This window comes from uncultured Olegusella sp., assembly GCF_947253395.1.
Taxonomy (GTDB): domain Bacteria; phylum Actinomycetota; class Coriobacteriia; order Coriobacteriales; family Atopobiaceae; genus Olegusella.
This window is the reverse complement of record NZ_CAMXYY010000001.1, coordinates 1-82,206: the sequence shown is the minus strand read 5'-3', so window position 1 is coordinate 82,206 and position 82,206 is coordinate 1. Positions and strand designations below refer to the sequence as shown.

Genomic DNA, 82,206 nt, shown 5'->3' with positions numbered 1-82,206 from the left:
GGGTGGTTTATTTCCCGCCGCGCTTTGCGCGCCGGGCGGGGTCACGACCCCTGAAAGAAAAAGGTCAGGGGAATTACACCCCTGACCTGCGATTTCATGGTCGGGACGACTGGATTCGAACCAGCGGCCTCACGGTCCCGAACCGTGCGCGCTACCAAACTGCGCCACGTCCCGACATAGTGCCATATGTCAACTCTCCGGAGGGCACGTCTCCGGTGTCTCCGAACGACCGCCTGCGAACTCCAGTCGACCGTCCATCGACGCCCTGCGAATCGGTTAAGCGGCAGCGCCGCAAACCCGTTCCGCGCGGGTTTTGTGGCCACGTTTGTGGCCACGCTGTGGCCCATTTGTGGCCAACAACACACCAACGAGCCGTTTACCTGCGACTCCTCGGCTTTGGGAATTAGGTAGTGAAACTACGTTCCCTAGCTCCCGAACCGAGCGCTCTACCAAGCAGAGCCACAACCCGTTTTGCGAAAAGGTATTTTAGCAGACTTCTACCTTGCGCGGGGCAGCAAAGCTGGTCGCATAGGACCACCACCCTCGTTTTTCCGCATCAACAGCAATTTGCAGCGCTGCCTCATGTGTCCTACAAGGCGCAAAAATGCAACTCCCCGACCCTGTCACCAGCGCCGTTATAACGCCTTCCTGCGCCAACAGCCACTTTTTTGCTACCGCATCTTCTGGTAAAAGCCGACACGCCACCGGATCCAAATTGTTGGCAAGCAGGGCCAACACCCGATTCATCTCCCCTGCCCGCAGCGCCACGCGCATACCCTCGAGATCCCCGCGCGCTGGTGGTTCGCGGTCAAAGTCCGCATAAGCCTCAAGCGTAGATACACCATCTTTAGGCTTCACTAATACCACGGGTTGCGCTGGCAAATCCGCATAGCTCTCTTGCAACACGTCTCCTGCACCAGCTAAATACGACGGCTGTGGATTCAAGAAAAACGGTACATCTGCGCCAATACGCCGTGCCACAGACACCACACGCGGATCGTCTACCGCAACACCCCAAAGTGCACAGAGTGCTCGCAGGGTGCCTCCTGCATCAGACGATGATCCGCCCAAACCAGCTCGCATAGGAATTTCTCGTCGAACATGCACGTCTACCAGCGGATCCACACCCAGTGCCTCAGCCAGCAAAAGTACTGCTTTTCCTACATTGCTTTGCTCGGCAGGCACGCCTACGCTAGGCTCCACAGCCACCGACAAAGTATTTGCCTGGCGCACACGCACTTCGTCATACAAAGCAAGCGCCGCCATTACCGAATCCGCGCGGTGATAGCGACGCTCATCTAACTCAGTATGCACACCCAAATATAAGTTGACCTTGGCTGGCGTAAATACCCTCACGCAACTCTCGTTCGTGCGCGCCAAGTCATCCATAGCTACTCTTCCTCAGAAAACATGTACTCCAAAAAGCGCTCGCCAGAAATTGGATCATACAACTCGACCGTTCCTGTTAACACATCAACATACTGATATGACTGACGAGCAGTACGACCACGGCGCTCTTCAACTTCAATCACAAAAAGCGAAGGGTGCACGTGTAGCAAGATGCCCGTACGCTCAATAATGCGCGAGCGTCCCATATTGGCACGCACGCGCAGGCGCTGCCCCTGCAATGTAGCAAGAGCTTCTTTGATATGATCAACCCGGTTTGCGGAAGGGATCTCGTTATCCACCATGCTCCTCCATCAACGAAGACAGCTGCCTTCGCATACTGTTGGCTATATACATGCAAATCAATATTTTACCGCGCCTTTAACATGTTCACGAAAAAGATGGACCGTAGACTGCCCAACATTCGATATCGCCGCATGAGCCATCCGCAGCGACCAATATCATGAGTCATCCACACCAACCAACATCATGGGGCATCTATAACAACCAACATCACCGCCGCGCTATACTCAGCCCAACAGATTTATATGCGAAAGGACAACTATGGATATGCTGCACGCAAAACGCATCACCGCAGTCAAGCAGAACCTCACTGCGATGAAGCTTTGCCAGACACTCATTTGTGACCCACTTTCCATCTGGTATCTCACGGGTTACTATACCGAGCCTTTCGAGCGCTTCTTGGCTCTCTATCTGGGTACAGACGAGCAGAACCAGCGGCCTGATACGCTTTTTTGCAACGTGCTCTTTCCCGATGCAAGCTCTTGCTTTGAGCACGTTATAACCTTCTCGGATACCGACAATCCCATCCCTTTAGTTGCTGCCACATGCGATTCCACCAACGCGCTCGGCATAGACAAAATGCTTACTGCCCGCTGGCTGTTACCACTCATCGATACCCAAGCAGCCGCTGGTTTTTGCCTTGCATCTGAAGCAGTCGATGCTGCACGCTCCCTTAAGGATGCCTCCGAGCAGAATCTCATGCGCGAAGCATCTCGTGTCAATGATGCGGCGATGTCATGGTTGGCGGCACAAGTGCGCCCTGGTGTTAGCGAGCGCCAAATTGCCGATGGTCTACTTGGAGAATATCGACGTCTCGGGGCTGAAGACCACTCGTTTGCACCCATCGTGAGCTTCGGTGCAAATGCTGCAGATCCTCACCATGAGCCAGACGATACGGTTTTTCAGACTGGCGATATGGTGCTTTTTGATGTGGGCTGCAAGCGCAATTGGTACTGCTCGGATATGACGCGTGTCTTTTTTACCACCACGCCCAGCGAGCGCCAATTGCTGGTATACAACACTGTGCGCCGCGCAAACGAAGCGGCAGCGGCCGTTGTCAAACCTGGCGTCACCTTTGCCGAAATTGACCTCACAGCACGTAAGGTTATCGAAGACGCTGGCTTTGGCCCCTATTTCACGCATCGTCTGGGCCATCAGATTGGCCTGCAGGATCACGAGCCGGGAGACGTTTCTGCATCTCACCACGAGCCAGTCCAAGTGGGCCAATGCTTCTCTATCGAGCCGGGCATTTATATTCCAGGCGAGATTGGTGTTCGCATAGAAGATTTGGTCATTGTCACTGAGGACGGTTGCGAAGTTATCAACCACTATCCACATGACGTGCAGGTGCTTGCAGTCTAGTTAAGCGCTTTTTTAAGCACCACGAGCGGATTTTCCAGCGTATCGAACCTGCCTCCTTTGCATTTTTTGCACGAAGACCCGAAGCGACGTGAAAAATCGCCACCAAAAACGTTGCCACCTCAGCTTGCAACGTTTTTTGGTAACGAAATGTTGCCACCTATAACTGCGAAGCCAGATGATCTAGTGCGCGCCGCCGGTGTGAAATAGCGTTTTTCTCGTCGGCTGTAAGCTCAGCCATAGTTTTGCCTGGCGTATCATCTGGGAAGAAGAGCGGATCATAACCAAAACCACCGTCACCACGTTCCTCATAACCCACCCAACCAGGACAATCACCATCGCCTGATAAAATCTGACGGCGACCATCATCGGCATCTCTCACCAAAACAACCGTTGAGTGAAAATGAGCACGCCTGTTTTCATCGGACACGTTTTCCAGTTCACGCAGCATCTTTGCATTGTTTGCTGCATCATCACCATGCACACCCGCCCAACGAGCCGAGTAAATACCAGGAGCTCCGCCGAGTGCATCCACACACAAACCCGAATCATCTGCCACAGCATACTCAAGGCCCGTCTCATCTAATGCCGCACGTGCCTTAATCATCGCGTTGTCAAAAAACGTATCTCCATCCTCAATAGGATCGGGAAAATCCCCCAAGTCTCCCAATGCCACAAAACGCATTCCCGGCATCATGGGCGAAAGAATTGCCTCTATCTCGGTCACCTTGTGCGCGTTTCCCGTCGCAACCACCACGGTTTTTGACAAAGGTAGCTCAGAAATACGAATGCATGCCATATTTGCCCTTCCAGATCTAACAGCGCCATAGCGCCGCAAATAACCAACCATTAGCAGGGTTCTGCACTGGCAGTCCACACAACAATCTGCCTACAAAAAACCCGAGACCGCAAAAGTCTCGGGCACACTAAGCATCTGGTGGGCGATGAGGGATTTGAACCCCCGACCTTGTGCGTGTAAAGCACCTGCGCTAGCCACTGCGCCAATCGCCCATAACCCACGTATCCGCGAGTGCTCACGAGAGTGTATCATGAGATGCATGAATACTACAGTGCTAAATATTGCCGAGTTACTAAAAACTCACGGACTCCTAACCGCGAGCACTCAGCTCTTTGGCCAAGAAAAGCAGGTCATTACTGGTGCAGACTGCGATTCTCGTGTTGTGAAAGCACATCATCTTTTCATTTGCAAAGGCTTAGCTTTCCGCGCAGCATATCTGACATCAGCCCTAAAAAAGGAAGCCGTCGCCTATCTTTGTGATGAAAGTCATGCCACGGAGCTGACAACTATCGCGCCAGGAGTTCCCGTACTTGTCACGACAGACAGCGGACTTCGCCGCGCAATGGCACTTGTTGCAGCAGAAGCTTGGGGACACCCTGACCGCAATTTGAACATTGTGGGTATCACGGGCACCAAAGGTAAATCAACCACTGCCTACATGTTGCGTTATATCCTTGACGCAGGCGCCGATGGCAAAGGTGAGCTGGGATCAACCGCATCAGTCATTGGCTCTATTGCCACCTATGATGGCGTGGTTAATGAAGAGAGCCACAACACCACGCCCGAGGCTCCCGACCTATGGCGTTACCTGCACAATGCTTTAACAACTCAGCACAACCCCCTAGTGATGGAGGTCTCAAGCCAAGCACTAAAATACGATCGTGTTGACGGATTGAATCTCGATATTGCCTGCTTCCTCAACATTGGTCGCGATCATATCTCCCCACTTGAGCACCCAGATTTTGAGGACTATTTTGCAAGCAAGCTGCGTATTTTTGAGCATGCAAAAACAGCAATCGTAGGGTTGGGAACTGATCATTTACCTGAGGTGCTCACTGCTGCTGCACCTTGCACCAAGCTTGTCAGCTTTGGCGTTGCCCACACAGACGCAGCCGCTCCCAGCGCTGCTGGCATCACCGCCGACATTTGGGCTGACCACATTACGTCAAGCGAAGGCACGGTAGATTTTGCTGTGCACACACCTGCCTGGACCGCAATTATGCATCTTGGCATGCCCGGCCTCTTTAATGTCGATAACGCTTTATGCGCAATTGCCGTAGCCCAACTGTTGGGCATCAGCCGCAATCAAATTCGTGCTGGCCTTGCCCGCTGTCGTGTACCGGGTCGCATGGAACTTTTGAACTCGCCTGACGCGCGCCACGTAGCTGCCATTGTTGACTATGCACACAACAAGCTTTCCTACCAGCGCTTCTTTGCTTCTGTAAGCAAAGAATTTCCTGGTCGTCGCATTATTGCAGTCTTTGGAGCACCGGGCGGAAAAGCTCAAGAACGCCGCCAAGAATTACCTCTTGAAGCGTCAAAATGGGCCGATGTTCTCATTTATACCGAAGAAGATCCCTCACATGAACGCGTTGAAGATATCAATGCGGCGCTGCTTGCGGCAACTCCAGCTACACAGCATGCCGAGTCGATTCCCAGTCGCCCTGATGCCATCGCCCGCGCAGTTGAGCTTGCTTATGCAGAAAAAGCACCTGCCCTGCTTTGCTTGCTCGCTAAAGGAGATGAGACCCGTCAACACGTAGGCGACGAATTTGTGCCCTGCGAGACCGACGAGACTCTTTTTTTACGTGCTATGCATGCACATCTAAGCCAACAATCCTAGTGCTACCGTCCGTTGTGTCCTAAAGGAGAAATGTATGCCAGCTCTGTCTCTGCCGACGTTCCCCTCTACTCCTGCCCTGCTTCCTGATTTTTTGCAAGAGCGCTTTGGACGCATCAAGCATATCTTTAGTGACACAGACGCCACCATGGTTACCCATGGTTCAGCGCTCTGTGACTCAGCAGGCAATCCATCTGTCGCACTACCGCAAGCTCTTGTTGCTTTGCAGCGTATGGGTATTGACGTAATCCCCTGCACTGGTCGCAGCCGCGCCATGATTCGCGAGGTTATACGCATGCTAGGGCTCCCCGGCTGGATTGGTGAGATGGGCGGCATTCTTTGCCTGCATGAAGGCACCACCAGCGATTGGCAGTACTTCACCGCAGACATGACCTTTGATCCTCGCTGCGGGAAAACCCCGCATGAGATCATCTTAGAGACAGGCATTGTTGAGCGCATGCAAAAGCGGTGGTTTGACTCTCTGGAACTCTACAATGACAACGGTATTGGCTACCAATATCGCGAGGTATCAGTCGCGTTCCGTGGTGCTGTGATGGAAGATGAAGTCCGCCAGATGATGGATGAGACGGGATTGCCTCTCTACCTTGCAGATAATGGCATGGTCACACGTATTACTGGTGATACCATCTTGCCTACCATTGCAGGGGAGCGCCTTGAAGACGTACATACCTACCACATTACGCCACGTGGACTCGACAAGGGTTCAGCTGTCGCGCGCTACATCGAACTGATGGGCTGGGATCCTGAGGAGTGCCTCGCCTGCGGCGACTCTCCAGCAGACTGCGAAATGGCAAAACAGGTAGGCACCTTTGTGCTCATGCGCAATGGCATCCATAATCCCAAATCACAAGCAGTGCTCGCAAATGCAACAAACGCTTTTGTATCTGCTCGCCCATCAACAGACGGCTGGTGTGATATGGCACATCTGCTCACCGCACTTCATTCATAGTCTGCGCCCTCCTAGCCAAGAAGAGCCTGCTTTTTGTTGGAGTTTTGCTTCTTTCATTTAACTTATGAGGTCATTTTCTGCTGGTTATGCTTAATAAGCTCAACTGCCATAAAATAAAAGCAACGCGTCATAGTGGCGCAACCAGTTCACTATTTACGCCAGCTTCGCTGACGACTCAAAGAGGGACTATGACCAACAAGCAGCCTTTCGATGAAGAAACGCCAACTTACGAAACGCCAGGCCCTGGCTATCCGCCTCCTCCCGATGTGCTTGATAGCCTCAATGACCTAGGCTCAACCGTTATGGGCAAGGTGAACGAAGCAGTCGAAGCGGCCGACTTTGCTGGCCTTTCGGCATCCGTTTCAAAGTCAATCAAATCTGCAAGTGCCTCATTTTCTCAAGCATTAGCAGGTCCTAGCCCCTACATAGTGCGTGCGCGCGGCAAAAAAACCACCGCTATGGCAAAAATGCTGGGCTTTGGCTACTTAACGTTTATGAATGGAGCGATGACTCTCGGCACAATGTTTAGCCTGCCAGAAGATCCCTTCATTGCAACCCTTTGTACCACGGCTGTTTTTGGTGGGCTTACGTATTTGTTTGGCAAGCTCACAAGAAACGCCCATCGCGAGCGTAAGCTCCTTCAATATCTTGAAAGACTTGCGCGTATTGCTAGTACGCGGCAAGCATTGACACTTGAAGAAATTGCCGTCCGGATGGGAAGCTCTATTCATGAAGTCACAAACATGGTGCAGGCAGGTATTTCTCAAGGCTATATCCCTCAGGGCCGTATTCGCCAGTCTCTTGATGGAAAAACCGTTTTATATTTGACCGACCACGCCTTTAAAGAAGCAGGCGGCATTGATTTGCCAAAAACCAAACAGAAGACTTCTGAGCGTATCGCTGCGCGTAACAAAACCGCAGCTCCTGCTCCTGAAGCTGTTGTTGAGAATGACACGAGTGATGCTACAGAGAGTGCAAGCAAAGCTCCTATCAATCCAAAAGTGGCCGATGCGGTAGCAAAAGGTAAGGATTATATTCAACGCATTCGTTTAGCGAATAACATCATCCAAGAAAAGGAGATGTCGGACAAACTGGATGTGCTTGAAGAAAATGTACGCCGTATTACCGCACGCGTTAATGAGCGTCCCGATACGGTCGACCAGCTCGCACAGTTCCTCAACTATTATTTGCCCACTACCGGCAAGCTTGTGGATGCCTATGCCGATCTCGACAAGCATGACGAGCATGGCCCTAATGCTGAGGCTACGCGCAGGGAAATAAAAACGACCCTTGATGTTATTAACGAGTCTTTCAATAAGCTTGCAGATGACCTGTTGCAGGATGCGGCATGGGATTTACAGGGCGACATGCATGTACTACGTACTATGTTGACCCAAGATGGTCTTGCTGATGACCACGGGCCCCGTGCTGATTCACGCCCTCTCTAGGGCTGCGGCAAGACCAAGCAGTTCAAACGGTTCAAGCAACAGAGAGCAATATACAAAGCTGGGCACTCAAAAGTGTCCAGCTTTGTCTTTCAGTGCAAAAGTCTATTGTTCTTGTGCCAAGAATCTAGTGTGAAGAAGCCTCAAGGAGCTTTTGCTTGAGCGCGCCTTCAATCTGGGCAAGCTCGGCCTCAGCAGCGATGCGCTTCTCATGACCTTCCTTCTGGATAGCCATAACCTCATCAAGTGTCGACATGAGCTGCTCATTGGTGTGGCGTAGTGTCTCGAGATCAACAATGCCTCGCTCGGACTCTTTGGCCGCTTCTACGGTAGCAACTTTGAGTTGGTCGGCATTATGCTTGAGCAGATCATTGGTCATCTCGGACACGGCACGCTGGGCCTGTGCCGCCTGAGTAGCATGCTGCACACCCAAAGCGATGACCATCTGGTTTTTCCACAAGGGAATAGTATTGACAATGGTGGATTGAATCTTTTCAGCCATGACAGCGTTTGAGTTTTGTACCAAACGAATCTGCGGGAAGGTCTGCAAGGCCACTTGGCGCGTCAGCTCCAAGTCGTAGACACGCTTCTCAAAACGGTCACACTGCTGCGCTAAATCACGCGCTGCCTGAGCATCTTCTGCCAGACCACTTGCCTGCGCCTTCGCCTGAGCTGCGGGCAAATCCTCCGTACGAACCTTTTCTAGCTTCTGCTTGCCTGCAAGCACATACATTGTTAGCTCTTTGAAGTAGGTGACATTGTAGTCATACATGTGATCAAGCTGATCGACATCTTTAAGCAGCTGTATCTGGTGCTTTTGCAGCTCGTTCGAGATGCGCTCCACATTATTTTCTACGGTGGCATAGCGAGCCTTGAGCTCCTGCACTTTGTTGCTCTGCTTTTTAAAAAAGCCTAAGAACCCTTTTTGGTCGGTCTCCTCAGGGTCAAAGCCCTTGAGATCAACGATGAGCTGGGTGATCTCGTTGCCCACACTTCCCAAGTCCTTGGTACGGACGGACTCCAGAGTACGATCAGAGAAGTCGGCCATCTTTTTCTGTGTGCCCACTCCATATTGCAAAATTGCGCCAGATTGAGCAAGGTCAATTTTGCCTGCAAACTCATCAACCTGTTTGCGCTCAGACTCAGACAGCATCGAGTCATCAACGTTAACGGTTGAAAGCGGTGTCACGGCAGGCGCCGGCTGACTCAGATCGGTGCCAAACTCAAGCGTAGGCACACCTGGTTTTGGAATTGTTGTCGAAGGAGCCTGACTCAGCTCATCGCCAAAATCAAGGATGGGGCTTTCGTCCACTGCCATATCGGAACCTTTCTCTGAGAGACTCAAAGCAAAAATCACGTGGATTGTGCTGGATACAGTATGCCCCGTTCGGCAACTTTTTTGCGCCTCAACTTGGTAGATGGGATACATTTTTAACGCTGGTGCCTGCCCGCGTGCCTCAGCATCCCTCGCAACAAAAACCAGCCGCACCCACAACGGATACGGCTGGCACCTGAGGAAAGATTCGACCTAACAGCACCTTATACACACCCCATCATTTTTCGTGCTGCTCTCTATAGATGGTCTTCTTTGCGAACAAAAAAATTATTAAAGCAGAAAAGACCAGCGCTGCACCCATGATAAATACATTTGCATAGGTAGATGCAGATCCTTTTGCAATACCAAATAGACTTCCATTGGACATTGCATTATTTGCAATAAGACGTCCAAAGAAAGCAACACCTATCGAACCTGAAATTGCTTGAATCATCCCATTAAAACCCAGTGCACGACCAGATTCTTCAGGTTCCACTGTTAGTGCAGCGGTATCAACTACTGGTTGATAGAAAAAAGAAGTTCCAAAGTAGTAAACACACGGCGCTATCGCAAGAGTCCAAGTCTGTCCATAAGGAATGGCAAACGCAACAGCAATCAGTCCGGTCGCCATGCATGCAAGGGCAAACAAAATAGATTTATCTCGACCCATCCAGTTAATAATAGGGCCAGCAACGAAGCCAATCATGGCAGCAAGTAATATTGACCACACAAGATTATTGGAAACCACAGCTGAATTAACGCCAAAAACAGCAAGGCCAATTCCGTTTACTCCAGGCGTAATGGTATAACTGAAGAGATATCCGACAAACGTAACGAGATTAATGAGAACAAACGGAGCGCTTGTAAGCATCTTGGGCGATACGAATGGATCCTTTGCACGTGAGATATAAACAATAAAAACTATAGTTGTAAGAAGAGCAAGCACACCAAGAACAGCAGTCCAGCTTGTAAAGAACATTGTGATGGCACCAGCCATTAGGCCTACAAGTACAAAGCCAATAACATCAATACGGTATCCACCAAGATGCTCATCAGGCAAACTGTGCAACAAAAGAGGGATGGCAAGAACCTCAACCATTCCAATTGCCAGCAAGATGCGCCAATTAATCAAAGTGAGATACCCGGCTAAAAATACTCCTGCCGCTGCGGAAAAGCGGAAAACCGCAACGAAGATGCCGTACCATGCAACACGTTCGTGTTCCTTGGTGTATTTAGAAACAAGGATGAGAAAAACCGTCCCTGAAGCCTGCCAGCCCGCTGTCTGTAGCGCTCGTCCAACAATGACTCCCCATATGCCAAAAAATTCAATACATCCGCATGCTGAACCTATAACAAATGCAATAGTACCCAGCACCATCATCTTCTTTAGTGATACAAAATCCCCCAGAGCACCGTAGACGATGCTTGTGATGCCAAGCACGATGCCTGGAATTGATGTGATGAGAGATGCTAAACTGGGCTGACCCAACTGGTCACCTATGTTGACATACACCATCCCAACAGCCTGTTGCATGAACACGCCAAGTGTGTAGATGCAAAGTACCAGTGGTATCGCAACCCGTGCCATCTTATATTTTTCTTCAAATTCAGCTGTCCCTTCTTTAGGAACAGGAATTCCACTCGGCTTGGTTCTTGTTGCTTCTGCCATGCTATTGTGCAACTTTCCTCAAAAATTCTTCAACTTCAGCACGATTAGGTATCGAGGGAGCTGCACCCTGCCTCGTAACTGCAATTGCAGATGCTGCAGCAGCATTTCGCATTGACTGAGCAGGAGCATCCCCTCGCATTAAACCTGCTAGAAGATATCCAGTGAACGTATCCCCTGCACCCGTCGTATCAACCGTATCCACTGCAAAGGCATCTTGATACGTTTCAGTATCGTCACTCAAATATATTGACCCTTTACGACCTAACGTGAGGACCACCGTTGCGTGGGGTAAGCGCTGCCTTATCGCTTGTGCAAGGGCCACTGGATCCAGGCCAGGATCAACTTCCGCGATAGCGGCTGCCTCAATTTCGTTTAGCACAAGCAAACTAACGCCCGAGAGATCATAGCTAAGTAGTTCGGGAGTTACGGGAGAAGGATTTAGAATTAGCCTCAGCCCATTACGACTGGCAGAGCCCATAATGTAGTCGAGACAGCTAATCTCATTTTGCAAAAGAATCCAATCCCCTTGTTCCATGTGGGAAAGAACTTCATCAACATAAGCTTCTTCAATTGCTTGATTCGCTCCACCATAAAGCAAGATACAATTCTCACCCGACGGATCTGTCTGAATGATGGCATTGCCTGAGCGGACTGTGTCGCTAATGTGCAACAACTCCGTGTTAACTCCTCCATATTGAAGAAGCTCTACTAAAAACCTGCCATCTTCTCCTACCATGCCAGCATGTTTCACTGGTGCCCCTGCCTTAGCAAGCGCAAGCGATTGATTGAGGCCCTTTCCTCCTGCGTTCACAGCGAGGCTAGTCGAAGCAAGGGTTTCTCCTGCAGTAACGAAATGATCTACTGCATAGGTGTAATCGATATTAAGAGAGCCAAAGTTAAGAATTGCCATAATGCACTCCTACTCTGTCAATAAACCAGCGGCCATATAGAAAATATGGCGACAATCACTACGATTAAGACGGGCGATTGACCCAATAGCAAGGTCAGAGCCAAAGAAAGAAATGTTATCAAGCAGACGCTCAATATCGTTAGAGGGGATATTGGCTTCAGCAAAACTGGTAGGCATCGCCAGCTTATGAAAGAACAATTCAACTGCCTTAATACCAGCCAATACTGCGACTTGATCATCATCTTCATCAACTAAGAAAACTTCGCGAGCAAAGCGAGCAAAGCGTACAGGGTTATATGGCCACGCCTCACGCATCCATGAACTCATAATTACAGAGAGCGAAGCGCCGTGTGGCGTATCATAGATTGCGCTCAGTTCGTTTCCAAGAACATGACATGACCAGTCTTGGTCGCGCCCAACACCGAGCGTATTATTCTGCGCTATGGTTGCAGTCCACATCAGCTCTGCGCGTACATCGTAATCACTTGGGTTGTCTGCGAGCCGAGCTGCATTGCTGATGATAGAACGAAGGGCGGCTTCTGCCATGCAATCTATCACCCCAAAATCACTGGTGGGCGTGAAGTAGCGTTCACATATGTGCGAAAACATATCTACTATTCCGCAACATGTTGCAAACCAAGGTAACGACACCGTAAGTGACGGATCCATAAACGCAAGCGCGGGACGAATAATGGGCAGGCTCAATGTAAGCTTGAGTTGCTCATCTGAATTATTAATTACTGTAACTTGGCTAGATTCACTACCAGAAGCAGGATTTGTAAGAACACTTGCCACGGGAAGGGTTGTGTTGGGAACATATTTACCCGTAAAAAAATCCCAAACATCATGTTCTGTAGGTACGCCTATAGCAATGGCTTTTGCAGAGTCAATAACACTTCCGCCGCCAATAGCTACTACAGCGTCTACATGTTCAGACTGTCCAATCTTCACCCCTTTTCTTACAAGATTAAGTCGAGGATTGGGCTGTACGCCACCAAGTTCAACCCAACTAATTCCTGCATGCAAGAGACTGGTTCTGACCGTATTGAGCAAATTGCTTTCTTCTAGGTAGCTGCCACCGTCATGATGTACGAGTACTTTATGTACACCTAGAACTGCGAGTTCATCTCCAAGCTTATCCGTCGCATTATGCCCAAAAATAAACTTCGTACCTATACATATGCTGAAATCAGCAATCATTTTTCGCTCCCATCAAATGACTTTCAATCTGCTTAATGTCATCTGCTAAAAAAGTAGGCGCTTGCTGTCTGAGTTTATTAACATCCCCATCACCATAAGTGACTCCGATACAGTCGATCTCACACTCGTGAGCTGCAGCGATATCGCTCCAACTATCCCCAACATAAACTGGCCTTAAGCAGGGCCAGTCATCCATAAAAGACTGAATCAATTCCGCTTTGGAGTGTACAACCCCATTTCCCTCATCGGTGCTGCTAAAGCCATCAAACAGTCGCGCCCACTTTTTCTTTATGAGAATTCGCTTAAGCGCAGGAAGAGGTTTGTTTGTAATTACCGCCTGTTTCACGCCTAGATGGCGTAGCGAATCAATCAGTTCTTCAATTCCTGGATAAAGGTTTGTGTGTTCAAAATCATTAAGGCGTCTATAGTGGTCGCTCACATCTCTTTCGAAGCACTCGCACAGAAAAAAAGGTGGTTGCGGATCAAGATGCAAGAAAATTTCCGACACTGGCAGGGCTAGGTTAGCGCCGTTCGCTTCAAAGCTTGCCGCAAAAGCGGAGTTACAACGTGCAGCTGCATACCGCAAAGAGACCCATACATCTTTACTGGTGTCTGCCAGTGTTCCATCGAAGTCCCACAGCACTAGACCATAGCCCATATATCTTACTTTCTAAATATGCTTATCGATACTTTGCTAAAGTGGAGCAAACTAACTCGAGATAGGCGTTGTAGTCGAGCTCGAGAGCGCCTTCTGCATTGGGTTTTTCACCACGAAACGCCATCTGAGCATCACGTTCGAGATCAACAGTAGGGTTGACGCCTCTTAGATGCCGGTAATCACAAACCGTCATGCCGCGGGTATATTTACCATTGAGTTCGATATCTATATGCATGGGCGCAGATTTAATTAAAGAGGGTTCTATCTCCCAAGCAACAGCACAGGCGTCATGCATACATGCAAGTGCAGGCTCGTTCTCACGCAAGTTAGAACTGATGAAGAAATCCGTTAAGTCCGCAGCAAACGCTGCTGCCTTTGTCCCTATGGAACGGAAACGTTTCACGGTCTCGGGCGTAAATCCACATTGACGAGTAAGATTGAGGCCCGTCATTTTTACGTGAATACCACTTTCAAAAACTCGAGCAGCCGCTTCTGGATCAACAAAAATATTAAATTCTGATGCTGAAGTCCAGTTACCAAAAGTCACCGAACCACCCATTATGCAAATCTCTTTGGCTCTCTCTACAATACGCGGCTCTCGATTGATTGCTGATGCAATATTTGTTAAAGGACCAGTGGCGATAAGCGTAACATCGTCAGTTGACATAACGGTATCGACTATGAAGTCAACTGCATGTTTTTCTTGAGCCTTATGAACGGGTTCATCAACAACAGGACCGTCCAATCCGCTTTCACCATGGAAGTTGGGTGCTGTAACAAGGGGTGCAACCATGGGACATGAATGACCAGGGTAAACACCAATTTTATCTGCAGCATCAATCATCTCAAGTACTACGAGCGCGTTGCGTGTAACGTTTGCAAGCGGGCTGTTTCCTCCAATAGTGGTGATTCCCAGCACGTCAAGATGTTGAACTGCAAGCATAATGGCAAATGCATCATCATGCCCTGGATCACAATCGAGAATGACCTTCTTTTTATCCATGAGAATTTCCTTCTTTTATAGAGATGAATGGGTCTTGATAAATTCCTCAAGCTCCCTCGTATTGGGCGTAGTGCGCGCACCTTTATGGGCTACAGCAAAACCTGAAACAGCATTGCCATATTGCAAGGCTTCTGCAAGCGAATGGCCAGAAAGCATAGCGTAGATATAGCCTGCGTTATAGTCATCCCCTGCCCCGACCGTATCTTCAACCACTACCTTAAAGGCGGGTAGCTCTAGACACTGAGCATCCGTAAAAGCCATGCATCCACGGCTTCCATCACGAGCGATAACCGTTCTATTTTGATTGGAAAGAGCGCGGGCATTATCTTTCCAAGACCCATCCCCAAGATAGGTGTATTCATCAGGACCAGATCCTAATAAATGTGTCACAAAGGGCAATATTTCCTGCAAGGCAGCTGAATAGTCGGGATCAAGCACACCATCATCTACGCGCAAATTGAGATCAAACGACGTAGGGACGCCAGCAGCATATGCTTCCTTGAAAACTCTAGTAATTGTGGAGCGTGCACTCGTATCATATACAAGCGACATTCCTGAAGAGTGGACCCACGCAGCATTACGTGCACGCCTAAAGAGCTCCTCAGATTCATCAATCACCTTGAATGACTGGTTTTCTCGAGGCCAACCCCATAGGTATCGTTCGCCTCGCTCATCCACAAAAGCGAACACACCAACTGTATTGAGGTCACTACGGACCGAAAGCAGTGAAACATCTACGCCCGCTTCTGCTAAATCCGCTAGAGCAAAACGACCATATGAATCGTCTCCAACGGTGCCCACAAATGTACAGTGAACCCCTAACACACCCAAAGCATGAGCCGTATTTGATGCGGTGCCACCACCAACCATAACGGGATTGCGAAATTCAACCAGTGTACGATCCTCATTTTTGAAGCTCGGATAATGCACAATAATGTCCACGTTCGCATCACCAATGACAATGACTTCACCATGTCTAGGCATTTTGTACCGCCCGGACAAATGCTTCTATCTTTGCAGGATCCTTGCAACCACCGTCAGGGTTTGTCCTTCCATCGGTATAGTTTGTCCAACTAAATGAATCGACACCATATGGATGCGCCACATGAATAGCTTCTGCTACATTTTCTGGGGTTAATCCACCAGCAATAATGCACGGAACATCGGTGGATTCAACAATTGCTTTGTCGATGGCTTGATCATGCGTTAAGCCTGTAGCGCCAATATCTCCTGCAGAAGGCGCTTTGGTATCAATTAAAAAATAGTCTGCGACAGCCTCATAATCTCGCACATATTCAAGCACCTTTTGATCTTTCAGAGGCACCCCTGCAAGAACGGGAATTGCTTGCATAATCTTTAAGTTTGGAAAACGACGGCGCAGCTCAGCAACCTGATCGGGACTAATGCCGTCAATATCGCCAGAGAGATGGAATACCTCAGGCTCAACTTCATGAAGATTTTCGCTGATTTCATCCAAATCCGTGGCAACAGTAAGTCCCACTTTTACCGCCTCGGGAACAACACCCTCAAAAATCGTTTTTGCAGCTTCGCAGGTCAGCTGTCCTGGAGTTCTTAGTATCTTTCCATATGAAACGCCAATGTGATGACAGCCAGCATTAATAACCATATTTGCATCGCCAACAGTACGAATGCCGTAGATTTGAATTTTTACATCAGCCATGTTATTTTGCCCTTTCCTTACGAAACTCTTCTACCAGTTCATCAAGCGTCAGCACGGTCTTTTTAAAGCCCAAAGCTTGTCCAATACGTGTAATGGGAGGGGGAACAACAAAAGATTCTTTTAATGTGTCGACCTGACTAAATACTTCGCGTGTCGGCCCATCAAGAAGCTTGTGTCCATGACACATCACAATGACACGATCAAAACAGCGAACTACAAATTTCATATCATGGGAAATGGTCACGCACATTTTCCCTTGGTTGTGGAGAACTTCAATGATATGAGCGAGGCGATCGTTGCCCACCACATCCTGACCCATCGTAGGTTCGTCAAAAATGAGAACCTCGGGATCCATCATGACAATCGAGCCAATCGCACAAAACTTTTTTTCAGTCTGCGTAAGGTCAAATGGATTCACATCAAGCTTGTCAGATAGACCAACAAGTTCAGCTACTTCTACCAGAAGCTGCTCAATGCGTTCAGTTCGCATTCCAATCTGCTTGGCACCAAACTGAAACTCGTCTCTTACGCTATCCAAAAAGAGTTGATCGTCGGGGTTTTGATAGACGTAACCCACACGAGCAGCCCATTCTGGTGTACTCTTGGCCTCAATATCAACGCCATCAAGCAGAACTTTACCTGCCGTTGGGCGCAAAATTCCATTGAAGTGCTTAACAATAGTTGTTTTACCAGCTCCATTTTGTCCAATGATTGCTACACGCTCATTGTTATCCAAGGTAAAAGAGACCCCATCGAGTGCCTTTTCACCCGTAGGGTATATATGCTCAAGATTTTGGATTTCTATTTTCATGAGTGAATCGCCTCCTTTACCAATTCAACAGTCGACTCTTCAGTTACTGGCAGACGATCAACCTTTACGCCTACTTCTTTCAGTGCGAGTGCAATTTTGAGGAAATCAGGAGGTTCTACGCCGTGTTCACAAAGATTAGGCTGAGAAAACACCTCGTCGGGAGTGCCTTGTGCAACAATCTCACCGCGATCGAGTACGATTACGCGATCGGCACAACGTGCCACCCTTTCCATGTCGTGGTCTGCCATGACCACTGTCATACCATCTGCATTAAGATTTTTGACAATGTCAAAAATCTCCTCACTACCCATAGGATCAAGCTGGGTAGTGCATTCGTCTAATACCACAATTTCGGGCTCCATAATGAGGGAAGATCCAAGTGCAACGCGCTGCACCTGCCCCCCTGAAAGTTCCAGTGGGTTCTTATCAATAATGTGATCTATGCGCATTACCCTTGCGATTCGATCAACACGCTCAACCATCTCCTCGCGAGGCACTCCATGATTGCAAAGCCCATATGCAAGCTCTTCTGCCACGGTGCCTGCAGTGTATGAAAGCTGGTTGAAAGGATTCTGAAATACAAGACCAATCATTGTTGAAAGTTCAGAAATTGAAGTCTGCTGTGTATTATGCCCCTCGATAAGGATGCGTCCGTGCAAATTACCTACAAAATACTGCGGAACAAGCCCCACCAGCGCACTTGCAAGCGTCGACTTTCCTGATCCGTTCTGACCAATGACACAGACAAACTCGCCCTTTTTAATAGCAAAATCAAGGTGCTTAAGTGCATATTTTTTTGTCTGGCGGTACTTGAACGAAAAGTCTTCGACGCGAATCACTTCCTCTACCATATTTACCTAACCAATCGCTATGATTCCAACACCATTGAGCACTGCCAGCACAACTGCCACAACAAACATAGCTACTGCACCAAAAAGGATTGCCTTATCTGTGGGTGTGTTTGTGTTAGTAACGAGACTGGTGTGTTTGTTTTCTTTTAAGCCAAATCCATGCGTCTCAAGAGTCATTCCACGTTCCTGAGCATCCGTCAATGAAGAAAGGACAACTGGCCCCAATAGTGGAATAAATGCCTTAAAACGCTCCAGGGCAGATCCTCCTGTGCTTAATCCACGAGCACTCTGTGCTTCACGAATACCGTGCATGCGACGATGCATTTGAGGCACAACATTTAGGGTCGCAAGTGTTAAATAGCCAGCTTTAGGGGACATACCAATATCGTTCAGAGCAGCAACCAGTCTTCCGATATAGGTTGTTTGATTCAAAATATAAAGACCTGCAAGAAATGTAAGAAGGGTGCCAACGATATGGAGCATATTCAAAACACCCTCAAGCCCAAGTTTTGCAAACCCGCAGTCGAGGATATACGTCTGGTTGAGAGGACTATAAAACCCTTGAATAAAAAGCAACATGAGTGTGATGGGGATACCAAACGAAAAGATAATCTTAGTAAAAGGTCTCAAAATATTGCCCTTTGCAGCAACAATGAAATATAAGGCAGTAAAGACAAAGCCCAGCCAAGGAATTGGAAGGATCAAGGCTGTTAGCCCTACAAACAGCGCAACACCTGCCTTGGTAATCGGATTCATGCGTCCAATTGGCGTCTCAAGAATATGCTCATCATTAGCACCAACCATAGCGGACACCTCTTTTCTATCTATCTTCAAACAAAAAGGGAGTTCATCCGCCCAAGACGTAATGAACTCCCCGTAGTCTTTTCGTGTTTACTCGATTACATCATCCTCAGCATCATCGACTGCATCAGAGGCGTACTGGCTGATGAAACGACGAGGGATCTTCTTAACAACAAGGTAAGCAATAAACAGGGCAATACCCTTATCAATAAAGTTTTCAATAATTGCTGAGGTAAAGGCAGCTGCAAGAATATCCCCAAGTGCAACAACTAGGCCAGCGGTCATAACAGAAGTGCCAGTCGCGCCAGTTGCACCACCAAAGAGGAAGGTAGTAATCATCGAAGCGGAAATTGCATTGACGACTGTGAGCGCAATCCAAATCAGCACAAATCCCCACTTGGTCTTGAGCATGCCAGCTTTAACCATATAGCCAACAGTCAAGCCGCAAAGAATGCTAACTACCGAGTACGGAAGATATACAGGATTGGCAATAAGCGAAAGGAATACATTGGTAAGGAAGCCTGTAAGCGCAGCAACCCATGGACCACTTAGGCTTGCAACAATGACTGTTCCGATCATATCTAGGAAAAGGGGCAGCTTCAGCACAGAGCATAAGGTGCCACCAACAAGGTTAATTCCCACAGCAATGGGAATTAACACGAGGGACTTTGTAGAAAATTGAGCCTTTATGCCCTCAAAAAAGCCCATCTTCTTTCCAGCTGCCATTAGTCTTCCTTTCACTTGCTGATACCTGACCAGATACAACTATCGGGTTACGGGAAAATCTAGCGTTTCAGTGAGAATGTTTTCTCTATTTGTTTTCCCACTTTGAGAGTAGGTCTCTATCGTTACGAATGAGTCCATTGGTCTGTAAATGGTTGATTTTCATCGGTAATTGACATTCATACCGCATTTATTACCAACAGCTCGAAAGGAGAATGGGAGAAAGTTTTCGTTACGGTATTATTGCTATACACAGCTTTTTTGGGAGATGACACGCAGATGGACATCAAAGGGATTGCTGAACTTGCAGGTGTCTCGCCTGCAACAGTTTCAAAAGTGATTAATCGTAAGGATGACAGGATTAGCGACCGAACGCGAGAGCGCGTACTAGATACGGTCAGACGATATCATTACTCCCCATACGGTTCTGCCAGCTCTCCTCGTACTGATTGGCAAATTGCCGTATTGCTTCGAGCACCAGTTGTATCCGACTCAACCCTCGATGGAATTATCCGAGCAGTTCAAGAACGTGGTTTTGCTTCGATTGTCTTTGATAGCTTCTTTGATCCAGCACAAGAAGAAGCAAATATCGAGGCGATACGGCAGGCAGGATGTGCCGGCATCATCTGGGAACCAACCACAGAAGAAAGTATGAATCAGCTTCCTCGCCTTAAACAACTTGGAGTTCCTATTATCACTACGGGCATATTTGGGGGAGACAGCTCTTTGCTAAAGCCTTATTTTGAGGCTTCTTACCGTATGACAGAAAAGCTAATTCACCTAGGCCACACTAATATTGGTTGTCTTTACGCACATGGAAGAAGGACCGAAGACTTTCTCGCCGGCTATCGTAACTGCCTATTTGATCATGATATTCCTTACCGAAAAGACCTCGTCTTCGATGAATTAGGTGCGAAATCTGCAATGGCAGTCACTAAGGGAGACCTCACAGCAGTAGTATCGTCCCACTACCATCGCGCTGTTGAATTTTCAAATCTGATGGAGACTCTTCACTTCAGAATTCCTACTGATGTTTCGCTAATATCTCTGAAAAACGATACCTCTGCTTCCAAAGTACATTTGAGGGCAACCAATATATCCACCTACACAATCAACAACTCGGACTTCGGTACCTATATTGGTAGGCGACTCATTTCTTCTATTGAAGGTACAGAAGCGCCTCCTTCCTTCGTTCAAGATTTTCACCTTGACAACGAGTCAACTATTGCAGTGCCCCCATCAGCAGGAACCAAGAGCGTAGTTGTTGTAGGTAGTCTTCATATGGATAACTATCTCCGAGTGCCCGAGTTGCCCAGCAGCGGTATCACCATGAGCTCAGATGCTCCCCGATCTTACCTTGGTGGTAAGGGTGCTAATGAAGCAGTAGGGGTCACCAAGCTTGGACATCGTGTTTCCATGATTGGCAATGTTGGAGCAGACTATGATGGAAATCTTTTCTTTCATGAGTTTGAGCGCTGGGGTATCAATGATTCGGGTGTAAGACGCGTTGAAAATCAGGAGACGGGCAAATCTTTTATTTTCTTGGACTCCAAAGGCAGGTCGATGATAACAATTGTCTCGGGAGCTAATGCCACACTGACAGCCGAAGAAGTCCACAAACGCGCAGCACTGTTTGATGATGCAGCATGCTGTCTCATGCAGACAGAAATACCACTTGATGCCGTTGAAGCTGCTTGTCTCGAGGCTAAAGAACGGGGTCTTCTGACAATACTCAAACCATCTGCATGTGGACCACTACCCAAAAATCTACTTAGTCTTATTGATTACCTTGTCCCCGATGAAGGAGAGTTGGGTGAACTTCTGCCTGATGCAGGTAGTGTGGATGAAAAGGCTGCAAGGTTGGTTGCCGCAGGAGTAAACACTGTCATTGTCACGCTTGGTGCTCGCGGATGCTATGTAAGAACGAATAGCTCTGGCAAGTTATATACAACGCAAGAGAGAGCTGCGGTTGATGATGCAGGAGCGGGAGACGCGTTCATCAGTGCGCTGACCTCATATTTACTCTATGGATATTCCCTTGATAAGGCTGTCCGTATTGCAAATTATGCAGCGGGACTCAGCGTGATGCGCCATGGAGTAATTCCATCATTGATTGACCGTTTTGCTCTTGAAGCTGCAATTGCAGGTGGAGAACTAGAAGACTAGCAAGTGCAAAGCTCTGCTTTTTAGCTTCAGACTAATCCGCGGTACTCCCCTTTCTCGCAACAAAAACCAGCCGCACCCACAACGGATACGGCTGGCACAATTACGCGAAACTTCGCGCATCACACAACATGACGAGTGGCTTAGAACTCCACAGGCTGGTCGTAGTAGACACACTTGAGGAGCTGTTCCATCTCCTCCTGGGACGGCTGACGGGGGTTGGAGCCAGTGCAAGCATCGCCGATTGCGTTTTTGGCAACCTCGGGGAGTTTCTCAAGGAACTCGTTCTCGTCGATGATGGAGGTCTCAGCCTTGACGCCACCCTGGCCGTAGTTCTTGATGGCCTGGGGAATGTCGAGCTTGTCATTCAGGTCACGGATGTACTGCACGAGAGCGGCAACGAGCTCTTCGTTGGTCTCACCCTTAAGGTGCAGAATCTCCTTTGCCACAAATGCATAACGCTCAGCAGCGCGCTCGTCCTTGGCATTGAACTGGATAACCTTGCCAAGATACATTGCATTTGCGCAACCATGGATGATGTGGCCACCAGAGAAAGCAGCGCCAGTCTTGTGAGCCATGGAGTGAACGATGCCAAGCAGACCAGAGGAGAATGCGATACCTGCAATGCACTGGGCGTCGTGCATGTGCTGACGTGCTTCCTTGTCACCCGTGTAAGAGACAGGCAGCCAGCTGGTGATCTCACGGATACCGTGCAGAGCGTTGCCGTCAGTGTAACAAGAAGCGACGGTAGAAACGTAGGCCTCAATGCAGTGGGTCAGAGCGTCCATGCCGGTGTGTGCACAAAGCTTTGCAGGCATGCTGTAGGTGAGCTCAGGGTCAACAATTGCGACATCGGGGGTAATCTCGAAGTCAGCGATGGGATACTTAATGCCCTTATGGTAGTCGGTAATGATCGAGAATGCGGTAACCTCGGTCGCGGTACCAGACGTGGAGCTAATTGCACAGAAGTGAGCCTTGGTGCGCAGAGTAGGTAGACCAAAGATCTTGCACATATCCTCAAAGGTGCACTCGGGATACTCGTACTTGATCCACATTGCCTTTGCTGCATCGATGGGGCTACCGCCGCCAACAGCGATGATCCAGTCGGGGCCAAACTCGGACATAGCCGCAGCGCCCTTCATCACGGTCTCGACAGAGGGATCAGACTCGACACCCTCGAAGAAAGCGACCTCAAAGCCAGCCTCTTTAAGGTCGGCCTCGATGTCCTGCAGGAAGCCACCACGACGCATGGAGCCACCACCAGAGACGATCATTGCCTTAGAACCCTTGAAGTTCTTGACCTCGTGACGAGCGCCCTCGCCAAAGTAAAGGTCGCGGGGATTCGTAAACCTACCCATTGTTGTTCCTCTCCTTTTGGCCGCATGCAACGCGGCAAATATACTTGCAATCCATATCAATTTTGCTACGGATTGTTTTGCGGAAACCCATAAGTCCGCATGTACTTATAGTTTAGCTTGTTCCTGATATTTTCAGAATCATTGCATAATTTTGCTCGTTTACAGAATAATATACTTTTCTACCGAATACTTCTTGATTTATATAAATGTACAAGGAATAGTAGTCATGTTGACTAGAATTTGCATCTGAGAGGGCGGAAATGTCATTTGATGCCCATGCCGAAGACTACCAGAGATTAAAGCTGCACTTGGCACAAACACTCAATTCTGCAACTCCTACAGAAGTGCAAAAAGCATACGACAACTTTGACAAGCAGTTCGTGCAATCGCGAGACGCTATTTTCCAAACTGACAATGACCGCGCCTTTAATCTTGTGGCACGCGCAGCAACGTTGATTGACCGTCAGCTCCCTTTTTCGGAAGAACAGCATGCGCACGAGATTATCGACCGCGCACACGGCCTGCTTGCCGAAGCGGTGTCACTAGATCCGCACAACGCTGATGCTCGTCGTATGATTGCCGCCTCTGAACAACCAGGATTTGCTGCCTATTACCAGTGGCTTGATGCTGGAGAAGCTCAGGTGCGTGAGCAATGTCACAAGCAGCGTATACACGCTGGGGACAACTTGCCCAAACCTTTGTGCGAACTCGCAGAACATCTGGCAATGCGCCCATATTTCCGCTGGCTCGCAACCATGGCATCCCAAGCGGTCATCTGTGGACGCAATCGTGAGGCACTAAAGCTTTGTGCTAAAGCACTGGATGCCGACCCGCTCGATATGGGAGACGTGCGCTGCACTGCAGCTATCGCTTTTGCAAAGCTTGAGGATTCTAGAGGCTTTGCTGCACTTGAACAAAGCTTTATCGCCACACCCCGTAACGCTGACGGACCCAACGCGTGGCTCTCTCTTGGTCGAATGGCGCTCGCATACAAGCAGTGCGACTTTGAAACAGCTGAATCCGAACTTCAACATGTCATAACTACCTATCCGCATGCAGCCGCGACCTTTATTCGTCAGCATGAATTGCCCGATGGCGTATTTGCACGACTGCCCGTAGCTCCTGGCAGTGAGGATGAGCTGATTGTGGCGCTATCCGAAGCAACCGTACTTCTACAAGAAGGACGCGAGCAGGGCGCACGCGGACCCTTTGGTTTGTGGCTAGCTGAAACAGCCACCGAAATGGCCCCCTCCTCTGAGACTGCAGAAATTGCCCAAGCGCGGCAGCAAGCAGAAGAGCGCTTCCGCATACTGAGCGATCTCGCTCATAACCAAGGCGACTCCAATATGAACAATTCGAGTGAGGGTAATGACAGCCCGCCTACACCCGAAGGAGGCCCGCTATGAAGACCCATGAAGAGTTGATTGCTCGTCTTGCTCAAAGACGCAGTGCCAAGCTTGGAAACCTCTCAAAAAGTGGATTTGAAGAGCTGCTGCGTGCCGTCCAAGCAAAGCCCAAATCTTTTATAGATGATCCCCGCGATGAAGCATTTTCAGTATTTGTCGATGCTCTTGAGCGCTACGAAAAATCTGCTGAGAATGCTGATTTTATCGATGCGGACGATGCGTTCTTTGCTGCGCGCAGCCGTAGGCTCAATCGCCTTATCGCCGACTGTAATCGTGCGATCGCCCTTGATGAAAACTGCGCAGACGCCTCTTTGTGCAAGCTGCTTGCACAAGACTTACCGGGTGATGATCTCATCGAACAGCTCTTTATATTGCGCCAGAATCTAGCGCATAACATAGAATCTGAACCACTTCTTGGCCCTCATGATGATAGTGAGGATGTCTGGGACAACGTGTTTACACATGGCATGTTGAGGGTTCAATCGGCTCTTAGTCGTGCGCTTTTTGATACCGCACGCTACCGCATGGCTGAAGATGCCTGTAGACAATTACTTGATATGGCACCGAGCGATATGCTTGGCGCACGCCATACCTGCGCGCTGATCCTTGCCCGCCTCGAAGATGAGGATGCGTTTGAGGAGCTTGATGTTCACTATGGTCGCCATGGCGATTCATGGTCACATCTTGCCCGTGTGATATTGCTCTTTAAGCTCAATCGAATTTCTGCAGCAAAACGTGCGTTGCTTGGTTACTCAAAGCTCGTTGAGGGTGGTGCTTATGCGCTTTTGCGCCCTGTGCTGGTAGATACCTACATTCCTGACCGTCCCGAGCTTCCTGCCTGCAGCTTTTCGGAGGCAACACTAGCCACACACGAAGCAGATCCCATCATTGTAGATACACCAGATCTAGTACCTTGGGCAGAAGAAATCCCGCAGATAAACTCTGCTGCTCGTAATTGGGCTGAGCAAAACGATTTTGACTGGTGAGTATTTACACAAGCGGTGGCGCCCGAACAAGAAGTTAACTACCCCTCAATTTACATTCCCGTGCGCTTTCGCCACTCTTCACGGAACTCCTCAACCTCTTCATCTGTCGTGCGGTGTGTTGGAGTTAATCCTTCTTTGCGGAATTGTTCGCGGATTCTTGCATGGTTTTCCTTGTTTTGCTTTTCCAGCATTCGATTAAAACGATGATTCCGAATTGCCCTATATATGAAATAGGGACTAATCAAAATCACACCGACGATTCCAAGAATGCCCGTCCATGCAAGATACTGTACATATGTCATAAGAAATCACACCTTTGAAAATCAGTGCTTATTCGTAAAATCATTTTAGTCAATCTACACAAATGCTAAAACTCACATTGAAAATACTGGGGCAAAAAAATCTTTCATTCCTGTACTACCAGTACAGCGACGTGCATGGTATACTCTTTGACCGCGTCCCCATCGTCTAGCGGTTAGGACACCGCCCTTTCAAGGCGGCGACACGAGTTCGAGTCTCGTTGGGGGCACCATTTTTGCACTGCTTACCGCCTCCGGGCGGTTTTTTATTTTAGCGTGTGTTTTAGACTGGTAGGGGCGGTGGGACTCGAACCCACAAGACCAAGGTCGGCGGATTTTAAGTCCGCTGCGTATGCCAATTCCGCCACGCCCCCATATATACAAGAACAACACCTGAGGCAAAAGTTGTGTGGCAGATATTATAACAAGCCAAATCACAGAGTGAGTTCCAACTTTGCACAGATTTAGTCGAAATGAGTAAAGTTGGGTCTCCAACCCACAGCTATCGTCTCTTCTCGAATAGCTGCGTCTAGCGTCAAGGACATGCCAACAAGCAAATCTGATTCACTTACTGTCAATGTCTCACAGCCCGTCTGTTTCATCAGCTCGCTTATAGCAACGCTGCCCGCAAGAATAACTGGCGCACGCTTTGCTTGCAGACCAGGAAGCTGTGCTCGCTCTTCCACAGTCAGGCCTGCAAGTTTTTCCTCTAAAGCACAAACCTGCTGATAGCCAAGCTCACCCAAATGCACGCGCGCGCTATCGTAGGGTTCCAATTCAAGCGTCATTGCCAACAGCGAAGTCGCCGTACCACCACATGCAAGCAATTTTTCTGCCTGCAAATGTAAGGTATGTGCCTCTGCAATTACGGGTGCAAATTGTTCTGCGGCAAACTCATGCGCTGCACGCAAATCCTCCATACGAGCCGGCTCATGCTGGGAAAAATAGCGGTCGGTCAGTCTACGACAGCCCACGTTGGTCGAGCGCACCAGCCCCATATCAAGTCCCGCTGCCGACAACACTCCCCAAGCAAGCTCGGTTGAGCCACCGCCATTATCTGCTACCAATAATTTGTGAGCAAAAAAATCCTGCGCAACACCCAAGAAGGTCAGTTGCCCTTCAACTTCACCGGGAATCACTTGAGGAAGAAGACCCAAGGCCTGTAGACGGTTCAGCAGCTCGTCAGAGTTGTCCGCATCACGAGCAGCACTCGTAAGTGTGCACACCGCCCACTCTGCCCCAGCCTCTTGAGCTGTCGCAACATAAGCGGCAATACACTCACTTACATGATTGATAGCTGCAGAATCTAGCCTACCTGTCTTATCCACTCCCACACCAAGGTTGACAATGGTAGATTGCTTGGTGAGCGAAACTACACGCCCCTTGTGCACTCGAGACAAAGCCAGACGCGCTGTCACCGTACCGATATCAATAACTGCCAACAGGCGATCAGCAGTATCCCCATCTGTAGCCATTAGCCTAAATCCTCCCTGTGATACTGGAAGATAAAGTCGAGAAGTTTTTGCTGAAAAGACCTCGTATTGGTGGTTTTGGTCTCCTCAGTTGGCTTGCGCGCATCCTGTGCACTTACGGTCTCGCTGCTTTTTTTGCTATCACCACTGCCATCTAGGCCCTCAACCACAACACCCGTTTCGCCCTGATTGACATAGCCGCGCTTGCGCGCTTCGTCCTCAATACCTTCGCTTGTTTGTAGACGCTCAATATCACCCAACAACTCACCGTTTTTATCTTTGAGCTGCGCGTAGTGCGCTTTGAGATCCTCCTGAGTACGACGAGCCACATAATAATCGCGCAAGGGAGGATACACCGCAAAGAAAAGCAAGACAGTGATTGCAAGTGCAATACATCCTTTAATGCGTCTGGGCGTTGCCGTCACAAAACCAACAATACGCGCAAGAATACTCTGTCTTACAGAAACGCGCTCTTGGCGCTTTTCTTGCCTCAAGCTCTGCTCTGCTCTCGCGCTACGACGCGCAGGCGCACGCATATCGCCCTTGGAACTCATGCCCGAAACACCCGAATGAGGAGTATCCGTCTTGTGTTTATGGAAGAAAAGAGAGGGCCTAAAACCCACGCCAGAACGTTTGGAGCGTTTTGACTGGGACGTATTAATAACCTCACCAGGCAAAATACGACGTGGCCCCTCGGACGGAAGTTCGTCGAGCGAGATTGGATCGTTCCGTGTAGGAGTTTTTTTAGACTCAGCCTCGCGCTTCGCCGCTGCACGGCGCGCGCAATCACGCTCGTAAGGATTCGAACTGCTGTAACGCAATCCGGGTAGCTCGATATTGCCCTGGCTCATGTCTGCTGCTTCGTTTCTGCATCGTATTTGACCAGCCGTCGCGAAATTCGTAACTCGCGATATGTTCATTATGCCGCAGCCACACGCCGTATTGTGACAAAGTTGAAAGACTAGACCATTTTTCCAAGCTCACACCAAATCAATCGTCACAATATGACAAAGGAAAGCCATACTATGTTCGCTCTTCTTGTTTGCTCTGCAACCAAAGATCCTCAAGTTGAGCAGCAGAAAGCTCAGAAATATCCTTGTCATTAGCTGTCGCAAGTTCTTCCATGCAAGCCCAGCGACGGCGAAACTTGCGATTGGAAGTGGCAAGTGCTGACTCAGCATCAATACCCTGCCAACGCGCAACGTTTACCAATGCAAAAAGCAAATCGCCAAATTCCTCAGCAGCAGCATCGCTTCCCTGCTCTTCCGCCTCAAACTCTGCGCGCTCTTCAGCTACCTTATTCCAGACACCTGCCAAATCGTTCCACTCAAAGCCAGCCTTTGCCGCTCGTTTTGAAATCTTTTGAGCTTGCGCAAGTGCCGGTAAGCTCATCGGCACAGAGTCAAGGAGGCCTTGCTTCGCGTCAGCCTCCCTAGCTGCTGCTCGTTCATCTTGCTTTACGCGATCCCAGATATCGAGTACTTTTCCTGCAGAATCCACCGCACCCAGTGCCGCTGCATCGCCAAAGACATGAGGATGACGGCGTATCAATTTTTCGTTGAGCTCACGACACACATCATCAATATCAAAAAGGCCGCCATGACCACCCGACATACCACCGTCCGCGGCAATCTGTGCGTGAAGCAAAACTTGTTCGAGCACATCTCCCAGCTCTTCGCGCAGATGAAGCTCATCATCATCCTCGATGCATTGCACTGCCTCGTAAGCTTCTTCGATCATATTGCGCGTGATGGAATGATGCGTTTGCACCTTATCCCAAGGACAACCATCGGGCTGGCGCAATCGCCAAATCATGCGCACAAGACGGTCGAATTGTGGATGTGTCGTGGGAGCACCTTCGCGTGCGGCAATCTGTTCATCAATAGTCTTTGCAAGACCAGCACTATCGTCAGCGATAAGAGCTGGTCTTTGCACACCTTCTCTGTGTTGCTTTGTCATAGCTGCCTCTCTATATGCGGATACGTTACGCGATGCTATTGCTCGTCTTCTTCTACGTCATCATTGCCACCAACCGCTTCAAGTACACCGAGTGCAGCAGGCATAACCTGTTCTTCCGACTTGTGGAAGGGGTAGACGAGTTTGTTCGTCTGGGGATAATACAGTCCGCGACGCTCACGCACACGCAGTGACATTTCGCGACTCAGCTTGATGCCGATATAAGTCAGCTTGCTTGCTGTCAAAGAAACCGACGTTACGCCCAAGCGCGACGCGCGGATACGAATGCGCGCGCGGTCAAAAAGATTTTTTGCTGCCAGTGGCATTGCGCCGTAGCGTTCCTCAAGCTCAATTTGCAGCTTATCGACCTCAGCCAATTCTTCAGCGCCTGCCAGTTTGCGGTAGGTCAGTACACGACGATCAACCTCAGGCAAATATTCTTCTGCCAAGAAGTAATCCGCAGACAAATTGATAGCAACGTCGGATTGAGCAAGATTCTCTTCGCTCGTCTCGCCCCGCGCTTCAGCAACGGCCTGGCTGAGCATCTGTGTAAAGAGGTCAAAACCAACGCTCGATAAATTACCATGCTGCTCTGCACCCACAAGAGAGCCCGCACCGCGAATCTCCAAGTCACGCATGGCAATTTTCATGCCGCTGCCAAGTTCTTGATACTCATTGATGGCGGTGAGGCGGTCAGTCGCCTCGGGCGTGAGGAGCTGCTCAGGCGGAAACATAAAGTAGGCATACGCCTGAGTATGTCCGCGTCCAACACGGCCTTTAAGCTGATACAACTGTGCCAAGCCTAAGCGCTGTGAGTCTTCGATAATCAAGGTATTGGTATGTGGATTATCAATACCGCTTTCGATGATAGTTGTCGCAATAAGAACATCAATGTCATGCGCTTCAAACTCCATCATGACATCTTCAACCTTAGAAGCTGTCATCTTGCCATGCGCCACACCAATGCGCGCCTCGGGCGCTGCTTCCATCACACGAGCAACCGCATCATCAATAGTATGCACGCGATTTGATACGTAATATACCTGTCCCTTGCGTGCCATTTCCTCACGTATTGCCGCTGACACTAGATCGGGATCATACTCCCCTACGCTCACCATAACGGGCAGCCTACCCGGAGGAGGTGTCATGATAAGACTCATATCACGCACGCCACTCATCGCCATTTGCATCGTTCTTGGAATAGGCGTAGCCGAAAGCGTGAGCACATCAACTTGTTCTCGCAGGTTTTTGAGCTGCTCTTTGTGTTGAACACCAAAGCGCTGCTCCTCGTCAATGATAACAAGGCCAAGATCATGGGGATTAACATCTGCCGATAGCAGACGATGCGTACCGATAAGCACGTTGACTTTGCCCTCTGCAAAGCCTGCTATGGCACGGCGTGTCTTTGCGGGAGTCACAAAGCGCGATAGCACGCACACATTCAGATCAAAGGGAGCAAAGCGAGCAAAGAAGGTCTCGTAGTGCTGTTGCGCCAAAATCGTCGTAGGACACAACACCATGACCTGCTTGCCATCTTGGCAGCACTTAAATGCAGCTCGCAAAGCAACTTCAGTTTTGCCAAAACCTACATCACCACACAGCAGGCGGTCCATCGGACGATTACTCTCCATATCCGCTTTGATGTCAGCGATGGCGGATTTTTGGTCGGCTGTCAGTTCATAGGGAAAATTCGCTTCCATATCAAACTGCGCTGGCGTATCTGGTGCAAAGGAATAGCCCGCAACGGTTGCGCGACGTGTATAAAGATCCACCAAGTCAAAGGCGAGCTTTTTTGCTGAAGCGCGCGCCTTGTTGGTCGCACGACTCCAGTCAGCGGTATTAAGTCTTGTCAAACGTGGAGATGCGCCGTCGGCACCTACATAGCGTGTCAGACGATCAGCTTGCTCTATAGGCACAAACAACAAATCGCCTGCTGCATATTCCAGGCGGAAGAAGTCCGATGGTGCGCCAAAGTCGCTTCTGCGCTCAATTGCAGCAAAAAGCGCAATACCATGGGTTTCATGCACCACATAGTCCCCTGGCTTAAAGGGAAAGCTCACTTCAGTAGGATCGATATGCCGGCTGCGATGACGCTTGCGTTTGGCTATACGCGAGCTTAAGTCAGACACAGAAAGTAATGCGAGACGAGCCGAGGGCAATACAACACCCGCAGGCACAGGTGCATCAATAAAATTCACCATGCCAGCCTTGAGTGGGCGGGCTGACGCGTTGGCATCAGGCGACTCTACTGGCACTTGATTTTCGGAGTCAGCACCAAGTGTTTCACAAAAAGCAATATGCTCTGCCGAGAAGGTTTGCTTCAATGCTTCGCGCGCACGGCGATCAGGCATAGCAAAAAGCACCGTACTGCCGTTGTTCAGCAACTCGCGAACACGACCAAGCAAACGCGTATCTGTACCTGCGATGCCAGGTTGCTTAACTTCAATCTGGGCGGTTACCGTACCTCCCGCACGAAGAATAGACGAGAGTGACAAGCGTTGTTGCTTACCAAAATCTAGGTCGCGCGGCGCGGTATAGAGTTCGGAAATATCAATACGCTTGGCATTGGCTGTGGCACTCACCTCTTCATAGTTACGCATACAGTCGTCAAACAACGCGCGAGGCTCCGCAAGAACCACCAGCATATCTTTGCTCATATGCTCCAGCGGACTGCTCGTTTTGCCGTAAAGCTGGGGAAGATAACGCTCGAGCGTCGGATCAGCCGCACGCTGCTGGATGAGTTCCAAATCAGCAGCAATATCGGTTGAATCTTGTGCAGCGTTATAGAGTGCGCGACTCGCATTGGCAACCGTTCGGTCAGTAAGTGCCAACTCGCGGCATGGTACGAGCGTCACACCCTCGAGTTCACCAATGGTTTGACCTGTTGAGGCCACCATACGACGCACACGGTCAATCTCATCACCAAAAAATTCAATGCGTACAGGGCTCGTAGCTTGGGCGGGAAACACATCAATCGCATCACCATGCGCATAAAAAAGACCTGGGGTATCAACTTGCCCTGCTTCTCCAGCATCGGAATAGCCCATGCTCACAAGAATGCACGTGGCCTCACTAAACTCGACTTCATCCCCGATATCAAAGCGTGCGCTCGCAAAATAATCCGAACCCTGTGGTGGCACACGACGAAGTAAGGCATGTGCACTCGCCACCACAAGGATCTGCTCGCCCAAAGAAAGCTTGGCTACCGCTTGGCAGCGCGCAGCAATTACTGCTTGATCGGGCTGCTTGTCAGACCAGGGATAATCGCGCCGATCGGGATAGCGCAAAACACGCTCTTGTCCCAACCAAGCGGCAAGCGAGCGAGCGGCAAGGTCAGCTGCATCCTCACCTGGCACTACAAAAAGACAGGGCCTTGGATTTTGCGCCCATAGCGCTGCCACCATCAAGGGGCGTGCAGACTGCGCAAGCGCAAGCGTTGCGTCATGACCAGCGCACAACTCCTGCAGAAGAGGTTTTAATTCAGGGGCAGCCAAGAGCCGCCGAGAAACTCGATTTATTAGCATAAGAACATGGTACCATTCGACGAAAACAGGGATAGGCAGGGCAACAGAAAGGGATGCGATCTTGAGCGACAAGCTCACCGATAAGGCACTAGAATTTGCGCGCTATCGAAGCGTGCGCAGAATAGTCACTGGCATTGCTGTTGTATGTTCTGCTCTACTTCAGGCTTTTGTATTGCAAGTATTTCTCCGTCCTTCAGGGCTTTTGTCCAGCGGCTTTACGGGGCTTGCGATTCTCATAGACCGCATTGCTGCCTTGGGCGGTTTTTCCTTTCCAACTTTTGTGGGTATGATTGCGCTCAATATACCCGTGGCTTTTATATGCTGGCGACACATTTCACATCGTTTTGTTATTTTTTCAAGTATACAAGTCATCCTTGCATCAATGTTTTTGCAATTGCTGCACTTTCAGCCCTTGATGAGCGAAACTGTGCTTAATGTTGTTTTTGGCGGCGTGTTATACGGTCTCTCTATCGCAGTTGCCCTGAAAGGTGGTGCATCTACTGGCGGTACTGATTTTATTTCTATGCTGGTGGCAAAGCGTACCGGCAAGACTATTTGGTCTTATATTTTTGCTGGTAATTGCCTTATGTTGATGATTTTTGGATGGCTTTTTGGCTGGGAAAACGCAGCGTGGTCCATCGTGTTTCAGTATCTTTCCACCCATACAATCTCAGCTTTTTATCATCGCTACGAACGTGTGACGTTGCAAATTACCACTCGATTGCCTATGCAGATTCTTGTTGCCTACCAATCGCGCTATCGTCATGGCGCTTGTGTGATGAATGGCTACGGTGGTTATTTGCATAAAAAGATGTGGATGATTACTACCGTAATTTCAGCCTATGAGCAAGACGAAATCATACATCTCATCCGGACAGTCGATCCTCATGCCGTAATCAACGTTATGCGCACTGAAGCCTTTGTCGGAGGATTTTATCGCGGCTCAATTGACGAGCCTGTACCTACCGCATTGCCTCGCGATGATGGTGAGGTCACCATTGAGGGTTAAGAGTAATCAGGGATTGCGAGTCTTGCTGCCTCACAATCCCAAATGCGCTTTTTGCTCAATTCTGCTCTGGAAAGTTTGTCGTTGGTTTCTATGGATCTGCGTCAGCCTCAGCCTCTTTTATGCAGGCGGAATAATGGTGCCCGCCAATGCAAGGCCCGCATCGCTCAATGCCTGCTCAAAAGCTTTGGCCGAACGTGTTGCAATCAAGTCAGCTGGAAAATCAATCTCATCTAAAAGCAGGGGGGCCTGCTGCAAACGACCCACGTTATAGGATATGTGTGCGTCAGAATTGACCGCAATCTGCACGCCCATCTCAGCGCAACGCTCAGCAATCCTGCGGCAATTGTCGCGCACATAAGGGTCGTAATATGCAGCAAAGCTATGCTCATTGATTTCAATGAGCTTGTGCAAATCGTGTGCCACCGTCAGGAGCTCGTCAACATCAAACGGCACTCCTGAACGGCCGGTATGCCCCAAGATAAAGACTTTGGGATCTTCAAGTGCATGCACATACATTTCTGTTGTCTGTGCGATACTCGCATTTTCGGTAAAGACTTTGTTATGTACGCTGGCGACAACGTAGTCGCACTCCTCAAAGACGTAGTCCTTAAGGGTTAGCGGCTCAATAGGGGCATCAACTATGTTTTTGTCATAGGTCGTATCCCAACCAAATAAGTGACCTTCAAGGTCGACAATATCTGCTTCGCAGCCGTGCAACAAACGCACGCCATGCCAGTCACGCGGCCAACAATGAAAATTGGCGAAATACTGGAAATTGCGCATATTACGGTTCTCAAACAGCATGTCCGAAAAATGCTCACTGATGCCGAGTAGTTCCAAGCCACAATCAGCTGCCGCACGCACATTTTCCTCGACTGTCGAATAGGCGTGACGGGAGTAGACAGTATGCGTGTGCACATCACAAGCATAGCGTCGCTCCTGCGTAGATAAAGCTGTCATACGTACTCCCCCTTGATTTTGCTCGCATGACAATCGCTAACTTACCAGTCCTGCTCGTAACTTTCCTTGAGCTGCTTCCAAGCAGGCATCGAATTAACGATGGTTTCATAGCTAACGCAATACCCTAAACGCACCCAGCCCTTGCAACCAAAACTCGTGGAAGGTACTGGCAACAGTTCAAAGGATTTTGCGCGCTCAAAGAAAGCTTCATCATCAGGCTCTAGCGCCTGAACCCATAGATAGAAGGCTCCTTGCGGCTCGATGAAGTGATAGCCCAGCTTGGAAAGACCTGAGGTAAGGGCAACACGATTTTTTGTATAAACATCAACATCTGCAGGCAGCTCAACACAATCTGCGAGCACGCGCTGGAAAAGCGATGGCGCACAGACAAAACCCAACTTGCGACCAGCTCCAGCTATTGCAGACACAAGACAATCGTGATCGGGATTTGATTGAGGCACATACACCCAACCAATACGCTCTCCTGGCAGTGATAACGCTTTGGAATAGCTGTAAGCCACAATGGTGCGCTCATAATAGCCGGGGACCCAAGGCACCATAGCACCATACACAATTTCGCGATAAGGCTCATCGGAAATCAGATATATTGTGCTGTCATACTCCGTCTCTTTGCGTCGGAGTACGCCTGCAAGGTCTGCAAGATTGTTGGCAGAATAAACTGAACCCACAGGGTTATTGGGTGAGTTGATAAGTATTGCTTTGGTTCGAGGCGTAATAGCTGCATCTACTGCCACAGTATCAATTTGGAAGTTTTTTTGATTTGCAGGAACCTCGATACACGTCGCACCTGCAGTCTCAATCCACACGCGATATTCGGGAAAATACGGAGTGATTACGATAACCTCATCACCCGCGTTGACTACCGCATGCAGGCTCAGCGTTATTGAGGCTGCAGCACCACAGGTTAGATAGAGATCAGCAGCGTCAGCCGTGCATTCGTAGCGACGCGCAAGAAACTCAGCAACTTTTTTTCGCACAGATAGCAGGCCGTTGCCCGGAGTATACCCATGCAACTGCATGCTTGGGAGCTCAAGTGCGCGTTCAATCGAGGCTCGTACCTCAACAGGAGCGGGAGCTGAAGGATTGCCCAGTGAAAAATCAAAGACTTTTTCGGCACCAATCTTTGCCTTGCGGGCAGCACCATATGCAGCAATTTCGCGGATAGAAGATTTGGAGGCACCAAACGAGTAGCTTTGTTGGTTGATAGACATGCAATTCCCTTCTGACGACGCATGTAACTACCATTGTAGCCCCTTTACTTTGTGCTGCCAGGTGCCTTGGCTTTGTGCTTAATACCCTCACGAAGCTGGGATTATTTACGTAGACACAGCTGTGCTTGTGCTAGGTCCACAATCGGGCTCAGAGGTTGAAGGGTCTGCGACAGCAGTTTCTTGAGCGGAATACTCATCCCAAGTCCCTGCCAAAAGTGCATCCAGCACAGGACCCTCAACTGTTTCACGCTCCAACAAAACCTCAGCCATTTGATCCATCTGTTTGCGACGAGCACTCAATACCGCGGTTGCACGATCGTGTGCTTCGCGCATGATGCGCTCCACCTCATCATCAATACGCTTAGCTGTTTCCGCAGAGTAGTCCTGCTTGTCAGCCAAATCACGACCAAGGAATACCTCATGTTGAGCCTCGCCAAATACCTGAATACCAAGCGAATCACTCATGCCATAACGCGTTACCATGCTGCGCGCAAGCTTGGTTGCACGTTCAATATCATTGCTCGCACCTGTCGTGATGTCATCACAAAACAGCTCCTCAGCAGTACGACCGCCAAGCAATGTTGCCAAGTCATCCAGCATGGCATTACGCGTCTGCAAGAAGTGGTCTTCCTCAGGAAGCTGCATCGTATAACCCAGAGCCTGACCACGGGGAATAATCGTAATTTTGTGCACGGGATTAGAGTTTTCCAGTACATGACCAACCAGTGCGTGCCCAGACTCATGATAGGCAATGGTTTTACGCTCTTGTTCGGTCATCACACGCGTACGGCGCTCGGGACCAGCAATAACACGCTCCATGGCTTCCTGAATTTCTGACATACTCACGTGCTCTTTGTGTAAACGAGCAGCAAGCAGAGCAGCTTCATTCATAAGGTTGGCCAAATCAGCCCCTGAAAAACCTGGAGTCAGCTTTGCGATGCGTTTGTAATCAACATCTTGAGCTAAGGGCTTATTAGCGCCATGCACACGCAGAATTTTTTCGCGACCAACGACATCGGGCCTATCCACCGTCACCGTACGATCAAAACGTCCTGGGCGCAACAAGGCGGGATCCAAAACATCGGGACGGTTGGTCGCAGCAATCAAAATAACTGCGGTATTGTCCTCAAAGCCATCCATTGCCACCAACAGTTGATTTAACGTCTGTTCGCGTTCGTCGTGTCCGCCGCCTAGGCCAGCGCCGCGCTGACGTCCTACCGCATCAATCTCGTCGATAAATACAATGGCGGGGGCTGCAGCTTTTGCCTGTTTGAATAGGTCACGCACGCGACTTGCGCCGACACCCACAAACATCTCAACAAAGTCCGAACCTGAGATGGAAAAGAAAGGTACACCCGCCTCGCCAGCAACTGCCTTGGCAAGCAGGGTCTTACCTGTTCCTGGAGGCCCCACCAGCAGTACACCATGGGGAATCTTGGCACCCATTTTTTGATAACGCTCGGGCTCTTTGAGGAAGTCGCGAACCTCTTTTAGCTCCTCCACCGCCTCATCAATACCTGCCACATCACTAAACTTCGTCTTGGGTCGTGACTCTTCTGTAGTGAGCGCTTTGGTCTGGCCAAATTGCATGGATTTGCTATTCTGGCTGGCAATTTGCCTCATGAAGTACACAAAAACTAGCACAAGGGCAGCCGTTGGCAACGCTGACACCAAAATCGTTTGCAACAGGGAGCCATCACTTGTGTCAACCTTAAATTCCACTTTGGGATGCTTTTCCATCAGATTGTTCAGGCTGTCAGCACCCACGTAGTAGCTCTTAAACTGACTCAGTTCCTTGGTGTTACCTTTAGACTTTTTGTTGGAATGATACTTGCCAGACAGACTGCCGTCCGCCGTCTTGTAGGTAACCTCAACGACACGCTCTTCCTTTACTGCAGCCACAAACTGACTGGTAGAAAGTGTTTCTTCTTTTACTGCGGACCGCAGATTATTAAACATGCCAAAGGCAAGATATGCGCAAAAAGCCAACGCAACAATAAGATACGCAGGACTTATGCGACGGCCATGACGCGGGTCGGGCATCCCATTAAACGGATCTTCTGGAAGGTTTGGTTTACGCGGATCGTCAGGGAAGTGATTTTCGGACACGAATAAATCTCCTTACTAAAACGCACTCGGAATATTGTCCCAGCGCGTCCCAATGGTAAAGCTAGTCGCCATAGACCTCGGGTTTGAGCACACCAATATAAGGGAGGTTACGGTAGCGCTCAGCAAAATCGAGACCATAGCCAACAATAAATGAATCGGGCACATGGGTGCCGACATAGGTTGGAGCAACCGCAGGCTTTTTGCCCTCAATATCCTTAACCGCAAAGGTGGCCACACGCACGGATGCTGGATTGCGCGACTGCAGCATGCGAATCAGGTAGCTCAGCGTCAAGCCAGAATCCAAAATATCCTCAACAATGAGAACATCACGGCCTTCGATCTTGGTATCGAGGTCCTTAACAATGCGTACAACGCCAGAGGATTTCACGCCATCGCCATAACTTGACACAGCCATAAAGTCAACCGACAGCGGGCACTCTATTGCACGAATCAAATCAGCGGTAAAAACCACCGCTCCACGCAACACAGCCACCAACAAGGGATTTTTGCCCTCATAGTCTTTAGTAATCTCGGCCCCCATGCGGGATACGATAGTACGAATATCATCCTCGGAAAGCAGAACGCTCTCAATATCAGGATGTTGCTCCGCCATGATTTCCTCCTTTGGCATGTGGTACTGCCACCCTAAACCTGACCACTCGGCAAGTCATCTGTTGCAATAATGTCCAATTCTAGCAGCTCACGCGTATGAGACGTACAACGGACACGCTCATCCGCCCGTATACCCGCAATCCAAACAATCTGTCCTCTCGGACCCGTGCGCAAAATTGGCACACTCGCGCGATCTGCTGCTGGAATCTTTGCTTCATTAAGCAAATCAGAAAGCTTTTTTGACTGCCCATGCATTCCCAAAGGACAAAGCACATCCCCTGCACTTGGTGCGTCTACCCAAAGGCGTCCACCCCGCTCAGGATCGACCCCGCAAGCAGCAGCATCTAACAGCACTGATGCACCGGTCCATTCTTTTCCATGCGCGCGCGCCAAAGCAACAGGATCCCCGCCGCGCGGAACTGTGGCAAGTCGGGCCACCAGCGTACGCCCATCTGGCAAGCTCAAAATGCCACGCGCATCAGGCGCTGTTGTGATGACATGCGGAGATGGGACCTCCAACCACGCAGCAAGCTCACCGGCTGCCTTTATACGCCGTGTCCTTACAAAGAGCAGACCATATTCCACGCGGGCGTCAATACCTTCTACTACCTGAACAGAGCCGCTGCCCGCAGCGACCAACTGCAAAAGCGCGCTCACGTGTCGCGCTTCAACACGCGCGCTGGGCGCCAAACGCGCGATAAGCTGTTTGACCACACGGCGTGCAATGACCACCTCAGATGCTGCAAGTCTTCCTGCATCAAGCGCAACCATGCCGTCAGCCTGCCTCCGCGTCAATTCGCGCAAAGCTCGTGCAGCCAGCTGGGTCAAATATGCATCCTCATCAGACAAAATATCGCAGGTCGCAGCCAAAGTGGTACTCAAGCGGGCATTTCGCTCCTTTGCCACAGGCAATAGCACGTGCCGTACATAGGAGCGCAAATAGCGTGTGTCAGCATTAGTCTTATCCTCACGCCAAACAATCCCCCGCATAGTCAGCAGATTGCACAGCTCATCATGCTCAAAATCCAATAATGGACGCACGATGCGATTACGCCTGCGCGGAATAGAGGCAAGACCTGCTGGCCCTGTCCCACGCAGCGCATTCATAAAAAATGTTTCAGCACGGTCATCTGCAGTATGAGCCGTCAAAATTCGAGCAGCCGATCGAGGGGTTCCAGCCTTATCCGATAGCATATTGGCAAGCTCTGCCGCTGCTGCATAACGCAACTCACGACCTGCATTTTCTACATTGCCATCCCCCACTGCAGCGAGCGCCGCAACATCAGCACGTCGCACCGTACAAGGAATCCCATAGCGTAAGGCCAGATCACAAACAAACTCTTCATCCTCCTGCGCATCGATACCGCGCAATTGGTGATTGACATGCAGCACATGCAAACGTTCACGCGCAATATGCGCCTTGCCCCGTCCATCAGCTATATCAAGCGTAGAATTTGCGGCCAACACAAGCAAAGCGGTTGAGTCGGCACCACCCGAGACCATAAGCACCACTGGCGCCTTTAAATCGCTGAGCTCATCTTTCGACATAGGTACCCCTTGCGTGGCGCCCCGCTTTGGGATGATATCTGTATATTTACTCGCAACGCTTGGCATCAACTCAACCTTTCTGCGCGTGGAAATTCTAGTCTACTGAACTCCTTGCGCACAAAAAGCTTTACGCAAAAGAAAACGGCCCGAGACCAAATCTCGAGCCGTCCTAGCACATTCAGCGCCTTATCAGCATCTAGTCAATCGAAACCTTGGTAACGTTGTTTTGCTCGACCTGCTTGGGCACATTAATTGTCAATACACCCTCGGCGAGCTTGGCGCTAATGCCTGCGGTGGCTGCGTCCTTAAGATAGACCCCGCGGGTTGCATGCCACTCGCTTGTTTCCTTGTGCAGATAGTTCTTGGTCTTTTGCTCATCAGACTCTACATGGTTTACCGAAACCGAGAGACGTCCTTCATTGAGCTCGACATCCACCTCGTCCTTCTTTACACCAGGTACATGAGCAGTTACAACATACGCTTCGCCGGCATCCTCAACGTCCATCTTGAACACACCGTCATCGGAAATTGTGGGCATCTTAAAGAGCTCATCCCAATCGCCAAACGGCCACATTGAGCGTGCAAGCCTGTTGTAATTGTTGTAAGGAATCATGCTCGTCATGACAATCACTCCTTTTTTACGTGCGACACGGCATGTGCTGTGTCTTTGCTTGTCATTAGTAAGTATTCCCAGAATAGAGTTCCTTATACCTATAGACAAAGGTTTTCTTATCTCCATATACGCAACAAATCTAAGTCTCTCTATATCAGATATTAGAATATATCTTGTGAGGGCTTTACGCGGAGCAAGAATTTTGGCTCATTACTGCGTTAGAATGACGATGATTCAGCAACGTCGGAATTCACAGCAAGAAGGACGCATATGAGCGACCTCGAACAGATTCCCACCAACACACCCACCCCCGCTGACAAGCGGCCATCTACTCCTGCCGCAGCCAACAAGCAGGCATCAGTGCGTCCTGCCTATGTCCGCCCTCGTAAACCTCATATCACTCAAGATGCTATCGACGATCTACGCCAAGACGATGGTTTTAGCGGAAATGGCAGTTATACGCACGACTCTAATATTACCGTCAGTGGGACAACGCCTTTTGCGGGCCGTTCTTATCGACGCTCACGCGCAGATATTGGCAAGCTCAAGCAGGACTCACATTACGGTCAGTACCTACAAATTCCCAAAGGCAGGCGCTCAATTTTTGTATCCCGTGAGCGCGCTCGTCGCCGCAATTCAATCATTGCGATGACCCTTATTGTGCTGGCTTTGTTGGCTGTCATTGCCTTTGCCATCAAACTAATTTTAAGCAGCGTTCACTAAGTACATCTTTTGCTGTCGGTGCTTAAGCAAGTCTTCTGAAAGAGATGGGGATATGGCGCTCTTTCGACCCGCTAACGCCACGGATCGCTTTGGAAGAGTGGTTCGGGTTCAGCTGGCCTATCCGAAAAAGGGTCATATCCGTCATCATCTTCGTTTTCCGCACGTAGATAGCAAGAATGTTGCTCTTGGAATGAGGACGCAATGACCCGAGAAGCAGACTGTGCAACAGAGCTGATCGCGTGCTTTGACATCGGTTCTGTGGCAGCCGTTTCAAGCTGTATCCCAGCCACTTCACGTTCTTTTTCGTCTGTCATTCGCCAGCCCTCCTATGCGTACATATCGACATAGGCTGCAAAATCGCAAATTTTGCCGCCATTGCCCGACATGTCGTAGTCACCATACAGGCTCGTGGGTGCATAGGTGACCACTACGCGCACTTCATCGGAGTCTTTCTTGACCTGAGCTATCAACACCGTCCAGGTATAATCGCCCTCTGTGCCACTCATACAACTAAATTTACGGCCGTCCTTCTTTGGCAAATCTTTAACCTTAGACGGCAGGGTTATTGTATCTTCAGTACAGCTTGCACTTGCACTGCTTAGTCCGCATTCAGACATGACAGCATAGATTGCATCACTGCCTAAGCTCTTTGCCGAGCTTGGAATCTCCGAAGAGGCATACTCGTAGCGCACGCCGCTAAAGTCGGCACCACCAGAAACGACATCTCCTTTCGAGACATGGTTTTTATTGACGCCGCCAGCCTCGCCGTGCCCACCGTCTTTGGAACCAGACGCATCAAAGTTATGGTCAAAAGGATCGGAACACAGTCTCAGATTTGACTGTCCATTGGAATACAGTGCCTGCGCATCGCCGCGAGCATCTATGTAACCGCCCTTATAAGCAAACCCCTGCATACCTAAAAACTCTGCAACATCACTCGGGCGATGGCGAAAATATTCCGCAAATTGCTTAATACCTGAGGGATAAGGATAAGACACACTCAGTGTAACCTTGGTATCTCCCTTAATCTCACTGCCTGCTTTAGGCTCAGTTGCAACAACACTGTGACCGTCTTTGTCTGATTTGACATAGTCTTTCTTATAAGCAATACCCATGTCATCAAGGGCCTTCATGGCTTGCTGTTCGGTTTTACCTACAAGATCGGGCAGCGTACGTGCCGTCGCGACAGTCAACTTAATCTCCTGATCGGAAGTAAACGCTGTTCCTGCCTTTGGCTCAACCGCCAATACCCTACCTGCTTCTTTTGTAGAGGGTTGGCGTACAACTTTTATGTTGTTTGCACCAGCATCTTTAAGCTTTTGCTGCGCATCTTCCAGCCTCATGTCCACAAGCTCGGGCATCACGCGAGCTTCGCCAACCCAGATAGTCACCTCGGTGCCTTTTGCATGACGCTCACCCGCAGGAGGCATCTGCTCTACAACTAAACCAACGCCCGTATCGGTAACTTTTGTTTTTTCGTTTACCTTAAATCCCAAGTCAGCAAGCTGTTTTTTTGCTTTGTCAACTTTTTCATGGCGCACCGAGGGAATGGTATGGCCACCCCAAAGCTCTGCTCCATACGAAACAAAAGCGACAGTTGCAGCCAAAAGAACAGCAAGGAGCGAAAAAGCCACGGCCAAACGCTTGTGAGACTTTGTTCGCTGACGCTTGGCTTCGGCCTCAACCGTAATATTGTTTACCTCGTGAATATGGGGGCGCACTGTTGTCTCATCATTGCTGTTATTCATTTTGTGCCTTCACAAATCGAGCCGCAGTCCGAATAGCTGCCATTTGACAACTATAACCGAGCTGCGGCTCTATCGCATAGCAGAGCATAGCTAGAACAACACAGAACTTAAGATTTTGCGCTATCTCCCAACTTTTGTGCGACCAGTTTGTCGCCCTCACCTACATCTATTTGCACGGTATCGCCCTCATGGAGCTCGCCTGCAATAATAAGGTTTGCAACGTTATCAACTACCTGTCGCTGAATCAAACGCTTCAGGGGGCGCGCTCCGTAAATCGGGTCAAGGCCGTCAAGTGCTAACGATCCAACAGCGCGCGGAGTTAGTTGCAGCGTAATACGTTCGTTTGCCAAACGCTCACGCACGTCAGCCAATTGGATATCAACAATTTTTTCAATATCATCCAAGCCAAGTGCATGGAACATCACCACATCATCAATACGATTGAGGAACTCTGGTCTAAAGGTTGCACGCAAAGCTTCAGTAACCTGACGCTGTATCTCCTTAGGATCAGTAGTCGCATGTGCCTCAGCAATAAACTGACTTCCCACGTTACTTGTCATGATAATGATGGTGTTTTTAAAGCTCACCACACGACCCTGTCCATCAGTTAAGCGCCCATCGTCGAGCACCTGTAACAACACGTTAAAGACATCAGGATGGGCCTTTTCCATCTCATCGAGCAAGATAACTGAGTATGGCCGACGACGCACTGCCTCGGTGAGCTGACCACCCTCGTCGTATCCCACATATCCAGGAGGCGCACCAATCAAGCGCTGGACGGAGAACTTTTCCATATACTCGGACATGTCGATACGAACAAGTGCACGCTCATCATCAAAGAGATTTTTTGCAAGCGCCTTTGCTAGCTCAGTTTTACCCACACCTGTCGGCCCAAGGAAGAAGAAGCTGCCAATAGGCCTATTGGGATCAGCCAGACCCGCACGGCTACGACGCACTGCCGCAGCAACTGCAGATACTGCTTCATCTTGACCAACAACACTCTTATGCAGTTCATCTTCTAGATGCTTGAGCTTATCCATCTCGCCTTGCATCATCTTTGATACAGGCACGCCAGTCCAGTTGGAAACCACCTCAGCAATCTCGTCAGTGGTCACTTCCTCTTTAAGAAGGCCGCCAGATTCTTGCTTGGAGGCAAGTGCTTGTTCTGCTTCTTCGTATTGGGCTTGGAGCTGCGGAATCGTGGAGTAACGCAGTTCAGACGCACGCGCCAAGTCACCCTCACGAGTTACCCGCTCCATCTCGCTGCGCGTAGATTCAATTTGTGCTTTGAGGTCCTGCACACGGTCAATCGCCACGCGCTCGTTTTGCCAATCTGCTTTGACACTATCAAGTTTCTCGCGTGCCTCAGCGATCTCGCGGCGCAGGGTTTCCAGACGCTCTTTGGAAGCGGCATCCTCTTCCTTCATTAACGCCTGTTCCTCGATTTGCATCTGAGTAAGCTGACGTTCCTGCGCATCGATATCTGCCGGCATACTATCGAGCTCCATGCGCAGGCGACTTGCAGCCTCATCCACGAGGTCAATTGCCTTGTCGGGCAAGAAACGCTCTGAGATGTAGCGGTTAGACAAATCTGCTGCTGCAACTAAAGCTGCATCGGTAATACGCACACGGTGATGCTGCTCGTAACGCTCTTTAATGCCACGCAAAATCGAGATGGTATCTTCCACAGTTGGCTCAGACACCAACACCGGCTGAAAACGACGTGCCAGTGCTTGGTCCTTCTCGATGTATTTACGATACTCATCAAGCGTAGTTGCCCCGATCGCATGAAGTTCACCACGAGCAAGGGCGGGCTTCAAAATGTTGCCTGCATCCATGGAGCCTTCGGTCGCACCAGCACCCACGATGGTATGGAGCTCATCGATAAAAAGAATGACCTGTCCATCACTCTTTTGTACTTCTTTGAGAACAGACTTCAGACGGTCTTCGAATTCACCGCGATACTTTGCCCCTGCTACCAGCGCAGACATATCAAGCTCAACAAGATCTTTGTCCTTGATAGTCGAAGGTACATCTCCCGTAACAATACGTTGAGCCAGACCCTCAACAATGGCGGTTTTACCAACACCAGGCTCACCAATGAGCACAGGATTGTTCTTGGAGCGGCGGCTCAACACTTGAATCGTGCGGCGAATCTCCTCAACACGACCAATCACAGGATCAAGTTTGCCCTGACGAGCAAGGTCGGTCACATTGCGTCCATACTGCTCGAGCGCCTTGAGTTGGGGTTTTGAATCCTGCGAAGTCACCCGCTCATCCCCACGCAGCTCATCATACGCAGCACGCACACGCTTTGCCGTCACTCCCGCTGTCTTGAGCACAGAACCAGCGGTGTCACGGTCATCGCAAAGCGCGATGAGTAGGTGCTCAGTTGTTACATAGGAGTCACCCATTTGAGAGGCGAGTTTCTCGGCAGCATCAAGTACTTTGAGCAAATTATTACCAATGCCCATCTGACCACCAGCACCAGTCACTTTGGGTTGGCGTGCGATAGCATCGTTGACTACAGATTCAAGTTGTGTCGGATCAACGCCAATACGCTCAACAATTGCTTTCAAATTTCGTTCATTGGAGTCAAGTAAAGCCTTTAGCAGATGAATCGACTCCATCTGACCTGCATTTGCATCCGCCGCAATACCCATCGCTGCCTGCAGCGCTTCTTGTGCACTGACTGCCCATTTATCAATTCTCATACGAGCCTCCCTCTTGCCTTGCACCTACCTCAGCTGCGACTCTTTTTAAGCTGACGTCAGCTCTTGGCACGCACTCTGGCACCTCACTGTTTATTGATGACAGTCTTCCCACTCAAACAGCTTCCTAATCAAATCTAAGTCTCTTTATATAAGATTTTCTAAACTCAATAATTTAGCTTTGTGGATTCCGTCTTGAGCATATTTCTACTTTTTATAAAATGCGCTACCGTGAAGAGGGAGCGTACACATGAGCGACCAGCCTCCTTGGCAAGCAAAGCTCTGTAGCCCAGTTTTAACACGGCTGATAAGGAGTAAGCAATGCAGGAAATGATTCGTCTAAGACCAGCGTTGGTAAGCAAAATCTGGGGTGGCACACGCCTTGGTAGTCCTGCAGCTGGACAGGACAATTATGGAGAAGCATGGACTCTTTCTGCTCGCAATGATTATCCCAGCATCGTGGCTACAGGCAGTGATACGGGCAAAACCTTGGTCGAATATCTTGCTACACACCCAAACGCCGCTGGTAGCAACGCTCATGTTATGGAAGCCTTCCCCACGCTCATCAAATTTATTGATGCCGCAAGCCCTTTGTCAATTCAGGTACATCCTGACGATGCTTATGCTCATAGCCACGGTATGCCCTATGGAAAAACCGAAATGTGGGTCATTGTTGATGCCGACCCTGACGCCTTTCTCTATCTAGGCCTTCGTGAAGATATGACCCCTGACGAGTTTGCTGCAGCTATTGCCGATAACAGTATCGAAGACAAGCTCAACCAGGTACCCGTCAAGCCAGGCGATGTCTTCTTTATCCGCGCAGGCTTGCTCCATGCAATTGGTGGTGGCATTTTGCTTGCTGAAGTACAGCAAAATTCCGATACCACGTATCGCGTTTACGACTTTGGTCGTGTTGATTCTCACGGCAAGACGCGAGAACTCCATGTCCAGCAGGCAAAAGAAGTCGCTTTGCTCGAACAGCCTGGCTATTTAGGTGCGCCTGTGCACCCCAGTGAAGTCGCTGGAGGCACTCGACAACTCCTAGGCCAAGGCACGTGCTTTCGCACCGAGCGCTGGATTTTAAACGATACCGCAGAGCTTCCCATCACCGATAAAAGCTATGTTGCATTGATACTGCTTAACGGCAATGCTCAAGCCAAGCTAGGCGAGCAGATTGAGCATATAAAGGCTGGTGAAACTTGGTTTATACCTGCAGGTAATGCAACTGTGCACGTCACACCTACGGATGGCGTCTGCACTCTACTGTCTGTATGTGTTCCCTCACAAGAGGCATAGTTCTGCTTGGCAGCAAAAACTCTAGGCACTAGTATGCGATGCCAAGTGTCGTGCTGACATACTTTTCAAAGGCGACTACATCGCCGTTATATACATAGCCCGTCATGCCGGCAACTTCCGCACCTGCGCAGTTGTCGGCATTGTCATCAATAAAAAGACAGCTTGCAGGCTCTAATTGATAACGCTCGCATAAGGTCGTAAAGATAAGTGGATCGGGCTTCATAATGCGCTCAAACGCCGATACGACAAAGCCATCCATCAGGGGCATGCAGGGAATGAGCTCGCGAATCTTCCACCAACGAACGCCCGCATTGGACAGCAGAAAGCAGCCATACCCAGCAGTATGCAAGCGTTCTACCTGCTGATTCATGAGGGGCAGGGGCGTATGATGTTCATGCCAGTGCAAGCAAGTTTGATGTAGGGGCTCCCACAGCCGCTCGGGCAACTGACGCTGAGCAATCATTTCCATCGTGGCATCACTAATAGTGCCTGAATCAAGCAAAGCCCAGCTCGGATGTAAAAATAGGGCATTACGAATAAGTAGGGCATCCTGATCGTTGTCTACATAGAGCTGGGAGTACAAATCAGGATTAAAATCCATAAGCACACCGCCCATATCAAAGACAAAGTTTGTGATGCTCACTACCAGTCCTTTCGCTCCCCATCATCTAACAAGCCACGCATAACCTGTTCGGGACTACCTCCATCATAGCGAGCAAGTGCCACAATGCGCTCTTGCATGCGAAATTCATGCACTTCGTCCTCAAGCTCACGGATACGTGCACGCATCTCATCGTTTTCATTCACGAGTGCTTCTGCGCGCTCACGCATGTCGAGGATGCGCACCACACCAGCCAGATTGATGCCCTCATCAGTCAGCTTGCTAATAAGGTTGAGACGCTCAATATCATGCTGAGAATACAGACGTGTGTTGCCGCGTGAGCGACCGGGGTTCACCAAGCCCTTTTGTTCGTACACACGTAGGGTCTGGGGATGCATGCCCGTCAATTCAGCAGCAACGCTAATCATGTAGAGGGGCTTGTTTTTGCCGTCACTACGAGACATAGCGCTCAACATCCTTTCGATATTCACGGTGGTCAGCATCGCGCAAATTCGAAAGCACTTTGCGCTCATCAGCAGACAAACTGGTCGGCACCTTGATACGCACGGTCACATAGAGAGCGCCCTTGTTATTTTTGCTTCTGACATCGGGTGCACCCATACCACGGAAGCGGAAAGTTTTACCATCCTGTGTTCCTGCAGGAACCTTAAGACGCACGGTCTCGCCTGCTGGAGTGGGGACTTCTACCTGTGCGCCAAGCGCTGCTTCAAAGATAGAAATCGACAGCTCCATGCGCACGTCGGCACCATCACGCTTCCAAAGCGGATGTTCGGCCACGCGCGTTGTCACTACAAGGTCGCCACGAGCGCCACCATTGGCGCCAAATTCGCCACGACCGCGATAGCGCAATTTGCCGCCATCAACGGCACCGGCAGGCACTTTAACTGTAAGACTTTGTCGCTCTCCCGTTGAAGGTATGGTATAGCTCACTTTACGCTGAGCGCCCACAAAGGCTTCTTCTGCAGTCACACTTACGTCTAGTGTAAGGTCACTACCTTTGGATGGGCGAGTTTGCGCACGGCCTGCACCCTGTCCGTTAAAGATTGAACTAAAGTCAAAACCGCCAAAGGCACCTTCACCACCACGCATGCTACCGAGAATATCTTCCCAGTTCATGCCGCCGCCATAGCTGTAGGCGCCTGCACCGCCCGCACCGCCAAAGCCAGCTCCTGGAATACCACCAAAGGCCAAAAGCTGATCGTATTCCTTACGCTTTTGAGGATTGGAGAGGGTGGTGTATGCCTCGCTGACTTCTTTATACTTAGCCTCATCGCCTCCGCGATCAGGGTGGTATTTGGCTGCGAGCTTACGAAATGCTTTCTTGATTTCTGCATCGGAGGCATTTTTGCTCACGCCCAAAACGTCGTAATAATTCTTATCTGCCATGGCGGAAGCCGCCTCCTTTCATTACATCGCACGTACTCATGCACGAGACATCTCAGCGATGCCAAATATCGGACACCCGCAAGCAGGTGTCCGACTAAATCAGATCTAAGCCTCACGAGACTCTGCAGCGTCTACGTCCACATCAGTCGCCGCATCATCTTCCTGAGCAGGACCAGGACGCTGAGGGCCCCCAAAGGTTACCTGCACCATAGCCTCACGAATAACCTTACCGCCCATGCGATAGCCACGCAGATATACTGCTGCAACTGACTCATCGTAGGTCTCTGTATCCTCCACGCGACCCACCGCCTGATGTTCTAGCGGATTAAAAGCATCACCCAGAGGATTAATGACCTCAACACCTGCCTTGCCCAAGATGGATACCATCTTGTCGTGGACAGCCTGCACGCCCGCAACAAACTGATCAAACTGGTTGTCCTCGGCGTCCTCCTGCGCAGCCTTAGCAGCGTGCTCAATAGCACGCTCCATATCGTCTAGCACAGGCAGCAGGGAAACTACCAACTTTTCAGCCGCACGATCCCGCTCGTTGAGTCGTTCCTGAGCGGTGCGACGACGGAAATTATCCCAGTCTGCCTGGAGTCGCAGCAAGCGGTCGGTGGCATCAGCTGCTTCTTTTTTTGCAGCGTCAATTTCGGCTTGGGCACCATCCAACTTGTCCTGCAACTCACTCTGGGCTGCCTCAGCAGCTTTGGCACGCTCAGCCTCCTTGGCAGCAATTTCTTCTTCTGCCGCCTGAGTGCCTGCGCGCTTGGCTGCTTCAACAAGGGCCTCTTCGTCCAGCTTGGCCTCGGCGCCTGTCTGGTCGTCGTCGACCTCGACTGAAACTTTCACGCCGTTCTCCTTTGGGTCCTGCCCGTTGGGGGCGGGGGCAGAAGTAGTCTCATCGACTACTTCCTCTACCCTCTTCTCTTCCTTCTCGGACATGTCGGCCACCTACTAGTTCTGCTTGTTGTCGTCGTCGACAACCTCATAGTCAGCATCAACTACATCGTCAGCGCTGCCACCATCAGTAGGTGCACCTTGCGCCGTCTGAGCGTCAGTTGCGGAGTACACCACCTGAGCCAAATCCTGAGCTGCTGTCTGGAGCTGCTCGCTTGCGGACTTAATCGCCTCAGTGTCAGTACCGTCTAAAGCCTTGCGAACAGCAGCAATGCCATCTTCGGCTTTCTGCTTGGTATCAGCAGGCACCTTGTCGCCAAGCTCTTTTAAGGTCTGCTCGGTAGAGTAGGCAAGGGAATCGGCCTGGTTGCGTACCTCAATCTCGTCCTTCTTGGCCTTGTCTTCCTCGGCGTGGGACTCTGCGTCCTTAACCATGCGGTCAACTTCCTCGTCAGACAGTGCCGTAGAACCAGAAATGGTGATTTGCTGCTGCTTGCCCGTGCCGCGGTCCTTTGCGGTGACCTTTACAATGCCGTTGGCATCGATGTCAAAGGTAACCTCAATCTGAGGCACACCACGGCGCGCCATGGGGATGCCCGTAAGCTGGAACTTGCCCAAGCTCTTGTTGTCGCGGGCCATCTCGCGCTCGCCCTGCAACACGTTAATCTCAACGGAAGGTTGATTATCTGCTGCGGTGGAGTAGACCTCGGTTTTGCTGGTAGGAATGGTGGTGTTGCGGTCAATCATCTTGGTCATGATGCCACCCATGGTCTCAACGCCTAGAGAAAGTGGGGTAACGTCAAGCAGCAAGATATCGGAAGCGCCAGAAGCACCAGAAAGCACGCCGCCCTGGACCGCAGCGCCGTCGGCCACAACCTCGTCAGGGTTAACCGACATGTTGGGCTGCTTGCCCGTCATCTGACGGACAAGTTCCTGAACAGCGGGCATACGAGTGGAGCCGCCAACGAGAATAACCTCATTGACCTGGGAAATCTGCAATCCAGCATCCTGAAGAGCCTTGGTAACGGGAGCTTTGCAGCGGTCAAGCAGGTCACGGGTAATCTTTTCAAACTCTGCACGGGTCAGGGAGTAGTTGAGGTGCTTGGGGCCAGTAGCATCAGCAGTAATAAAGGGAAGATTGATCTCGGCCTGCTGAGCAGAAGAAAGCTCCTTCTTTGCATTCTCAGCCGCGTCCTTGAGGCGCTGAAGAGCCATGGGGTCATTGCGGAGATCGATACCATTATCCTGCTGGAACTTGTCAGCCATCCAGTCAATCACACGCTGGTCCCAGTCGTCGCCACCGAGGTGGTTGTCACCGTTGGTTGCAAGAACCTCGACAACGCCGTCGGCAAGGTCAAGCAGGGAGACGTCAAAAGTACCGCCACCCAAGTCAAAGACCAAAATCTTCTGATCAATGTTCTTCTTGTCAAAACCATAGGCGAGAGCTGCGGCTGTAGGCTCGTTGACAATGCGCTGCACGTTAAGGCCAGCGATCTTACCCGCGTCCTTAGTCGCCTGACGCTGAGCGTCATTGAAGTAAGCGGGGACGGTAATGACTGCATCGGTGATGGTCTCGCCGAGAGATTTCTCAGCGTCAGCCTTCATCTTGCCGAGAACCATAGCGGAAATCTGCTCAGGGGTGAAATCCTCACCATTAATCTCTACAACGGCACGCTGACCAGCGCCAGCCTTAACCTTGTAAGGAACGGTCTTGAGCTCGGAGCCAACCTCGTCATAGCGACGACCCATGAAACGTTTAATGGAAAAGACCGTGTTGGTAGGGTTGGTAACTGCTTGGTTTTTTGCAGCCTTACCGACAATGCGATCTCCGTCGGCACGGAAACCCACGACGGACGGAGTGGTGCGATCGCCCTCGGCGTTCACGATAATAGAAGGCTCGCCACCCTCAAACACTGCCATTGCTGAGTTAGTGGTACCAAGGTCGATGCCAAGAATTTTGCTCATAATGCTTCCTTTCCTTCTCCCCCCGCCCAAAGGCCGAGAGTTTTAATGCATTTTGGTGTCGCCGAGTCGCCGACGCCTTATCCATACAAGGCAATTGTTCCCACGATATATAATTTTATACATAATCTAAGTCTCTTCACATTAGATTTTTTGTATTCATCAATTTAAGGATTCTTAAGCCCCATTTGCTCAAGAAAATATAGTGTTGATTACTCAAAGACAATCATATTCACGACTCCTCATAATCAAACAACGTCTTACACAAAGAAGGCGCGGAGTCGGGGTAATGATCTGTATCAAGAGACCGTACTCGGTTCTAAAGACTGGCTGAGAGATACAGCTGATTGGTGCATACTGAGTAGGACTACTAAAAAGAGATGGGATACCCACGATGAAGCTTCTCATTGCGTCTGATATTCACGGGGCGGCGGCTTGGTGCAAGAGGTTGATGTCCGCCATTGAACAAGAGCAGCCTGACCGTATAGTGCTGTTGGGTGACCTGCTCTATCATGGACCACGCAATAATGTGCCTGCCGATTATGCTCCGCGCGAGGTTATCGCGATGCTTAACTCCCTTGCAGCGCAGATTGTGGCGGTTCGCGGTAATTGCGAGGCCGAAGTCGACCAGATGGTGCTTAATTTCCCCTGTCTCGCTGAAAGCGCTGTCATTTTGGACAGCACATCCAAAGGCAGCCTACATGAACTGTTCCTCACCCACGGCCATATTTGGGGCGCTGGACGAGATAACTCTATCGATCGCCTCCCACCTCTGCCTGCGCATACCAGTCTCGTCTATGGACACACCCACATCAAAGCGAACGAAGCCAGCGCAAAACATCCCGATTTATGGCTGTTTAATCCCGGCAGCATTGGTATCCCCAAAGACGGAAGCCACAGCTATGGCCTCTACACGGACGGACGCTTTGAACACCGTATTTTGAACGACTAGTTAAATGCCAGGCCTGCAGCGGGTCCAACCTTCCAAACCTGCAACAGGTCCAACCTTCCAAACCTGCAACAGGTCCAGCCTTCCACACTTGCAACACCCCCAATCGCGAGACTGAAAAAACAGAGGCGCTCAGAGGCCGTTTTAGGTGCCTAAAAATACTTGTGTGATATTTAGAACCCCCACACAAAAAGCTCGAAAAGTGCCCTAACGCCACAGTAGAGAAATTTGACTCAAAAACACCCCTTTTGAACTGCGCTTTTGCATATGCTCATACTCAGCAGGATACAAGCGAGACAAAATATTGCATGGCTGAGCTGCGCTTTCTGGGGTCCTGATAAAAGCTGTTTTCATTTTTTAGCCCCAAAAACATACACACTATTCTAATGGTTTTTTACATATTTATATATTCATCTGCGGTTTTATAAAAATGAATTGTAATAGTGTGGATGTTTTTACTCGTTTATTGTGATTAAAGCTATATCCTCTTTGTCACATGTATCTCATCTGCATATGACCACACCACACACTTCTAAAGCACGCATTTCACCCTCGCACATCTAGACTTTACACAGTCAAGCCTTCCATACCTAAACTCCCTGCGCTTCGTACCACATATGTGATTTGTGCTACCTGTGCGCTTTGCACTATTTACGTGCTTTATGCTCATCACTTTAATTACTTAGCGCGAACTTCTAACCACTCGCACAATCTAGATACCATTCACCGTCATTTGCCTTAATATGGAATCGTTCTCAGATAGGATTGTGTGCAAGTATATCGATAAGTCGCTAATACTTATAAAGCTTGGCGACATATGGAAAGGACCCCCGCATGAGTGACGAATCTTGGCGTCCAAAACTCCACCTTGCCCCCTATAAAGGCTCAATCAGCGACCCTAATGGTCTCTGCCAATTCCGCGGGACCTACCATATCTGCTGCCAGAACGCCCCTGAGTATCCTGGTAACTTCGATAGCCCTCATGGCTGGGGACACTACGTCAGCCGCGACCTCATAAACTGGGTCTTTCTCGGCTGCCAAGTCATGCCCGATTGCCCTTCTGACAAAGACGGATCCTATTCTGGTGGTGCATATATCGCCACGCCCGCAGATGGTGCCGAGCACGACGGCGGTGAAGTCTGGTACTACTACACTGGCAACGTCCGCCTACCCGAAGGCGATGGCACACTCGCGGGTCGCCTTGCCAACCAAACGCGCATGCGTAGTTACAACGGCATCCACATGGGTCCCAAGGAAGTCATCCTCGACAACTCCGGCTACCCTGTCTATTGCTCAAACCACGTTCGCGATCCCAAAGTTTGGAAGCAGAATAACTCCCTTCATATGCTCCTTGGCGCGCGCACGCGCAATGATAGCCGCGGTGCTGTGTTGTGCTATCGCTCCGATGATGGTGCACATTGGGAACTCGAAGGCTCTGTTACCAATACCGACAGTGAACCATTTGGCTATATGTGGGAGTGTCCCGACCGCATTACTCTGGCCGACACACAAGGCACGGTTCACGAGTTTCTTGCCACATGCCCACAAGGCACAGACGAGCTTGGCCTGCCCTACATGCTTCAAAATGTGCACGGCAATGGCTACTTTCCTATTGATGGATCGCTCCTGGATCTGTTGCACCAAGACCACGAGCTCATGCATGCACAGGCACCACACCCCGGTATTGATCAAACTACTTTTGTCGAATGGGACCACGGTTTTGACTACTATGCGTGCCAAAGCTTCATCGATGAAAAGAATCGCACGCTCCTCATAGGTTGGATGAGTCTCCCCCACGACAAAAATGATGTTCGCCCCTACAACAATCCCACAGACACTTGGCGCGGCTGCCTAACAGTGCCTCGCGAACTCACACTCAATGCCGACGGGCACATCCTACAAAATCCTGTTGCCGAAATCGACTCTCTCCGCGGCGAAGCTGTTCCCTTTGATGGCGCCAGCGCAACTATCCCCAAAGTCTCCGACCTCGTAATCTCCCATATTGCAGGCGATGGCACGCTCCGCTTTGACGAGGCGCTCGAACTGCGTTTTTCCAACGGTGAAGCAGAGCTCGTCTTTACTGATGACACTGTGGGCCATGGTCGCAAAATCCGCCGCACCAAGGTTGACGCTGTCCATGACATCCGAGTCATCATGGATACTTCCGTCTTTGAAATCTTTATCAATGGTGGCGAGACTGTCTTTGGCACCCGCTACTACACTGAAGCAGACAGTGTCCAAGTCAGCATGGACTTTCCTGAGGCTCAAGCCTGCTGGTATCCCATGTCTCCCATCAGCATTAACTACGTCGTAGACCGTTAGGCATCAAACTTCAGAAGGGCTCACATGCAAAGCATCAACTTTCATACGCAGCGTGGTTGGATAAACGACCCCAACGGCTTCATCTACTACAAGGGTGAGTACCATCTCTTTTACCAGTACTTTCCTCATGCGACACAGTGGGGCACCATTTGCTGGGGTCATGCCATTAGCCCCGATCTCGTCAGTTGGGAACAAAAAGATATTGCCCTCTTTCCTTCAAAGCCCTCTGACCAAAACGGTTGTTTTTCGGGCAGCGCCGTCGAAAGCGGCGGCAAGCTGCGTCTCTTTTATACTGGTGTGCACTACGACGAGGTTGATCCCGAGAATATCAATAAGTGTATTCCCGACCGTTTCACATCAACACAACTCACCATGGAGTCTTTGGACGGAAAAACCTTTAACAACTTTGATGACAAGTACGTTATTATTCCGCCCATTGACGATCCCGAACTCGGAGACGCCACTCATACGCGCGACCCAAAGGTCTGGCAGGGCACTGATGGTTGGTATCTCATACTGGGTAGCAATGTGCATCGCAAGCAGGGAGAAATCCTTTTTTACAAGAGCTGCGACCTGATGAACTGGGAGTACGTTACTCGCACGCTTATGGATCCCCAGCTAGGCTGGATGTGCGAGTGTCCCGATCTCTTTGAGGTTGAGGGTGGCACCGTACTACTTGCATCATTAATGGGCTACGAGGGAGGCAAAGACGACCAAAGTGTCTGCTTTGTTGTCGATTACAACAAAGACGATTGCTCAATCAACTTTACGGGAGAACGCCGTCTTACCGATTATGGCCACGATTTCTATGCTCCCCAAACCACCACTGATGCCACGGGTCGTCGGGTAATGGTGGGCTGGATGCGCATGCCCGAGCCCATTGACAACAAGTGGATTGGCATGTTCACCGCTCCACGTGTTGTCGAAGTTGTCGATGGTCACACGTACTTCCGCCTGCACCCTAATATCCGTCGTGCGCTAGCGCAGCGCATCAACACACCTGTGTGTCACCGCCCCTACCTTTTTGGTACTACACTGCGCGAAGGCGATCATATCGACATTGGTGGCTTGCGCGTATGGCAAGACAAAAACCGTATTCATGTTGACCGCAGCAAGGTTTATCGCCCACGCGAAAACTTTATGCACCTGCACTCCGAAACACCTGAGGTGGGTTCCGAAAACAAGATTGAGATGCTGCTACATGGTCATATCGTCGAGATATATGTTAACGATGGCGAGTATGTCATCAGCAATATGGTCTACGGATTAGGCAATTCGCTGTCAACCAACTCGTCGGCCGACTTCACCATTTTGGGTCTTTAAGATAAGTAAAACAGCAGCTAAGCAAAACAGCAGCTAGTCACCAACGTCTAAGCGAGAGCACATCAGCTATAGGGAGTCCCATGAAGTTCGAAAACAAAATCATGCTCATCACCTACGCCGATAGTCTCGGTGAAAATCTCCAGGATCTTGAGCATGTGCTCACTAAGTATTTTGACAAGGCTGTTGGCGGGGTGCATATCTTACCCTTCTTCCCCAGCTCTGCTGACCGTGGTTTTGCGCCTATGCGCTACGACATCGTCGATCCTAAGTTTGGTAGCTGGGATGATGTGCGCCGTATAGGCGAGAGTCGGTATTTGATGTTTGACTTTATGATTAACCACATCTCCCGCCAGTCGCCCTATTTCCAAGACTTTTTGGAGAAGAAAGACGACTCGGAATTTGCCGATTTCTTCATCCGCTACAAAGATTTTTGGCCAGGAGGAGCTCCCACCCAAGAGCAAATTGATGCCATTTACAAGCGCAAGCCCAAGGCCCCAAGCATCGTGGCAGAATTTGCTGACGGCAGCAAGGAAGATGTCTGGTGCACGTTTGGCGAGGAGCAGATTGACATTAACATCCGCTCTGAGCGCGCTCAGCGCTTTTTCCGCGAAACCCTCGTACATATGGCCCAAAATAATGCATCCATCATTCGCTTGGATGCCTTTGCATATGCCGCCAAGCGCGCAGGAAGCAACTGCTTTTTTGTCGAGCCCGACACCACTAGGCTGCTCCAAAGCATGCAAGAGGTACTTGACCCATACCAAGTCATGGTGCTGCCTGAGATTCATGAGCACTACAGCATTCAGATGCAAGTTGCCGATAAGGGATACTGGATTTACGACTTTGCTCTACCCGTGCTGACCTTGCATGCTCTCTACTCCGGCAAGGGTAGCTATCTTGCCAATTGGCTCAAGATGAGTCCCAAGCACCAGTTCACCACCCTTGATACCCATGATGGCCTTGGTATTGTTGATGTCAAGGATCTGCTTCCTGACGAGGCAGTTGACTACACCAAAGAAAAGATGTTCTCCGAAGGCGCCAATGTAAAGAAGGTATACAACACCGAGGCGTACAACAATCTTGACATTTATCAGATCAATACCACCTACTATTCGGCGCTGGGTAACGATGATGATGCGTACCTGCTCGCACGCGCAATTCAGTTCTTTGCACGTGGCGTACCCATGGTCTACTACGTAGGCCTCCTTGCAGGTAGTAATGACATCGAGCTACTCGAATCTACCAAGGAAGGTCGCAATATCAATCGCCACTATTACCGTGTGGACGAGATTGACCATGAGGTCAAGCGTCCTGTTGTGCAAAAGTTGCTTGAGATGATGAAGCTACGCAATACTCATCCCGCTTTTGATATCGAAGGTGATCTCGAAGTGAGCGCAACGGAGGATAAGCTTTGCATCCGCCGCAGCTCAGCTGATGCTTGGGCTCAACTGGATGCCAACTTGACTACGCACGGCTTTGAGATTTCACATTCTTAGCAAAGGAGACCAGCTATATGAAGTCAAGACCTGAAAACTAAAGTTTCAACCTTAGACAAGCAAGCGTTTACTGCACTTTGAGAGTTGAATATCGAATGCTTCCAAAGACCGCTCCTAGCGATTGGGATCGTAGGGAGCCTGATCACGCATGACAGCAAAAACAATGTGGCACAGTTTTCTTGCTACAGCCGTTACAGCCACCCTATGAGGCTTTCCCTCGCAGCGTTTCTTGTCGTAGAAGGCTTTAAGCTTCAAGTCGTACTGGTAGGCTCTGCTGGCCGCAAGCCAGATTGCCCTCCTGAGGTAGGGCGAGCCATGCTTGGTGATGGGACCGCCCCCACTGTCAAACTTGCCCGACTGGCTCACCTGTGAGTTCAGCCCCGCGTAGCTTACGAGGGCGGAGGCGTTTTTGAATCTAGAGATATCACCTATCTCTGAGACGATCTGAGCACCGGTCGTGTAGGAGATACCAGGGATGGTCAAAATGAGGGGCTCAACCTTCTCAAGGAGTTCTCTCACAAGCTTTAAGACCTTGGCGCACTCCTCGTCGAGAAAGTCCATCTGGCGTACGAGGGAGCGCAGCTGAAACGATGCGGCCTGTTGTCCTAGCGCAATGCCTACTGATGCCTTAGCGCGCCGTCTGAGCTCTTCTGCCTTGCCACGGGCAGCCCCCTCTTTTTGCCTTGAGGCCTCTTGGATGTCTCGGGTAAGTGAGTCCTGTCTTCTGCGCTTGAGCTCAAAGGGTAAAGGTGACTTTAAGAGCACAGCCCTAGCGCCTTGGGAAAACATATTCGAGAAGACGCCGTCGAACTCAGGGAAGTAGGAATCCATAAGACAGATGCACTGAGTCTTTACCTCAGCAAGCTCTGCTTTGAGCGACTGCAGGTAGCGCGAGAGTGTACGCAGCGACTGCACCTCATCGGTGGCAAGTTTGGTTGTGTCGAACTGTCCTATGCGCAGGGTCTCGGCTATAAGGCGGCTGTCCACCCAGTCGTTCTTGACGCCGGAAAGCCCCTTGAGCCTGCGGACAGCTCTGACCTGCATGGGGTTGATAACACAGACCGCATAGTCGTGGGATAAAAGGTAGGCGTAGCAGGCCATCCAGTAGTGGCCAGTGGCCTCCATACCGACAACCACGTCTTTCGGCTCCTTAGCTACCCCCTCAAGCCAGCTTATGGCATGCTCGAAGCCTTGAGCTGAGTTCTTAAAGCCCATGGACTTGCCAAGTTCTTCTCCCTGTTCGTCCACTGCTGCAATCACGTGGTCTATCTTTGCGATATCCACACCTACATAGATCATCTTGACCTCCTTTTGTGACTGCGACGGGCCTACCTAACACCTAGAACCGCAACCTCCTAAAAGAGATCCGAGGTAACAAGAAGAGAAGTTCCTCATCCAGCTAATTCGCGGCCTGCTCTAGATGGGGTAGGATGCCACTCTCCTTTGCGAGGTCTTGTAGCCTCAGCTAACATGTCGGCATCCCTACCCGCCAGAATCTGCATTGCATCTAAAAGCATTCGATATTCAGCTCTCAAATGCAACAGCTAAAAGATAGGAGCAGTACATGCTACCCGCAAACTCGCACAATCCCCAAGGTATTGGTGCAGCATTTTATGACCTAGATGGCACTATTTTGGATTTGACCTACATCTCTCGGCGCACAATAGCTGCAATGGAAGCGGTGCATGCAGCAGGCTGTATCAACGTGATCTCCACGGGGCGTAACTTTCCCATCGTGCCCGATGTAGTTAAACTTCCCTGCATTGACTACTACATCACTGTCAATGGTGGACAAATTCTTGATGCGGATGGCAATCATCTGCTCAGCAAAGCAATTCCCCGCACTATGGCACTTGAGCTGGCACATTGGCTACATTCCCGCGGCGCAGGCCTCAATGTGCTCACCTCAACAGGAGCTTATTTTGAGAATCGCCTCGTATCCTACATGACCCAAGCGGTACATCGCATTGACAGCGAGAGTACCTTGAGCGATGAAGGTCTCAGCGATGAAATCACAAGCCAGCCCAATCGTTTTACCGTCGAAGACATCAAACCGCAAATCCTGGCAGTTGATGATAAGACAAACTTTGTCGAGAAGATGGGGGCCTGCTTTAACACAGCAAAAGACCTTGCTCGCAATGTGGCTGAACTCGAAAAGCGCGGTGATTTGCAGATTGCCACGGTAACTCCCACAGAAATTGAGATTACGCTCAAAGGTGTTGAAAAGGGCTTTGGCATCGAATGGGTACGCAAAGAGCTTGGCCTCAACAAGTCACAACTTGTAGCTTTTGGTGACTCAGGCAATGATCTACCTATGGTGCCTTATGTGGGCACCTTTGTAGCAGTGGACAATGCGTCTGATGAAGTCAAAGCTCAGGCCACCTGTATCGTCGATAGCATGTGGGAAGACGGCGTTGCCAAATGGCTTGAGCACGCACTTAAAGGCGAGTGGTACGAAGTCTAGTATCACCACACATAACGATAAGAAGGGTGCTGCATATTTCTGCGGTACCCTTCTTTTTACGCTTAAATTGAGAGATTAAAGTTCAAAAAGTTGGACAAGGGTACGCGCGACACCAGATTCATCATTGGTCCACTCGATAACATCGGTCGCCGCTTCCTTTACTGCGGGCACCGCATTTGCCATAGCAAAACTCCTGCCAACAGCGTCAATCATATCTAAATCGTTATAGCCATCACCAAAAGCGACTGCGTCGTCAGTAAGCAAGCCAAAATGCTCACACAAACGAGCAACACCAGCCGATTTCGATGCGCGCTTACTCATGACTTCACAAAGCGTTGGGCTGGAACGCACCACATTGAGCTCGGGATAATGATCGCCCACGCTTTGCTCTGCTGCGCGGATATCATCAGGACTGCCCATCAACAAAAACTTATGGACACCTGTAGCAGCAAATATCCCCTCGATATCAGTTGATGCACGTACGCGAGCATGTATGAGTTTTTCTTCGTGTTTCACACGAGGATCGTCAGGATTGGCCACAACCCACTCATCAAATCCGTAGGTATTTACGCATATATTCGGTAAGCTCTTCGTAAGATAGGCATAAATCTCCCGTGCTTCGTCTATAGGGATGATTTCGCTTGCAAGAGTGCGCCCTATCTCGTCCAACACATACGCCCCTGAATAACACACAATCGGTCCGTCAAAACCCAAGCTCCGTTGAAAAGGACGGAGGCCTTGAGGTGGACGAGCAGACACCAAACATACAGGTACACCCATAGCAACGAGCGCTTGAACAACAGGCGCATCTGCTGCTATGGGCTGATGATCTTTATCTGCGAAAGTACCGTCAACATCAGAAAAAACAATTTTTGGCTTCACGGCTTAGCTCCTTATAGCGCAAACCTTAGCTATCTGGAGCTTACCCAACATTTGCAAAGCCAAAAGCACCCATCTCCCACGCCGAGTACTGGGCCTGTAAAGTTGATGTCACGTACAAGTTTTTAATATCGAGGGGATACCAGCGCGTAGTCATGGTCTTTTCCCCACCATTGATATAAATCTCAATGACCGAGGTATCCACCAAAATACGCAAATCGGTAACACGACCCGCACTGAGGGCAGAAAGTGGTAGACGACGGTTGGTACGCCAGCGCCCCGACGGACTTTGGAAGTCCAGCTCAAGCATATCCCCATGCAAGAAAAGTTCCAAATCAGAGCCAATAATCACACGACCCTCACCTTGGATAGCTTCAATTAACACGTCGGCTGTGCCATTGGGGAAGTATGCAGCTTGTGCACCTGTTACATCAAACATATCGCAGGTTGTTTGCGAGCCAACGTAGCCCGTCGCCCCAGGAGCTGCTTCTGCACTAAATTCCACAGGAGCCTTGCGCAGCGCCTCAGTTTCCTTAACAGGCCAAAAGCACACCCGACCTGCTTCATTCAGCGAAAGTTCACGTGGTAGAGTCAGCGTATGCATCCACTCGCGCGTTGGCGTCTCATACTGAAACTCGATGTCTGGCAGGCCAATCCAGCCTACGTAAAGCACGCGCCCCTGTTCATCTTCAAAAATCTGTGGACAATAAAAATCAAAACCATAATCCGTTTCGACAAAATCATTCTCATCAAAACAAGCATACGGTTCCGTTGCATCCATCTTGTCCGCATCTTGGCCAAGCAAATCAATGACCTTGCCATCCACAGAGAAGTAACCACAGTTGTGAATGTTTTGATACTTAAAAGGCTGCTTGGGAACACCTTGAGGGCAAACAAAGAGAAACTCTCGATTACCTAGGCGTGCTACATTAGGGCATTCCCACATGTAGCCAAAACCACTTTTGCTATAGGCCGTTGCTGAGCCTTCTAGCTCCCATGTATAACCATCGCTTGAGCGATAAAGCAAAACCGCACCACGGCTGTCCATTGTGCGTGCACCCAGCAACATGTGCAAAAAACCGTCCTGCTCCCATACTTTGGGATCACGCACATGATTGGAACAATAGGCGGGATAGCCCGCGTTGTCGAGCACGCAGACTTTCTTGCTAAAATTATTACCATCCTCAGAAATGACGAGATTCTCGTTGGCAAGACGTCCGGAAAAGTCATAGTCATAATCGCCAGGCTCAAGCACGTTGCCCGTGTAGTAGCACCACAGCTTGCCGTCTTTGACGAGTGCAGAGCCCGAGTAGGCACCATTGCGATCAAGCTCGCAATCAGGGCGAATCACCTCACCGTGGAAGGTCCAATTAATGAGATCGGTGCTTGTCCAATGACCCCAACCGTGACCCACTGCAGGCCATCTTGGTGTGTATTGGTGAAACCAATGGTACACACCATTGAGCTGTGACAAGCCGTTAGGGTCAGTCAAACCACCTGTTGGAGTTTGTAGATGGAATCTCAGGCGCCAATTGTGCTTGGGATCCCAGTTGATGTCTACAGCCATGATGCTCCTTTGCTTCGAATGTCGTGTGCATGCAGAAGGATTGGTACTCAGCAGAACTTAGGCAAGAAGCTCAAGTACCTTAGCACGCTCAGGCATCGCAGGGATACCTCCGCGTTTGCGCACACAAAGTGAAGCTTCCGCATTGCCCATACGAGCCATCTTTTTTGCGTCTTCAAGCGTAACGTCTGCCGGAGTCAAGCTGCTCTCTAAGAAGGCAGCAAGGAAGCCTCCCCAGAAGGCATCCCCCGCTCCCGTGGTGTCCACAACCTCAGTCTTGAACGGAGGAACCGTAGCTACACCGTCTTTGGTGCATACCAATGCACCTTCAGAACCTAGGGTTACACAGCATACATCGACCTTGCCTGACACAATCTTTTTTGCAGCCTCAGCAGGGTCCGCAATATCGGTTAATAACTCGCACTCATTGTCGCTCATTTTCATAATGTCTATGTAGGGCAACACAGCGCGCATTTGCTCTATGGCAGCAGAAACACTAGGCCAGAGGTTAGCACGATAATTGGGATCGTAGCTCATCACACAACCAGCAGCCTTGGCGGTCTCCAGTGCTGCAAAGGTGGCTGCACGCGCAGGTTCATCGGTCAATGAAAGCGATCCGATATGGAAGATTTTGCTCTCTTCGATAAGCTGGGTATTCACCTCTTCTGCAGCAATCTGCGTATCTGCTCCGGGCTTACGCGCGAAGGAAAAGGAGCGGTCACCTTGCTCATCAAGCGCAACAAAAGCCAGCGTCGTGAAGTAACGAGGGTCCACCAAAAGACCGTGCACATTAATATTGTTGGATACCATCGTGGCACGCAAAAACTCGCCATGCATATCGGCGCCAACCTTGCCCAAAAAAGCAGTTTGGTGTCCTAGACGCTGTAGTGCTACCAGCACATTTGCAGGAGCGCCGCCAGGATTGCGTTCAAAGAGTTTTTGACCAGCGTCAGAAATACCCGCATCCGTAAAGTCAATAAGTACTTCACCGAGGGCAATAACATCAATCATGACGTGCTCCTTTTTTTGAGTCCTTCATTCCAAGAAGGGGCAGTCGCACGCGGCGACCGCCCCAACAGTTGCTCATTCTTAGCTAAGCGCCTTACGCGAGCTCAATAAGCGGGGCACCAGCTTTGACCGTGCCACCAGTATGAGTGTTGATATTTTTGTACTCGTCGGTGTTGGTAATAATGACCATGGTCATCGAATCAAGGTTGGCAGCCTTAATAGCACCGAGGTCAACTTCCATCAGCAGGTCGCCCTTCTTGACTGCTGCACCCACGGTGGTATGCGGCGTAAAGGGAGCACCCTTGAGGTTGACGGTGTCAATGCCAATGTGAATCAAAATTTCTGCACCCTCATCGGAAAGCAGGCCGATTGCATGGCCAGTTTCAGCAAGGACAGTAATGGTGCCAGAAACAGGAGCGTACATTTTGCCATCGCTAGGAAGCACTGCTGCGCCATCGCCCATTGCTTTGCTAGCAAAAACAGGGTCAGATACCTGGTCGAGAGCGACTGCCTGACCTGCACAAGGAGTATAGATAACCTCAGCATCGGTGGGAGCAGTGACGCCTTGGTTGGACTGGGCAACACTTGCAGCAACTGCTGCGGTCTGGTTGGCAGCAGCCTGAGTGGAAGCTATAGCCTGCTCGGGCAGATTTTTGCCCTGCTTCTTTACATCAGCATCATCAGAGTAGATGGTCCAGGTGATACCAAAGGCAACTGCAAAGGCCGCAGCAAACATGATGATGTAGCCCACGGGATTTGCAATGCAAAGCAGGATACCAAAGATACCCGTAACACCAGTGCCAGATGCGGAAAGGTTGGTGAAGTAGCAAATCACGCAACCAACTGCAGAACCAACCATGCCTGCGGCGAAGGGCTTTACCTTGGGCAGGTTAACACCAAAGATGGCGGGCTCAGTAATACCAAGCAGGCAGGAGATGCCTGAGGGAATGGCCAACGCCTTGGTCTTGTCAGACCTCGTCTTAAGTGCAACAGCTAGGCAGGCACCACCCTGTGCAATGTTTGCCGCAGAGGCAAGAGGCAGCCAGTAGGTAACGCCATGCTGAGCAATCATCGAAACGTCGATAGCGGTATACATCTGGTGCAAACCAGTAACAACTGAGGGGCTGTAGATAAGGCCGATGATTGCATTACCAATACCCAAGGGCATAGCGAGCAACGCCATTAGCAGACCAAGGATTGCATTCTCAAGGTATACAAAGACTGGGCCGATGAAAAGAATGGTGATATAGGCGGCTGCAGCAACAGAGAGCAGTGGCGTCAGGAAGAGGTCAAACATCTCGGGAACAATCTTGTGGAGACGCTTCTCAAAGATACAAAGAATCCAGACACCAACAAGAATGGGGATAACGTGACCCTGATAGCCAACCCAGTCGATGTTATAGACGCCAGGGATAACATCAAAGCGAATCATCGAGCCATCAGCGATTGCAGATGATGCAGCATATGCGTTGATGAAGTCACCGCTGATAAGCAAGGCGCCCAGTGATGCGCCGAGATAAGGATTACCACCAAAGACGGTAGCAGCAGAAAAACCGAGAAGAATCTGCAGGTTTGCAAGTGCGCACGCATTAATCAGGCCTGCAATCTTCCAGTACACATTGCCTGAAAGGTCAACGCCTGGGAAGAGGAAGGGAATTGCTCCCATGATTCCCATGAGCATACCAGAAGCGACGATTGCAGGGATGATGGGTACAAATACGTCAGAGAGAACCTTGATGGCCGCCATAAACTTGTTTTGATTCTGGGCGGCAGCCGCCTTCACGTCAGCCTTGCTGGCTGCAGAGATGCCACCTTGGCTGGTAAATTCGTCATAGACTTTATCGACGGTGCCTGTACCAAAGATAATCTGCAGCTGACCAGAAGCCTCAAAGTTACCCTTTGCACCAGGGATATCTTCGAGTTTCTCCTTGTCAATTTTGCCGTTATCGGCAATTACGAGACGCAGACGGGTGGCGCAGTGGGCAGCAGACACGACATTTGACGCGCCTCCTATCGCCTCCAACGTAGCCCTTGCAGCCTCTTTGTAATCTAACGCCATATTTCCTCCCTTTTCCTGCAACAGAAAACTGTCTTAGGCTTGTGTGAAATCGTTCTCACAACTCCTTACCAGAGTAAACTGATGTCTTCACAAAGTGCACACCATTTGCCGAGCGCGTACGAACGGTAGTGTTTTTTCGGCGAATGGTAGGGTGTTCTCGCTTATCTCTTGTCAGAGCGGCATAACGTACGCCGCAACTCCTTGTTGTAAAAATGTTGATATCTGTATGTTGCTAGCGTCTAGCTGCTTCTCATATGAAAGCCCAAATAGGCACAATAATTTAGGCAGGTATAAAGGCTTGCAGGTATAAAGGCCTAGATTCTCCTTTTGCCGAGAAAAGATAACCACTTGCTACTTTTAAGATTGCATTTATACAAGCAAAATTTTTTATACGAAAATATTGTTATGCGAAAAAATAAATCGGTGATTGTCGGCGGACACAGAGCGTCAATGGAAGGGGTTGTATTATGCCAACTTCGAAAAAGCTTTCTCCTACCAGCTTAATCATCGGGCTTCTTGTCCTTTTACTCTGCGCCTCAACCGCACTACTTATACACTGGAAGAGCCAACTCAATACATACCAGCATGCAAAACTCGTAGGCACCTTTCAAAGTGGTGAAGGACCTCTTGATACAAATCAATATTTAGCGTTTGATCCCCAGGAAAGCAAAAGTTACTTTTATACCCAAGATGCAGCTCCTGAGCACTTTTTCAAAGAGGGGACCTATGAACACGCATATGGGCGCGTATATCTCATGAATACAGAAGGTGCTGACTCTGAACTGCTTCTTGCAAATAACGATGAACTATATCTAGTAAAAGACAATCAACTCATCTTGTTTAAGCGCATTTCAGATAGCTGTAGCATCATTGGAGTAGATCAAAGTAAATAATTGCATACGCAGGAGGCACTAACTTGTGCTGTTGCTTTTAATACCGCTGGTTTCATAGGGCATATGTGCACGAAACAAACGGTATTTTGCGGCAAATTTAAGAATTTCTAATAGTCTAGATAAGAACCACTGTCTCAATCAGGGCGCTGGGTGGAGTCCCCCAAAACAAGCTTGAAACCCATCTTGGTTTCGCGCGGAGCTGCTTCGCCTTGCTCCATTGCCTCAAGCAACATGCGCGCTGCCTCAACGCCACTCGTGCGATAGTAGTAATGAGCCGTGGTCAAACTGGGACTAACTACTTTAGCGAGGGTAGAGTCTCCCAGACCGGTCACGCGGATATCGTCTGGCACCTTGTAGCCCTTGTTGCGCAAATAGGTCAGAGCGCCTGCAGCAATCTCGTCGGTTGCACACACAATTGCATCGGTTTCGGGATGGGCTTCCATGATTTTGGTGGCACAGGTATAACCAGACCACGCGTTAAATTTTCCTTGTTCAATCGGCGCTGCTGCCACATCAAAACCCTGATGTTCGATAGCATCAAGAAAGGCTTTGCGGCGCAAATAACCTGTAGCATAGTCCCGCTCGGGAACCGCGATATAGGCAGGATGACTACTTCCTACTGTGCAGCACAAAGTGAGATCGTAGACGCTGTTGTAATCGTCAAAGTAAATACAGTTAACACCCGTGACATGCTGGCCCAACACTACCAAAGGCAGTTGGAGATCTTTAAAAAACTCTTTATGCTCATCCGTGATAACGGTACCGATAAGAATGATGCCATCGCTTTGACCTTGCTCAACAAAGGACTTGAGATAGGAAAGTTCGCTATCCACATCACCATCAGTGTTGGCAAGCACAGTGCTGTAACCCGAAGCGCTCAGAACAGAGGTGATGCCTGCAACTTCACGTGCAATGGATTCGGAACTAATTTTAGGAATGATGACATCTACAAAATGCGTCTTGCCAGTACGCAGAGTGCGTGCCTGTTGGGAGGGCACATATCCTGTCTGCTCGATAACACGAGCAATACGCTCACGCTTTTCCTCACTGACATAGCCATCATTGAGATAGCGCGATACTGTGGCTCGCGAAACATTTGCCAGCTGGGCAATCTCATTGATGGTCATACCTACTCCTTAGAACTTCTCGGTGTGCCGCACCTGAAGCTCATGGATTACCTCAGGAATACGCTCAGGCTCATATGGTGTCATCTGATAAACCCAGTTAAGCCAGTTGCGGTACAGCAGATTGGCATGAGCGCGCCAGGTAAAGATAGGTTGCCGCTCGGGATCATCGTCAGGAAAGTAGTTCTCAGGCAGACGGATAGGCAAACCCTGATGGAAGTCACGCCAATACTCATCAGCTAGCGTATCACGGCCGTACTCAAAGTGACCTGTGACATAAATCTCATGAAAGCTTGGTGAAGCAATAAGAGCAGGACCCGAACTAAATCCCTCAGAAAGCACGTGAAGCTTGGGGTGCTGAGCCAACTCACCCACATCGATAGCAGCGTGACGAGAGTGGGGCATGTAATGCACCTCATCAAAGCCATTGGTAAGGAAGCTATATTCATCACAAAGTCGCTGTGGGAATACGCCAAAAAGTTTGGCCCCTAGCTGACGCTTGGGAATTTTATAGAGATGATAAAGACCCGCAAGGGCACCCCAACACAAAAAGAGAGTGGAAAAGACGTGCTCCTGACTCCAATCGATGATTTCGCAAAGCTCATCCCAGTAGTCCACATCTTCATAGGCCATCTGCTCCACGGGAGCACCTGTAATAATAAGACCGTCGTAATTCTTATCCCGAAAGGCATCAAAGGTATCGTAAAACTTAACCAGGTGATCCGCTGAGACGTGTGTGGACTTATGAGTTGACACGCGCATAAAGTCGCAGTCTACCTGTAGGGGTGTCTTTGAGATAAGGCGTAAGATTTGCGTCTCGGTCTCAATCTTGGTGGGCATAAGGTTGAGGATGGCCACCTTAAGTGGACGGATATGCTGAGCGTCCGCAATCTCTTCTTCCAATGCAAAAATATGCTCTTCATGCAAAGTCTTTTTGGCAGGAAGTCCATCTGGAATATTAATAGGCATGGGTGGTTCCCCTCGCAATGTACAAAATATCAGCAATCATTGGCTCGCACCTAACGCACAGGCTGTCACACTGTAACGCAAACGCGTGACTTTTATAAGACGAAACTGCCATTTTGAGGCTTAAAAAAGGCCCTTCTTCAAGCTTCCCAGCAAACCCCGAGTCAACGTTGTTGCAGCAGTACGAGCAACAGAGACGCCAATACTTGCAATTTGCCGCTGGCGTCGCTCAGCCTCGCGCTCTGCTTTGGCCGCTGCTTTCTCTGCCGCCTTTTGCGCTTCCCGAGCTTGACGCTCCGCCTCTCGCTGGGCTTCTCGAGCTTGACGCTCTGCTTCGCGCGCGGCTTCACGCTCTTGCCGTGCCTCTTCTTTTGCTCGCTCACGCGCAGCTTTTTCCTCTTGAGCAGCAGCAAGCTTTTCTTTTTGCGCGTCTTCTACTGCTTGGATCTCAGCTGCTATCTTGGCGTTGAGCAATTCATAGGCGCTCTCGCGATCAATGGCTGTGCCATATTTCGTGGCAAAAGGTGAATTTGCGGTCAGATAACTATGATCGGCAGCGGGAGCCGCCGCCATTGAGCACCCTGGCGCAACAATATAAGCACGCTCGACAACCTCAGGAATACCCTTGGCATCCAAAACGCTAAGCAGAGCTTCGCCTGTACCAAGTTCACCGATGACTTTGGAGGTATCGAATGCTGCATTTACACGGAAGCTTTCAGCCGCAGCCTTAACTGCTCGTTGCTCGGCAGGAGTGTATGCTCTGAGTGCATGTTGTACGCGATTCCCAAGTTGCGCAAGCACCGTCTCGGGAATATCAGCAGGGCTTTGGGTAATCATCCATACGCCTACACCCTTGGAGCGGATGAGCTTAACTACCTGCTCAACTTTTTGAACAAGCGCGCGCGGTGCATCATTAAAAAGCAGGTGCGCCTCATCAAAGAAAAAGACCATCTTGGGCAGAGGAGCATCCCCAAGCTCGGGGAGACGTTCGTAGAGTTCGGAGAGCATCCAAAGTAAGAAGGTCGAATACAGCAGCGGAGACTGTACGAGATGCACGGCATCTAAAATGTTGACAAACCCATGCCCATCAGCATCAGCGCCAATCCAATCAGCAATATCAATAGCTGGTTCACCAAAGAAGCTTGTACCACCCGCATCTTCTAGCTGCAGCAACGCACGCTGAATAGCGCCCACACTTGCACTGGACACATTTCCGTAGGCAAGCTTGAGCTCGTCTGCATGTTCGCCCACCCAGCCAACCATAGCGCGCAGATCTTTGAGATCCAGCAGTAGTAACCCACGGTCATCTGCCACATGAAAGGCAATATTGAGCACGCCTTCCTGCACATCGCTAAGCCCCAACAAGCGTGAAAGCAAGAGGGGACCCATCTCGCTGATAGTAGTGCGCACGGGCACGCCCTGCTTGCCATAGATATCCCAAAAATGCACGGGGCTTGCATGGAAATCAGGAGTTGGGACACCCGTTTGTTTGCAGTGCTCAGCAAGCTTTTCGCTCATCTCGCCTGCAACCGCCATACCAGATACATCACCTTTGATATCAGCCAAAAACACTGAAACGCCTGCGTCAGATAGGCTCTGAGCGATTGCTTTGAGGGTTACTGTCTTACCTGTGCCCGTAGCCCCTGTGATAAGGCCATGGCGATTGCACATTTCGGGAAGCAAGTAGACAGGTCGGGTACCTTGTGCAAGCAAAATCTTGCCTTCGCTGGTATACATATTGCTTCCTTTCGCCTCTCAAACCTGTGTATCGCTTATAGCCATACGCAGCTTGGATCTGTGCTTCATACGAGCTTGTGCGCTGCTCGAACCTGCGTGTTACTTAAAACCTGTGTACAACTCATGCCGTGCTTCATTCAAATCTGTTGGTCGCCCAACGCAATAGCCGTTTACATATATGGTGCAACCAAAGCTGCGTTCAAAACTAAGAATATAGTAAAGAGTGTATATCTAGTTGCGCTTTCTAGGCACAAGGGCACTTTTTTGCCTAGACGCAACGAGCTCCAAAAAACCCCGCCAGGTAGACGGGGTTGAATATGCTGGCGGAGGGAGAGAGATTCGAACTCTCGGGACGCAAGCGCGCCCGACGGTTTTCAAGACCGTTGCATTCAACCGCTCTGCCATCCCTCCAAAGGATGTGCACTATCCTAGCGCAAGAGCTTTTTGCGTGTGTGCGACACAGGGCTAGCACTAATAATTGCTGCACATTGAGCGCATTAGCTACATTAGTACACATAATAAATAGCGTCATAGCAACGTAGGAGCAAAAATGAGCGAGATTGACGAATACTGGATGCGTATTGCTCTTGAAGAAGCTGCTGTTGCAGCACAAGAAGGCGAGGTGCCCATCGGTGCTTGTGTCGTCGCAGATGACGAGCTCATTTCACGCGCTCACAACCGTCGCGAGACAGATGCTAACCCCGCAGCACATGCAGAATTTCTTGCTATGGAAGAGGCAGCGCACAAGCTTGGCTGCTGGCGCCTCACGGGTTGTACCGTCTATGTAACTTTAGAACCTTGTTTTATGTGCGCTGGCCTGATGATTAACTCTCGCATTGATCGTTGCGTCTATGGGGCTGCTGACCCCAAAGGCGGTGCTCTTGGCACGCTATACGATCTAAGTAATGATGCACGTCTCAATCATGCTTTTGATGTAACTACTGGTGTTTGCGCTGCAGAATCGGCACAACTGCTCAGAGATTTTTTTCGGAACAGGCGCAAAAAAAATAATATACATTGCTAAACCAGATGCCTAATTTCTGTCATATCCAATTTTTTTGCATGCAAACACGGTAAAGCGTGCATTTTGCGCTAACGGTCTAAAATCGGCGTGTACAATACCTTGTGCAAAACAATTTGTGCCGTCGTGCGCACAGATAGAAAGGTCATCGATGAAACCTCGACCTCACAGTCGATGACTCCAAGGCGTCCTTGCTGGTCACACCTTGGGGTGCCACTCATTGGCAGCAGCCGTTGAGCCCCGCTGCCCCAACCAGCTAAGGAGTCCTCTTATGATTTATCTTTCCCAAATGGTGGGAAACCCTGTATACGACCTCGAAGGTGAGCAGATTGGTCGCGTCAACGACCTTGGCATTGCTACGGGTGAGGTGTTTCCTCGCGTTACTAGTCTCGCAATCATTGGACCAGGAAAAACCCCTTTTATGATTTCCTGGCGCAAGTATGTTGACAGCTTTGATGAATCTGAAGTACGTCTGAAGGTTATCAAAACGGATATTCGCTTCTCGTATCTCCAACCCAATGAGGTTCTTATTGCGCGCGATCTCTTGGATAAACAAATTGTAGATACTCGCGGTATGCGTGTTGTCCGCGTCAACGATCTTAAGTTCTCAGATACCAGTTCCTCCCAACTACGACTGCTGGGTGCTGAGGTAGGTGTGCGCGGTATTTTGCGTACTCTCTCCCCTCACCTCGAGTCTATAGCCCTCAAACTAGCAAAAACTTTTGGCAAGTCCTTACCTGAGCGCATCATCGCTTGGAACTACATGAACCTGCTTGACCGCGACTTATCGGATGTAAAGCTTTCGGTGTCTCACAAGACACTTGACGATATGCACCCTGCCGATATTGCAGATATCATTGAGCGCCTCGATCCACGTCTGCGTGGTCAAGTTTTTGCCCAGCTTGATGATGAGCAGGCTGCCGACGCTATGGCAGAAATAGATGAGGACAAGGCTGCCGAGATTATGGGCGACCTTGATGAGCGTTCAGCATCGCGCATGCTATCTGAGATGGACCCTGACGACGCGGCTGAGCTCGTGAGTGAGCTTGATTACGATAAGGCAGAAAAGCTTCTTGCCCTAATGGGCATCAAGGAACAAAAGGCGGTACGTCAGCTATTAGGATATCGCGAGGATACCGCTGGACGTATCATGACTTCAGAATTTCTCTCGCTACCTGAGGATGCAACCGTTGCTGAAGCAGTAGAGGCGATGCGCGGACTTGATGAGGACTTTGAAACCATTCGATATCTTTATGCCGAAGATGAGGAAGGCTTGGTCACAGGTGCCATCTCACTCAATGATCTCATTGTTGCAACTGAGGGTACTCATCTCAAAGATCTTGCTTCCGATGAGCTCATCACTGCCAACCCCGATGACGACCAGGAAGATGTTGCCGAAGGTATTGCCAAATATAATCTCCTTGCAATGCCTGTGGTGGATGACAAGGGCAAGATGTTAGGTGTTGTCACCGTTGACGATGCGCTGGATGTTTTGGAAGAAGAGCATGCCGAAGACCTGCAAATTGCTGGTGCTCCGCGTAGCGACACAAGCGACCGTCCGCGCGACCTCTTCATTATGTTTGTACGTAACCTTTGGCTTCCTTTTTGGATTGCAGGTATTGTTGCCTGTATTGCGCTTTTTGGTGAGAGTTTTGGCGTGCCCGCTGCACTTGCATCGGCAACCGTCTTGCCCGCAGCGCTTATGCTCGCCGATGCCGCTGCGAGCTACGCAACGAACTTCTTTTTAAGGTACAACTCTGATGATGAAGATAGCCCTTCTGTTGTGGGCTTCTTCCTCAAAGGCATCGCAATTGGAGTGCTCTTTGGTGTGGTGTTAATAATAACAAGCGGTCTTTTGCTGCCTGCGCTTCATCTATCTCATGAATTTGCAATGCTTGGTGATGCCGTAGGTCATAGTTTTATTGCAGGTGCGGGCACGGTTATAGCGTCTTTTGCACTCTCGCTTGTTTGGCTGCTTATTTTGCGGCACCGCGATAACAAAAACAAGGAGACCTCGGGGCTTGCGTTGAGCATAGCTGCGCTCAGCGCGGCACTCATTATATTCCTCGCCTTCATCAATGTGTGCGGCGTAGGAATTGCGGGGTAGCGTATGGCAGAAGCTATCAAGCAAAACAAAAAATTACCGCAGAATCTCTCTGGCGAAGCCGCCGAGCCAAGCGCTCAGAACGAAGCCGCAAGCAAAAACAAGGCTGGTGTTGCGGCAATTCTTGCTGCTATGGGCCCTGGCATACTTACTTCACTTGCAGGTATGGATGCGGGTGGTATTGCCACCTTTTCGACTGAAGGTGCAAGTTATGGCTTTGGGATGCTTTGGTCGATTCCCATCACCTGCCTGTTATTGATGGTGGTACAGGAAACCTCAGCACGTATGGCCTGTATCACTGGCAAGGGTTTTGCAGCTCTTGTGCGTGAGCGTTTTGGTATCCGCATCTCGGCGCTCGCTATGGCAGCAACCATCATCTCTAACTTTGCCGTTACCCTATCCGAGTTTGCAGGTATCGCCTCAGGAATGCTGCTTTTTGGTGTGCCCCTGCAGTTTTCGGTACCGGTAGCTGCCGTTGCCTCTTGGTTACTTGCAATGTCAGGGTCCTACCGTCGTATCGAAAAAATCCTACTGACTATTTCCTGTGTTTTTGTAACCTACATCATCGCTGGTTCCATCGCTTGTAAAGACTGGGGTGGAGCACTTGCCAGCACAATCATTCCGCAGATGTCGGGAGATCCTGCCTACATCTCACTATTGGTTGCCAGTATTGGTACTACCATCTCTCCTTATATGATCTTTATGGTCTCAAGCAACGTGGTCGAGAAAAACCTCGATGCTAGCGATATCCCTGGTCAGCGCGCTGATAATATCTCTGGTGCCCTTGTTTCACAAATTATTGCTTGGTTTATTGTGCTCACCACCGCAAGCGTTTTGCCTCTAGGCACACCTGTTAATGACGCAGCAAGCGCTGCTGCGGCACTGGTGCCTTTTGCTGGTCGCTATGCCATGGTGATGTTTGCGGCTGGCCTTGTAGGAGCATCGTTTTTGGCAGCCTGTGTACTTCCTGGCATTACCGCAAGCGCTGTATGCGAGGCTTTTGGTTGGGAGCGGGGAGCCGACCGTAGCTGGGCAGAAGCCCCCACGTATCGCGGCATTATTACAGCGATTACTCTCCTTTCTGCTGGCATCGTTTTGATTCCTGGTGTCAATCTCTTTGGCATCATGATGGCCGCACAGGTTATCAACGGCGTACTCTTGCCTGTTTTGCTTCTTTGCATGGTAAATATTGCAAGCGACCGCCACATCATGGGCAACCATGTCAGTAGCAAGGCGTGGACACTTTTGACGTGGTTTACCATTATTACGGTCATCGTTTTAACGGCAATAATGTTTGCGCTACAGGCAGCAGGTGTATAGCACCCCCACAAAACTACGACCACAGGCCTTGTTGGGCAGAAAACTATGCTTCTTCTTCAGGCTAAAACACACGCAGCTCTTTGGGGGCTGTCACCTGACGGCATGTGCAAATCATAGTCGTCTTTATTTAGATGATTTTTTATATTCGTCAGCAAATGAGCCAAACATCGAACCAAATTTGCCTAGTTGACGACCTACTGCACGAGCAGCTTTACCGCTGGATTTTTTATCCGACGTACGCGTATGAGAAGCCTTTTTCTCTTTAGAGGATTTTTCGGTAGCAGCAAGCGACTCTTGCGTCGCACGCTTGGTTTGACCAATCATCTTTCCGAGAGCATGAGAGCCTTTATCTACCGCCTGAGTTGCTTCTTTACCTAGGCGTTTACCTGCTTCCTGTGCCGCCAAACTTGCGCGAGCTGTCGCCTCACCCGCCTGGGCAGCAAGGCCGCCATTAAGTCCTAAATGCGCTGCTTCCTCATCAACAATCATGAAACCTTTTTGATAACCACGGAGCATCTCAAGAGGGATTTCAACGGACCCCACCAAAGAACGTGCCGTGCCACCGTCACCTACAAAAAAAGTTTTAACCGCCCCGGTGTGCTCGTCAAAGGCGATGTCGTTGGCATAACCCAACTCACGACCCGTATTGGTCTTAACATCCATGCCTTCCCAGAGAATGCAGTTGTCCCAATCAAGACCTAAGCGGCTCCGCGCCTTATCATCAAAACTTTCCATTACCCGCGTGGCATAGATACCGTCTGCGTAAAACTCACAGGAGTCCAGCGCCAAAAAAACGTCCTCACGTTTAAACATCATCGCCACGTCGCGACGTTTAACCAAAAACCCCACTAGGCGCTTGCCGCCAGGCGCAAATACCGCCATATGAACCTTGCCCATGCGCAAAGGTTTTTTGTCGGAGGCATTTTCGGGCGTCGTCAATTTTCCGCGTTCATCGCGAGGAATATAAACTGCCGTGTTGTACAGCTTGTTTGCCTGAAGCATGAGGTCTCCGTTCAAAAGTACACATCAAAGCAAATGGAGAAAGGGACACCATCGCTCGACAGTGTCCCCAATTATTTATAAAGCAAAACGTAAAGTACTATCTAGCTGTTTACTCGGTGTCATCCTCTTTGGAGTCCTCGTCCTCAGAAACTACCTCAATGTGAACACCCTCGGCAGCAGCCTCGGCCTCAGCAGGCATATCCGCTGCGGCAGCAACCTTGTCCTGAACAGTATGCATGACATCCTGAACCTGCTCAGAGGTGCTGCTTACAGCGCTGGAGAGTGAATCGCGAATCTGGTCCATGCGTTGACGAGCCAAATCAACCTTGGCACGCAGTTCATCTGTTGCAGCTCCTGGATCAGCCTTGGTGCTTGCCATCTTCTCGTTGACAATGCGAGCACCGCGCTCATAGGAATCAACAGCGGTATCCCACACATCGTTAACCGCATCGGCTGCCATAGCGCGGCTTTCGGCACCCGTACGGGGAGCCAGCAAAACACCAGCAGCAAAGCCGGCAGCAGCCCCAACGAGGGTTCCGCAGAGAAGACTTGCAACGTTTTTAGCACTCATGGAAGTTCCTCCTGTCAGTAAGCCCCCCTCGGGACTTATTCTCAAACTCCAGAACAAGTATACCCGCGTTGGGGTAAATCCGTAGCCTTAACGTAAAATCCGAGGTTCAGGCATTGAGTCAAGCAAATCGTCAGCAGAGGTATTTGGCTGCTCTGCAAGTTCTGCTTCCTCATCTTCCTCTAGCTCAAGCTCAGGCTCCTCATCATCCATCGCTTCAAGCTCTGCATCCTCATCTTCTTCTAACTCAGGATCCACGTCGTCCATAGTTTCGAGTTCTTCTTCCACAGACTCCGACTCATCCTCACCAACATACTCATCTTCATCTGCTGTATCGAGGCTCTCAACCATAGCAATCAGACCCCGAACTGTTGCCTTAACATCGGGCTTGGGATCTGAACCATCGGTGTATGCCCATTGTAATAACCAAGAAGCGCTCACCAGAGCTCCTGCAACCAAAACGTCATCTGTACAAACGAGCTCAATGTCCCAAGCACGCGAATCATCGGCTACCGCAAAGGTGCGGCCCGAGAGCGTATCTCCTGCGATATCAGTCTGTGCAAGCAGCTCTACTGTTGTATGCTCCAAAAGGTGTGCGAGCTCGGTATTGCCCATCACATCCTTGAAAGTTTTGCTGCTATCACCCAAGCACACATGATCAACAATGTGTGGAAGCAGGTAGTACACACGAGCAGTACCTTCAAGGTCGTCGCTCGTCATCAGAGGGGCATCATCAGCAAGATGCACACGCGCAGTAAGCTTGCGCGGACCTACCTCGACTCGCGTAATCTCAAAGAACTGTGACATATCGTCTCCTCGCTATTTCTGATATCTCTGCGCTACTGCCTCAGCGCTCGGTATCTATCTCTCTCGTTATTGTAGTGCTTGGGCTGTGCTCTCATCGGCCGAGCTAGCTATCTTGCCGTCAACGGAAGTGTCTTTTTGTGGAGCCTTAACGCGCAACATTGAGACGCGGCGCCCTCGCGTAGATTGCACGCGGAAGACATAGCCTTCAAGTTCGAGCGTCTCACCAGGATGAGGCAGACGATCGAATTGCTCGATAACAAAACCTGCGATGGTCTCATACTCCTCTGAGTCTTCAATAGGCCAGCCCAAATCAGCGGCATCCTCAATGGAAAAACGACCATCTACCAGCCATTCATTTTCACTCAGCTGCGTTAGATATTTGTTGTCGGGATCAAACTCGTCTTCAATCTCGCCAACAACTTCTTCAACTATGTCCTCAACAGTAATCACGCCCGCCGTGCCACCATATTCATCCACAACAATGACCATTTGATCGTGACTAGATTGCATCTCAGAAAGAAGCGGAATAATGTCTTTCGTATCGGGCACAAAATTTGCCGAACGGATAAAACCCGAGATAGGTTCATCTGTAGCAGACTCATCAATAATAGGTTCAATAATATCTTTGATGTGTGCAATGCCAACGATGCGATCAACTGTATCGTGATACACGGGGACGCGAGAGTAGCCTGTACGGCGCATGACCTTGAGCACTTCGCGCAGGCTCGTCGTATCCTCAAGCGCTGTCATGTCTACACGCGGCACCATAACCTCACGGGCAATGGTATCGCCCAGGTCGATAACCTCATGAATCATCGACTTTTCTTCTTCGGTGAGCTCGTCGGAATCGGTGACCATATAGCGAATCTCTGCTTCCGAAACATCGAGACGGTCATCGGTGGATTTGATACCAAAAGCAGTTGCAAGCCCATTGGCAGAAGCCGAAGTAAACCATACAAGCGGTTTTACCAGCTTGGCAAAGCCATTAAGAAATCCGACCACACTTTTGGAAACCCCTACAGCATTTGCCATGGCTATGCGCTTGGGCACCAACTCACCAACAACAATGGAGAGATAAGAAACCAGCAGGGTGATAAGAACGGGTGATAAAACTCTCGCAGTGGATGCTACAAGCCCACGATCCACCAACCAAGCTGCAAAGGGTGCAGACAGATTGGTTGCCGCAAAAGCAGAGCTCGCAAAACCCACCAGCGTAATAGCCACCTGAATAGCAGCCAAAAAATCGCCCGGTTCCTCAATGGTCTTGGAAACCTCAGCTGCACGCTTGTCGCCCTCTTCTGCCTCATGGTCAAGCACGGCTTTTTTAGCAGTCGACAGAGCCATCTCTGACATCGAGAAAAACCCATTGACAAGCGTTAAAAGAATTGTGACAAAAATACTCAGCGCAATATCCATATAGGGGGCCTCTAGTTCAAAGGAACGATGTTATCGGAGTCCTTAAAAATGTGATTAGCGGGAACAAAGCCGCGCACACGCGATAGTGGATAAATACGCGAATGCGCACCAATAACCGTACCAGGATTGAGGACGCTATTACATCCCACTTCAACCCAATCACCCAATATGGCACCAAATTTGTGTAGACCAGTTGCGATTTGCTCGTCGCCTGCCTTGACCACCACGTTGCTGCGATCGCTTTTAAGGTTGGAGGTAATGGCACCTGCGCCCATATGAGCGTGCCAACCCAAGATGGAATCACCCACATAGTTGTAATGAGGAACTTCTGCATTATCAAAAATGATGACATTTTTGAGTTCTGAGGAATTGCCTGCCACAGAACCTTTGCCCACAATGGCGCTCGTTCTCACAAAGGCACAGTGGCGCACCTGTGCCTCATGATCAATGATGGTCGGACCCCCCAGAAAAGCAGAATCAAACACCTTGGCATCGCGAGCGACCCATACATGCTCTGTAATCTGCTCGTATTCACTGCTTGGCAAAGTGGGGCCCAACTCAAGAATAAAGTCCTTAATGCCTGCAAGAGCCTCCCAAGGACAGTCAAACTTTGCCAGATAATCTCCCGCAATACTATGAGACAAATCGAACAGGTCCGAAATGCGAGCTTGCATTTTGGGTTCCTTTCCCTCTTTCCTTACCACTTACAAAGATCTACGGTGCTCAAAGCTTAAATAACGACTACTCCTCAGGCTTAATAACTTCAAGTCCACCCATATAAGGACGCAGCGCCTCGGGAATCGTAATGGAGCCATCGGGGTTTTGGTAGTTTTCCATAATGGCTGCCATAGTACGACCAACAGCAAGGCCAGAGCCGTTAAGGGTATGAACAAAACGTGTACCCTTAAACTCCGCCGGATCTTTATAGCGAATGCCAGCACGGCGAGCTTGAAAATCCCAGCAGTTAGAACAGCTAGAAATCTCTTTATAGTTGTTATAGCTCGGCAGCCACACTTCAATGTCATAGCATTTACGAGCAGAAAATCCAATATCTCCTGTGCAGAGAGTCACCACATGATAGGGCAAACCGAGCAGCTGCAAAATTTGCTCTGCTTCCTTAACCATAGATTCCAGCTGATTCATAGAGTCTTCGGGGCGCGCAAATTTGACCATCTCTACCTTGTCAAACTCATGCACGCGGATGATGCCACGAGTATCGCGGCCAGCAGAACCCGCTTCTTCACGGAAGCATGGTGTAAAAGCGGTGTACCACAGGGGTAATTTAGAACCATCCAAGATTTCACCGCGGTGAATGTTGGTAAGCATAACCTCAGCGGTAGGAATCAGATACATTCCACCCGAAACGTGAAAAAGATCCTCATCAAATTTGGGTAGCTGACCGGTGCCAAAAAGCGAGTCATAGTTGGTCAGAACAGGTGGCCACCATTCCTTAAAGCCCGCCTTTGCATGAGTTTCTAGCATGAAGTTGATGAGTGCACGCTCCATACGAGCGCCCATGCCACCCAGCAAATAAAAGCGTGAGCCAGCAATTTTGACACCGCGATCAAAATCGATCATACCCAGCTCGGGACCCAAATCCCAGTGAGCTTTGGGGGTAAAGTCAAATTGCGTTGGCTCTCCCCATTTGCGGACCTCAGGGTTGTCGGAGTCATCCTTACCATAGGGAACGCTGGGGTCGGGAATATTGGGGATAGCGGCAAGCAAGTCAAAGAGCTGCTTTTCCACATCCCCACGATCTTCATCGAGTTTTGCAATACGCTCCTTGTTTGCAGCAACAGCTGCTTTAGCGGCTTCGGCCTCTTCGCGCTTTCCTTCGCGCATAAGAAGACCGATTTCCTTGGAACGCGCATTACGATCTGCCTGTAAGCCTTCAACCTCAGAAATAAGAGAGCGGCGTTGCTCATCCAATTCAAAAAACTTTTCGCGGTCCCAGTAAGCATTCTGTCTATCTGCGCAAGACTTATCTACCGCGTCAGGATTTTCACGAACAAATTTGATGTCGAGCATCGTGTCCCTCTCGTCCTTCTGTTTCTTGCAAACTCAAAACTGCGAGCCTGTATCTCTCGTGCAACGTTGCAGCCAACAACCTAGCGATAAAGCCGCGCTATGCTGTCGTGGCATATTCTTTCCAAGTATATACTTGTAGGCGTCCAGCACGTCTATGGGCATATATGCTAACAACGACAACATGCGATTTATACGAGTAGATAACAGATTTTGAGCTGTTTTGACATAGGAGGTTATTCCATGGCTGCCATTTCTCAGTTTTTTACTTGGCTCTTTAACGACAAGGTCGGGGTAATCTGTCTGCTTTTGGGTGGCGTGCTGCTTTTCTTCATCATTGCGTGGTTTCTTGAATCCAAAACGCGCAAGCAGTACTTCAATCATGCCAAAAGCAAGGACGACTGGAACCTTTTTGACGACGATGATGATTCCGAGAGCGGTTGGTCTGCTTTTGATGAGGATAATAAATAGGCCCTCGAGCTGCGTATATTCATAAATCCTACAGCTGACAAGCAGGCCGTCCCAATCTAAAGCTGGAACAACTGAGGGTAGAGCGTGCGAGAAAAGCACGTGTCCGCACTTTCAACGCGTCTTGTAGCGGTGTATCGTGTATCAGAAGCCACATTGCATTTCACGTCAGCTGCCAAACGCCACGTTCTACTTCATACCGTTTCACTCCGTCTGCCAGAAGCCACGTTCTACTTCACTTTTTTAGCCAAAAGCCACGTTTCATTTCACGCAGAAAAAATCTACCTGGGCAAACGTCAGGCCCTTTGAAATAGAATGTGGCTTTTGACATTTTTTCTGAAACAGAACGTGGCGTTTGGCAAGCAGGGCCGC

General features: G+C 49.9%; 69 protein-coding genes and 5 tRNA genes. 21 read left to right on the top strand and 53 right to left on the bottom strand.

Features of this window, described 5'->3' with window-relative positions; genetic code table 11:
* Positions 1 to 97: 97 nt before the first annotated feature.
* The 3 genes from Q0X25_RS00370 to Q0X25_RS00360 all read right to left on the bottom strand — a co-directional run bounded on the left by Q0X25_RS00370 (position 98) and on the right by Q0X25_RS00360 (position 1,688).
* Positions 98 to 174, bottom strand: a tRNA-Pro gene (locus Q0X25_RS00370).
* A gap of 312 nt (positions 175 to 486) precedes the next feature.
* On the bottom strand, positions 487 to 1,389 hold the full coding sequence (locus tag Q0X25_RS00365; RefSeq protein WP_298578240.1) for a 4-(cytidine 5'-diphospho)-2-C-methyl-D-erythritol kinase: 903 nt from the start codon (positions 1,387 to 1,389) through the stop codon (positions 487 to 489).
* A gap of 2 nt (positions 1,390 to 1,391) precedes the next feature.
* Entirely contained in the window at positions 1,392 to 1,688 is a 297-nt protein-coding gene (locus tag Q0X25_RS00360; protein WP_298578244.1) for a Veg family protein, read from the bottom strand.
* Between the two features lie 262 nt (positions 1,689 to 1,950).
* Between Q0X25_RS00360 and Q0X25_RS00355 the strand changes: the two genes are divergently transcribed.
* Positions 1,951 to 3,051, top strand: coding sequence for a Xaa-Pro peptidase family protein (locus tag Q0X25_RS00355; protein WP_298578238.1), 1,101 nt, complete (start codon positions 1,951 to 1,953; stop codon positions 3,049 to 3,051).
* Positions 3,052 to 3,208: 157 nt separating this feature from the next.
* Here the strand turns inward: Q0X25_RS00355 and rdgB are convergent, their stop codons facing one another.
* Positions 3,209 to 3,847, bottom strand: a complete 639-nt coding sequence (gene rdgB / locus Q0X25_RS00350) for an RdgB/HAM1 family non-canonical purine NTP pyrophosphatase (RefSeq protein ID WP_298578236.1) — start codon at positions 3,845 to 3,847, stop codon at positions 3,209 to 3,211.
* 136 nt (positions 3,848 to 3,983) lie between these two features.
* Positions 3,984 to 4,059 (bottom strand) — tRNA-Val (locus tag Q0X25_RS00345).
* 47 nt (positions 4,060 to 4,106) lie between these two features.
* Here Q0X25_RS00345 and Q0X25_RS00340 point away from each other — a divergent pair.
* From Q0X25_RS00340 to Q0X25_RS00330, 3 genes are all read left to right on the top strand, one after another.
* A complete protein-coding gene (locus Q0X25_RS00340) occupies positions 4,107 to 5,690 on the top strand; it encodes a Mur ligase family protein (RefSeq protein ID WP_298578235.1) in 1,584 nt (527 codons plus the stop codon).
* A 34-nt stretch (positions 5,691 to 5,724) separates the two neighbouring features.
* Positions 5,725 to 6,657: an HAD family hydrolase gene (locus Q0X25_RS00335; RefSeq protein ID WP_298578233.1), complete on the top strand. Its 933-nt coding sequence runs from the start codon at positions 5,725 to 5,727 to the stop codon at positions 6,655 to 6,657.
* A gap of 188 nt (positions 6,658 to 6,845) precedes the next feature.
* On the top strand, positions 6,846 to 8,105 hold the full coding sequence (locus Q0X25_RS00330) for a 5-bromo-4-chloroindolyl phosphate hydrolysis family protein (protein WP_298578231.1): 1,260 nt from the start codon (positions 6,846 to 6,848) through the stop codon (positions 8,103 to 8,105).
* A 124-nt stretch (positions 8,106 to 8,229) separates the two neighbouring features.
* On the opposite strand, the gene Q0X25_RS00325 is transcribed toward Q0X25_RS00330, so the two are convergent.
* The 12 genes from Q0X25_RS00325 to Q0X25_RS00270 form a co-directional block, all read right to left on the bottom strand.
* Positions 8,230 to 9,420 (bottom strand): toxic anion resistance protein, encoded by a 1,191-nt coding sequence (locus Q0X25_RS00325; protein WP_298578229.1) that lies wholly within the window; start codon positions 9,418 to 9,420, stop codon positions 8,230 to 8,232.
* A gap of 235 nt (positions 9,421 to 9,655) precedes the next feature.
* Positions 9,656 to 11,086 (bottom strand): MFS transporter, encoded by a 1,431-nt coding sequence (locus Q0X25_RS00320; RefSeq protein WP_298578227.1) that lies wholly within the window; start codon positions 11,084 to 11,086, stop codon positions 9,656 to 9,658.
* A gap of 1 nt (position 11,087) precedes the next feature.
* Positions 11,088 to 11,996 (bottom strand): ribokinase, encoded by a 909-nt coding sequence (locus tag Q0X25_RS00315; RefSeq protein WP_298578225.1) that lies wholly within the window; start codon positions 11,994 to 11,996, stop codon positions 11,088 to 11,090.
* Positions 11,997 to 12,005: 9 nt separating this feature from the next.
* The gene (locus tag Q0X25_RS00310) at positions 12,006 to 13,196 is read right to left on the bottom strand and encodes an iron-containing alcohol dehydrogenase (protein WP_298578223.1); all 1,191 of its coding nucleotides are present in this window, start codon (positions 13,194 to 13,196) and stop codon (positions 12,006 to 12,008) included.
* Positions 13,186 to 13,854, bottom strand: coding sequence for an HAD family hydrolase (locus tag Q0X25_RS00305; RefSeq protein ID WP_298578221.1), 669 nt, complete (start codon positions 13,852 to 13,854; stop codon positions 13,186 to 13,188). Before Q0X25_RS00305 ends, Q0X25_RS00310 begins: the two co-directional genes overlap by 11 nt.
* 22 nt (positions 13,855 to 13,876) lie before the next feature.
* Positions 13,877 to 14,857 (bottom strand): nucleoside hydrolase, encoded by a 981-nt coding sequence (locus Q0X25_RS00300; protein ID WP_298578219.1) that lies wholly within the window; start codon positions 14,855 to 14,857, stop codon positions 13,877 to 13,879.
* 15 nt (positions 14,858 to 14,872) lie between these two features.
* Positions 14,873 to 15,841 carry a carbohydrate kinase family protein gene (locus Q0X25_RS00295; RefSeq protein WP_298578217.1) on the bottom strand — a complete coding sequence of 323 codons (969 nt, stop codon included), beginning with the start codon at positions 15,839 to 15,841 and terminating at the stop codon, positions 14,873 to 14,875.
* The gene (locus Q0X25_RS00290; protein ID WP_298578215.1) at positions 15,834 to 16,538 is read right to left on the bottom strand and encodes a phosphoribosylanthranilate isomerase; all 705 of its coding nucleotides are present in this window, start codon (positions 16,536 to 16,538) and stop codon (positions 15,834 to 15,836) included. Before Q0X25_RS00290 ends, Q0X25_RS00295 begins: the two co-directional genes overlap by 8 nt.
* A 1-nt stretch (position 16,539) precedes the next feature.
* Positions 16,540 to 17,349 carry an energy-coupling factor ABC transporter ATP-binding protein gene (locus Q0X25_RS00285; RefSeq protein WP_298578213.1) on the bottom strand — a complete coding sequence of 270 codons (810 nt, stop codon included), beginning with the start codon at positions 17,347 to 17,349 and terminating at the stop codon, positions 16,540 to 16,542.
* Positions 17,346 to 18,188 carry an energy-coupling factor ABC transporter ATP-binding protein gene (locus tag Q0X25_RS00280; protein WP_298578211.1) on the bottom strand — a complete coding sequence of 281 codons (843 nt, stop codon included), beginning with the start codon at positions 18,186 to 18,188 and terminating at the stop codon, positions 17,346 to 17,348. Before Q0X25_RS00280 ends, Q0X25_RS00285 begins: the two co-directional genes overlap by 4 nt.
* Before the next feature lie 18 nt (positions 18,189 to 18,206).
* On the bottom strand, positions 18,207 to 19,004 hold the full coding sequence (locus Q0X25_RS00275) for an energy-coupling factor transporter transmembrane component T (protein ID WP_298578209.1): 798 nt from the start codon (positions 19,002 to 19,004) through the stop codon (positions 18,207 to 18,209).
* An 87-nt stretch (positions 19,005 to 19,091) separates the two neighbouring features.
* On the bottom strand, positions 19,092 to 19,727 hold the full coding sequence (locus Q0X25_RS00270; protein ID WP_298578207.1) for an ECF transporter S component: 636 nt from the start codon (positions 19,725 to 19,727) through the stop codon (positions 19,092 to 19,094).
* A 276-nt stretch (positions 19,728 to 20,003) separates the two neighbouring features.
* Between Q0X25_RS00270 and Q0X25_RS00265 the strand changes: the two genes are divergently transcribed.
* Positions 20,004 to 21,890 carry a PfkB family carbohydrate kinase gene (locus tag Q0X25_RS00265; protein WP_298578205.1) on the top strand — a complete coding sequence of 629 codons (1,887 nt, stop codon included), beginning with the start codon at positions 20,004 to 20,006 and terminating at the stop codon, positions 21,888 to 21,890.
* 140 nt (positions 21,891 to 22,030) lie between these two features.
* Here the strand turns inward: Q0X25_RS00265 and Q0X25_RS00260 are convergent, their stop codons facing one another.
* Positions 22,031 to 23,245: an iron-containing alcohol dehydrogenase gene (locus Q0X25_RS00260; protein ID WP_298578203.1), complete on the bottom strand. Its 1,215-nt coding sequence runs from the start codon at positions 23,243 to 23,245 to the stop codon at positions 22,031 to 22,033.
* Positions 23,246 to 23,505: 260 nt separating this feature from the next.
* On the opposite strand from Q0X25_RS00260, the gene Q0X25_RS00255 reads away from it, so the two are divergent.
* Both Q0X25_RS00255 and Q0X25_RS00250 read left to right on the top strand, forming a co-directional pair.
* Positions 23,506 to 24,651 carry a response regulator receiver protein gene (locus tag Q0X25_RS00255; protein WP_298578201.1) on the top strand — a complete coding sequence of 382 codons (1,146 nt, stop codon included), beginning with the start codon at positions 23,506 to 23,508 and terminating at the stop codon, positions 24,649 to 24,651.
* Positions 24,648 to 25,637, top strand: a complete 990-nt coding sequence (locus Q0X25_RS00250; protein WP_298578199.1) for a hypothetical protein — start codon at positions 24,648 to 24,650, stop codon at positions 25,635 to 25,637. The genes Q0X25_RS00255 and Q0X25_RS00250 overlap by 4 nt, the downstream gene beginning before the upstream one ends.
* A gap of 50 nt (positions 25,638 to 25,687) precedes the next feature.
* Here the strand turns inward: Q0X25_RS00250 and Q0X25_RS00245 are convergent, their stop codons facing one another.
* Positions 25,688 to 25,939, bottom strand: coding sequence for a hypothetical protein (locus Q0X25_RS00245; protein ID WP_298578197.1), 252 nt, complete (start codon positions 25,937 to 25,939; stop codon positions 25,688 to 25,690).
* A 155-nt stretch (positions 25,940 to 26,094) separates the two neighbouring features.
* Here Q0X25_RS00245 and Q0X25_RS00240 point away from each other — a divergent pair.
* Positions 26,095 to 26,169: transfer RNA gene (locus tag Q0X25_RS00240), tRNA-Glu, on the top strand.
* Positions 26,170 to 26,225: 56 nt separating this feature from the next.
* On the opposite strand, the gene Q0X25_RS00235 is transcribed toward Q0X25_RS00240, so the two are convergent.
* The 5 genes from Q0X25_RS00235 to mfd form a co-directional block, all read right to left on the bottom strand.
* A tRNA-Leu gene (locus Q0X25_RS00235) sits at positions 26,226 to 26,310 on the bottom strand.
* 90 nt (positions 26,311 to 26,400) lie between these two features.
* A complete protein-coding gene (locus Q0X25_RS00230; RefSeq protein ID WP_298578195.1) occupies positions 26,401 to 27,411 on the bottom strand; it encodes a phosphatase in 1,011 nt (336 codons plus the stop codon).
* The gene (locus Q0X25_RS00225; RefSeq protein WP_298578193.1) at positions 27,411 to 28,259 is read right to left on the bottom strand and encodes a septum formation initiator family protein; all 849 of its coding nucleotides are present in this window, start codon (positions 28,257 to 28,259) and stop codon (positions 27,411 to 27,413) included. Before Q0X25_RS00225 ends, Q0X25_RS00230 begins: the two co-directional genes overlap by 1 nt.
* A 172-nt stretch (positions 28,260 to 28,431) precedes the next feature.
* Entirely contained in the window at positions 28,432 to 29,367 is a 936-nt protein-coding gene (gene mazG, locus Q0X25_RS00220) for a nucleoside triphosphate pyrophosphohydrolase (RefSeq protein ID WP_298578190.1), read from the bottom strand.
* A 35-nt stretch (positions 29,368 to 29,402) separates the two neighbouring features.
* Positions 29,403 to 32,888, bottom strand: coding sequence for a transcription-repair coupling factor (gene mfd / locus Q0X25_RS00215; RefSeq protein WP_298578188.1), 3,486 nt, complete (start codon positions 32,886 to 32,888; stop codon positions 29,403 to 29,405).
* A gap of 61 nt (positions 32,889 to 32,949) precedes the next feature.
* Between mfd and Q0X25_RS00210 the strand changes: the two genes are divergently transcribed.
* Positions 32,950 to 33,897 carry a YitT family protein gene (locus Q0X25_RS00210; protein WP_298578186.1) on the top strand — a complete coding sequence of 316 codons (948 nt, stop codon included), beginning with the start codon at positions 32,950 to 32,952 and terminating at the stop codon, positions 33,895 to 33,897.
* A gap of 117 nt (positions 33,898 to 34,014) precedes the next feature.
* Here the strand turns inward: Q0X25_RS00210 and Q0X25_RS00205 are convergent, their stop codons facing one another.
* The 6 genes from Q0X25_RS00205 to Q0X25_RS00180 form a co-directional block, all read right to left on the bottom strand.
* Entirely contained in the window at positions 34,015 to 34,857 is an 843-nt protein-coding gene (locus tag Q0X25_RS00205; protein WP_298578184.1) for a phosphatase, read from the bottom strand.
* A gap of 41 nt (positions 34,858 to 34,898) precedes the next feature.
* The gene (locus Q0X25_RS00200) at positions 34,899 to 36,089 is read right to left on the bottom strand and encodes a pyridoxal phosphate-dependent aminotransferase (protein WP_298578182.1); all 1,191 of its coding nucleotides are present in this window, start codon (positions 36,087 to 36,089) and stop codon (positions 34,899 to 34,901) included.
* Between the two features lie 105 nt (positions 36,090 to 36,194).
* Positions 36,195 to 38,132: an ATP-dependent zinc metalloprotease FtsH gene (gene ftsH, locus Q0X25_RS00195; RefSeq protein ID WP_367270361.1), complete on the bottom strand. Its 1,938-nt coding sequence runs from the start codon at positions 38,130 to 38,132 to the stop codon at positions 36,195 to 36,197.
* Between the two features lie 127 nt (positions 38,133 to 38,259).
* Entirely contained in the window at positions 38,260 to 38,811 is a 552-nt protein-coding gene (hpt, locus tag Q0X25_RS00190; protein WP_298578178.1) for a hypoxanthine phosphoribosyltransferase, read from the bottom strand.
* A gap of 32 nt (positions 38,812 to 38,843) precedes the next feature.
* Positions 38,844 to 40,358: a tRNA lysidine(34) synthetase TilS gene (tilS, locus tag Q0X25_RS00185; RefSeq protein WP_298578176.1), complete on the bottom strand. Its 1,515-nt coding sequence runs from the start codon at positions 40,356 to 40,358 to the stop codon at positions 38,844 to 38,846.
* 196 nt (positions 40,359 to 40,554) lie between these two features.
* On the bottom strand, positions 40,555 to 40,980 hold the full coding sequence (locus Q0X25_RS00180; RefSeq protein WP_298578174.1) for an Hsp20 family protein: 426 nt from the start codon (positions 40,978 to 40,980) through the stop codon (positions 40,555 to 40,557).
* A gap of 261 nt (positions 40,981 to 41,241) precedes the next feature.
* Between Q0X25_RS00180 and Q0X25_RS00175 the strand changes: the two genes are divergently transcribed.
* A complete protein-coding gene (locus tag Q0X25_RS00175; RefSeq protein WP_298578173.1) occupies positions 41,242 to 41,694 on the top strand; it encodes a hypothetical protein in 453 nt (150 codons plus the stop codon).
* Between the two features lie 71 nt (positions 41,695 to 41,765).
* Here the strand turns inward: Q0X25_RS00175 and Q0X25_RS00170 are convergent, their stop codons facing one another.
* From Q0X25_RS00170 to clpB, 3 genes are all read right to left on the bottom strand, one after another.
* The gene (locus tag Q0X25_RS00170) at positions 41,766 to 42,008 is read right to left on the bottom strand and encodes a hypothetical protein (protein ID WP_298578171.1); all 243 of its coding nucleotides are present in this window, start codon (positions 42,006 to 42,008) and stop codon (positions 41,766 to 41,768) included.
* A gap of 12 nt (positions 42,009 to 42,020) precedes the next feature.
* On the bottom strand, positions 42,021 to 43,442 hold the full coding sequence (locus Q0X25_RS00165; protein ID WP_298578169.1) for a PASTA domain-containing protein: 1,422 nt from the start codon (positions 43,440 to 43,442) through the stop codon (positions 42,021 to 42,023).
* Between the two features lie 107 nt (positions 43,443 to 43,549).
* Positions 43,550 to 46,156 carry an ATP-dependent chaperone ClpB gene (clpB, locus tag Q0X25_RS00160; RefSeq protein ID WP_298578167.1) on the bottom strand — a complete coding sequence of 869 codons (2,607 nt, stop codon included), beginning with the start codon at positions 46,154 to 46,156 and terminating at the stop codon, positions 43,550 to 43,552.
* A gap of 318 nt (positions 46,157 to 46,474) precedes the next feature.
* Between clpB and Q0X25_RS00155 the strand changes: the two genes are divergently transcribed.
* On the top strand, positions 46,475 to 47,449 hold the full coding sequence (locus Q0X25_RS00155) for a type I phosphomannose isomerase catalytic subunit (RefSeq protein ID WP_298578165.1): 975 nt from the start codon (positions 46,475 to 46,477) through the stop codon (positions 47,447 to 47,449).
* Between the two features lie 28 nt (positions 47,450 to 47,477).
* Here Q0X25_RS00155 and Q0X25_RS00150 read toward each other — a convergent pair whose 3' ends face one another.
* The 5 genes from Q0X25_RS00150 to dnaK form a co-directional block, all read right to left on the bottom strand.
* Positions 47,478 to 48,092, bottom strand: coding sequence for an HAD family phosphatase (locus Q0X25_RS00150; protein WP_298578163.1), 615 nt, complete (start codon positions 48,090 to 48,092; stop codon positions 47,478 to 47,480).
* Positions 48,092 to 48,514 (bottom strand): heat shock protein transcriptional repressor HspR, encoded by a 423-nt coding sequence (locus tag Q0X25_RS00145; protein WP_298578161.1) that lies wholly within the window; start codon positions 48,512 to 48,514, stop codon positions 48,092 to 48,094. The genes Q0X25_RS00150 and Q0X25_RS00145 overlap by 1 nt, the downstream gene beginning before the upstream one ends.
* Entirely contained in the window at positions 48,504 to 49,457 is a 954-nt protein-coding gene (locus Q0X25_RS00140; RefSeq protein ID WP_298578159.1) for a DnaJ C-terminal domain-containing protein, read from the bottom strand. Before Q0X25_RS00140 ends, Q0X25_RS00145 begins: the two co-directional genes overlap by 11 nt.
* Before the next feature lie 105 nt (positions 49,458 to 49,562).
* Positions 49,563 to 50,402 carry a nucleotide exchange factor GrpE gene (locus Q0X25_RS00135; RefSeq protein ID WP_298578157.1) on the bottom strand — a complete coding sequence of 280 codons (840 nt, stop codon included), beginning with the start codon at positions 50,400 to 50,402 and terminating at the stop codon, positions 49,563 to 49,565.
* Positions 50,403 to 50,414: 12 nt separating this feature from the next.
* Positions 50,415 to 52,322: a molecular chaperone DnaK gene (gene dnaK, locus Q0X25_RS00130; protein WP_298578155.1), complete on the bottom strand. Its 1,908-nt coding sequence runs from the start codon at positions 52,320 to 52,322 to the stop codon at positions 50,415 to 50,417.
* A 391-nt stretch (positions 52,323 to 52,713) separates the two neighbouring features.
* On the opposite strand from dnaK, the gene yfcE reads away from it, so the two are divergent.
* The 4 genes from yfcE to gtfA all read left to right on the top strand — a co-directional run bounded on the left by yfcE (position 52,714) and on the right by gtfA (position 58,409).
* Complete coding sequence (yfcE, locus tag Q0X25_RS00125) at positions 52,714 to 53,271, top strand: phosphodiesterase (protein ID WP_298578153.1); 558 nt, start codon at positions 52,714 to 52,716, stop codon at positions 53,269 to 53,271.
* 831 nt (positions 53,272 to 54,102) lie between these two features.
* Complete coding sequence (locus Q0X25_RS00120; RefSeq protein WP_298578151.1) at positions 54,103 to 55,590, top strand: glycoside hydrolase family 32 protein; 1,488 nt, start codon at positions 54,103 to 54,105, stop codon at positions 55,588 to 55,590.
* Positions 55,591 to 55,614: 24 nt separating this feature from the next.
* Entirely contained in the window at positions 55,615 to 56,913 is a 1,299-nt protein-coding gene (locus tag Q0X25_RS00115) for a glycoside hydrolase family 32 protein (RefSeq protein ID WP_298578149.1), read from the top strand.
* Between the two features lie 80 nt (positions 56,914 to 56,993).
* Positions 56,994 to 58,409 (top strand): sucrose phosphorylase, encoded by a 1,416-nt coding sequence (gene gtfA, locus Q0X25_RS00110; protein ID WP_298578147.1) that lies wholly within the window; start codon positions 56,994 to 56,996, stop codon positions 58,407 to 58,409.
* A 114-nt stretch (positions 58,410 to 58,523) separates the two neighbouring features.
* Here gtfA and Q0X25_RS00105 read toward each other — a convergent pair whose 3' ends face one another.
* Positions 58,524 to 59,708, bottom strand: a complete 1,185-nt coding sequence (locus Q0X25_RS00105) for an IS110 family transposase (RefSeq protein ID WP_298578144.1) — start codon at positions 59,706 to 59,708, stop codon at positions 58,524 to 58,526.
* Between the two features lie 265 nt (positions 59,709 to 59,973).
* Here Q0X25_RS00105 and Q0X25_RS00100 point away from each other — a divergent pair, with 265 nt between their 5' ends.
* Entirely contained in the window at positions 59,974 to 60,873 is a 900-nt protein-coding gene (locus Q0X25_RS00100; protein ID WP_298578143.1) for an HAD-IIB family hydrolase, read from the top strand.
* A 75-nt stretch (positions 60,874 to 60,948) separates the two neighbouring features.
* Here the strand turns inward: Q0X25_RS00100 and Q0X25_RS00095 are convergent, their stop codons facing one another.
* From Q0X25_RS00095 to Q0X25_RS00080, 4 genes are all read right to left on the bottom strand, one after another.
* Complete coding sequence (locus Q0X25_RS00095; protein ID WP_298578141.1) at positions 60,949 to 61,755, bottom strand: Cof-type HAD-IIB family hydrolase; 807 nt, start codon at positions 61,753 to 61,755, stop codon at positions 60,949 to 60,951.
* Positions 61,756 to 61,795: 40 nt separating this feature from the next.
* Positions 61,796 to 63,319 carry a glycoside hydrolase family 32 protein gene (locus tag Q0X25_RS00090; protein ID WP_298578139.1) on the bottom strand — a complete coding sequence of 508 codons (1,524 nt, stop codon included), beginning with the start codon at positions 63,317 to 63,319 and terminating at the stop codon, positions 61,796 to 61,798.
* 57 nt (positions 63,320 to 63,376) lie between these two features.
* Positions 63,377 to 64,327, bottom strand: a complete 951-nt coding sequence (locus Q0X25_RS00085; RefSeq protein WP_298578137.1) for a carbohydrate kinase family protein — start codon at positions 64,325 to 64,327, stop codon at positions 63,377 to 63,379.
* Positions 64,328 to 64,418: 91 nt separating this feature from the next.
* The gene (locus tag Q0X25_RS00080; RefSeq protein ID WP_298578135.1) at positions 64,419 to 66,383 is read right to left on the bottom strand and encodes a PTS beta-glucoside transporter subunit IIBCA; all 1,965 of its coding nucleotides are present in this window, start codon (positions 66,381 to 66,383) and stop codon (positions 64,419 to 64,421) included.
* A 467-nt stretch (positions 66,384 to 66,850) separates the two neighbouring features.
* Here Q0X25_RS00080 and Q0X25_RS00075 point away from each other — a divergent pair, with 467 nt between their 5' ends.
* Positions 66,851 to 67,276, top strand: coding sequence for a hypothetical protein (locus tag Q0X25_RS00075; protein ID WP_298578133.1), 426 nt, complete (start codon positions 66,851 to 66,853; stop codon positions 67,274 to 67,276).
* Positions 67,277 to 67,410: 134 nt separating this feature from the next.
* Here the strand turns inward: Q0X25_RS00075 and Q0X25_RS00070 are convergent, their stop codons facing one another.
* The 4 genes from Q0X25_RS00070 to Q0X25_RS00055 form a co-directional block, all read right to left on the bottom strand.
* Complete coding sequence (locus Q0X25_RS00070) at positions 67,411 to 68,403, bottom strand: LacI family DNA-binding transcriptional regulator (RefSeq protein WP_298578131.1); 993 nt, start codon at positions 68,401 to 68,403, stop codon at positions 67,411 to 67,413.
* 9 nt (positions 68,404 to 68,412) lie between these two features.
* Complete coding sequence (gene metA / locus Q0X25_RS00065) at positions 68,413 to 69,369, bottom strand: homoserine O-succinyltransferase (RefSeq protein ID WP_298578129.1); 957 nt, start codon at positions 69,367 to 69,369, stop codon at positions 68,413 to 68,415.
* A 120-nt stretch (positions 69,370 to 69,489) separates the two neighbouring features.
* Positions 69,490 to 71,103: a helicase HerA-like domain-containing protein gene (locus Q0X25_RS00060; RefSeq protein WP_298578127.1), complete on the bottom strand. Its 1,614-nt coding sequence runs from the start codon at positions 71,101 to 71,103 to the stop codon at positions 69,490 to 69,492.
* A 321-nt stretch (positions 71,104 to 71,424) separates the two neighbouring features.
* Positions 71,425 to 71,514: transfer RNA gene (locus tag Q0X25_RS00055), tRNA-Ser, on the bottom strand.
* A gap of 139 nt (positions 71,515 to 71,653) precedes the next feature.
* Between Q0X25_RS00055 and tadA the strand changes: the two genes are divergently transcribed.
* The 3 genes from tadA to Q0X25_RS00040 all read left to right on the top strand — a co-directional run bounded on the left by tadA (position 71,654) and on the right by Q0X25_RS00040 (position 75,548).
* Positions 71,654 to 72,127 (top strand): tRNA adenosine(34) deaminase TadA, encoded by a 474-nt coding sequence (gene tadA, locus Q0X25_RS00050; protein ID WP_298578125.1) that lies wholly within the window; start codon positions 71,654 to 71,656, stop codon positions 72,125 to 72,127.
* Positions 72,128 to 72,395: 268 nt separating this feature from the next.
* Complete coding sequence (locus tag Q0X25_RS00045) at positions 72,396 to 74,231, top strand: magnesium transporter (protein WP_298578123.1); 1,836 nt, start codon at positions 72,396 to 72,398, stop codon at positions 74,229 to 74,231.
* A gap of 129 nt (positions 74,232 to 74,360) precedes the next feature.
* Positions 74,361 to 75,548, top strand: coding sequence for an Nramp family divalent metal transporter (locus tag Q0X25_RS00040; RefSeq protein WP_298578242.1), 1,188 nt, complete (start codon positions 74,361 to 74,363; stop codon positions 75,546 to 75,548).
* Between the two features lie 123 nt (positions 75,549 to 75,671).
* Here Q0X25_RS00040 and Q0X25_RS00035 read toward each other — a convergent pair whose 3' ends face one another.
* The 6 genes from Q0X25_RS00035 to serS all read right to left on the bottom strand — a co-directional run bounded on the left by Q0X25_RS00035 (position 75,672) and on the right by serS (position 81,369).
* Positions 75,672 to 76,550: a PRC-barrel domain-containing protein gene (locus tag Q0X25_RS00035; protein WP_298578121.1), complete on the bottom strand. Its 879-nt coding sequence runs from the start codon at positions 76,548 to 76,550 to the stop codon at positions 75,672 to 75,674.
* 109 nt (positions 76,551 to 76,659) lie between these two features.
* Entirely contained in the window at positions 76,660 to 77,121 is a 462-nt protein-coding gene (locus Q0X25_RS00030; protein ID WP_298578119.1) for a YtxH domain-containing protein, read from the bottom strand.
* A gap of 87 nt (positions 77,122 to 77,208) precedes the next feature.
* A complete protein-coding gene (locus Q0X25_RS00025; RefSeq protein ID WP_298578117.1) occupies positions 77,209 to 77,925 on the bottom strand; it encodes a hypothetical protein in 717 nt (238 codons plus the stop codon).
* Between the two features lie 66 nt (positions 77,926 to 77,991).
* Positions 77,992 to 79,341 carry a hemolysin family protein gene (locus Q0X25_RS00020; protein WP_298578114.1) on the bottom strand — a complete coding sequence of 450 codons (1,350 nt, stop codon included), beginning with the start codon at positions 79,339 to 79,341 and terminating at the stop codon, positions 77,992 to 77,994.
* Positions 79,342 to 79,352: 11 nt separating this feature from the next.
* Positions 79,353 to 80,015 (bottom strand): hypothetical protein, encoded by a 663-nt coding sequence (locus tag Q0X25_RS00015; RefSeq protein ID WP_298578112.1) that lies wholly within the window; start codon positions 80,013 to 80,015, stop codon positions 79,353 to 79,355.
* A gap of 67 nt (positions 80,016 to 80,082) precedes the next feature.
* Positions 80,083 to 81,369, bottom strand: a complete 1,287-nt coding sequence (gene serS / locus Q0X25_RS00010) for a serine--tRNA ligase (RefSeq protein ID WP_298578109.1) — start codon at positions 81,367 to 81,369, stop codon at positions 80,083 to 80,085.
* Between the two features lie 240 nt (positions 81,370 to 81,609).
* Here serS and Q0X25_RS00005 point away from each other — a divergent pair, with 240 nt between their 5' ends.
* The gene (locus tag Q0X25_RS00005) at positions 81,610 to 81,837 is read left to right on the top strand and encodes a DUF6724 family protein (protein ID WP_298578107.1); all 228 of its coding nucleotides are present in this window, start codon (positions 81,610 to 81,612) and stop codon (positions 81,835 to 81,837) included.
* Positions 81,838 to 82,206 lie beyond the last annotated feature (369 nt).

What these genes read in the sequence shown, in the direction of transcription:
- Q0X25_RS00365 (WP_298578240.1), bottom strand. Translation starts at nt 1,389, where the DNA reads ATGGATGACTTGGCGCGCACGAACGAGAGTTGCGTGAGGGTATTTACG.
- Q0X25_RS00355 (WP_298578238.1), top strand. Translation starts at nt 1,951, where the DNA reads ATGGATATGCTGCACGCAAAACGCATCACCGCAGTCAAGCAGAACCTC.
- rdgB (WP_298578236.1), bottom strand. Translation starts at nt 3,847, where the DNA reads ATGGCATGCATTCGTATTTCTGAGCTACCTTTGTCAAAAACCGTGGTG.
- Q0X25_RS00340 (WP_298578235.1), top strand. Translation starts at nt 4,107, where the DNA reads ATGAATACTACAGTGCTAAATATTGCCGAGTTACTAAAAACTCACGGA.
- Q0X25_RS00335 (WP_298578233.1), top strand. Translation starts at nt 5,725, where the DNA reads ATGCCAGCTCTGTCTCTGCCGACGTTCCCCTCTACTCCTGCCCTGCTT.
- Q0X25_RS00330 (WP_298578231.1), top strand. Translation starts at nt 6,846, where the DNA reads ATGACCAACAAGCAGCCTTTCGATGAAGAAACGCCAACTTACGAAACG.
- Q0X25_RS00325 (WP_298578229.1), bottom strand. Translation starts at nt 9,420, where the DNA reads ATGGCAGTGGACGAAAGCCCCATCCTTGATTTTGGCGATGAGCTGAGT.
- Q0X25_RS00320 (WP_298578227.1), bottom strand. Translation starts at nt 11,086, where the DNA reads ATGGCAGAAGCAACAAGAACCAAGCCGAGTGGAATTCCTGTTCCTAAA.
- Q0X25_RS00315 (WP_298578225.1), bottom strand. Translation starts at nt 11,996, where the DNA reads ATGGCAATTCTTAACTTTGGCTCTCTTAATATCGATTACACCTATGCA.
- Q0X25_RS00310 (WP_298578223.1), bottom strand. Translation starts at nt 13,196, where the DNA reads ATGATTGCTGATTTCAGCATATGTATAGGTACGAAGTTTATTTTTGGG.
- Q0X25_RS00305 (WP_298578221.1), bottom strand. Translation starts at nt 13,854, where the DNA reads ATGGGCTATGGTCTAGTGCTGTGGGACTTCGATGGAACACTGGCAGAC.
- Q0X25_RS00300 (WP_298578219.1), bottom strand. Translation starts at nt 14,857, where the DNA reads ATGGATAAAAAGAAGGTCATTCTCGATTGTGATCCAGGGCATGATGAT.
- Q0X25_RS00295 (WP_298578217.1), bottom strand. Translation starts at nt 15,841, where the DNA reads ATGCCTAGACATGGTGAAGTCATTGTCATTGGTGATGCGAACGTGGAC.
- Q0X25_RS00290 (WP_298578215.1), bottom strand. Translation starts at nt 16,538, where the DNA reads ATGGCTGATGTAAAAATTCAAATCTACGGCATTCGTACTGTTGGCGAT.
- Q0X25_RS00285 (WP_298578213.1), bottom strand. Translation starts at nt 17,349, where the DNA reads ATGAAAATAGAAATCCAAAATCTTGAGCATATATACCCTACGGGTGAA.
- Q0X25_RS00275 (WP_298578209.1), bottom strand. Translation starts at nt 19,004, where the DNA reads ATGGTTGGTGCTAATGATGAGCATATTCTTGAGACGCCAATTGGACGC.
- Q0X25_RS00270 (WP_298578207.1), bottom strand. Translation starts at nt 19,727, where the DNA reads ATGGCAGCTGGAAAGAAGATGGGCTTTTTTGAGGGCATAAAGGCTCAA.
- Q0X25_RS00265 (WP_298578205.1), top strand. Translation starts at nt 20,004, where the DNA reads ATGGACATCAAAGGGATTGCTGAACTTGCAGGTGTCTCGCCTGCAACA.
- Q0X25_RS00260 (WP_298578203.1), bottom strand. Translation starts at nt 23,245, where the DNA reads ATGGGTAGGTTTACGAATCCCCGCGACCTTTACTTTGGCGAGGGCGCT.
- Q0X25_RS00255 (WP_298578201.1), top strand. Translation starts at nt 23,506, where the DNA reads ATGTCATTTGATGCCCATGCCGAAGACTACCAGAGATTAAAGCTGCAC.
- Q0X25_RS00250 (WP_298578199.1), top strand. Translation starts at nt 24,648, where the DNA reads ATGAAGACCCATGAAGAGTTGATTGCTCGTCTTGCTCAAAGACGCAGT.
- Q0X25_RS00245 (WP_298578197.1), bottom strand. Translation starts at nt 25,939, where the DNA reads ATGACATATGTACAGTATCTTGCATGGACGGGCATTCTTGGAATCGTC.
- Q0X25_RS00230 (WP_298578195.1), bottom strand. Translation starts at nt 27,411, where the DNA reads ATGGCTACAGATGGGGATACTGCTGATCGCCTGTTGGCAGTTATTGAT.
- Q0X25_RS00225 (WP_298578193.1), bottom strand. Translation starts at nt 28,259, where the DNA reads ATGAGCCAGGGCAATATCGAGCTACCCGGATTGCGTTACAGCAGTTCG.
- mazG (WP_298578190.1), bottom strand. Translation starts at nt 29,367, where the DNA reads ATGACAAAGCAACACAGAGAAGGTGTGCAAAGACCAGCTCTTATCGCT.
- mfd (WP_298578188.1), bottom strand. Translation starts at nt 32,888, where the DNA reads ATGCTAATAAATCGAGTTTCTCGGCGGCTCTTGGCTGCCCCTGAATTA.
- Q0X25_RS00205 (WP_298578184.1), bottom strand. Translation starts at nt 34,857, where the DNA reads ATGACAGCTTTATCTACGCAGGAGCGACGCTATGCTTGTGATGTGCAC.
- Q0X25_RS00200 (WP_298578182.1), bottom strand. Translation starts at nt 36,089, where the DNA reads ATGTCTATCAACCAACAAAGCTACTCGTTTGGTGCCTCCAAATCTTCT.
- ftsH (WP_367270361.1), bottom strand. Translation starts at nt 38,132, where the DNA reads ATGCCCGACCCGCGTCATGGCCGTCGCATAAGTCCTGCGTATCTTATT.
- hpt (WP_298578178.1), bottom strand. Translation starts at nt 38,811, where the DNA reads ATGGCGGAGCAACATCCTGATATTGAGAGCGTTCTGCTTTCCGAGGAT.
- tilS (WP_298578176.1), bottom strand. Translation starts at nt 40,358, where the DNA reads ATGTCGAAAGATGAGCTCAGCGATTTAAAGGCGCCAGTGGTGCTTATG.
- Q0X25_RS00180 (WP_298578174.1), bottom strand. Translation starts at nt 40,980, where the DNA reads ATGACGAGCATGATTCCTTACAACAATTACAACAGGCTTGCACGCTCA.
- Q0X25_RS00175 (WP_298578173.1), top strand. Translation starts at nt 41,242, where the DNA reads ATGAGCGACCTCGAACAGATTCCCACCAACACACCCACCCCCGCTGAC.
- Q0X25_RS00170 (WP_298578171.1), bottom strand. Translation starts at nt 42,008, where the DNA reads ATGACAGACGAAAAAGAACGTGAAGTGGCTGGGATACAGCTTGAAACG.
- Q0X25_RS00165 (WP_298578169.1), bottom strand. Translation starts at nt 43,442, where the DNA reads ATGAATAACAGCAATGATGAGACAACAGTGCGCCCCCATATTCACGAG.
- clpB (WP_298578167.1), bottom strand. Translation starts at nt 46,156, where the DNA reads ATGAGAATTGATAAATGGGCAGTCAGTGCACAAGAAGCGCTGCAGGCA.
- Q0X25_RS00155 (WP_298578165.1), top strand. Translation starts at nt 46,475, where the DNA reads ATGCAGGAAATGATTCGTCTAAGACCAGCGTTGGTAAGCAAAATCTGG.
- Q0X25_RS00145 (WP_298578161.1), bottom strand. Translation starts at nt 48,514, where the DNA reads ATGTCTCGTAGTGACGGCAAAAACAAGCCCCTCTACATGATTAGCGTT.
- Q0X25_RS00140 (WP_298578159.1), bottom strand. Translation starts at nt 49,457, where the DNA reads ATGGCAGATAAGAATTATTACGACGTTTTGGGCGTGAGCAAAAATGCC.
- Q0X25_RS00135 (WP_298578157.1), bottom strand. Translation starts at nt 50,402, where the DNA reads ATGTCCGAGAAGGAAGAGAAGAGGGTAGAGGAAGTAGTCGATGAGACT.
- dnaK (WP_298578155.1), bottom strand. Translation starts at nt 52,322, where the DNA reads ATGAGCAAAATTCTTGGCATCGACCTTGGTACCACTAACTCAGCAATG.
- yfcE (WP_298578153.1), top strand. Translation starts at nt 52,714, where the DNA reads ATGAAGCTTCTCATTGCGTCTGATATTCACGGGGCGGCGGCTTGGTGC.
- Q0X25_RS00120 (WP_298578151.1), top strand. Translation starts at nt 54,103, where the DNA reads ATGAGTGACGAATCTTGGCGTCCAAAACTCCACCTTGCCCCCTATAAA.
- Q0X25_RS00115 (WP_298578149.1), top strand. Translation starts at nt 55,615, where the DNA reads ATGCAAAGCATCAACTTTCATACGCAGCGTGGTTGGATAAACGACCCC.
- gtfA (WP_298578147.1), top strand. Translation starts at nt 56,994, where the DNA reads ATGAAGTTCGAAAACAAAATCATGCTCATCACCTACGCCGATAGTCTC.
- Q0X25_RS00105 (WP_298578144.1), bottom strand. Translation starts at nt 59,708, where the DNA reads ATGATCTATGTAGGTGTGGATATCGCAAAGATAGACCACGTGATTGCA.
- Q0X25_RS00100 (WP_298578143.1), top strand. Translation starts at nt 59,974, where the DNA reads ATGCTACCCGCAAACTCGCACAATCCCCAAGGTATTGGTGCAGCATTT.
- Q0X25_RS00090 (WP_298578139.1), bottom strand. Translation starts at nt 63,319, where the DNA reads ATGGCTGTAGACATCAACTGGGATCCCAAGCACAATTGGCGCCTGAGA.
- Q0X25_RS00085 (WP_298578137.1), bottom strand. Translation starts at nt 64,327, where the DNA reads ATGATTGATGTTATTGCCCTCGGTGAAGTACTTATTGACTTTACGGAT.
- Q0X25_RS00080 (WP_298578135.1), bottom strand. Translation starts at nt 66,383, where the DNA reads ATGGCGTTAGATTACAAAGAGGCTGCAAGGGCTACGTTGGAGGCGATA.
- Q0X25_RS00075 (WP_298578133.1), top strand. Translation starts at nt 66,851, where the DNA reads ATGCCAACTTCGAAAAAGCTTTCTCCTACCAGCTTAATCATCGGGCTT.
- Q0X25_RS00070 (WP_298578131.1), bottom strand. Translation starts at nt 68,403, where the DNA reads ATGACCATCAATGAGATTGCCCAGCTGGCAAATGTTTCGCGAGCCACA.
- metA (WP_298578129.1), bottom strand. Translation starts at nt 69,369, where the DNA reads ATGCCTATTAATATTCCAGATGGACTTCCTGCCAAAAAGACTTTGCAT.
- Q0X25_RS00060 (WP_298578127.1), bottom strand. Translation starts at nt 71,103, where the DNA reads ATGTATACCAGCGAAGGCAAGATTTTGCTTGCACAAGGTACCCGACCT.
- tadA (WP_298578125.1), top strand. Translation starts at nt 71,654, where the DNA reads ATGAGCGAGATTGACGAATACTGGATGCGTATTGCTCTTGAAGAAGCT.
- Q0X25_RS00045 (WP_298578123.1), top strand. Translation starts at nt 72,396, where the DNA reads ATGATTTATCTTTCCCAAATGGTGGGAAACCCTGTATACGACCTCGAA.
- Q0X25_RS00040 (WP_298578242.1), top strand. Translation starts at nt 74,361, where the DNA reads ATGGGCCCTGGCATACTTACTTCACTTGCAGGTATGGATGCGGGTGGT.
- Q0X25_RS00035 (WP_298578121.1), bottom strand. Translation starts at nt 76,550, where the DNA reads ATGCTTCAGGCAAACAAGCTGTACAACACGGCAGTTTATATTCCTCGC.
- Q0X25_RS00030 (WP_298578119.1), bottom strand. Translation starts at nt 77,121, where the DNA reads ATGAGTGCTAAAAACGTTGCAAGTCTTCTCTGCGGAACCCTCGTTGGG.
- Q0X25_RS00025 (WP_298578117.1), bottom strand. Translation starts at nt 77,925, where the DNA reads ATGTCACAGTTCTTTGAGATTACGCGAGTCGAGGTAGGTCCGCGCAAG.
- Q0X25_RS00020 (WP_298578114.1), bottom strand. Translation starts at nt 79,341, where the DNA reads ATGGATATTGCGCTGAGTATTTTTGTCACAATTCTTTTAACGCTTGTC.
- Q0X25_RS00015 (WP_298578112.1), bottom strand. Translation starts at nt 80,015, where the DNA reads ATGCAAGCTCGCATTTCGGACCTGTTCGATTTGTCTCATAGTATTGCG.
- serS (WP_298578109.1), bottom strand. Translation starts at nt 81,369, where the DNA reads ATGCTCGACATCAAATTTGTTCGTGAAAATCCTGACGCGGTAGATAAG.
- Q0X25_RS00005 (WP_298578107.1), top strand. Translation starts at nt 81,610, where the DNA reads ATGGCTGCCATTTCTCAGTTTTTTACTTGGCTCTTTAACGACAAGGTC.